Genomic DNA, 113,413 nt, shown 5'->3' with positions numbered 1-113,413 from the left:
CGCCTGATCGACGAAACCTACAGCGCCTTCCTCCAAGGCTTCATGCCCACCCTCCCCCGCCCCGACGTCGACCTCCTCCACGGCCTCACCACCGCCATCATCATCGACCAAGAACGCCTGGGCTCCGACCCCCGCTCCACCGTCGGCACCACCACCGACACCAATGCCCTCCTGCGCATCCTCTACAGCCGCATCGCCCAACCCCACATCGGCGCACCCAACGCCTTCTCCTTCAACGTCCCCACCGTCCGCGCCGGCGGCGCCATCACCGTCGAACGCGGACAAGCCAAAGCCACCAAGGTCAACTTCAGCCGCCAAGGCGGCATGTGCCCCCACTGCGAAGGCCGCGGCAAGATCACCGACTTCGACCTCACCCACCTCTACGACGACACCAAATCCATCAACCAAGGCGCCTTCACCATCCCCGGATACAAATCCGACAACCTGTGGACCACCCGCCTCTACGCCGCCTCCGGACTCGTAGACGCCGACAAACCCATCCGCGACTACACCCCCACAGAACTCCACAACCTCCTGCACCACGAACCCGTCAAGGTCAAGGTCGAAGGCGTCAACCTCACCTACGAAGGCCTCCTGCCCAAACTCCGCAAAACCTTCCTGGCCAAGGACCGCGAAGCGATGCAACCCCACATCCGCGCCTTCGTCGACACCGCCGTCACCTTCACCGACTGCCCCCAATGCCAGGGCACCCGCCTCAACCCCACCGCCCGCTCCGCCAAGATCAACGGCGCAGGCATCGCCGACCTGTGCGCCATGCAGATCAGCGACCTCGCCCACTGGGTCCGTGACCTGAACGAACCCACCGTCACGCCCCTGCTCACCACCCTGGCCCACACCCTGGACTCCTTCGTCGAGATCGGCCTGGGCTACCTCTCCCTGGACCGCCCCGCGGGCACCCTCTCCGGTGGCGAGGCCCAACGCACCAAACTCATCCGCCACCTGGGCTCCTCCCTCACCGACGTCACCTACGTCTTCGACGAACCCACCGCGGGCCTGCACCCCCACGACATCCAACAGATGAACGACCTCCTGCTGCGCCTTCGCGACAAAGGCAACACCGTCCTGGTCGTCGAACACGAACCCGACACCATCGCCATCGCCGACCACGTCGTCGACCTCGGCCCCGGAGCAGGCACCAACGGCGGACACATCACCTTCCAAGGCACCGTCGAACAACTGCGCACAGCCCCCACCACCACCGGCCGCCACCTCGCCGACCGCACCACACCCAAACCCACCGTGCGCACCCCCACCGGCACCCTGCCCATCCGCGGCGCCACCACCCACAACCTCAAGAACGTCGACACCGACATCCCCCTGGGCGTCCTGACCGTCGTCACCGGCGTCGCAGGCTCCGGCAAGACCTCCCTCATCCACGGATCCCTGGCCGGACGCGACGACGTCCTGGCCATCGACCAAGCACCCATCCGCGGCTCACGCCGCTCCAACCCCGCCACCTACACCGGGCTCCTGGACCCCATCCGCAAAGCCTTCGCCAAAGCCAACAACGTCAAACCCGACCTGTTCAGCGCCAACTCCCAAGGCGCCTGCCCCCAATGCAAAGGAATCGGCGTCACCTACACCGACCTGGGCATCATGGCCGGCATCACCACCACCTGCGACGTATGCGAAGGCAAACGCTTCGCCCCCGCCGTCCTCCAACACCACCTGGACGGACACGACATCAGCCAAGTCCTGTCCATGTCCGTCGACCAAGCCCACACCTTCTTCGACCAGGGCCCCGCACACACCCCCGCCGCCCACAAGATCCTCACCCGCCTACACGACGTCGGCCTGGGCTACATCAGCCTCGGCCAACCCCTGACCACCCTCTCCGGCGGCGAACGCCAACGCCTCAAACTCGCCACCCACATGGGCGGCAAGGACAACATCCTCATCCTCGACGAACCCACCACCGGCCTCCACCTGGCCGACATCCAACAACTCCTCACCCTGCTCGACCAACTCGTCGACACCGGCACCACCGTCATCGTCATCGAACACCACCAGGCCGTCATCGCCCACGCCGACCACATCATCGACCTGGGCCCCGGAGCCGGACACGACGGCGGACACATCGTCTTCCAAGGCACCCCGACAGACCTCATCGACCAGGCCACCACCCTGACCGGCCAACACCTGGCCCACTACGTCAAAGGCACCACCCACACCTGACCCCGGACAGGGAAAAGCCCCCGCGGCCCAAGACCGCGGGGGCTCCCGTCTACGCCGGATCTCGCACATCCCCCGATAACGAGGGTCCGGCTCAGGCCGCGCGCACAACCCCCGTAGGCGCCCGGCCCCACACCCGCCTCAGACGACCCGGGGCCAATCGGCCGTTACGGCCGCCCCCTTGATCCCCGGGGTGCGCAGGTGCTCACCCAATCCCCTACCCGATCCCTCGCCGGTAAACATCCCCACCCCGGAAATACTCACAACCCACCACCCGTTACACCCACTACAGGCAGATGCGGTAGCAAGTGTCCCCCGGGCGCCATACACCGCCTTCGCGGAATACCACGCCCCTCGCGGGCGGTTCGGAATCGCGTCGCGCAACCCGCCGCGAGGCGACCACCGCATTTGTCCGGCACACGCCACGGCCCCGTCGAGCAACAGCTCGCCGGGGCCGTTCCCATTCCCACCCGGCCGCGCCCGACACCGCTCACGTGCTCGGATGCTCCTTGCGGCACAACAGATGCGCCTGGGCGAACCCGCGTCGAGCATCCTCACGCCCGGCCAGGACGCAGCGGGCCACCTCCACTATCCCCGCCTCACGCAACGGCGCCAACACATGGTCGACGCCATAGCGGTAGGCCGTGGCCACCTGGTGATCGAAGACCTCCACCGGCCCGGTAGGGTCCTCCTGACTCTGGAAGGACACCAACAGGTGCCCACCACCGGCCAGGACACGCACCATCTGAGCCAGGACACCGGGCAGCCGTTCAGGCGGGGTATGGATGATCGAGTACGAGGACAACACCCCCGCCACGGAACCGCCCACCAGCGGCAGCTCCTCCAACCGTCCCACCACGAACCCCCCGGACGGGCAGCCGTCGCCGGCCAGGACCAACGCCTTCGGCGCCAGGTCCACACCCACCACCGCCAACCCCCGCCGCACCAGGTGAGCGCTGATGTGCCCGGGCCCACAACCGGCGTCCAAAACCGTCCCACCACCGGAGGAACGCACCATGTCCGCGAACGCGTCGACCATGGCCCGATGCAACGGATCCACCGCGAAGGCCGAACCCGCGTGCTCCGCGTAGAGTTCGGCGACCTCGTCATAGGCACGGGAAACGGACAGAGCGTCTTCGGTCATGGGAACCGATCCTAAGGACCCCAAGGACACCCCGATCCCTCAGGGCTCCCAAAGGGCCAACCTCCGCAGAGCCTCCACCGCCCCATCGAACCCCTCCTCCCCCAACAGCGCCCGCGCCTCGGTGTTGAACCGATCGATCTCCGGTCGGGCGGCGGCCAGACTCTCCTCCCCCGCCGAGGTCAGTCTCAGCACCACCGCACGATACTGAGCGGGGTGGGTGTCCTTGGTGACCAGTCCGGCCTTGGTCAGCCGTGCCACCAGGGAGGTGATGGCGGACTCGCCCGACCCCAGGGTGCGAGCGAGCTCTTGCTGGGTGATGCCAGGGCGGTCGCGCAGGGCGAACAGGGCGCCGAGTTGGGCGGTGGTGACGCCTGCGGCTTCCAGACAGCGACGGTCGGCGTCGGTGCGCAGTCGGTGCGCGGCTCGTTGCAGGAGGAAGTACAGGCGCTGATCGGATTCGGCCATGGGTCGAATCTTGACAGAGGCTCCTGGTTCGCGAGAACCTCACTTCACTATCAAAGTGAGAGCCGAGGGGACCCCATGAACGACGCCGGTCTGGAGTTCGCCCAAAAGATCCTGGCGGAACAGCCCTTCAGCGGCCTGGTCGGCGCCCGCCTGACGGCCTTCGGTGACGCGGAGGCCATCCTGGAACTGGACATCCGCGAGGACCTGCTCCAACAGAACGGATACCTGCACGGCGGGGTCCTGAGCTACGCGGCCGACAACACGCTCACCTTCGCAGCGGGAACCGTGGCCGGCGCCTCGGTCCTCACCACCGGCTTCACCATCGACTACCTGCGCCCCGCGACCGGAACCGTGCTGCGCTCCCATGGCCGGGTCGTGCGTTCGGGCCGTAGCCGCGTGGTCTGCCGGTGCGATCTGTTCGCGGTGGACGAGGAAGGCGTCGAGACGCTGTGCGCCGTGGCTCAGGGCACGATCTCGGTGATCCCGCCCTCGAACGGTTCTTGAGCCCTCCCCCGACGAAGACCACCCACGCGTCGAAAGGCCGGCGGTCACGGCCTCGCTGGCCCGATGACCGGCCGCCGGCACCGGGCCGACCCTGCGCCGGACCAACGAGGGCCGACGCCCCGCGGGGTCAGTCCGAGGGGACCGTCGCCGCCACCAGCTCATCGATCCGAGCCGCCAGGGCCATGTCCTTGTCGGTGACCGCACCCTCCGAATGGGTGCTCAGGCTCAGCCGCACCGTGTTGTAGCGGATGTCGATGTCGGGATGGTGCTCGGCCTGCTCTGCGGCCTGGGCCACTTCACTCACCAGGGCGATCGCACCAAGGAAGTCCGGCAGGCTCACCGTGCGGTGGATCGAGACCGTCTCCGGATCCCACTCCCACTCCGTGAGCCGCTCCAGACCTTCCCTGATCTGTTCGTCATCGAGCCGGACCATGACTCCCCCTTCGGGGTTGGGTGCCGCTTGAGGTGCCAATCCGTGATTGGCCGGTTCCGGCCGGTACCTACCCGAGCCGGACCCCACCATCACCCCCATTCCGCCCACGAAGAAGCCCTTTTGTGTCGGTGCGGCGAAGCCGCTCGATCAATGTTTGTGGAGGTGAGTCAATACCGAACCCACGCCTTTACGACGTAGATTAATAAGTGTGTGAATGGAGGGGTGTGCCAGGAACCCCTTCCAGCTCGCGAAAACCCCAACCCCACAGCCGGATCCGGACACCCACCGCCCCTTGCCAAACCCCCACGGCGGGGGTTGGCTCGATGTGGTCATCCCCCTCCCTCCACTCCACTCCGCCCCCCACCCGCGGCCCCCGGCCACGCCCACCACTCCCCGAAGGGCACGCCCCCGCCCCACCCTGCTCACCCTGCGGGCACTGTTCGCCACCACCAGCGAACGCGGCGACCAGACCATCGACGCCCTCTCCCCCACCGCGCTCCCTGACCCCCTCACGCGCATCCGCGAACCCCTCGATCAGACGGAAGGACGATGCCGATGTCGGCGAGCGCCACAGCGCGGGGCCAGGCCCTGGACAGGGAGGATTCGACCACCCGGTCGGGCAGGTCGATGAACGCTCCGATGGAACGGGACGGCCCGCACCCGTCGACTCTCACCCGTGTGGAAGGCGGGAGCAGATGAGTCCGTCACCGCATCGGAACCAGGGGTGGTCGGCCGAATCGAGCCTGATCCGCCCCTATTCACTCACCGGGGGCCGCACCCGCCCCACCCGCGCGGACCTGGCTCTGAGCACCCAGGTGGTGGCGGTGCCGTCGGTGGAGCCGACCGAGCTGGACCCGGAACTGGAGACGATCCTGGCGCTGTGCGTGCGCCCGGTGTCGGTGGCCGAGGTGTCGGCCCGTTCGGGGTTCGCACCAGGGGTGCTGCGGGTGTTGCTGTCGGATCTGGCGGACCAGGGACGGGTGATGGTGCACTCCTCCGCCCAGAGGACACACCGACCCGACGCCGAAACCCTGCGTTCGGTGTTGGCCCGCATCAAGGAACTGTGACGCGGGCGGAGAGCGCCTTTCGGCACCGGACACGCTCAGGGTCGTGGCGGGCGGGACCACCTTGGTCCCGGCATCGGACGTGCTGGTGGAGCCGCGAGGGCCTGCACCCGGTCCGGGCGGGTGAGCACGCGGAGCACTTCCACGCGCGGGGCACTCCGGGATCAGAGGGCGCCTTCGATGCGCTCCAACAGGTCGGTGACCGGACCCGCGGTGAACAGCCCGCTCTGGGCCCCGGCGTGCTCACCGCGAGCCGGTGTCAGGGCGGTGTGGGCGCGGTGCAGTGCGGCCCGGTGGTCCAGGGTCAGGGCGGCGTGGGCGATGAGCGCCCAGTGGGCCTCCATGAGCAACCCCGGGTCGGGGTCGGTGAACCGGTCCAGGACTTGGGCGGCTTCCTGGGTCCGGTCCTGGGCGAGCAGCCGCAAGGGGAGCACCCAGGGCGTGTGCGGCCCCCACTCGGCGCCCGGTTCCTCTTGCCAGGGCAGGCCATGACGCAGCCGCAGGCAAGCCATGGCCAGGGCCCGCAGCCCTTGTTCCAGGCCGGGCATACCGGCCGTGGTGGTGCGTTCGGCCGCCTCCCGGTAGGCGTGGGCCACCTGTTCGGGGTCCTGGCCTCGCAGGTCCAGGCGTAGTGCCCGGTACCAGGTCGTGAAGACCTCCACCAAGGGGCGTTCGTGGCGGTGGGCCAACCCTTCGACCACTTCGGCGTGGTGATCGGCGCGCTCGACGTCGGCGAGTGCCGCGCCGGTCTGTATCCCGATCAGGCGCCCCAGGATCTCGAAGGATTCCGAACCCTGGCGGGCGCAGACTCGGACCAGTTCGTCGCCGACGCGTCCCCGTTCGGTGGCCAGTCCGGTGCGGTGGAAGGTCTGCATCCATCGGCCGTTGAGCGCGAACGCCAACGGGGCCGGGTCTCCCGATTCCCGGGCCAGGCCCTCGGCCTCGGACGCGGCCTGGTGTGGGCGTGGGGAGCGTGTTCCGCGTGATTCCAGGGCGATGGTGGTGAGCAGGCGGGAGCGGGTGGCCGGGTGCGCGTTCGGGCCCAGTCCGGTCAGGGTGTCCTCGGCGGCGGCCACCACGTGGGCGGCCTGGTCGGGGTCGTCGGAGCGGGTCCAGTTGGCGGGCACGTCGAAGGCGCCGATCACGCGGGCGGTGAGTTCGGGGTCGCCCAGTTCCCGGGCGGCGTCGATGGCCTGCACGCGGCGTTGTCGGGCGCCGACCAGTCCTTCGGGGCCGGTCAGGGCCAGGGAGCGCAGGAGGCCCACGGTGGATTCCAGGCGGGCTCGGGGGCCGGGGGCGGCCCGGTAGGCGCGGGCGGTGCTGTGCCAGAGCTCGTCGACCACGTTGGTGGGTTGTTCGGGTGGGTCGAGGTGGTCGGCCTGGTGGAGGATGTCGTGTTCGAGGCGGCGCAGGGCGCGTCCGGGGTCCAGGCCCAGGTCGTGGGCGAGCAGGGTGCGGGCGCGGCGTAGGACCTGGAGTGCCTCGCCTTGGCGGCCGGCGCGGTAGAGGGCGGTGGCCAGGAGTTGCCAGGCCTGTTCGCGCCAGGGGTGGTCGGCCAGGTGGGCGTCCAGGTCGGCGATGGCCCGGGCGGTGTGGCCGGTGTCCAGGTGGGCGTGGGCCAGGGTCTCCACGGCGTGGAGTCGTAGTTGGCTCAGGCGGGCGCGTTCGGCCTTGGCCCAGGTGGTGTGGGCGACGTCGGTGTAGGCGGGGCCGCGCCATAGTCGCAGGGCCTGTTCCAGGGTGTGTGCGGCCTGGTGGGGGTCGGTGGTGGAGCGTGCGCGGGTCAGGTCGGATTCGAAGGTGTGGGCGTCCACCGCGCGGGTGCGTAGCGCGTATCCGGGGCCTTGGGTGATGAGCAGGGTCGGTGGGGTGCGTGGGGTGCGGTCGGGTTCCAGGGACCGGCGTAGGGCGGCGACGAAGGTGCGTAGGGCCCCGATCGCGTTCGTGGGTGGGTCCTGGTCCTCCCACAGGTCTTCGACCAGTACGTTCACCGGGACGACGCGGCCGTGGGCGATGGTCAGTCGGGCCAGGAGTTGGCGGTGTCGGGGTCCTTTGAGCGGTAGGTCGTGGCCGTGGTCGTCCCAGGCCCGTATCGGCCCCAGTACTCCCAGGCGTGTGGTCACCGGCTCTCCCCCGTCTTCCTTGCCCTGTCCGGGCAGGGGTCACGGTATCGCGTGCTCATCGGTTGCTCATCGGGGGCCGACAGGCTGGTCTCATCCGCTTTTCGGTTCTTGGAGAGGAAGCTTCGCATGTCGAGTGTCATCACCGGTTTGGAGTACCGCCGTGTCCCGGTGGCCGAGGGTGTGTCGTTGAACGTGGCGGTGGGCGGGTCGGGGCCGGCCGTGGTGCTGTTGCACGGTTTCCCGCAGACGCACCTGATGTGGCGGCACGTGGTCGCCGATCTGGTCGGGGACCACACCGTGATCTGTCCGGACCTGCGCGGGTACGGGGACAGTGATCACCCCATCGAGAGTGGGCCCGATACCTATTCCAACCGCACCATAGCCGCGGACGTGGTGGCTGTGGCCCGTGCGTTGGGGCATGAGCGTTTCGCGTTGGCCGGGCACGACCGGGGCGCGCTGGTGGGTATCCGGGCCGGGCTGGACCACCCTGAGGCGGTCACCCATCTGGCCGTGTTGGACGTGCTGCCCGTACCGGAGATGTGGGAGGCGTTGCGGGGCGTGCAGGGGGCGGTGGGCTTTCACCTGTACCTGATGGCGCAGCCGCCCGGTCTGCCCGAGGCGATGATCCAGGCCGCTCCGGAGGAGTTCTTCGGACATTTCCTGGACCTGTGGGCGAACTCGCCCGAGGCGATCCCCGCCCCGGTGCGTCGCGCCTATCTGCGGGCGTGCGCGGGTGCGGTGCCCTCGATCGTGGCCGACTACCGTGCCTCGGCCGGGATCGACCTGGAACACGACCTGGCCGACCGTGAGGCCGGGAACCGGTTGGGCATGCCGGTGACCGTGTTGCAGCAGGACTGGGGCGCCGCCCTGGGCTATGACGCCGCCGCGCTGTGGGGGCGCTGGGCCAAGGACCTGCGCCACGACACGGTGGGTTGCGGTCACTTCATGGCCGAGGAGGATCCCGGCCTGGTCGTTGAGGAGTTGCGCGCCCTGCTGCGGCGCTGACTCCTGGGCCGACCCCGCGCCGCAGGCCCCTTTCACCCGTGGTCTCGTCGTACTCCGCGCCGGTCCAGCGGCACGATCATCGGGGTGTCGGTCTCGGGGTCGGCGATGATGCGCACGGGCAGGCCGAAGACCTTCTCCACCAGGTCGGCGGTGACCACGGTGGCCGGGTCGCCTTCGGCCACGATCGCGCCGTCCTGCATCACGATCAGGTGGGTGGCGTAGCGGCAGGCGTGGTTGAGGTCGTGCAGCACGGCCACCAGGGTGTGGCCCTGTTCGGTGTGCAGGTCCGCGCACAGGTCCAGCATGTCCATCTGGTGGGCGATGTCGAGGTAGGTGGTGGGCTCGTCCAGCAGCAGCAGTGGGGTCTGTTGGGCCAGCACCATCGCCAGCCACACCCTTTGGCGTTGGCCACCGGAGAGTTCGTCCACCGAGCGGTCGGCCAGGGCGGTCACTCCGGTGGATTCCATGGCCTGGGTCACCACCGCCTCGTCCTGGGCCGACCACTGGCGTAGGAAGCTCTGGTGTGGGAAGCGTCCGCGGGCCACCAGGTCGGCCACGCCGATCCCGTCGGGGGCGATGGAGGTCTGGGGCAGCAGCCCCAGGCGGCGCGCCACCTCCTTGGCCGGGTAGGAGCCGATGACCTGTCCGTCCAGTAGGACGTTTCCCTGCGAGGGTTTGAGCGTGCGTGAGAGGGCCCGCAGCAGCGTCGACTTGCCGCAGGCGTTGGGGCCCACGATGACGGTGAAGGAGTTGTCGGGGATGGTGACGGCCAGCTCGCGTGAGATGACCCGTTGGTCGTAGGCGAGGGTCAGGTCTTGGCCGGTCAGGCGGGTCTGGTCGTTCATCGTCGCTCTCTTCGCGGTGCGCGGGACGTCAAAGGGGTTCGGGGCGGGCGGTTCAGGCGCGGCCGCTGCGCCATTCGGTGTACAGCAACCAGATCAGGTAGCTGCCGCCGATGACGGCGGTGACCACACCCACCGGTAGTTGGGTGGGTGCCAGGGCGCGCATGGCCACCAGGTCGGCGAGTACGAGCAGGGTGGCGCCCATGAGCGCCGCGCCGATCAGTGTGGTGCCGCCGGTGCGGGTCAGGCGTCGGGCCAGTTGGGGGGCGGCCAGGGCCACGAAACCGATGGGTCCGGCCACCGCGATGGCCGCGCCGGTCAGTGCGCTGGCGGCGGCCAGGGCGATGACCTGGGTGGAGCGGGTGTTCACTCCCAGGCCTTGGGCGGCGTCCTCGCCCAGTTCCATGAACCGCAGGCGTTGGCCCACCGCGAACAGCACCGGGGCCAGGAGGGCGAAGCCGATCCAGACGGCGGCGACCTCGCCCCAGCCGCGTCCGTTGAGGCTGCCGATCATCCAGATCTGTGCGCCCAGGGCGTCGGTGAGTTCGGCGCGGGTCAGGAGGTAGTCGCGGACCGAGGCCAGCATGGCCGACACGCCGATTCCGACCAGTACCAGTCGGTAGCTCTGTACTCCGTTCTTCATTGCCAGCAGGTAGACCACGGCGGCGGTGATCAGGCCGCCGGCGACGGCTCCCAGGGAGACCACCAGGCGGCTCGAGCCCAGGACGAGGATGGCGAAGACGGCGCCGGTGGCCGCCCCGGAGGTGAAGCCGATGATGTCGGGGCTGCCCAGGGCGTTGCGCGAGAGGCTTTGGAAGACCGCGCCGGCGATGCCCAGGGCGGCGCCCACTCCGATCGCGGTCAGGGCGCGGGGCAGGCGCAGGCCTTGGACGAAGAACACGTCCAGGCGTTCGCCGTAGCCCATCAGGGCGCCGGGTACCGCCGACAGGGGGATCTCGTAGTCGCCGACGGTCACCGAGACCACCAGGGTGGTCACGCTCACCAGGGCCAGGACCAGGCACACGATCAGGGTGCGCGGGCGTAGGAGGAACGACAGGCGTTCGCCCTTGCTGCGCCAGGCCACGGTGCCGTGCGGGCGGGTGTGGGTGTGCTCGTCGGAGCGTGGTGGGGCCAGGGTCTTGTTCACAGTTGGGCCATCTTTCTACTGCGGACCAGGGCGATGAACAGGGGTGCGCCCACGAAGGCGGTGATGATGCCGACCTCCAGTTCGGAGCCGGGCAGGATGACGCGCCCCACGGTGTCGGCCGCGGTGAGCAGGATCGCGCCCAGGACGGCGGAGTAGGGCAGCATCCAACGTTGGTCGGGTCCGGTGATGACCCGGGCGGCGTGCGGGATGATCAGGCCGACGAACCAGATGGGTCCGGCCGCGGCTGTGGCGGCTCCGCACAGCAGGATGACGGCCACGGCGGTGCCGGCGCGGATCAGGGGGATGCGGGCGCCCAGGGTGGCGGCCAGGTCGTCGCCCAGGGCGATCGCGTTCAGGGAGGGGCCCAGGGCCAGGGTGAGCACGATGCCCGCGACCAGGAAGGGGGCGACCTGCCAGAACAGGTCGAGGTCGCGTCCGGTGAGGGAGCCCACCTGCCAGAAGCGGATGCGGTCGAACACGAAGTCGTTGAGGACGATGACCCCGTAGATCAGCCCTTGGAGGACGGCGGCCAGGGCGGTGCCGGCCAGGGCCAGACGGACCGGGGTGGCGCTGGCGCGTCCGCGTGAGCCCAGGGCGTAGACGGCCACGGCGGCCAGGGCGGCGCCGATGAAGGCGGGCCAGACCAGCCCGGAGCCGCTGAGGCCGAACAGGAACACGGCGATGACCACGGCGGCCGCGGCCCCGGAGTTGATGCCCAGGATGCCGGGTTCGGCCAGTGGGTTGCGGGTCAGGGCCTGCATGAGGGCGCCGGCCATGCCCAGGGCGGCGCCCACGAACACACCGATGATGGTGCGGGGTACGCGCAGGGTGCGGATGACGTCGTGGTCGTAGCCGCCGTTGTAGGCGGTCAGGGCGGTCCAGACGTCGGCGGCGGGGATGGGTTTGGCTCCCACGGTGACGCTGAGCAGTGCGCACACGGCCAGGGCCGCCAGGGCGACGATGAGACCGATGGGGCGGATCACGCGTCGGGTGAGGGTGGGGCGCGTTGGTGTGGGCGCGCGCAGGGCCACGGCTTCCCCGTTCTGGTGCGGGTACGGATGGTGGTTGTGGGGGGAATGATGGCGCCGGCGGTGCCGACGTCGCATCGTACGGCACCGGGGAAACCCGGACGAACACCACTGAGACAGGTTAGCCTTACCTACGTCATGTTCGCACGGAAGGGTCCCCCAACGATGTCGCACACGCGTCCCCTGCTCGTCTTGGCCTGCCTGCCCCTGGTTGGGGTGCTCGCACTGACCGGGTGCGGGCCCGGCTCCGACGAGACCGGTTCCCGGGATTCGGAGGGTGGGGACACCCGGACCGTGGAGGGGGCCAACGGTCAGGTGGAGATCCCCGCCGAGCCCGAGCGCGTGGCCGTGCTGTGGCGTCCCACCCTGGCCGCGGTCACCGGTCTGGGGCACGAGGTGGTGGGCACCATGGGCACCCCGGGTTCGGCCGACCAGGGGTTGGCGCCGTTCCTGCCCGCCGACGTCGACGGTGGTGGGTTGACGCTGGTCACCAACTCCCCTGTGGAGGACGACGTCAACATCGAGGAGTTGGCCACCGCCGAACCGGATCTGATCATCGGTGTGGACACCCCGATGGGTTCGCAGGCCCAGATGTTGGATTCGTTGGAGGCGATCGCCCCCACCGTGCTGTTGGAGTGGGAGGGCACCGGTTCCTGGCGCGGGCATCTGGAGGAGGTCGCCGAGGTCCTGGACGCCCGGGAGGCGGCCGAGGAGGCGTTGGGCGCCTATGACAGCGCCATCGAGGAGGCGCGTGCCCGGATCGAGGAGGCGGGTGTGGAGCCGGCCGGGACCGAGGTGTCGCTGGTGCGGTTGCAGGACCAGACGGAGATCCGGTTGGAGACTCCGGCGTCCTTCCCCGGTCAGGTCATCGACGACCTGGGGTTCGCCCGGCCCGAGACCCAGTTGGAGGCCGAGGGCGAGACCGACTTCATCTCACGCAGTTACGAGAACCTGGAGCAGGGCGATGGCGATGTCGTGTTCGTCATGGCCGGGTCCGGTTTCGCCGAAGCTCCGGACACCTTCACCGACGGGGTGTGGTCGAACCTGGACGCGGTGCGAAAGGAGCAGGTCTATCGGGTGGACCACGACTTTTGGGGTGCGGCCAACCACCACGGCGCTCACCGCATCGTCGAGGACGTCACCGCGGCCTTGACGGGTGAGAGGGACCCGGCGGTGTAGGCGTGCTCGTGCCGAAGCTCCGGCGAGCCGGAGGGTGGCTGGATTTCCCGAGGTCACGGATCAGGTATGGACCTACCGGTGACCGCGTGTCCTTCCGTGGCCGCGTGCCCTGTCGGTCCCCCGGCAGCCACGGATCCGGGAGTACCCCTCGTACGCCGGGACCGGACGGCATCGGTGTCGGGGGCGCGCGCGGCCTGTTCGTCGGCCGGTGGGGGTCGACCCCTGCATCCTGTGGCGCTCGCTGATCGACCCTGGTGTCAGGTGCGACGGGCGGACCAGACGGTGCGTTCGGTGCGTACCGTCAGGTCGTCGCGACGCAGCACGCTGTGCGGACCGCTGGTGTCCAGGAGCCGGTCGAGGGCGGTGAGGTCCTCGGGGGAGATCCTGTCGGCGATGACACCGCGGAGGCGTCGCAGGACGCCGAGGGCGTAGCGGCCGATCGCCTCGTTGCGGTCGCCTTCGATGTCGACGGCGACGGTGCGTTCGCCCTCTACCGTGAAGCCGGCGGCGGTCAGCATCGGCCCCCAATCGGCGCCGCGGTCAGGCATGTGTTCGCGCTGGAGACGGTCGGCCGCGGCGTGGACGCGCTCTTCGAGGCCGGGCCGGTCCTTCGGCTCGTTCTCGGGCAGAAAGCGCGGGTGGCCGTCCAGTTCCACGACGGCGAACAGGCCACCGGGCGCGAGCGCGTGGTGGACGTTGCCCAGCGCGCGGTCGGGTCGGGCCATGTGGTGCATCGAGGCCGACGCCCACACCAGGTCCGGTGAGCCGAGGTCGGGCCAGGCGGGTTCGTCGAGGTCGGCCTGTACCGTGCGCACGCGGCCCTGGACGCCGAGGGCGCACGCCTTGGTGCGCAGGCGCTGAAGGTGTTCGGTGGAGGAGTCGACGGCGGTGACGTGCGCGTCGGGGAAGCGGTCCAGGAGGGCGAAGGTGCCCGTACCGGTACCGCAGCCCAGATCCACGATGTGGTGTGGGGCGGTCTCCATCGGCAGCCAGGCGGTGATGGAGGCGATGTGCTCGGCGAGGACCTCGGCGTCCAGGTCCAGGATTTCCGCCTGGACCTCGGTGTCGGTCCCATGCGCCTGGTGTGCGGTGTGGGCGTGTGCGTGGTTCATGCCCGGCACCCTAGGACGGACATGCGTTTTAAGCACGTCTTCTTGCCGTTCGCGCAAAAGGTCGGGTGGGCGTACTGCCCGACACGCATCCCCGCTGCTCAGGCCCGCGACCTCTCGTGCTCCTCATCGAAACGTCTGGCGGCTCGCCGTGGCTTCACGATCTCGCCGCGCCGCGCGCATGGGCGGCGTCGGGGCGAGGGCGGTGCCCAGGTGGCGGGTGCGTCCGGCGCGGATGCCGTTGCCGATGACCACGACCTCGGCCACCTCGTGCACGAGTACGACCGCGGCCAGGCCCAGGACACCGAACAGGGCCAGGGGCATCAGGGTGATGATGATGGCCAGCGACAGCCCCACGCTCTGCCACATGATCGCCCGGGAGCGGCGGGCGTGCGCCAGCGCCCGGGGCAGGTGGCGCAGGTCCTCTCCCATCAGTGCCACGTCCGCGGTCTCGATGGCCACGTCGGTACCCATCGCGCCCATGGCGATGCCCAGGTCGGCGGTGGCCAGGGCGGGGGCGTCGTTGACCCCGTCCCCCACCATCGCGACAGGTCCGTGTTCGCGGAGTCGGCCGATGAGACGGGACTTGTCCTCCGGGCGCAGGTCGGCGTGCACATCCCCGGGGTCGATGCCCGCCTGTGCCGCCAGGGCGGCGGCGGTGGCCGGGTTGTCGCCGGTGAGCATCGCCACCCGGTAGCCCGCGCCGCGCAGCGCGGAGACGACCTCCACCGCTTCGGGACGCAGTTCGTCGCGCACCGCGATGGCGCCCAGCAGGGTGCCGTCCTCCTCGATCAGGACGGCGGTGGCACCCGCGTTCTGCATCCGTTCCACGTCCTGGGCCACAGGGGCGGGGTCGATCCAGCCCGGGCGGCCCAGCCGCACGCGGCGGCCGTTCAGGACACCGGTGAGTCCGGCGCCGGTGACCGCTTCGACCTGCTCGGCCCGTTCGGGTGCGGGGGCGGCGGCCAGGATCGCGGCCGCGAGCGGGTGTTCGCTGCGCTCCTCCAGCGCGGCGGCCACCGCCAGCACCCGCTCGACGGTGTGTCCGGGAGCCGGGAGGGTCTCGATGACGGCGGGGCGGTTGCGGGTCAGGGTGCCGGTCTTGTCCAGCGCCACGGACCTGACGCGGCCCATGGCCTCCAGGGCGGCCCCGCCCTTGACCAGGACGCCGTGCTTGGAAGCGGCGCCGATCGCGGCGACGACGGTGACGGGAACGGAGATGGCCAACGCGCACGGGGAGGCGGCCACCAGCACGACCAGGGCGCGTTCGATCCAGGTCAGGGGATCACCGAACAGGGACCCCAGGGCGGCGATGAGCACGGCGGCGACCATCACCCCGGGCACCAGTGGCTTGGCGATCGTGTCGGCCAGGCGCTGTCCGGCGCCCTTGCGGGCCTGTTCGGCCTCCACGATGGACACGATGCGGGCCAGGGAGTTGTCGGCGGCGGTGGAGGTGACGGTGACCTCCACCGCGCGGGTGCCGTTGATGGACCCGGCGAACACCTCGTCCCCGGGGCCGGCCTCCACGGGAACCGACTCGCCGGTGATGGCGGAGGTGTCCAGGCTGGTGTGTCCGACGGCGATACGACCGTCGGTGGCCAGGCGTTCGCCGGGGCGTACCACCAGTGTGTCGCCCACGGCCAACTCGGCCGGGTCGACGGTGTGCTCCACGCCGTCGCGCAGTACGCGAGCCTGGTCGGGGACCAGGTCCAGCAGGGCGCGCAGGCTGCGCCGGGTGCGGGCCACGGAGTACTCCTCCAGCCCCTCGGCGATGGTGTAGAGCACGGCCAGCATCGCGGCCTCGCCCACCTCGCCCAACAGCACCGCGCCCACGGCGGCGATGGTCATCAGCGTGCCCACGCCGATCCTGCCCTGGGCCAGGAGACGCAGTGTGGAGGGCACGAACGTCCACCCCGCGACGGCCAGCGCGGCTGTCTTGAGCGCCGGCCCTACCAGGTCGGGGGTTGCGGCCCAGGTAGCGCCGTAGCCGGCCACCAGGAGCAGCGCGGCCACGGCGGCGAAGCGGATCTCACCTACCTGCCACAGCGTTTCCGGCTCGTGCTCCTCGGTTTCTTCTCCAGGGCGGGGTTGTGCGTCCCCGCAGCATGCGTCACTCACCGAGCATCTCCGCCGTGGTGCTGTCGGTCCCGTAGTTGGGGCACAGCGCGACCGCGTTGCCGGTCGCGGCCAGGAGCGTCTCGGCCGCCGCGAGCACGTCCAGCAGTTCGGGGCGGGCCAGGGAGTAGAACACCTGCCGCCCCTGGGGGCGACCCTGGACCAGGTGGCAGTCGCGCAGGCACGCCACATGCGCCGAGACCGTGGACTGGGCCAGTCCCAGCTGGGCCACCAGGTCGGCCACCCGCGCCTCGCCCTGGGCCAGGCGGCGCACGATGGCCAGCCGGGTGCCGTCGGAGAGGCTGTGGAAGAGGGCTTCGGCGGCGCCCACGCCCGCGGTCGTGGCGAGACATCCATCCGTGTCATTGATCGTCATTCGGCGATCATATCTGACTTGGACGATAATGAAGGTACGGGATCGGCCAGACCACCTCCCCACCACGACCCGCACCCGCTGATCGCCACCACCTGAACCGTCCTGAAGCGGAGACCTTTCGTGGCGCCGAACGCACTCGTCCCCCACCTGCTCGACCTCACCCCGGCTTTCGGGGTGCGCGCCCCGGGCGGGCGTGCGTAGGCGCCGATTTCTCGGGGGCGCCCGCACAGGGGGTGAGGGGCCGAGGAGGGGCCGGTCAAGCGGTGCGGGCCACCGGCTTCTCGTAGCGCATGACCGGGTGCCAGGCCAGGTGTTCGGCGAAGGACATCCGGCCTCGGGCCCGGTAGCCCAGACGCTCGTAGTAGGCGCACAATGCGGGGTTGGCGGCCACACAGTCCAACCGCACCAGAGCGCACCCGGCGCGGGCGGCCCTGGCCTCGACCCAGGCGAGCAACCCCTCCCCCAGTCGCCGACCGGCGGCCCGGTGGTCGACCATGAGTCCGTGGACGTAACGGGCCGGCTCAGGCCCGGGTTCGGGCCACACCTGCGGGTCGGACTCCAACACGCGCACGGCCGCCACCAGGAAGTCCTCCTCCAGCACCCACCACTGGCCGCGCTCGATCTGAGCCCTTACCTGTGCGGGAGCGACCTCCCCGGGGGCCCACTGGTCGATCCCGCCTCGTCGCAGTCGCCGGGCGTGGTCGTCTCGCAGGTGGGCGATCGGGGTGGAGTGCTCGGCTCGGGCGGGCACGGGCCTCATTGCGGTCATGGGTCTCCTGGTGAGGGGTGCGGGTCAGGCGAAGACGTCCCATCCCATGCGTACCAGCAGCGCCAGCACCACCACGAGCAGAACGATCCGGATGAACCCGGCACCGCGTTGTAGCGCCATGCGTGCGCCGACCTGCGCGCCGATGATGGTGCACACCGCCAGCCCCAGGCCCAGCGCCCAGTTGATGTGCCCGCCCAGGGCGAAGACCACCAGAGCGCCGGTGTTGGTGCACACGTTGACGATCTTGGCCGCGGCGGAGGCGTGCAGGAAGTCCATGCCCAGCACCGCGGTGAAGGCGATGATGAGGAATACGCCGGTGCCGGGGCCGATGAGTCCGTCGTAGAAGCTCACGCCCAGACCGGCCAGGGCCAGGACGGCCAGGATTCGGTTGCGGGTGCGCAGCGCCGGATCGGGGCTGGTGCCCATGGTCGGGCGGAAGACGACCAGCAGCGCCACTCCGGCCAGGACGACCATGATGACGGGTTTGAGGACGTCGGCGGTCAGCGCGGTGGCCAGGGCCGCGCCCAGCCCCGACCCGAGAAGGGCCAGGGCGGCGGTGGGCACGATGATCCGGCGGTCGAGTCGGACCCTGCGGGCATAGGCCACCGCGGCGGAGACGGTGCCGAAGACCGCGCCGAGCTTGTTGGTGCCCAGCAGGGTGGCCAGGGGTGTGGTGGGGGCGGCGACCATCAGGGCGGGCAGTAGGAGCAGGCCTCCTCCCCCGACCACGGCGTCGACCCATCCGGCGGCGACGGCGGCCAGCAACAGCAGGCCCAGGATCTCGGGTTCCATCAGCGGACCTGTGGCGCAAGAGAGGGGATCATGGGCTCTTCTCAGGGGCGGGGAAGGGGACGCGTGCCAATCTAGACGGCCTGACCGACCGCTTTGTCAGCGGACCTGGTTGATTGTCCCTTTCGATGGCCGATAGCACGGGAGTGCCCTCGGCACCCAAGGTGTCGGATGCCGACGGTTCGTTATGGGCCATGAAGGGGTGGTCGAGTCCTGTGAGTGAACAGAACGCTCACCTTGACGTTGTAGATTCATCAGAGGGTATGAAGAAGCGGTGACGTCCAGGTACAGGGAACGCCACCGCCGTTCGATGAGGGCCCGAGGGACGGGCCCTCAGGTCCTAGAAGGCCGCCTGCGCGAACCAATCCCGAGCCCGCGCGACCACCGACTGCGGCAACTGGTGTCCCCCGGGGTGCTCCTCGGCGCGCACGTTCGCGCCCCGCTCCCCCAGTTGGGCGGCCACCAGCCGCGCCTGATCGATCGTGGTGATCGGGTCGGTGACGCCGCTGCCCAGGAAAACCCGGGTCCCCGACAGGTCCACCGGATCGGGTTCGCGCCCCTGCAACGGAGCACCGCCGGCGAACAGCGCCGCCCCCGCCACCAGCCCCGGGTGCAGCAACAGCAGCCCCGCGCCGGTGTTGGCGCCGTTGGAGAAACCGCTCACCACGATCCGCTTCGGGTCCAGGTCGTAGGTGAGGGTGGCGGCCTTGACGAACTCGGCCAGCTCGGCGGTGCGCTCGATCAGGTCCTCGACGTCGAAGACACCCTCGCGCAGGCGACGGAACCAACGGTTCATGCCGTTCTCGCTGACCTTGCCGCGCGGTGAGAGCAGCGCGGCGCCCGGGGCCAGGGCACGGCCCAGCGGCAACAGGTCGTGCTCGTCGGCACCGGTGCCGTGCAGCAGCAACAGTGTGGGCTCGTCCGGAGCGGTGGCCGGCTCGAAGACGTGGACGAAGTCCTCGGTGGTGGTCACCGGGGCACCTCCAGGTGGGGCAGGTTCGCGGCGATCTGGTCCTGGCGGGGCTGCAGCCACGGCGGCAGCTTCAACGAACGGCCCAGTTCCAGCAGGGGTTCGTCGTAGTCGAAGCCGGGGCCGTCGGTGGCGATCTCCAACAGCACCCCGCCCGGTTCGCGGAAGTAGATCGAGGTGAAGTAGCTGCGGTCGCGGATCTCGGTGACCCCCACCCCGTCATCGGCCAGGCGCTGACGCCAGGCGTCCTGGACGGGGGTGTCGGGGGCTCGGTAGGCGACGTGGTGGACGGTGCCGGCGGCGACCAGGCCGCGCTCGGCCTTGGGATCGGCCAACACGTCGACGATGGTGCCCACTCCGTCACCGGAGTCGTTGGTGTGGAAGCGCATCCGGCCGCCGCTCTCGCTGTGCAGCCGAAAACCCAGCTGATCGCCGAGCATCCGTGCGGTGCCGTCGGCGTCCTGTTCGGTCAGGGTGACGGCGCGGATGCCGCGAATGGCGTGGTCGGTGGGGACCGCTCCCCCGTCCCAGGGGTCGGTGTCGTGGTGGTCGGCGCTCGCGGCCAGTTCGATGAGCAGGCCGTCGGGGTCGCGCAGGCTCAGCACGTCCTCGTCGGTGCGCTCGGTGGGACTGGTGAAGGGGATGTCGAGCGCGGAGAGGTGGTCGGCCCACCAGCCCAGGGAACCTTCGGGGACGGAGAAGGTCGTGGTGGTGGCCTGCCCCGCGCCGATCCTGCCCTTGGGCGCGTCCGGCCAGGGGAAGAAGGTCATGATGGTGCCGGGGTTACCGGCGCGGTCGCCGTAGTACAGGTGGTAGGTCTCGGGGGAGTCGAAGTTGACGGTGCGCTTGACCAGGCGCATGCCCAGGACGTTGAGGTAGAAGTCGGCGTTGGCCTGGGGGTCGCTCGCGATGGCGGTCACGTGGTGGATGCCTGCGGGGCGCACGTCCATGAACCTTCATCCTCTCCTGAGTCGGTCGATCACTCGCTCCAACAAGTTGAATCTTAAACTAATTCCGGACCGATGTCTGCCCCCTCGACACTGCGATTCGCCCCGTTTTGCCAGAGAACGACCGACCCGACCTGCGGACAGGACCGACCCAGGACCGCCGATACGTCGGCCGAACCTCCGATTCCGGCTTATCGGCCGCGTGAGAGCACAAGAGATTCGGACGTGCATCCGCGAACCATCGACCTTTCCACGTCTCGGTGCCATCTGGATGCCGAGACATGCGAAGGTTCGGGCGTCGCCCGGGTCGGAGCCGGCGGAAGAGGTACTACCGGCCAGGTCCGGCACATGGACAGGCCACTCCCCCGCCGCGGAAGGAAAAGGAACCGGCATTCGGCCTGCGACAAATCGTCGACATCGATGTGCCCGCCCAGGCGTTCGGCGAGAACAACCAGACGACCAGGGGTTGGGCGGGCCGAATGGTGCGTCTGTTCGAGCTCGCCCGTGCGTTCGACCAAGCCAGGGAGCGGATGACCTGATCCATCTCCGATTCGCTCGCCCGGGACCCCACCTCACCCCTTCGGGTGGGGTTTTCCGAATCGGTTGCGCCTACTTGGCACACACGGCCGGTGGCGGGAGCATGGGGGTATGGACATGGTGGTGCGTGACGCCGTCCCGGACGATGGGCCCGGGATCGCCACGCTGATCACCAAGGAGGCTCCGCACTTCGACCTGCAGGGTTACCCCGAGAACCTGTGGCCGGACTACCTGGTCGTGCTGGTCGCGGAGCGAGGCGGTCACATCGTCGGCTGGTTGGAGGGAATCCTCGACGGAGAGTACGAGGGTCCAGGGGCTCCGGCCCCTCCCCCGCACGGGTACATCTTGGCGATCGTCGTCGACGAGGAACAGCGCCACCACGGGATCGGCGGAGATCTCATCGAGAAGTTCATGGAAGAGGCCCTCGCGGCGAAGGTCGAGTGGGTCTTCCTCATCCCCGAAGGGGGCGAGGGCTACGAGGACCGCGTCCGTTTCTTCATCCACGCCGGATTCACCCCCACGGAAGTGCTGGACGAGAAACGCCTGATCATGGCCCGCTGGACCTGAGGCGGCAGCACCCACTACAGACACCCCTACAACGCATGGCCTCCGGCGACTTGGAGAACCTGCCCGGTGATCCAACGGGCCTGTTGCGACATGGTGGTGGCGTTCCAAGGATTCGTGCGGGAATAGCTGAGAGGGCTCTCGTGCCGGCGCATCTGCGCCAGGATGAAGCCATGAACGACATCGCTATTCGCTCGGTTCGGTCTAACGAATTAGCTGCTGTCGCCGGGCTGCGATGGCGGTGGATGCAGGAGCTCTACGGAACTCCCAACACCACGCTGGAGGAGTTCGTTCCCCGATTCGTGGCGTGGGCCCGGGAGAGCGAGTCCTCCCATCGGTGCATGGTGCTGGTCCGCGGAGATGCGGTCATCGGGATGGCCTGGCTGGCGATCACACAGCGTGTGCCGCTTCCGCGTGCGTTCGAGCGGATGTCCGGTGATGTGCAGTGCGTGTACGTCGCGCCGGACGAGCGCGACCGTGGCCTGGGCGGTGAGCTGATCGAGACAGTCTTGGCGTGGGCGAGTGAACTGGGACTTGAGCGGGTGACGGTGCACTCCAGCGACAGGGCGGTTTCGGCGTACTCCCGTCATGGGTTCGCGGTTTCTCCGCGGCTGCTCCAGATCAAGGTTGAACAAGGCCAGATGGGATGAGACCCCCGCAAGCTGATGTCCGAGGCACGATGCTGACCACGCTGCCCCATTCACGGAGGGGAGGGCCTGGTCAAGATGTTGCGCAGGCGCCGTTCAACGCCTGCGCGCTGGGTCGCGCCCGGTCTGCCAACGGGCCGGCTCTTCAGGTGAGATCCGGGCGTACGAGGATGTCGTAGGTGTCATTGGTGCGCTCCATCTCGACCCCGAGCCGGCGGGCCCACTCGTCCAGTTCCGATTGGGCTTGAAGGCCGTCCCGGTCATCATCGACCACCAGTTCCAGCTCCAGGAACGTGCCGGCGCCCTCGACGATGTCGACGCACACCCCCATCGCTCCCGAACGGCCTGTGCGACGTTCTTTGACGATGCGGACCGTGGGCTCGTACCCCAGCGCCAACAGGGCGCCGTGCATCTGTTCATGATCAGCCACCGCGGTTTCGTGCTCGGTGCACTCCATGGCGTTGGCCAGTGGGGTCTTGGTGGTCAGCAGGTGGGTGTTGTCCTGGGTTCGCAGACGGGCGAAGGTGAATCCGATCTTGCCTTGGTCGGGGGTCCACCCGGCCAGGGCGTAGGCCTGATCATCCTGAAAGACCGGGTCGCCCATGGCCACCTCGGCGGACTTCAACGCTGCCAGCACGGCCTCTGTATCGACCACCTTGTACTTGGTCTCGATCTCCCGCACCACAAAGCCCCTCACGTCTGGCTGCTCTTGGTCTCGTGGAGCGTACCGGCGTGCGCCTCGCAACATGCCAGGTTCGCCGACCTTGAGAGCGAACCTGGGCACACGAAACTCGCACCTGGTCTCGACCCCTGGCATGCGGATCGGCCCATCCCCGCGTGCACGGGGCTCACGAGGCTGGGCTCGCTTCCACCGACGCCGACATCGGTTCATCCCCGCGTGCGCGGGGCTCACCAGCAGACCGAGATCTACGAGTACAACACCGTCGGTCCATCCCCGCGTGCGCGGGGCTCACAGGATGACCCCCCGACACCCCCCACCCTCTCGGTCCATCCCCGCGTGCGCGGGGCTCACGGCCGGGCACACCCGGACATCACTGATCTGACCGGTCCATCCCCGCGTGCGCGGGGCTCACCAACGCCCTGCACCACTACCGCAACCTCACCGCGGTCCATCCCCGCGTGCGCGGGGCTCACCCAACCGAGGCGCCCACACCGGATCTCGGTGGAGGTCCATCCCCGCGTGCGCGGGGCTCACCAGCAGACCGAGATCTACGAGTACAACACCGTCGGTCCATCCCCGCGTGCGCGGGGCTCACGTGTGTTCCTACCCGCACCGAGGACAAGGTGCCGGTCCATCCCCGCGTGCGCGGGGCTCACAGTTAATGACCTGCAACGACGCGGAGCGTTACTTCCGCGTTATCAGTCATACGAAGGCCTGAGCATTCCGAGCATACGGAGGTCTACGCCCCTCGCCAAGGTGAGGCCTCGGGAGCATCATCCAGGCCCGTTACGGCCGGACGTGCGCGGGGTCGGGGTCATGTGGCGGTCTCCCATATCCGGCTGGGATGGCAACGTGGGCAGGGGCCGAGGTCCTCATGGGCCTCGGTCTGTGGGTTGAAGCGAATGACGTGTCGGCGCTGTTCGTGACAGGAGCGGTCCCCACAATGTTCGGGCGGTGCGGGTGCGGTATCCGGTAGGGCATCGTCGAGCACACCCATCAGGGCGCCGGCCGGTTCGTCCAAAACGGCGAAGGGTTCAGTGCCAGGAAGATCCTCACACCTGTGGCAGCGGGTGCGCAGTCCGGTGGCGTCGGTGGCCAGAGCGATACCGGGGTGGACCGTGCACGTGGGCGGTGCGCCCGCCCGGGTGAAGGGATCTCTGTCGGCCATCGGGTCCGGTTCTCGGCGCGGGTGAGGGACCTTGGGCGTTGAAGGACCGGGCAGGCCGCCAGGGGTGCGGTTGCGGGCGACCCAGATCGGCAGCGCCTCAACGAGGTGGGCCGGGCGGCAACGGGTGGACAGGACCGCGTACAGCGACATCGTGGTGTCGTGGTCCGACCGCAGCCACTCCAGGAGTTCGGTGGGGCCCACGCGGTCATCGGCCAGCTCCTCGACGGCCCGGAGCGCGGCGGGCAGATGTTCCAGGACCAGGCGGCGATGTTGCCAGGGTTGGAGCCCCAGGCCGGTCTCCTCGGCGATCTGGGGGATGACGGTGCGTTCCAGTAGACCGCCCCGGTCGGGGGCGGGACGTTCGGCGTCGGGGACGCCCCACTGGTCGCCGTCGGCGTCGGTGGTGGGGAGCTCGCTCGCGCGCGCCCGCGCGTCCTCCTCCCCCTCCCCTTGTTCTTGTGTCTTGGTCTTCTTGTGGTTGGTCTTCTTAGGGGTGCGATTTTCCTCTGGTGGGTCATCCAACTCTGGAAAATCGCACTTAGGCTCTGACCTGCTGTTTCGCAGCAGGACGAGGGCCTTTCCCTCCAGGGAGCGGGCGAGCTCGGCGACTCGTTCCGGCAGGGACTCGGGATCGTCGGTGATCACCCAGTAGGCACCACCGAGGCACCCCAATTCGTCGCGGACCCGGTAACGGCGCAGGTAGCCGGCGGCTTCGAGTTCCTTGAGTCCGGAGCGGATCGCGGCCGTACCACCCGGGGAGTTGGCGATGAGCTGCCCCAAGCCGATGCCCCACCCTTCACGGTGCGAGGCGATGAAGATGAGGAGACCACGGGCCTTGTAGGACAGGCGTTTGTCACGGACCGCGGCGTTGAGCACCCTGGTGAATCGATCGCCACCGAAGCTGCCTCGGACGATGGTCGCGTAGCTCACGGCGTCACCTCCGGAAAGAGGTGGAACGTGAGGGTGACACGCGAAGCGACCCCCCGGCTTCGGGCGCGGGACGCTGTAGGCTTAGGATGCACTCCCAGCCGCCTTCCTGGTTGTCTCAGGTTGGTGGTCAGAGCCCGTTCGGTGTTGGTAGCACCGGGCGGGCTCGCTTTTTTTCGAGTTGTGGGGGTCAGCCTAGCCTGAGCGAACCCGTGTTCGGGGACAGAAGAAGAACCTGATCACGATCGCTTCGGCCGACCCCGAAACCAGGTGCGGGGCCGGGACCCCTCTCTCACGAAAGACCTCACGCCACACCCTTCGAACTGGCATCGTCACCTTCCGTGACAATGGAACCACCGAAGGGAATCTTGTGGAGCGCCCGGACACCACCCTGCCCGCACGAACCGACCGGCCCCTGGCCAGGATCGTCTCCTCCGCGATGTTGATGCACGCCGTGGCCGCACTGATCGAGCTCGGTGCCGTCGAGGAATTGGCCTGCTCCCCGCGCCCCCTCGAAGAAGTGGCGCGGGAGCTCGGTGTCCCCGAGGAACGCCTGCTGGTCCTCGTGCGCGCGGCACTCGCGGCCGGGCTGGTCGAGGAACCCCACCCGGGAGTGTTCACCTTGAGTCCGGCGGGCGATCATCTGCGTATCGACGATCCCCAAGGGCTGCGGGACCTGTTCCGCATGTGCACGCACAGCGACTTCTTCCAGGCCTGGACTCGTCTGGGCCACTCGGTGAGTTCGGGCCGCTCGGCCTTCGCCATCCACACCGGTCAGGAGCTGTTCGCCTACCTGAGTGAGCGGGAGGCGGCCGCCGCAGTGTTCAACCGGGCCATGAACTCCTCCGCCCTGGCCGCGCCGTTGCTGCGCGAGATCGATCTGTCGGAAACCAAAACGGTGGTGGATCTGGGCGGTGGTGAGGGCGCCACGATCGCGGCCGTGCTGCGCGCGTGCCCGTCTGCGCGGGGAATCCTCTTCGACCTTCCGCACGTGGTGGAGGGCGCTCCTCCACTTCTCCGTGAGGCGGGGGTCGAGGATCGGTGCTCGGTCATGGGTGGCGACTTCTTCGAGGGGGTGCCCCGGGGCGCGGACGTGTATCTCGCGGCGCGGGTGATGCAGAACTGGGCCGATCCCGACGCCGCACTGATCCTGGGCAACGTTCGGGAGGCGATGGGGTCGGCCTCGCGCTTGTTGATCGTGGGTCACCTCCCAGAGCGGGAGCGACCGAGCGAGTTCCTGGAGGCCATGAGTCTGAGCATGTTCGTGCTCTATGGGGCTCCGTTGCGCACCCGTGAACAGTACGAGGCGCTCTTCGCCTCGGTGGGCTTGTCCCTGCACGAGGTGCGTCGGGTTCCGGACGGTGAGTCGATCATGGACGTGCGTCCGGTGTCGTGACCGAGCCGGGGCCCCGACAGGTGTCGGGGCCCCGCTCAGTTGGACGGTGTCGTGAGGGGCTTGAGCACGAGGTGTCCCTGCCCGGGGTGCAGGCAGGAGGTCTCCCTTCGCAGCCCCACCAGGACCGGGAGGAGATCGTGGTAGCAGCACACGGAGGTGTCCACGGACAGGACCTCCGGGGTGTTGAGCAGGAAGGGCAGTTCCGCTCGCAGGTAGGACAGACCGGCTCGGAACCGGGCTCCGTCCGGGTCCGGTTCGGGGGCGATGATCCGCCGGACGTGCTCCTCGCAGGCGCGCCCCACCGCCGAGTCCTCCCTCATCGCCCGTTCGACGCGTTCGTTGGCCGATCGGTAGCCGGGGGTGTCCACGGTCTCCGACAACGCCAGGCAGCGAACCCGCGCGGGTACCCGCACCGCCTCCATCGCGCGTCGAATCCGCCGGCGCACGTCCCTCAGCGACCGGCAGGCCCGTCTGGAGGCCTGTGCCTGTTCGGCGCCGGCCGCCCGGTGCATGGTGTCGATGTGCAGGTCCGCGTAGAGCAGGTCGACCGCGCCGAAGCGCCGGCCCGTCCATTCCAGGAGTTGGGCGATCCTGTGTTGGCTGAAGTAGCCGTTGCCGGCGCTGATCCCGATGAGCGCGTGCTCTCCGCGTTCGACGAGGCGTCCGCAGGCGGGGGTGAAGGGCCGGGCCTGAAAGACCTCCTCGGTGTCGTTCAGGCGTGGGCTCTCAGGCGGTGACGGCACCGGGTTCCTCCACGACGGCGGCGAGTCGATCACACAGTTCGTCGAGCAGGGCGGCCAGGTCCCGATCGACCATCGCACCGCACATGACCTCGTCCATGCGCTCCTTCAGGGAGGTCAGTTCCGGGCTCTGGTCTCCACCGGTCCTGGCTCGCAGGCGCAGGACGCGGCGGGCGGCGTCCAGGCAACGCAGTGGCCCGTAGTCACGGGGTTCCTCCAGCAGGCCTCGGCCACTGCTGATCAGGTAGGCCGCGAGCAACAACAGTTCCTCGTCGATTCGGCACTGGTCAGCCCCAGTGTTCATGACTGATCACCTCGTTCCGGTCGCGTCGGGGTGCGGTGGTGCGCGGGTTCGGGGCCGGGTGTCCGATCGACACCAGGAGGAGTGGCTCCAGGTGTTGGGGCAGTCTCAGGAACCTGCGCACCGGGCTCTTGCGGAAGCTGGCGGTGGGGCACCCGCCCAGTCCGAGGGCGTGTGCCGCCAGCAGGAGGTTCTGCACGGCCATCGCCACGCAGAGCATGCCCTCGTCCCAGGCGCCTCCTCCCACGGACCGCCCGTGGTCGAAGCAGGCCGCCACGATCAGCGGCGGGCGTTCGATGATGCCCGGGGCGAAGGCGTGGATCAGGCGCAGGGTTCGCGGTCGTCGTACGACGACGAAGGCCCAGGCCTGTTTGTTGGAGGCGGAGGGTGCGGCGAGCATGCTGTCCAGCAGGGGATCCAGGAGCTCGTCCCGCACGGATTCGTCGTTGAAGGAGCGGACGGCCCGTCGTGTGCTCAGTACACGCAGCGTCCGCCGACCCTGGTCCTGGAGTTCGGGTTCAGGGACCTCCACAGGAATCTCCACTTTCTGTATTGGGTCAACCACCTGGAGTAATGTAACGTGTCGCTCGGTTTCCCGGGGCCGTTCCGCCCTCAGAAACACCTCCGTTCGAGGAAATCAGCGAAAGGTATCCACCCCCGTGACGCTCCCCACCACTTCCGCTCCGCTCGACGTCTCCGCCGTCCGGCTGTTCGAGCTGATCACCTCCAGCTGGGTCGCGGCGGCAGTGGGCGCCGCGGCCGAGCTCGGCGTCGCCGATGCCATGTCCAGGGAACCCTCGCCCCTGGCAGAGATCGCTTCTCGGGTCGACGCCGACGCCGAGGCCCTTCACCGACTGCTGCGCGCCTGCGCCGATCTGGAACTGGTCCGGGAGTCCCCGGAGCGGTGTTTCGCCCTCACCGACCTGGGCGAGGCGCTACGGGAGGACTCCGCCGCGTCCATGCGCGGGTACGCCCGTTGGTTGGGGAGCCCGACAGAGCGGTCCACCATGGCCCACCTGGCCGACGCCGTGCGTGTGGGAGGTCCGGTGTTCGAGTCCGTCCACGGTGTTCCCGTCTGGGAGTACATGCGTCGTCACCCCGAGGTCGCCGCGCTCTTCGACCAGGGCATGAGCGACATCTCCGCGCAGCTCACCCGATCCCTGACCGAGGACTACGACTTCGGTCCCAGCGAGTTGTTGGTGGACGTCGGGGGCGGGCGCGGGCGCCTGTTGTCCTTGGTGTTGTCGGCCAATCCACACCTGCGGGGCGTGCTCTACGACCGGCCCGAGGTCATCGCGAGGGCCGAACCCGCGCTCCTTGGCGGGGAACTCTCCGAGCGCTGCCGTGTCGAGGGCGGTGACTTCCTGGACGCGGTGCCGGTCGGTGGTGACACCTACCTGCTCGCCAGCGTCATCCACAACTGGAACGACGCCGACGCCGCCAAGGTCCTCACGCACTGCCGCCGGGCGATGCTCCCCCACGGGCGGGTCCTGCTCGCCGAAGTGGTGATGCCCCAGGGCACCGAGCCGGCGCGGACGGCCAGGTTCATGGACCTGAGCATGCTCGTGCACTGTGGTGGGGAGCAGCGGACCCCGAGCCGGTTCGCGGAACTGTTCGAGCGTGCCGGGCTCCGTCTGAACCGCATCGTGCCAGGACGCGGGGTGAGCGTGGTCGAAGGGGTGCTCGCCTGAACACCACGACCGGAACCGATGGGGCGGGGACTCGGTGGGGCTTCGGCGGCTCGTGGGGGGGGTGGCGGGTCCCGGCCGGGTGAGCATCGGAGATGATGCACTCGGCATGGCCCCGTAGCGCAGGAGAACTCCTTGTCCCAGTCCCAGAACGCCTACTTCGTCCGAGTGGGCGACGACCGCTTCGTTCCCACCGAGCACGTCAGCGGCGCTTGGAACACCGCCGAGCAGCACTTCAGCCCACTGGGCGGTCTCATCACCCACGCCATCGAGACCCACACCGCCGAGCGGGGACTACAACTCTCCCGGATCGGCTTCGACATCCTGGGCACGCTGGCGATGGACGAGTGCCACGTCGAGGTGAACACCATCCGCCCCGGGCGCACCATCGAGCTGGTCGAGGCGTTGGTCCAGATCGGGGACCGCACCGCCGTGCGGGCGCGGGCGTGGTCGCTCGTGGCGGGCGAGACCGGCGCGGTCGAGGGCGGCGCGGCCGATCCCCTGCCCGATCCGGAGGGCCTGGAGAAGAAGCCGCTCAGCGAGATCTGGCCCGGTGGTTACATCGCCTCGTTGGACGCGCGGCCGATCGCTCCCGCCGTGCCGGGACGTGGCGCGGCGTGGCTCTCCACCGACGTGGAACTGGTGGCGGGCGAGAAGGCCGGGCCGGTGGCCTCCTTCGTCAAGCTGCTCGACACCGCCAACGGTGTCGCGGTGCGCGAATTGCCCACGGAGTGGATGTTCCCCAACGTCGACCTCACCGTGCACCTGTTCCGACAGCCGGAGGGCGAGTGGGTCGGGCTGGACACCACGGTGGCCTTCGGTCCCACGGGGCTGGGGCTGACCAGTTCGGCCCTGCACGATCGGCGAGGGCAGGTCGGCCGGGCCGAGCAGAGCCTCACGGTGCGTCCGATGTAGCGCTCACGAGTGGGGGGCTCAGGTGGTCGAGAGTCGGCGCAGGCGCAGGGCGCACAGGCCCGCGAGCACGGTGAGGGCCATCGCCAAGGCGACGGTCCCGCTCCAGCCCACGGCGTCGTAGACCACGCCTCCCAACCACCCGAACAGGCTCGCGCCCAGGTAGTAGGCGAGCGTGTAGACGGCCGTGGCCTGCGCGCGGCCGGTGGTGGCGTGGGATCCCACCCAGGCCGAGGCCGTGGCGTGGGCGCAGAAGAACGCGAAGGTCAGCAGCAACAGGGTGGCCAGTAGGAGAATCACTGAGGTGGTGAACAGCCCGCCGAGTCCGATCAGGAGTAGGACGGTGGTGGTGGTGAGCACCCCGTAGCGTCCCCAGCGCAGGGTGGCCGATCCGGCCAGCCCCGAGCCGAGCATGCCGGCGGTGTAGGACAGGAACAGCAGGGACGCCACGGCCTGGGAGAGCCCGAAGGGTTCGTCGGTGAGGCGAAAGCCCAGGACGTTGTACACGGCCATGAACGCGCCCATCAACAGGAGTGCCTGGGCGTACATGGGCACCAGGCCGGGGGTGGTCATGGCGGCCTTGAGTCGGCTGCCCATGCCGAGGGTGTCGTCGGTCGACGTGGGGCGTGTGGTGGGCGCGCCCTTGGTCTGTCGGGGCAGGACGAGGACGAACACCACGAGGGCGACCAGGCCCAGGATGGTGTTGGCGGCGATCCCCCACTGCCAGCCGCCGTGTTCTGCGGCGAAGCCCGCCAGGAGGCGTCCGCCCATGCCGCCGAGGGGGTTGCCGGCGATGTACAGGCCGGTGGCCTTGGGTGCGTCGCGGGGGTGGATCTCCTCGGCGAGGTAGGCCACGGCGGCCGCCGAGACCCCGCCCAGGGCGGCGCCCTGGAGGGTGCGCAGGAGCAGGAGTGTCCAGAGTTCGGTGGCGAAGGGCGCGGCGGTGCCCAGCACGATGGCCAGCAGGAGGGAGAGACCGATGACGCGCGCGCGGCCGATGCGGTCGGCGACACCGCTCCAGATGAGGGTGAAGCCGGCGAGGCCGCCGGTGGCCAGGGAGACGGTGAGCGCGGCTTGTCCCGCGGACGTGCCGAACCCCGCGGCGATGGCGGGCAGGATCGGTTGGACCGACCACAGTTGGGCGAAGGTGGCGACGGCCGCGGCGATCAGGGCGATGACCGTGCGCCGATAGGCGGACGTGCCGGCCCTGGGTCTGGGGTCGGTCGAAGGCGGTGCGCTGGTCACGGTCATGGTTCAACGCTAGGAAGCCCGCTTTCATACGTCCAATGCATGCTTTCACGTTCATGCATACTGATCTGCATGGATAGCGTTGAGGTCGGCGACCTGACCCAGGTGTTGGCGCCCCGATTGCGGATGTTGTCGGCCATCGCCAAGACCGAGCACATCACCCACGCGGCCTCGGCCCTGAACATGCCACAACCCACGCTGAGCAGGGCTTTGGCCCGACTTCAGGAGGAATTGGGCATCGCGTTGATCGAACGCACCGGGCGTGGGATCCGACTGACCCGGGCGGGGCGGACACTGCTCCCGCACGTGGAGCGGTCGCTGGAGGATCTGCGCCAGGGTGTGGCCGAGCTCACCGGCGCCGAGGAGGGCCGGGTGGCGTTGACGTTCCTGCCCACGCTGGGCGTGGAGGTGGTTCCGGTGCTGTTGCGGGGTTTTCGCGCCGAGCACCCGGGGGTGCGTTTCACCCTGACCCAGGAACCGTGGGCGCAGTCGCTGCGGCGGTTGTCGTCGGGCGGCGCGGACCTGGCGTTGACCTCTCCCCTGCCCTCGGGCCAGGGGCTGGTCTCCCAGGTGTTGCAGACCCAGTACCTGCGTTTGGTGGTGCCCGAGGGGCACCCGCTCGCCGGGCGGGGTGAGGTGTCGTTGGCGGCGGCGCGCGACGACTTCATCCTGCTCAAGCCGGGTCGGGGGGTGCGGCATCTGACCGATCGGCTCAGCGATCGGGCCGGGTTCACGCCCACGGTGGCATTCGAGGCCGACGACATCAGTACGGCCCGGGGGTTGGTCGCGGCGGGGTTGGGGGTGTCGGTGCTGCCGGCCCGCCCCAGGGGTCCGCTGGGCGGCACGGTGGAGCTGGTCATCATCGATGGTGAGGCCGAGCGGCCGGTGGGCATCGTGTGGCCCCGTGAGGGTTCGGGCGGTGGTTACGAGCCCCCGGCCGTGGAGTTGTTCCGCGAGTACGTGCGCCGGGTGGGTCCCGAGGTGCTTCCGGGCCTCACCGGGTGATCGTCCGGCCGTCGAGTTCACACCATGACGATATGAAGATTTCTTCAATTCAACATATGGTGGATGTGATCGTCTCGTCCCCGAACCCGAGGTCCACTGTGCACCGTCCCCTGTACCAGGCCAAGGCGGAGTTCTTCCGCATGCTCGGCCACCCCGTCCGCATCCGCGTCCTGGAACTGCTCCAGGACGGCCCCAAGGCCGTCCGTGACCTTTTGGCCGACGTGGACGTGGAGCCCTCCAACCTCTCCCAACAGCTCTCCGTCCTACGCCGTTCGGGCATCGTGACCTCCAGCAGAGAGGGATCCACGGTGGTCTACGAGCTGGCCGGCGCCGACGTCGCCGACCTCCTGGGCGCCGCCCGCCGTATCCTCACCGAGCTCAGCACCGGCCGTGAGGAACTGTTGGCAGAGCTGCGTGAGGGCTGAGATGGCACAGACGACTCACTCCCGGGGCATCAGGCGGAGGTTGTGGACGAACACTCGCGCGCTGTTGCCCCGGCGCTCCGACTTCACCACCATGCGCCGCTCCCCCGGCCGTGACCTGCTCGCCGGGGTGACGGTCGCGATCATCGCGCTGCCCCTGGCCCTGGGCTTCGGTATCTCCTCCGGACTGGGCGCTCAGGCCGGGCTGGTCACCGCGATCGTGGCCGGGTTCCTGGCCGCGGTCTTCGGTGGCTCCAACCTCCAGGTCTCGGGACCCACCGGAGCGATGACCGTGGTGCTGGTGCCCATCGTGGCCGTGCACGGGCCCACGGGTGTGCTCATGGTCGGAATGATGGCGGGGCTGATCCTGCTGGTCCTGGCCTGGGCACGGGGCGGACGGTACATGCGCTACGTTCCCGCACCCGTGATCGAGGGGTTCACTCTGGGCATCGCCGTCGTCATCGCCCTCCAACAGGCCCCGTTCGTGCTGGGTCTGCCCCAACCGGAGGGGCACAACGTCCTGGCCGGCGCGCTCTCCCTGGTCAGGGACTTCAGCGCCGACCCGGACTGGACACCCCTGCTCATCGCCCTGGGCGTGGCCGCGGTGATGCTGGTGGGGGCCAGGTGGCGACCCACGTTGCCGTTCTCGCTGCTGGCGGTGGCCGCCGCGACCCTGCTGGTGCACCTGAGTCCGTTGTCCACGCCCACGATCGGAGCCCTGCCCGCCGGCCTTCCCACGCCCTCCCTGTCGTTCCTGGATCCCTCCGCCGTGGGCCCGCTGATGAGCGCGGCCCTGGCGGTGGCGGCGCTGGCCGCTCTGGAGTCGTTGCTGTCGGCCACGGTGGCCGATGGAATGCGCGTCGACGAACGGCACGACCCCGACCGTGAGCTCTTCGGGCAGGGCGTGGCCAACGTGGTCGTGCCGATCTTCGGTGGCGTGCCGGCGACCGCCGCGATCGCGCGCACGGCCGTGAACGTGCGTTCGGGCGCCAACAGTCGCCTGGCCGCGGCCTCCCACGCCCTGGTGTTGGCCATGGTGGTGCTGCTCGCCTCCCCGCTGGTGGGGCTGGTGCCGTTGGCCGCGCTGGGCGGTGTCCTGTTGGCCACTGCCGTGCGGATGGTCGAGGTGGGGTCGGTGCGCGCGATGATGCGTTCCACCCGAGGCGACGCCGTGGTGTTGGTGCTGACCGCGGTGGCCACCCTGGCCTTGGACCTGGTCACGGCGGTGCTGCTGGGGATGGCGGTCACCGCGTTCCTGGCACTGCGCGCGGTGTCGCGCGATGCCCGACTGAACCGGGTGGAGTTGTCCCAGGGGCCGCCCGGTGACCACGGTGCGCGGGAACGTGCCCTGTTGGACGAGCACATCGTCGCCTACCGGCTGGACGGGCCCTTGTTCTTCGCCGCCGCGCACCGATTCCTGTTGGAATTGACCGAGGTGGCCGACGTGTCCGTGGTGATCCTGCGGATGTCGCGGGTCAGCACGGTGGACGCCACCGGGGCCTTGGTGCTGGGCGACGCGATCGAGCGTCTGGAGCGACGCGGAATCTGCGTGCTGTTGTCGGGGGTGCGGCCCGATCACACACGGGCGTTGACCGCACTGGGCGCGGGCGCCCGGTTGTTCGAGCGAGGCTCGGTATTCGACAGCACCCCCGAGGCGATCGACTTCGCCCACACCCTGCTGCGCGAACGCGGGACCATGGAGGCGGCTGACGAGACCACTCCGCGCTGACCCGTTCGCCACCCTCGGCGGGCCTGGCGATTTTCACCGGGTGAGTTCGTGGTCCTGCGGTGGGGTGTGCAGGGGGCGGGGGCGGTAGACGAAGGTCACCAGCACCACGGAGATGATCATCAGCAGCAGCCAGGCGACCAGTTTGGCAGGGGAGACCATCTGCCAGCCGTCGGCCTGGTGGGGGTAGATCCAGGATCCGGCGGCGGTGGCGATGTTCTCGGCGACCCAAATGAAGAAGGCCACGCCGCCGAACGCGGCCAGGATGGGCATGCGGCGCCAGGGTCGGGATCGGTGGTCGCGAAAGTGCATGGTGCAGCGGGCGTACAGGACCACGATGAGGACCAGCAGTACCCAGCGGGCGTCGAACAGGTAGTGGTGGCCGAAGAAGTTGAGGTAGATCGCCAGGCCGAGCAGGGCGGTGGCCCAACGTGGCGGGTAGTGGTCGAAGCGCAGGTCGAACAGGCGGAACACGCGCACCATGTACGAGCCCACGGCGGCGTACATGAACCCCGTGTACAGCGGTACCCCGCCGATCCACAGCAGCCCGTCGCCGCCGTACTCCCAGGAGCCCACGGACGTCTTGAAGATCTCCATGGCCGTACCGACCAGATGGAACAGCACGATCACCCAGAGCTCTCGTCCGCTCTCCAGGCGCAGGAGCAGCATGAGCGCCTGGATGGCGACCGCTCCGATGACCAGGGCATCGCTGCGCGAGAGCGCGACGCCTTCGGGGTACCACAGGTGGGTGGCGACCAGCAGGGCGAGCATGGCGGCGCCGAAGACGCACGCCCAGGCCTGTTTGACGGTGAAGACGACGAACTCCAGCACTCCCCCGCCCACGCGCCCTTGGAGGGCTTCCAAACGCCCGTTCGCCCAGGTGTCCAGGCGCCGTTCGAGGGAGGTGAGGGAGTGGTGGTGTTCGTTGGCCATGCGCTCGATCGTACGGTCGACCGTGTGGTGTCGGAGCGCCGGGAGGAGCGCTCTCGGACGTCGGGCGCCCGCCGGGGGTGCCATGGGTTGAGTCGGGTCCTCGCGCCCGTCTACGGTGTCGGGATGTCGACCCCCCTTCCGCCCGGAACCGGCGCGCTCCCCCCGCCACCGCAAAGACGCCCCCTTTTCCTCGGCATCGCCGCCGTGTCCGGGCTCGGGTTGCTCACCATCGCCGGGTTCACCTGGCTCACGTTCTCGTCGGAGCGAATCGAACCCGGCCCCGCCGCCCCCGGACCCGGAGACCACGCCCCGATGGCGGTGTGCGCCAACTCCGAGGGCACGGTGCTGCGCGCCGACGTGAACGGCGACGGGCACCTGGACGAGGTGCGCGACCCGGCTCGGGAGGGTGTGATCACCGTCGAGGGCGGCGGGGACTCGTGGGAGGCCGACCTCGACGACGCCTTGGCCAGGCTGGGTTACGCGGGTTCGGAGGATCCGAAGCGGGAGGCGCGGGGCACCCTCGGGGACTTCGATGGTGACGGCTACGTGGACCTGGCGTTGTTCTTCGCGACGCCGCACCTGGGCGACGATCCGGTGGAGGACATGCCGGTGCACGAAGTGCACTTCGGGCCGCTGGCCCAGGATCTGACCAGTGAGAGGGTCGGCCCCCTTCGCATCGACTTCAAGGGGTTCGTGTACGGGGCACGGGCCGCTGACCCGGATGGTGACGGCAGAGCCGAGTTGCAGGTGTTCCAGACCGAGGGCGACGGCGCGGTCGACCATCATGTCGGTCACTACCGGGATGACGGTGTCACCGTGGACGGGGAGTCCGTCGATTCCCACGACCGTTCGAGTTGGCAGGGCACCGAGCGGGGATGGGGCGACTTCGAGGTCTGCTCCGACGAGTAGTGGACATACGCCAAGACCTGGCAAGCGCTTTCTTTGTGGTAAGCGCTTGCATGGAATTTTCCCAGCTCACAGAGGACATCCCGCCCTCCCAATAATGATTGAGCGTTCAACAGGCCTGGGCCCGGCGCCGACTTTCCGCTAGCGTGCCATTTCGGTCCGTGTTCCCTCCCCGGCCTCCCCTCGGCCTCGGAACCGGTCGCCCACCCCTCACCTGGAGCCACCATGTCCTCCCCCGCCAGACCCCGGCCCCGGCTCGACCGCCGAACACTGCGCGCGGACCTGCGCAACCTGCTCTTCGACTCCACCGCCGCACTGGTGGTGACCGCGGTGATCTTCGTGGTCCTGTATCAGCGCATCGACGACGGCACCTCGGCGACCCTGGAGGTCATGCCGCACCTGGCCGACGCTCGGATGTACTGGCTGTACTGGGCGTGCCAGGCCTTCGGCTGGTCGGCGATGCTGTGGGCGTGGATCACCGTCATGCTCGGACTGCTGCGCTCGACCCGACCGGTGTCCTGGTCGCCGGTCTCCCACGCCCGTCTGGAGCACTGGCACCGGGTCACCAGCATCACCACCATCGGGCTGATGTTCGCCCACGCCCTGGCGTTCTTCCTGGAGCTGCTCCGCCAGAACGAGGACGGACTGTCACCGGCACGGCTGGTGTGGTCGGCCTTCGTCGACGTCTTCGTCCCCGGCGGGTACGCGACCGGCACCGGCCAGGTCGCCATCCTCCTCGGCCTGATCGCCCTCTACCTGGCGATCCCCCTCGGGTTGTCGTTCTACATTCGGGCGTGGACGGGTTCGCGCCTGTGGCGGGTACTGCATCGGTTCGTCATCCTGGTCTACGTCCTGAGCGCGTGGCACACCCTGTTGTACGGCACCAACGTGTGGTTCGACGGCTGGTTCCGCACCATCGTGTGGGGGTTGCAGCTCCCGGTGGCCCTGCTGTTCCTGGCACGGCTGCTGACACCGCTACGACACGAGGAGAGGCTCACCCGGGCCGCACTCGGCGGTGGCGCCGGTCCCCTGCTGCGGCTGGGCGGTCGGCTGCTGGCCGCGGCCGGTGTGGTCGTGGTCCTGCTGGTCACGGTCACCGGCCGGGACGGCGGGAGGACACCCGGGCAGGAGTCCGGGGACATGCTCATCACTCAGCCCATGGTCTGGGGCGGGCTCGTGGTCGTGCTGACGGTGATGGGCGCGGTGGCCCTGGCCGTGAGGTCGAGCGGGGAGCGTGTTGGGCGAACCGCTCGCCCCGGACCCGAGCCCGGGGCGACGGAACCGACCCTCGACCCCACATCCGATCGAAGTGACTCCGAAAACCCGCTGTAGGGTTTTCCAGGGATGGTCCGGGCCGGTGTTCCCTCGACGGTCGGAAACGTCAGGGAACACCGAGACGATCAGGGGGATTCGTTGGACGCTTTGGTCTCGTTCCTGCGGGCGCGGATGGACGAACACTGGCGGGGCGCGCTCGCCGCTGGAGCCTCCTCCGCCGCGCGGACGTGGTCGGCCCGGTCGGGCCGTGTGGAGTCCGCCGACGGCGAGACCGTGGCGCCGACCTCCGGCGAAGGCGGTCCAGGAGAGCGAGCGCGCTCGGAGCACATCGTCCGGAACGACCCCGCGCACGCCCTGAGGAGGTTGGAGTCCACCAGGCGCCTCATCGAACGGTACGAACTGCTCCACGCCGACCTGGTCGAACATCCGGAAGGGGAGGCTCTGCTCCGCGAGTACGAGGAAGTCGTTCTTCCCCTGCTCGCCCTTCCGTTCTCCGACCACCCCGACCATCGGCCGGAATGGTCTCCTCGGGAGGAATCTCCACGGCGATGAATCCCGTGGCGCTCGCCCTCGATCGGTCGCCCGAGCCCTTCAGACGGCGATCTGCTCCGCGAGCTGGGCGGCGACGCCTCGGGGTTCACGACCGAGGAGTTCGGCCAACAGCGGATCCTGTTCGGCGAAGTAACCCTCGCGGGTCGCGCGGAACATGGTGAGCATGAAGCGGGCCGCCTGCTCCGGAAGACCGTTCGCCACCTGATCGGCGACCCACTGTTCGTCGTCCACGACGACGCGTTCGATGGTGCGGTCACTGAGGCGGGAGAGGAGAGCGGCGAAGTCGTCGAGGGTGACGGCCTCACCGGAGATCAGGGTGATGGCTCCGTCGAAGGAGCGGTCACCGGAGAGAACGAACGCAGTGGCCTCGGACAGGTCGGCGGGGGCGGTCCACGGGACGGGCCCGTCGGCCGGGGCGGCGATCGTCCCGGTGCGTCGCCAGGGTCCGAGCATGGCTTCGAAGTCGTGCGTGAAGAAGCCGTTGCGCAAGGAGGTCCACGCGGCCCCCGAACCGGCGAGGATCTCCTCGGTGGCGGCGTGGATGGCCGCCGGTGGGTAGGGGCCCTCGGTCGTGGCGCCCTGTTGGCTCGTGTACAGGATCCTGTGGGCGCCGGCCGCGACCGCCGCCTCGATCGCGTTGCGGTGCAGGCCCACCATGTCGGCCGTCGGGTCGTTGCCGGAGACCAGGAGCACCTGGTCGGCGCCGGCGAAGGAGTGGCGCAGGGCGGCCGGGTCATCGTAGGCGGCCTGTCGTACGCGTACACCGCGGTCCGCGAAGTGCCGCGCCTTGGCGACGTCGCGCACGCTGACGCCGATCCGATCGGCCGGCAGGCGCTTGAGGAGGTGCTCGACGGTGGCCCCGTTGAGGGAGCCGGTGGCACCGGTGACGACGATCATGTTCGCGGCCCTTCCTTGTGTGCCCGCACTGGTGGGCACCCCGGCGGCACGCCGTCGCACAAGTTGACCAGTGGGGTCAATTTCGCTTCCGTCGTCGACGCTAGATAACCTGACCCCACGAGTCAAATTACGGTGGCGGTGGCGAGGGACGGTGGGGAACATGACGGATGGGACACCCCCGAAGCCTCGGCTGCGCGCCGACGCCCGGCGCAACACGGAGCAGATCCGCCGTGCCGCGATCGACGCCTTCCAGGGGCGGGGTCTGAGCGTGCCGTTGGAAGAGGTGGCCAAGGCGGCGGGGGTGAGCAAGGCCACGATCTTCAACCGGTTCGGTGGCCGGGTCGGACTCATCGAGGCCGTCATCGAAGAGGTCGTCGCGAACGAGCTCCACGCCGTCATCGACCACGCGCGCTCCCTCCAAGGAGCTGGAGAGCGGGTCGCGTACTACCTCACCGCGATCCGCGATCTGCAGTACCGCCAACCCACCGCCAACGACGTCCTGCTGCAGGAGTACCCGCACTCACGGCAGCTCATGGACATCTGTCGGGCAGCGGGAGAGATCAACGACGAACTCGTCGCGGCCGGTCACGCCTGTGGAACCCTACGACCCGGGTTCACGACGGAGGATCTCCACGCGCTCATCGTCGACAACGCGCTCGCCCTCAAACACGGCACCCGCCCGTCCCGGGACGCGTACGACCGCCGCACCGACTTCCTCCTCGACGGGATCCGTGCTCAGCACGGGTAACGCGGGTGACTCGGGTCGTTTCGGGGCCCGGCCGGGCCCCGAAACGAGCCGGTCGATCTAGAAGGGGTAGCGGGCGGGGTCGGCCTGCATGGTCACCCACTGGGTCTCGGTGAAGGCCTCCATGTTGGCGCGGGTGCCGCCGAAGCGCGAGCCCGTGCCCGAGTCGCCCACGCCACCGAAGGGCGCCACGGCCTCGTCGTCGACCGTCTGGTCGTTGATGTGCACGATGCCGCTGGGAATGCGATCGGCGATCTCCAGCCCCCGCATGGGGTTGGTGGTGATCACGCCCAAGGACAGCCCGTACTCGGTGGCACCGGCGATCTCGACGAGTTCGTCGATGGTGGAGAAACGGGCCACCGGGGCGACCGGACCGAAGACCTCCTCGGCGTAGGCCGCGGTGGTCGGGGTGACCCGGTCCAGGACGGTGGGCCGGTAGTACAGGCCGTCGTAGGTGCCACCGGCGCGCAGCTCGGCGCCGGCCTCGACGCTGTCGGTCACCAGCCCATGGATCTTGTCGCGTTGACCGGCGTCGATGACGGGTCCGAGTGCGGAACCGTCCTTTTCGGTGCTGCCCACCACCAGGGCCTCGGCCTTGGCCGCGAGCTTCTCGACGTAGGTGTCGGCGATCGACTCGTGCACCAGGTGGCGGCCGGTGGTCATGCAGATCTGCCCCTGGTGCAGGAAGGAGCCCCAGGCGCCGATGGAGGCCGCGGCGTCCACGTCGGCGTCGTCGAGGACGACCAGGGGCGAGTTGCCGCCCAGTTCCAGGTGGGCGCGCTTGAGGTGGCGGGCGGCGGCCTCGCCGACCTTGCGTCCGGCCGGGGTGGATCCGGTGAAGGAGATGACGCGCACGGGCGGGGTGGCGACCAGGGCCTGGCCGGCCTCCGCGCCGCCGGGCAGGACCTGGAAGACGCCTTCGGGGACTCCGGCCTGACGGAACACCTCGGCCAGGACCGCGCCACCGCAGACGGCGGTGCGCGGGTCGGGCTTGAGGATGACGGAGTTGCCCACGGCCAGCGCGGGGGCCACGGAGCGGATGCCCAGGATGAGCGGGACGTTGAAGGGCGCGATGACCCCGACCACGCCCACGGGCACCTGGCGGGAGAAGCTCAGGCGCGGCTTGGCGGTGCGCAGGATCTCGCCGTGCGGTTGGGAGGCCAGGGCGGCGGCCTCGTAGCACTCCTCGGAGGCCACGTGTACCTGGAAGCCGGCCATGCCGGCGGCGGCGCCGCCCTCGTGGCTCAACCAGTACGAGATCTCCTCGGCGTTGGCGTTGAGGATGTCTCCGGCCCGGCGCAGGATGGCGGCGCGTTCCTCGAAGGAGGTGGCGGCCCAGCCGGTCTGGGCCTTGGCCGCGCGTTCGGCGGCCTCGTGGACGTCGTCGGCGTCGGCGATGCCGATGCGGCCCAGGACGGTGCCCGAGGAGGGCGAGACGACCTCGGTGTCGCCTCCCTTGGCCGGGGTCCAGGTGCCGGTGAAGACGGCGGAGGTGAACTTGTCGGCGTCGAGCAGGCTCACGATGGGCTCCTTGTGTTTCGTTGGTGATGCGGCCGTTCGGAGGGGTCAGGCCCTAGGCGGCGGGTTCGGTGGTGCCCTTCTTGGCCTGTTGGATCTGCGCGTAGACGTGGGCGCGCAGGTGGGTGAAGCGTTCGTCCTGGCGGGTGGTGAGCTGGTCGCGTTCGGCGGGCAGGTCCACGGTGATGTCGTCCTGGACGACTGTAGGTGAGTTGGACAGCACCAGGACGCGTTCGCCCAGGTAGACGGCTTCGTCGATGTCGTGGGTGACGAACAGGACGGTCACGCCCAGGCGCTTCCAGAGCCGGCGGACCAGGTCCTCCAGGTCGGCTCGGGTCTGGGCGTCCACGGCGGCGAAGGGTTCGTCCATGAGCAGCACCTGCGGCTCGTAGGCCACGGCGCGGGCGATGGCCACGCGCTGTTGCATGCCGCCGGAGAGCTGCCAGGGGTAGGCGTCGGCGAAGTCGGTCAGGCCGACCGCGGCGAGTGATTCGGTGACCAGTTCGGCGCGGCGGGCCTTGGGGAGCTTCTTCTCCTTGAGGGGGAGTTCGACGTTGTCCCGCACGCTCATCCAGGCGAAGAGGCTGCGTCCATATTCCTGGAAGACCACGGCCATGCCCGGTGGTGGTGAGAGAACGGGCCGTCCGTCCAGCTCGACGGTGCCGCTGGTGGGGGCCATGAGGCCGGCGATGCACTTGAGCAGGGTGGTCTTGCCGCAGCCGGAGGGTCCGACGAGGCAGACGAGTTCGCCTTCGGCGAGTTCGAAGGTCAGGTCGCGCACGGCCTCCACCGCCGTGGCGCCCCCGTTGTAGATCTTCTGCAGACCGGTGACCTTGAGCATGGTGGGGCGTTCTCCCAGGTGGTGCGAGGCGTGTTCGTGGGTGCTGGTCATGGGTCACTCTCCCCGGTGTGCGGCGCGCAGGCCGCGGTACCAGCCCAGGACGCGGCCTTCGACGAGTTCGAACAGGGCCGAGAGCAGGAAGCCGATGATGCCGAGCAGGACCATGCCGGCCCACATCTCGGGGATGGCGAAGGTGCGCTGGAACTGCACGATGGCGAAGCCCAGGCCGCTGGAGCTGGCGAACATCTCGCTGATGACCATGAGGATGATGGCCAGGGCCAGTGCCAGGCGCAGGCCGGCCATGATCTGGGGACTGGCCGAGCGCAGGATGAGCACACGCAGGCGGGTGGTGCCGGTGATGCCGTAGCAGCGCGCGGTGTCGGACAGGACGGGGTCGACGGCGCGCACGCCCTCGACGGTGTTGAGCAGGACGGGCCACACGCACCCGAAGACGATGACGGTGATCTTCATGGTGTCGTCGATGCCGGCGAGCATGATCATCAACGGCACCAGGACGGGCGGCGGGATGGCGCGCAGGAACTCCAGGACGGGTTCGATGGCGGCGCGTACGCGAGCGTCCAGACCCAGGAGGACGCCGAGGCCGACTCCGATGAGGGCGGCCAGTGCGAAGCCGATGGCGAGGCGGCCCAGGCTGGGCAGGACGTCGACGAAGAACCGCTCGGAGAACCACAGTTCGACGAAGGCGGTGCCGATGGCGGACGGGGTGGGCGTGTAGAAGCCGGCGCCGGGTTGTGCGGTGAAGGCCCAGTACACGCCGATGAGCACGGCGGGTAGGAGCAGGACGTGCGCGGTGCGCAGGGCCGCGCCGGCCGGTCCTCGGCCGCCGGGGCGGCGCCGCCGGGTGCGGGCCACGGGGCTCTCCTGTTCGGTCGGGTTCGTCGGCGGGGTGTGGGTGGGGGGCGTGGACTCGCCCAGGGTGGTGCGGCTCATGTGGTGGCCTCCCCGCGCACGGAGGTGTGCCAGCGCAGGACTCGACGCTCCAGGGCGCGCACACCGATGTTGATGACCACGCCGAGGATGCCGGTGGCGATGATCCAGGCGTAGACCAGGGCGATGGCGTTGCCCTGTTGGGCGGTGGTGATCTGCTGTCCGATGCCGGGTGAGCCGATGATGAGCTGGGCGGTGATGGACAGGATGAGTCCGACCGCGGCGGCCAGGCGCAGCCCGGTCATCAGGTACGGCAGCGTGGTGGGCCACACGACGTGGCGGATGCGGGCCAGACGTCCCAGTCCGTAGGAACGGGCGGTCTGCTCGGCGACCGGGTCGACGTCGGCGACCCCGTAGAGCACCTGGATGTAGATGAGCCAGAAGCAGGCGTAGATCACCAGGAGCAGGGTGGAGCGGATGTCGGTGCCGTACATGAGCACGGCCAGCGGGATCAGGGCCACCGACGGGATGGGGCGCAGGAAGTCGACGGTGGAGGTGGTGAAGGCCCGCACGCGTGGTGCCGCTCCCAGGGCGAAGCCGAGGAGGACGGCGGCGACGAAGGCGATGGCCAGCCCCAGGGCCCATCCGTACAGGGTGTGCCCCACGGCCTGCCAGAACGGGGCGGTGAGCGCGCGTTCGGCGAGGGTGGTCAGGACCTCGGAGACGGGCGGGAAGTAGCGTTCGGGCACCACGCCCAGGCGGGGCGTGGCTTCCCAGAGCAGGAGGAAGACGGCGACGCCCAGGAGACCGAGCAGGGGCCGATTGGGTGCGGTGCGCGCCCGAGCGCCCGGGCGGCGGGTGCCACCCGGGGTCGGGGCCGAAGTGGTGGCGGTGCTCATCGGATGAGGGTGTCCAGGTCGGGGTCGGCGTCGAGGATGCCGTCGGTGACCATCAGGTCGGCGAGGGTGGCCACGGCGTCGGTGTCGATCTCGGTGGGAAAGCGCGGCCAGCGCAGGTCGTCGATGATCGCCTCATCGATCTCGGTGTAGGTGGTGAGGATCTGGGCCGCCTCGTCGGGGTTGTCCTCGGCGTAGGCCAGGGAGGCGTCCATGGCCTCGGTGAAGGCGTCCGCGGTCTCGGGGTCGCCTTGGAGGAGTTCCTCGCCGGTGAAGTAGGCGGCGATGGACAGGTCCTCGTGCAGGTCGACGAAGTTGCCGGCGATCTCGGTGGCGCCCTGTTCCAGGGCGATGGTCAGGAAGGGCTCGACCACCCAGGCGGCGTCGACCTGGCCGTTGCTCAGGGCGCTGGGCATGTCGGGGAAGGCGAGTTCGATGAATTCGAGGTCGGTGGGGTCGCCACCGGCCACGCGCACCGAGTTGCGCACGGAGGTGTCGCCGATGTTGTTGAGGTTGTCGATGGCCACGGTGGCGCCGTCGAGGTCGGCGGCGCTCGTGACGTCGCTGTCGGGCGGTACGACCAGGGCGCTGTAGTCGGTGGCGGCGTCGCCGGTGGTGGTCATGCCGTTGGCGACCACGGTCAGGGGCAGTCCCTGCTCACGGGCGATGATGACCGAGGCGAGGTTGCCGAAGGCGAAGTCGAGTTCGCCGCTGACCACACGGGGCACGGTGGTGGCGCCACCGCCGCCGGTCTCGATGGTCACGTCCAGACCCTGTTCCTCGAAGAGGCCCTGTTCCACACCCAGGTAGAGCGGGACCACCGCGGTGATCGGCAGTACGCCCACGGTGATGGGGGTGAGTCCACCCTCGTCGGCGGCGCCGTCCGCCTCACCGCCACAGGCGGTGACGGTCAGGGTGAGTGCTGCGCCGGCGGCGAGCACCCCCAGGGTGGTCTTGTTCGCGGTCATGTGTTCTCTCCTGGGACGGGACAGGGACTGGATGGGGACACCGGCGGGGGGCTGTGGTGGTTCGGAAGGTGGGGCGTGGGCGGGTCAGGGCAGGAGCGCGTCCAGGTCGGGCTCGGACTCGATGAGTCCGTCGGTGACCATCAGTTCGGCCAGGGTCTGGACGGATTCGTCGTTGATCCGCGCGGGGAAGCGGGGCAGGACCATCTGCTCGATGACCGCTTCGTCGATCTCGGTGTAGGTGCCGAGGATGCGGCGGACCTCGTCGGGGTTGTCCTCGGCGTAGGCCAGGGACTCCTCCAGGGCCGCGGTGATGTCGGCGAAGAGTTCGGGGTCCTGGGCCAGGCGGTCCTCGCCGGTGAAGTAGGCGGCCACGGACAGATCGGGGTGGGTGTCGACGAAGTTGGAGGCGATCTCGCGGTGGCCGGCGTCTCGGATGGTGGAGGCGAACGGTTCCACGGCCCAGACGGCGTCGATCTGGCCGGTCTCCAACGCGGCGGGCATGTCGGGGAAGGGCAGTTCGACGAAGTCGACCTCGGCGGGGTCGCCGCCGTCGGCGCGCACGGACTGGCGGACGGTGGTGTCGCCGATGTTGTTGAGGTTGTTGGCGGCCACGGTCAGGCCTTCGAGGTCGGCGGCGCCGGTGACGTCGCTGTCGTCGAGGACGAACACGCCACCGAAGTCGGCGCCCTGTTCTCCCGCGCTGGTGACGCCGTTGGTGAGCGTGGTCAGGGGCAGTCCCTGCTCGCGGGCGACGATGAGCGAGACGATGTTGCTGAAGGCGAAGTCGAACTCACCGCTGATGACGCCGGGGACGATGGCGGCGCCGCCGGAACCGGACTCCAGTCGCAGGTCGATGCCGCGGTCACTGAAGAACCCCTGGTCGACGCCCAGGTAGATGGGGGCGACGTCCACGATGGGGATGACGCCGGCGGTGACGGTGGTGAGTTCTCCTTCGCCCGTGCCCTCCTCTGAGGGGGAACAGGCCGCGGTGGCCAGGAGTGCGGCGGACGCGGCGACCGCGAGTGCCGGGGACAGGCGCATGGGATCTCCAACGGGGGGCGCGAAACACACGGATGTACGCTTTGCGAACACGTGTTCTTAAGGTGAACATAAGTGATCCCGATCACCGGGTCAAGACGTGCTTGAGGCACATTTCAGACACGTGAACAGCGAAAAGGTCGGATGACCGAGCCTGGGCAGCGCCTTCGAGGGCGACGCGAGAGAGGAAAGGGCACCGCGAACGAGCGCGGGCGTGAAGAAGGGCCGGGGCACCCTGAGAGAATCGGAGAGCCCGTGGTCCGGGTCAGGACGGGACCCGGACCACGGAGTCGAAACCCCGTACGGGGCCCCATATTCGACCCTGTGTTGTCACAATGTCAACATTTGTACATCGAAGCGGTACCGAGACCCGAAGGATTCTTGTCCGCGCCGGTGTACGCCGTACACTTTTGCGACGTGGCACGAGACGACGGCGATAACGGTGGAATGCGACGAGCCCGCAGACGGGGCCTGGCCCACGAAGCGGCCGACCGCGTCCGAGAGTCCATCCTGGACGGACGGGTCTCCCCCGGCTCTCCCCTGCGCGAGGTCGAACTGGCCGCCTCCCTGGACGTGAGCCGCGGGTCGGTGCGCGAGGGACTGGCCATGCTCGAACGCGAGGGGCTCGTGCGCAGCGAGTGGCACCGCGGCGCCCGCGTGATCGATGTGGGTCCAAAGGACGTCGACGAGGTCTACACCGTGCGGGCCGCCCTGGACCGGTTGGCCACCCTCACCGCCGCCTCCCGCATGACCCCCGCCCACCTGGCCGAACTCGAAGCACTGGTCCAGGCCATGGCACGCGCCCTGGAGGGTGACGCCGACGGACTGACCCTGATCGCCCTGGACCTGGCCTTCCACGACCGTGTCTACGCCATCGCCGACAACAGCCGCCTCACCGACGCCTGGCACGGCGTGCGCTCCCAGGTACGCCTGATCCAGCTGACCCGCATCGAACACGACCAGGCCCACTATCGCGACCTGTTGGTGGCCGAACACCACCACCTGGTGCGCCTGATGAGCCGCGGCCCCGGCGAGGAGCCGGCCCGGGCCGCCGAGGAGCACGTGGACTCGGCTCGCCGCGCCCTGGTCCACCTGCTGGGCCAGGCGCCTCGGCGCCGGTGACCGGGTCGTGCGCCGGGTGGCTCCCGGGCGGTGAACGGGTCGAGGGCCCGGCCTCCTCCTGCGAGACCGGGCCCCATCCCCAGAGGGAGGACCACGAGGGGTCGCCTTTCGGGCGCCCTCAGGCCCTGTCCTCCGGGAACCCGAGGAGGTGCCGACGGTGGGATGGCACGCTTTTCACCATCACACCGAAGGCGCCAGAGCGTCTCCTTCGCCGAGGGCCGGTGGTGGGCGACGGATGGGCCCGGGCGAAGCGGCGGCGCGAGACGAAGGCCGCCTATTGGAAGACGACGTCGGAGCAGTTGTAGAAGGCCTCGGGGCTGTCGGAGCGCTCCCAGACCACGTAGATGATGTGCTGACCCGAACGTTCGGGCAGGTCGACGTCCCAGCGGTACTCGGCGCCCTCGACTCCGCCCTCGCTCAGCGGCGGGTCGGTGACCTCGTTGATCAGCTCCAGGTCGGACCAGTTCAGCGGGGAGTCGGGCGACCAACCCGGGCTCGTGACGTAGGTGTAGAAGGTGCCGGGGTGGTGGGCCCAGGCGTTGTGGTGGAACTCGACCGTCTGCCCCGAGGGCAGCGACGTGGTGGGCCAGTCCGAGCGCACCGCGTTGAAGGCGGCGAAGTCGGCGGTGGGACCGCACAGCTCGCCGTCGGCCACGACCTCCTGGTGGCGGCCGTCGGCGTCGCTGATCAGGTTGCCGAACCAGTTCCAGAACGGGTAGCTGCCGCCCTCCTCCAGGGCGTCGGCGCAGGCGGGGTTGGTGGGCTCGACGTTGCCGCCCTGGCCGCCCTCGATGCCGTCGGCGTAGCAGGCGTAGGTGCGGCTGGCCGGGTAGGTGAAGGCGCCGTGCGCCTCGGCCGACTCCGCGCTCAAGGTCAGGGCCAGGCCGCCGACGAGGGCGGCCGAGGCGGTGAGGGCTCCGGTCCTGGCGAGCGTTCTCATGGGGGGTGTCCTTTCGAGGGGGGTTCGCGGGGGTTCGGTGTTGAGCGGAGCGCGTTCCTCAGTCACCGGTGGCGATGCCGTTGGGGCCGTGGAAGATGCGCTCTCCCCACCCGGTCATCCGGTCGGCGTCGAAGTCCTCGACCATGTCGAGGTATTCCACGCCTCCGCTGTTGCCGCTCCAGGACCAGCCGATGTAGCCCAGTCCCAGGCGGTCGGCGTGGGCCATGATGGCGTCCTCGTCGGGGTCGCCGTCGCTGTGGTCGTGGCCGAACTCGCCGATGATCAGGGGAACTCCGGCGTCGGTGAAGTGTTCCAGGTAGTCGACGACGGTCGACTCCTGTTCGTAGACGCCGTACATGTGGATGGAGAAGACGGTGTTGTCGTGGGGATCCGCGTCGGCGACCTCGGGGGCGGCCTCGCGCATGGTGCCCTGCCAGTCCTGGCCCCAGTTGGGGGCGTCCACGACCAGTGTGTGGTCGAACCCGGCCTCGCGTAGGCGCACGATCGCGTCGGAGGTGTCGGGTGCCCAGCCCTGGTTGGTGGTCTCGTCGTTGCCGTAGGGCTCGTTGCCGATGTTGACGATGATGTGGTCTTCGGCGCCCTGGAGGGCGCTTTGGACGTCGATCCAGTAGTCGACGGCCTGGTCCAGGGTGGCCGCCTCGGCGTCCTCGCCGTAGCCGGTGGTGTCGTGGACCTCCAACACGCACACCAGGCCCAGGTCTGCGCACTGGGCGACGATGTCCTGGAGTTGGTCTTCGTCGGTGCGGTCCCAGCGGTCGCCGCTGCTGAGGACGACGCGCACGGTGTTGGCGCCCAGGTCGGCGATGTCGACGAGGGCGGTGGGGGTGCGATCGGTGAACCAGGCGTGGGGGTGGCTGACGCCGCGCATGATCAGTTCGGTGCCGTCGGCGTGGACCAGTCGACCCTGGTCGTCGACGTGGAGTCCGGTCTCGGCCGACGCGGGCGCGGCGTGGGCCAGGAGGGGGATGGTGAGGGCGAGAGCCGCCAGGGACACCAGGGAGCGGGGTCGGTGCACGGTGCTTCTCCGTCGGTCTTTGTGACTACCATTCACGGGAACCCGAATTTGGGAGCGTTCCCATGCAGCTTGTGGTGCAACTTAACAAGAGCGAAACCCCGCCACAATAGGGTTTCGGGCTGATTTTTCACGCACAGCTCAACTGAGCACACGTTAAGTGAACCCGAATTTCGAGGCCATAGCCGCTACGAGCTGCGCGGACACCGACTGATCACACCAATGAGGCGGGGGCGGGAAACCTTGTCGGTCCCCCGCCCCCGCCTTGAGTCGGTTCGGTGTGCCTTCGGAGCCTCAGGCCCAGAAACCGAAGCTGTACAGCAACCCGTTGGTCGCGGCGATCACACCCAGCGCCAGCACCGCGCCGGTCACGAACGAGGTCCGCAACGACCGCACCAGGAACTCCAACGCCACCAGGTTGTTGAGGATGAAGTAGCCCAGCATGGTCGCGTGCCAGAACGAGTCCATGCTCCAGGGCTCGAAGTAGTACGGAACGCCCGTCCACACGTCGGTCTCGGTCGTGAACCACGTCCATGCCAACGCCGCGCCATAACCCAGCGGGATCTGGATCAGCGGAATGATGAGCAACGGCAGCAGCTTGACGAAGCCCCACAGGCCGGGCTGGTCGGCGCGGCGGGCCTCCGACTGCGCCCGACGGGCCGCGTCCTGCTCGGCGCGCAGCCGGTCACGGTGGGCACGCTCGGCCTCCTGCCGACGGCGCTGTTCGTCCTGCTGTTCCTGCCTACGGCGCTGTTCCTCGGCCTGATGGCGCTGCTGCTCCATCTGCCGGCGACGCTGTTCCTCGGCCTGGCGATACTGGTCCTGGCGCGGATCGGTCGCACCGCGACGTTCCCCGTACAGGTCGGCGTAGGGGTCATCGTCCTCGGGCCGCTGCTGTCGGGTGGCGTCATAACCCGCGGTGGCGGGCGGACCCGCCTGCTGTTGGGCACCCGGGAACCGCTGCGTGGGCTGGTATCCCTGCTGTGTGGGCTGGTAGCCCTGTTGATACTGCTGGGTGGGCTGATATCCCTGCCCGGTCTGCTGCCCCTGACCGCCCAGGACCGAGGTCTCCCCTGCCGAGGGGTCCTGCCCATGGCCGGCCACCCGGGTGGCCTGGTCATCACCCATCGCGCCCGCGGCGGCGGCTCCGGCGACCGCTCCGGCCGCCCCGCCCAGGGCCGCGACCCCGCCCGCGCCCAGCACCTCTGTGCGCTGGTGACCACCGGTGGCGCCAGGGTCGGCCGTCGAGGTCGCCAGGGCCTTGTTGACCTTGGCCACCTGTTCCTGCACGCCCATCATCACCGCGGGCGGCAGCCAGGACGAACCGGCGTGCACGTCGCCCAGGTAGTCCAGGATCTCGCCGGGGCCGGGGCGACCCTTGACGTCCTTGGACAGACAGGCCGCCACCAGGTGCCGCAGCGACTCGGGCACACCCGACAGGTCGGGTTCCTTGCTGATGATGCGCATGACCATGGTGGGCATGTTGCCCTCGCCGAAGGGCCCGCCACCCGAGGCCGCGTGGGCCAGTACCGCTCCGTAGGCGAACAGGTCGCTGGCGGGGGTGAGCGCCTCGCCCTGCACCTGTTCGGGACTCATGAAGCCCGGGGTGCCGATCACCGACTGGGTGGCCGCGGTGCCGTCGGTGGCCCGCGCGATCCCGAAGTCGATCACTCGCGGGCCGTCCTCGGACAGCAGTACGTTGCCGGGCTTGAGGTCGCGGTGGATCAACCCCACCCGGTGGATCTCGGCCAGTGCCTCGGCCAGGCCGGCGGCCAGCACCCGCACCGACGACTCCGGCAGCGGACCGTGCGCCTGCACCGCCTCGTCCAGGGGCAGTGAGGGAACGTAGGAGGTCACCAGCCAGGGCACCTCGTCGTCGGGCCCGGCGTCGATCACCGGTGCGGTGAACGCACCACTGACCTGACGGGCCGCGTTCACCTCGCGGGCGAACCTCTCCCGGAAGGAGGTGTCCGCCGCCATGTGCGGATGGATGCGCTTGATCGCGACGGCGCGGCCGCCGGCCGAGCGTCCGAAGAACACCTGACCCATACCACCGGCGCCCAAACGCCCGATCAGCCGGTAACGGCCGATCCGCTCCGGATCAGTGCTCTCTAGCGGCCCCAACGTCCTCTACCTCCGGCCTGTACGGCGTTGTCCTTAGTGGAACGAGGCCCCAGTCTAGGGCGTGGCACCCCCACCGAAACCATCGTCGACGTGTGTGATCCCGTGCCGGTGCGTGGAGTTCGTCGCGTCCACCGCACACGTGCGAAAGGGCTCGGGAAACGAGTGGGCCGGGGCCCATGGTTCCCACCTGGCCACACACGGCCAACCAGGCGGGCGGACCGGTTCACGGGGGAAGGCCGATCTAGGGTCGGAACACACCACCGACAGGATGAGGCGCGCCCGTGAAGACTCTCCAGACCCTTCGTATCGACGCGCGACTGCGCACCGCCAACGGCGTGTCGTGGTTGGCCGCCCAGAGCGGGGACCACCCCAGCCGCCTCCTGCACTGGCCTTGGCGGGAGAACCCCTTTCCGACCTATCGGCGGCTGCGCGAGCGGGGTCCGGTGGTCTCCAGCAGGTTGCCCTTCCACGCCGCCACCACGCGCGCGGCCGTCCACCGGGTCCTGCGCGACCGTGCCTTCGGGGTCGCGCCGCCCTCGGAGATGGCGGTCCCCGATCAGTTCGACGTGATGGACCTGTCGTTCCTACAGCGCGACCCGCCCGACCACACCCGGTTGCGCAAGCTGGCCAAGCCGGCCTTCTCCCCTCGCCGGATGGAGGACTACCGGTTGGTGATCCAGAAGATCGCCGACGATCTGATCGACAGCGCCGTGCGGCGCGGTGGGTTCGACCTGATGCGCGACTTCGCCCAGCCCTTGCCCATCATGGTGATCAGTCACCTGTTGGGGGTGCCGGAGGAGGATCGGGCCGACTTCGACCGCATCGGGAACGTCATCGGCGCCGCCCTGGACGGGGCCCGTTCGGCGCGCCAGCTCGGCCGGATCCGACAGGCGACGGCAGATTTGGACGCGTTGCTCGAACGCTTGATGGTCGAACGGCGGGCGGACCCGCGTGAGGACGTGGTCTCCGATCTGGTCGCCCACTTCGACGAGGGCGCGTTGACCGCGTCCGAACTGGGGTCGATGTTCCGTCTGTTGTTGGTGGCCGGGTTCGAGACCACGGTGAACCTGATCGGGAACGGGACGATGGCGCTGCTTCGCCACCGTGAGGAGTGGGAACGCCTGGTCGATGACCCGGAGATGGCGGCCGGGGCGGTGGAGGAGACCCTGCGCTACGACTCGCCGGTCCAACTCACCGGGCGCTGGGCCCGTGAGGACACCGAGGTCGAAGGGGTTCCCATCGGCGCAGGTCAGCAGGTCATCTGCCTGCTCGGGTCCGCCAACCGCGACCCCGAGCACTTCGACGACCCCGACCGTTTCGACATCACCCGGCCCGACGCCGCGGAGCATCTGGCCTTCTCCGGCGGAACGCACTACTGCCTGGGCGCCCCGTTGGCCCGGTTGGAGGGGCAGATCGCCCTGCGGACGCTGAGTCGCAGGGTCCCGGGGCTGCGGCCCACGGCGATGCCCACCCGGCGCGACACGTTGACCGTCCGTGGTCTGGCCACGTTCCCGGTCACCGTCGGTCGCTAGAGGGCGGGGGCCACAGGGTGCGGAAGACGACCGAGGGGCTCGGGCGCACGACCACACGCGGGCGAGGGCCGCTGCTCGCGGTGGGGGCGGTGTGCGTGGTGGTCCTCGTGGTGGCGGCGGTGGCGGTGCTGGTCCTGCCCGGACCGGCGGAGGAACCGGGGAGCGACCTGCCCGGGTTGGCCGAGTCGCACGGCATCAAGTTGGGTGTGGCCGTGGCGGTCGACCCATTGCGGGACGATTCGGACTACCAGGACGTTGTCACCGACCACTACACGGCGGTGACCGCGGAGAACACGATGAAGTGGGTGCACGTCCAACCCGAGCGTCATGAGTTCGACTGGAGCGGCCCCGACACCGTGGTCGACTTCGCCGAGAAGCACGGCCTGGACATCCGCGGACACACCCTGTTGTGGCACAACCAGCAGCCCGAGTGGCTGGCGCAGGGTTTCTACGACGCCGACGAGCTGCGCGAGGTCATGCGCGAGCACATGGAGGCGTTGCTGGGCCGCTACCAGGGTCGGGTCGACTCCTGGGACGTGATCAACGAACCCTTCGAGGACGGCGGCCCCGAGCTGCGCGAGAACCTCTGGTACCAGACCTTGGGCGAGGACTACATCGCCGAGGCGTTGCGGATGGCGCACGAGGTCGACCCACAGGCCCGGCTCTACATCAACGAGTTCGGGATCGAGGGTGGCGGGGACAAGGCCGACGCCCTGTACGAGCTCGCCTCCGGGTTGTTGGAGCAGGGGGTGCCGTTGCACGGCATCGGGTTCCAAGGGCACTTCGTGCACGGCGACGTACCCGAGGACCTGGCCGAGAACATGCGACGCTTCACGGACCTGGGCCTGGACGTGGAGATCAGCGAACTGGACGTGCGCATCGCCGAACCGGTCACCGACGATGCGGTCTCGGACCAGGCCGAGGAGTACCGGCGGGCCGTGGAGGCGTGCCTGGAGGTCTCGCGTTGTGTGGGCGTGAGCGTGTGGGGGGTGACCGACGCCCATTCGTGGATCCCCGAATGGTTCCCCGGTTACGATTCCGCGCTGCCCTTCGACGAGGACTACCGGAGCAAACCGGCGCTGGGCGGGATGGTCGACGCGCTGAGCAGGGGACGACGGGCACGGGGGCGACCAGTGCGTCGCAGGGTGCGGAACCGATGACGAAAAGCGGGTGCGCGCACCGGCCCGCACCCGCCATCGTGGGGCGGACCCGACCCGAGGAGACCTTCCATGGACAACGCCTCCGTCCACCCCGTCACCGTGCCACGGGCCCTGGTCGAATCCGTCACCTCCTTCTTCGGCCCGGAGTGGGCGCGCCGGCTTCCCGGGCTGACGGTGCGGCACCTCGACGAGTGGGGGCTGACCGTGGCCGGCGAGAGCATGCACGGGGCGGTGGCCCTGGTGGTGCCCGTACGTCGCGCCGATGGCACTTCGGCGGTGCTCAAGATCCAGCCCCAGGATCCCGAGACCGAAGGGGAGCCCCTGGCCCTGCGCGTCTGGGACGGGGAGGGCGCGGTTCGACTGCTCGACCACAGCCCTCGGACCGGGGCGATGCTGTTGGAGGCCCTCGACCCGGGTCGACGTCTGGACGAGGAACCCCTGGAGCCGGCCCTGGAGGTCATCGGTTCCCTGTTGGCTCGGCTGACCGCCCACCAGGGCCCGGAGGGGATGCGCGGGCTCGGGCCCATCACCCGTGACATCGCCGATCGAGGACGGGCCAGGGCCGCCCATCTGGAGGAGCCCTGGCGACCGGTGCTGGAACGCTGGGCGGCCATCGCCGACGAGCTCGCCGCCGACCCGGGCGACCGGCTGCTGCACTGGGACCTACACTACGAGAACGTGCTCGCACCGCTGCAGGGAACCGACCGGGGCGACTGGTTGGCGATCGATCCCAAGCCACTGGTGGGCGATCCCGGTTTCGAGTTGCTGCCGGCCCTGCGCAACCGATGGGTCGAGGCGGAGGAGACCGGCGACCCGGTGCGGGCCACCAGGCGCAGGTTCGACCTGCTCACCGAGGTGGCCGGGCTGGACCGGGCCCGCGCACGGGCCTGGACGCGGGTGCGGCTGCTCCAGGACTGCCTGTGGATGGACGAGGGGCGTCGGCGGGTGCCGCGCGCGCACGCACTCATCGATCGGGCGTTGGACGCCTGAGGGGCCGGGGACTTCGGGGACTTCGACGCTCAGGGGCGGGGTGCCGACCGGGCCCCGATGTCGCTTTCGGTAGGGTTCCGCCACCTCAGTCACTCCTTCGTGGAAGGCCTCGATGTCCACTCCCCGCCCGTCCTTCGACCCCGAACTGCTGCCCGCCCTGGCCCAGGTCAACGCCGAGATGCCGCCGGGTATCGTCCCGGAGCAGATCGACGCGATGCGCGTCCGCGCCGCTCGTCTGGCCCCCGGGGACGAGACCGACATGACACTGGGCGGGGTCTTCGTCGAGTCCGAGCGCACCGCGCCGGGACCGGACGGGCACCCGGTGCCGTTGATCGTGTGGCGGCCGAAGGAGACCACCGCGACCACCGGGGCGCTGTACTGGATCCATGGCGGCGGGATGATCGGCGGAACCCATCGCGGCGGTGAGATCCCCGAACTGCTTCAGCTCGCACGTGAACTGGACCTGGTCCTGGTGTCGGTGGGCTACCGGTTGGCGCCCGAGCACCCGCACCCGACCCCGGTGGAGGACTGCTACGCGGGGTTGGTGTGGTTGCACGAGAACGCCGCCGAGTCGGGGGTCGATCCCGAACGCGTGGTGGTGGGCGGTGCCAGCGCCGGAGGCGGTCTGGCCGCCGCCGTCAACCTGTTGGCCCGTGATCGCGGTGGTCCGGCGGTTCGCGCGCAGTTGCTGCTCTACCCGATGCTGGACGACCGCAACGACTCGGTCTCCGCCCACCAGATGGCGGGGGTGGGCACGTGGGATCGCGCCTCCAACGACACCGGGTGGGGTTGCCTGCTCCAGGGCGCGCAGGGCGGCCCGGACACCTCGCCCTACGCGGCACCGGCCCGGGCGAAGGACGTGTCGAACCTGCCCCCGGCCTACCTGGAGGTGGGGACGGCGGAGACCTTCCGCGATGAGGTGGTCGAGTTCGCATCCCGGATCTGGAAGGTCGGCGGGCACGCCGAGCTGCACGTGTGGCCGGGCGGCTACCACTCCTTCGACGCCATCGCCGCCGACGCGGCCCTCAGCCGCAGCGCGCGGGGTCAGCGGCTACCGTGGCTGCGCCGCGTCCTGACCGACTGACCCCGGTCCGCGGCGCCGATACCGTCAGCGGCGATGACTTCTTCAAGGCCTACGTCGTCGACCATGTCGACTGAGACTGCGACCGCCCCCGATCCTCGGTTTCAGGTCAGGGCGGCCGGGGCGGGCGTCTCCACCGGTTTTCCGCGCCGGTGGGCGGTGGGGGTGGTGCCGCGAACGCGTTTGAAGGCGGCGCTGAGAGCGAAGGCGGTGGAATAGCCGACCCGGCGGGCGATGGTGTCCACGGTCTCGTCGGTGGTGCGCAACCGCTCGGCGGCCATGCACACCCGCCACTCCGCCAGGTAGGTCATGGGCGGGGTACCCACCAGGGCCGTGAAGGCGCGGGCCAGGGCCGATCGGGAGATCCCGCACCGTTCGGCCAGTTCTGCCACCGTCCAGGGGTGGGCCGGCCGGTTGTGCTTGACTTCCTCCCCACGCCTAAAGGCGGGAGATTCCAACCAGCGGCAAAGCCGGTTGGTGCGCTGCCCCTTGCGGGGACGCTGGTTCCTGCTTCACGGACCGCCTAACGGCGAGGTCTCCACAGGCCGGCACCGCATGCCCTGCGGCGCGAAGGATGTTCTTGGCCGCGTTCACATCGGCGTGACACCGGTGACCGCACCTGGTGCACTCGAAGACCGCTTGACTCTTGCGGGACTTCGGATCCACATGCAGACACCGGTGACACGTCTGAGACGTGTACGCGGGATCGACCAACACGATCTGCGTGCCGGTCTCACGCGCGGCGTTGCGCAGCGCGAGTTCGAGCCGGTGCCACCCTTTGTCGAGGATGGCCCGGTTGAGCCCGGCCTTCTGGCGTACCTGCCTGCCGGGTGCTTCCACGGTGCCCGAGGCACTAGCGGTCATGTTGGTGGTGCGAAGGTCCTCCAACACGACCGTGCTGTGCCGGGTGGTCAGCGTGTGAGCGGTCTGTGCGGTGAAATCGCCGCGCCGGTCCACAGCCCGGGTGGTGATGCGGCCCATGGCCTTGAGCGTCTTGGTCCGATTCGTCGACCCCTTCTTCTGCCGGGACAGCTTGCGCTGCAACCGCATGTGTCGGGACTTCTCTCCGTCAGTGACGAAGGGCCGGTCATGGAACTCGCCCGTGGACAAGGTTGCCGCCACGGCCACGCCCCGGTCCACCCCTACCGGGGTGCCCGGGTGGTGCTCGGGGGTGAACAGCCCGTCCTCCACGAGGAACGACACAGACCAGTGACCGCCCTTGCGGGACACGGTCGCCGAGCGGATGGTTCCGCCGATCGGGCGGGAGGAGCGCAGCCGCACCCATCCGAGCTTGGGCAGTTTGGCCCGTGACCACTTGCGGTTCAGCTTCTCCATGGTGATGAGGTTCCCAGCGGGGAACCGGAACGAGGGCATCCACCGGTGCTTGGCCCGCCACCGCACCTTGAAGGTGCCCTTCTCCCGGCAGGCCCGGTCCAGGTCCTTCAAGGTCTGCTGAAGCACATGCGAGGGGGCGGCCTTGAGCCAGGTCTCTTCCGCCTTGGCTTCGGCGAGCTGCCCGGCCTGAAGGTGGTATCCGCAGAACTCACCGTTTCGGCCCCGGGTGTGGCGGTCCACGTACTGGCGGCGCTGATCCAGGGCGGTGTTCCACACGGCCCGGCAGATGTCACCGAACTCGGTGCACATCGCCTCCTGATCGTCGGTCAGGGCAAGCCGGTAGCGGCGACCCGTCAACATCGTGGAACACCTCCTCTCTCAGCGGCTCTTCTGGTTGTGCACGTACTGTTTGATCGCTACCAGCGGGACGCCTCCGACGGTGGCCACGAAGTAGCTGTTCGTCCACAGGAGCGGCAGACGGGACTTCAAGTGCGGGAACTCGTCGCGCAACAGTCGGGAGGAGCGGCCCTTGATGGCCTTGACAAGCCAGCGCACTCCGAACTGGGGGGCGACCTCCACAAGCAGGTGCACGTGGTCGGGCATGACCTCCGTCTCCACCAGCCACGCTTCCTTGTCGGTCACGACCTCGCGCACGATCTGCTTCAGCCGTTCCTCAATGCGACCGCCGAGGACGCGGCCCCGGTACTTGGGGCACCAGACCACGTGGAAGGCGCACTGGAAGGTGATGTTGCGGTTCGAGCACAGGGTGACGGACGTGCAACTCATTGTATGGCAAAGGGCTGTTTAATGTTCCCGTTCGCGGAAAGGCGGCTATCCCCAGGACTGAAGCCCCGGGTCTGCGCCACCCGAAAAATTCCGATCGCTGAACCTGCCGGGGCGGGGCCTGCGACGCCTCGCCCCTCGTCCCGCCTACTCGGCGACGGTGATGCCCAAAGAGGCCAGGATCAGTCCGGCCTGGACCGGGCCGATCGTCGCTCCCCTGAGGTAACCGGCCTGTTCCAGGGGCACCTCCCCCAGGTCCGCGCCGCGCAGGTCGGCCCCGCCGAACTTCGCGCCCACCAGGTGCGCGCCACGCAGGCGCGACTCCACCCACACCGTTTCGCGCAGGTCCGCCGCCGCCAGGTCGGCCTCGTCCATGCGCAGGCCCTCCAGGGTCTGTCCACGCAGGACGATCCCCTTGCAGCGGGCCAACATGAGGTTGCACTGGGCGAAGGTGTAGCCGATGCCGCGCAGCGAGTTCAGGCCCGCGCCGGTCATCCGGCAGCCGTGGAAGGCGGTGTCGGTGAGCAGGGCGCCCTGCCAGCGGGTGTTGGCCAGGTCCACGCGCTCGAAGCGGGCGTCGGTGCAGTCGGAGTGGTTCAGGAAAGCACCCGAGGCGCTGCCACCGGTCACCACCGCTCCCTCCAGCACCGCCCGTTCCAGGCGGGCACCGTCCAACCTGCAGTCGACCAGGCGGGCGTTCACCAGGTGGGCGTCGCGCAGGTCGGCCCCGCGCAGGTCGCAGCGGGTCAGGATCCGAGGGGCGCCCGGGTCCTCGGCCAGGGCGTCACGCAGGTCGAGTTCGGACAGGTCGGCGTCGGTGATCTCGGTCTTGGCGAGAAGGTCGGTGCTCACGCACCGAACCCTAGACCCGGCCGGTGACAGACCGCGTTCAGTCGCGCAGTTTGAGCGCCAGGAACAGGTCGACGCGATGTTCGAGGTTGCTCAGGTCGCGCCCGGTCAACTCCTCCACCCGACCGATGCGGTAACGCAGGGTGTTGACGTGGACGTGCATGGCGGCGGCGCAGCGCTGCCAGGAACCGGAGTGGTCCAGGAACCGTTCCAGGGTCTCCACCAGCTCGGAGCGGTGGTCGCGGTCGTAGACGATGAGCGGGCCCAGGAGGCGTTCGCGGTAGGAGGTCTGCACCTCCTCGGGGACCGAGGCCAGCAAGAGTTCGTGGGAGTCGATCTCGGCTCCGGCGATGACGCGGGAGCGGCCGCCGCGTAGTTCGGCCAGGCGACGGGCGTGGCGGGCCTCCACGGCGGCGCCGCGCAGTTCGCCGATGCCGCGGGCGGCGGAGCTCAGGCCGATGGCCAGCCGGTAGTCGAGCAGGCCGGGTTCCAGGACCCGGGCACGGTGGACGAGCTCGGTGCGCAGGGCCTCGCCCCGGGCTCGGGCCTGTTCGTCGGTGCCCTCCACCGGGATGACCGCCAGGGCGTCGTTGTCGCCGGTGACGACGGCGCCGGGGTGGTCGGCGACCAGTTCGGCGACCACACGACGGGCCAGGTCGGGCACCCGGGGTTCGGGCAGCATCATGGCGCTGACCACCACGTGGGAGCGGTCGTCGGGCGCGGGTCTGTCACCGGTGCCCCTCAGCAGCGCGGTGACCTCGTCGAAGCGCTGGGCGGCGAGCAGGCGCGGCAGGCCCTCCAGGTGCCGGGCCGTGGTCAGGGCGCGTTCCTCCTCGCGGCTGCGGGCCAGGACGCCGATGGAGACGAGTTCGGCGACGGTCTCGTGCACCTCCTCGCTCCAGTCGGCGTGGTCGCCGGTGACAACCAACAGCCACCCGGAGAGCGGGTGGGACTCCTTGGCCCGCACGGGAAGGACGGTGACGGCGCGGCCGCCGTCGTTCTCCCCCGGGAGCCGGGTGCCGTGGGGGAAGGAGGACCAGGTGAGGGCTTTGGCGGCGAGGTGTTCGCGTTCCCCGGCCGTGAGCGAGTCCTCGACGGAGGCGATGGTGCGGCCGGTGGAGGAGAGCACCCAGGCCCGGAGTCCGGCCTGGGTCGCGGCCGCGGCGAACGCCCCGGGGAAGTCGGCTCCGGAGGCGACGTCGGCCATGAGGCGACGGTGCCGGTCGCGGGTCTCGGCGATGGTGGTGAAGCGGCGTTGGGTGAGCGAACGCAGGACCTCTTCGGTGACCGCGCCGAAGGAGGTCTCCGCGGGGATCTCCACGAGGGGCACGTCGTGGGCGCGACAGGCGGCGATGAGGTCGTCGGGAATCTCGCCCAAGGCGGTTCCGGCGCCCACGGCCACGGCGCCCGCGCTCAGGATCGAGGTCACGAAGGTCTCGGAGTCCTCTGGTCGGGTACGCCACATCATGCCCGTGAGCACGAATTCGCCGCCGCGCAGGTAACGCGCGGGTTCGAGCAGGTCAGTGGTGTAGGCCCACCGGATGTCGCGGTGGGCGTGCTCCGCCCCCGTCAGGAACCGCAGGTGCAGTCTCTTGACGGCGAGCAGGTCACTGATCTGCATGGACTTCCTTCGTGTTCGTGTGGGCGTGTCCCCACCTGGGATGGCTCCGGCTCAGGACACAGTGTGTCCCAAGATGGGCCCGTGGGGCACCGCGGCCGGGTCCCTCGATGTTCTCACCGATGTCATTTGGAGGAAACGACCAACGATCGCTGTTCGTTCCCAGGTCACTTCATGTCATCGACGCCTGGTCTGGTCTGGATTTCGAGTGGTGTACTTCACAAGATCGCCCCCTAGTAACCGAGATCGCCGGTTCCATCGAAGGTTCGCGTCGACCAGGACGCGGCCGGACCACAGCGCAGGACGAGGACGAGCATGGAATTCCTGAGGCCCTCCACGTTGGTGGAGGCCCTAGAGGCCAGGAGCGCCCACCCCGACGGTGTGCCCATCATGGGCGGTACCGACGTGATGGTGGCGTTGAACTTCGATAAGAGCCGACCTCCGGCCCTGATCGACCTGACCCGGGTCCCGGAGCTGACCGAGTGGGGCACCGACGGTGACCACACCCGGTTGGGCGCCGGGGTCCCCTACACCAAGGTCATCGAGCACCTGAGCGGTGCCGCGCCGGCGTTGGCCAAGGCCTCCCGTTCGGTGGCCTCCCCACAGATCCGCAACCGGGGCACCGTCGGCGGCAACCTGGGCGGGGCCTCCCCCGCCGGGGAGTCTCATCCGCCGCTGCTGGCCGCGGACGCCGAGATCGAGGTGGCGTCGGTGCGCGGCACCCGCAGGGTCAAGGCGCGCGACTTCTACCTGTCGTTGCGCAAGACGGCCCTGGCCGAGGACGAGCTGATCACCGCGATCCTGCTTCCGCGCGCCACCGGGCCGCAACAATTCGCCAAGATCGGTACCCGCAACGCCATGGTCATCGCCGTGACCTCCTTCTCGCTGGCGTTGGACACCGACAACCGGAAGGTGGGCACCGGGGTGGGCTCGGCCGGGCCGACCCCGCTGCGCGCCGAGGCCGCCGAGGAGTTCTTGGAGGCCGAGTTCGATTGGGAGGACGGTCGTCCCCTGGCCGAGTCCGTGGTGCGCCGTTTCGGTGATCTGGTGGCCGCGGCCGCCCGTCCCATCGACGACCAGCGCGGCAGCGCCGACTACCGCAAGCACGCCCTGTCGGTCATGGCCCGCCGTGCCCTGAGCTGGTCCGTCACCGACTACCGGAAGGAGTCCTCACGATGCGCGTGAATTTCAAGGTCAACGGTGAGGACGTCACCGCCGACAACGTCTGGCCGGGCGAGAGCCTGTTGTACGTGCTGCGGGAGCGCTTGGGCCTGCCGGGCAGCAAGAACGCCTGTGAACAGGGCGAATGCGGGTCGTGCACGGTCTACTTCGACGGTGTGACCGCGTGTTCGTGCATGATCGCCGCCGGGCAGGCCGAGGGCCGCGAGGTCGGCACCGTGGAGGGTCTGGCCAAGGAGCCGGGCAAGGGCGGCGACCGTACCCTGGGCGACGTTCAGGAGGCGTTCGTGGAGGCGGGCGCCGTGCAGTGCGGCTTTTGCACCCCCGGTCTGTTGGTGCAGACCGACGACCTGCTGGAGCGCACCGTGGGCTGCGGCAAGGACGCCCCGGCCGACGCCGAGATCCGTGAGGCCCTGGCCGGCAACCTGTGCCGTTGCACCGGGTACGAGAAGATCATCGACGCGGTGCACCTGGCCGCCGAGCGCCGCGCCGAGGCCGGGAGCGCCTCATGAGCAAGGCCATCGTGATCGAGGGCGCCCACGTGGTGACGGTGGACGGCCCCGAGTACGCCGACGGTCACGTCGTGGTGCGCGATGGGCGCGTCGCCGCTGTGGGCGCCGGCCCCGCCCCCATCGTGGAGGGCGACTTCGAGCGGATCGACGGCCGTGGATGCGTGGTCACCCCCGGTCTGGTCAACACGCACAACCACCTCTACCAGTGGGCGACCCAGGGCCTGTTCGCCGACGGCACCCTCTTCGAGTGGTTGGTGGGTTCCTACGAGATCTGGCACCGTCTGGACGCCGAGGTGGTCTCCGGGACGACGTCGGCCGGACTGACGCACCTGGCGCTGTCGGGCTGCACGACCGCCTCGGACCACCACTACATCTATCCGGCCGGGCGCGGTGACATCGTGGCCGCCGAGGTCGAGGCCGCCCGTGAGGTGGGTATTCGTCTGGACCTGGCGCGCGGTTCGATGGACCGCGGCCACAGCCAGGGCGGTCTTCCCCCGGACAGTGTCGTGGAGTCCTTGGCGGGTGCCCTGGCGGGTACCGCCGCGGCGATCGACACCTACCACGACACCTCCTTCGACTCCATGACCCGGATCGCGGTGGCCCCCTGCTCACCGTTCTCGGTCTCCCGGGAGTTGATGGTCGACGCCGCGACGTTGGCCCGTGACAAGGGGGCGCGGCTGCACACCCACCTGGCCGAGACCCTCGACGAGGAGGAGAAGTGCCTGGCCGAGTTCGGGTGCACCCCCGTGGAGTACGCCGAGAAGCTGGGCTGGCTGGGCGATGACGTGTGGTTCGCGCACGCGGTGCACCTGTCGGACTCCGCGATCGGCCGGATCGCGGCCACCGGCACCGGTGTGGCGCACTGCCCCACCTCCAACGCCCGCCTTGGCGCGGGCATCTGCCGGGTGACCGAACTGCTGGAGGCCGGCGCCAAGGTCGGTCTGGGCGTGGACGGTCCCGCCTCCAGCGAGCTGACCTCGATGGCCGGCGAGATGCACCAGGCCCTGCTGATGGCCCGGGCCCGCAAGGGGCCGCAGGCCCTCACCGCCCGACAGTCCCTGGAGATGGCCACGCTGGGTGGCGCCCGGGTGCTGGGCCGCGACCGCGAATTGGGGTCGTTGTCGGTGGGCAAGCTCGCCGACCTGGCCCTGTGGCGGGTGGACGGGTTCGGCCACGATGTCATCGACGACCCGGTGGTGGCGATGGTGTTCGGTCCCACGCCGCCCCTGGAGCGCCTGCTCGTCGGCGGGAACACCGTCGTCGACCACGGCGAAATGCGCACTTTGTCGGCCCAGAGCGCCGCCGCGCGCGGTCGCGCCGCACACCGGAGTCTGACCCAGGAGGTGAGCCGCTGATGGCGGCGACGACCCGTACCGTCACGGACCTTTCCAGCACGACCAAGGACGGCGTGGGCGCCAGCCCGCGCCGCCCGGACGGCACGCTGAAGGTGACCGGCGAATTCGCCTACTCGTCGGACATGTGGATGGAGGACATGCTGTGGGGCGCCACCCTGCGCAGCCCCCACCCGCACGCGAGGATCCTCGGCATCGACATCACCGAGGCGCTCAAGGTGCCCGGTGTGCAGGCGGTGCTGACCCACGAGGACGTTCCCGGCACCAAGCGCTACGGCCTGGAGCACCAGGACCAGCCGGTGCTGGCCTTCGACAAGGTGCGTTATAAGGGCGAGTCGGTGGCGATCGTGGCCGCCGACCACCCCGAGACCGCCCGACGGGCGATGGAGCGCATCAAGGTCGACTACGAGGTGCTGGCCCCGGTGAGCGACTCCCGGCGCGCGGCCCTGGACCCCGACTACCCGCTGGTGCACGACAAGGGCGAGCTGCCCGAGCACCCCGAGTTCAACCAGAGCGGTAACCGGCTGCGCTACCAGCCCATCCGTACCGGCTCGTTCGTGGACGTGGCCGGCTCCAAGGAGGGTCAGGAGGAGACCCTGGAGAGGCTGCGCGCCGAGGCCGACGCCGTGGTGGCCACCGAGTACGAGGTGGGCATGCAGGACCAGGCGTTCCTGGGCCCGGAGTCGGGCATGGCGGTCCCGGCCGAGGACGGCGGGGTGGACCTGTACGTGGCCACCCAGTGGCTGCACGTGGACCAGAAGCAGATCGCGCCGGCTCTGGGGTTGCCCCAGGACAAGGTGCGGCTGACCCTGGCGGGCGTGGGCGGCGCGTTCGGTGCCCGCGAGGACCTGTCGATGCAGATCCACGCGTGCATGCTGGCGCTGCACACCGGCAAGCCGGTCAAGTTCGTCTACAACCGGGAGGAGTCCTTCTACGGGCACGTGCACCGCCACCCGGCCAAGATGCGCTACGAGCACGGCGCCAAGGCGGACGGCACCCTGCTGTACGCCACCCTGGAGATCATCGTGGACGGCGGCGCGTACGCGTCGGCCACCCCCGCGGTGGTGGGCGTGGCCTCCTCCCTGGGGATCGGCCCCTATGAGGTGCCGAACGTGCTGGTGGACGCCTACGGGGTGTACACCACCAACCCGCCGTGCGGGGCGATGCGCGGTTTCGGCGCGGTGCAGGCCTGCTTCGGTTATGAGTCGCAGATGGACAAGCTCGCGGAGAAGCTGGGCATGCACCCGGTGGACCTTCGGGTCAAGAACGCCATGGCGCAGGGCTCCCGGATCATCACCGGCCAGGAGATCGACATGCCGCTGCCCATGGCGGAGATGTTGGAGCGATGCCGTGACCTGCCGATGCCGGTGGAGCGCACCGAGTTGGAGGATCCCACCGACCAGCGCACCCTGCCCGGCGGCGTGGCCGGAACCACCCGCGGCGAGGGTGTGGTGCGCGGCGTGGGCTACGGCGTGGGCCTCAAGAACCTGTGCTTCTCCGAAGGGTTCGACGACTACTCCACCGCCCGTGTCCGTTTGGAGGTCGTCAACGGCGAACCGGTGGTGCTGGTGCACACCGCGGCCGCGGAGGTCGGCCAGGGACTGGTGACGGTCAAGGGCCAGATCGCCCGCACGGAGTTGGGTGTGGAGAAGGTCGTGATCGCGCCCTCCGACACCCAGGTGGGTTCGGCCGGCTCCTCCTCGGCCTCGCGCCAGTCGTACATGACCGGTGGCGCGGTGCGCACGGCGTGCGCGTCTGTGCGCGCCGAGGTGTTCGAACTGGCCCGGGGCAAGGGTCTGGTGCCGGCCGGGGTCGAGGACACCGGGTTGGCGCTGGACGGCGGCAAGCTCGTCTCCGCCACCGACGGTGTGCTGGTGTCCCTGGCCGACCTCCTGGGCGAGTCCGCCCAGGGCGGCGAGGTGGTGGAGCACACCCGTGAGTACCACCACCGGCCCACCGAGATGATCGACCCGGACCTGGGGCAGGGCGACTCGCACAACCAGTTCGGCATGTGCGTGCACCGTGCCGTGGTGGACGTGGACGTGGAGCTGGGCCTGGTGAAGGTCGTGGCCCTGGACGCCGTCCAGGACGTGGGCAAGATCCTGCACCCGCAGCAGCTGGCCGGTCAGATCCAGGGTGGTTCCGCCCAGGGTCTGGGGTTGGCGCTGATGGAGGAGATCCAGGTCAAGGACAGCGAGATCCGCAACCCGTCCTTCACCGACTACCTCATCCCGACCATCCTCGACACCCCGCCGATGCGCATCGACGTGTTGGAGCGACCCGACCCGCACGCTCCGTACGGTCTGCGCGGCGCGGGCGAGCCTCCGACGCTGTCGTCGACCCCGGCGATCGTGGCCGCGGTGCGCGACGCGACCAGGCGTCCGCTCACGCACGCGCCGGTGCGTCCGGAGGACATCGTGGGGATCGACCTGTAGGTCGCCCGGCGTGCCTTGAGGCACCCATCGGACCGGGGAGGGGCGGCAAGCGCCCGTCGTCCCTCCCCACCAAGACCCGCCCGCCTCGGATCCTGCCGACGCCCTCGGCCCCGGGGTGGGCGGCCGAGGGGACGACGACGTCCCCTCGTGCCCGAATCCGACTACGCAGAGTAGTCAACCCCCCTTAAAACACGGCTTCGCCGTGCTCATATCCCTCCAGGAGGGGACATGACCCGACTCGACGACTCCGGAGCGCGTTCCGCAGAGCGCTCCCCAACGGATCGATCCTGGCTCGACCGCTTCTTCCTCGTCAGCGAACGGGGGTCGACCTTCGGTCAGGAGGTCCGCGGAGGGCTGACGACGTTCATGGCGATGGCCTACATCATCGTCTTGAACCCGATCATCCTCAGCGGCGTCACCGACGTGAACGGCGACCAGCTCTCGGCCGGTCAGCTGACCACCATGACCGCCCTGGCCGCCGGGCTGGTCACCATCATGATGGGTGTGGTGGGCCGCGCCCCCATCGCCTGCGCGGCGGCCCTCGGTGTGATGGCGGTGGTCGCCTACCAGGCGGCGCCGGTGATGGCCTGGCCTGAGGTTATGGGCCTGGTCGTGTGGCAGGGCATCGCCATCATCCTCATGGTCCTGACCGGGGTGCGCACCGCGGTGATGAACGCGTTGCCGTACAACCTCAAACTCGCCATCGGCGTGGGCATCGGCCTGTTCGTATCCCTGATCGGCCTGGCCAACATCGGGTTCGTCAGCGCCGGTGACGGCGACAGCCTCCTACAGATCGGCGCCGCGGGCGGCGGTGGACACCTTGACGGGTGGCCGATCCTGGTGTTCGTGGCCGGACTGATCCTGGCCTCGGTGCTGCTGGCCCGCCGGGTTCCCGGTGCGATCTTCTACGGGATCATCGGTGCCACCGTGCTCGCGGTGGTCCTGCACTACGCGCTGAGCCTGGACCCCGAGTCCTGGGGCGGGGGTGTGCCGGAGCTGCCCGGCAGCCCGTTCGCGGCCCCCGACTTCGGGTTGCTGTTCCAGGTGGACCTGTTCGGTGCCTGGACCACGGCCGGACCGACCACCGCCGGGGTCATCCTGTTCACCCTGGTGCTGGCCGGGTTCTTCGACGCGCTGGGCACCATCCTGGCCATCGGCACCAAGGCCGACATCGCCGACGAGGACGGGCAGATGCCCCGGGTCAACCAGATCCTCATCACCGACGGCGCCGGCGCCGTGGCCGGTGGTCTGACCAGTTCCTCGGCGACGCTGGTGTTCGTGGAGTCCACCGTGGGGGTGAGCGAGGGGGCGCGTACCGGTCTGGCCAGTGTCGTCACCGGGCTGTTCTTCCTCAGCGCGATCTTCTTCGCCCCGGTGTTCGGTATGGTGCCGGCCGAGGCCGCATCGGTGGCGATGGTGCTGGTCGGCGCCATGATGATGATGCACGTGGGGCAGATCGCCTGGGACGACTTCTCGGTGGCCATCCCCTCGTTCCTGACGATCGTGATGATGCCGTTCGCCTACGACATCGCCAGCGGGATCGGCATCGGCATCATCGCGTACACGGTGATCAAGTCCGCTCAGGGCCGCTTCCGCGAGGTCGGTTGGCTGATGTGGATCCTGACCGCGGTGTTCTCCTTCCACTTCACCATGCACGCGATGGGCTTGTAAGGGGTTCCGTTCGTCCGTGGCCGGGGCTCGGTACCCCGGCCACGGGTGTGTTCGGGGTGGGTCCGCCGCCTCAGGGGATGACCGTGGCCAGGCAGCGATCCAGGGCGCCGCGCAGGGCCACGTCGCGCGGGTCGTTCCAGATCCGCAGACCCATCCGGTTGGGGACGTAGCCGTAGCCGGTGCCGGTCGCCGGGTCGGCGAAGCCGAAGGAGCCACCGGCCCCCGGGCTGCCGTAGGCGCGGTCGTCGGTGCCGAACCGCCATTCGGGGAAGGGTTTCCACAGTCCTGACGAGTAGCGGGTGCGGACCTTGAGGTTGACGTCGCGTTCCCCCTCGCGGGGCGGTGCGGGCCGTTCCTCCAGGGCCCGCAGGCTTTCGTCGCGCACACCCAGTATCGGCGCGCCTTGTGCGAACTCGCCGTAGAGCGCGGCCAACGAGCGGGCGGTCGCGAAGCCGTTGCCGTGCGGCAACTCCACCGATCGGTAGGCGGGGCCGGCGAGTTCGTCGGCGGTGCGCAGCGGTGGGTTGGCGAAGGTGCGCGCGGCGATGCTCCAGGGCAGGCAGCGCGCGAGTACGTGACCGAGGGGGACGGCGGTGGGGTCGGTGGCCAGGTCGCGCCAGGATCCTCCGGTCAGGCGGGCCAACCGTTCATCGCCGATCCGCGCGGGAAGTCCCACGTACAGATCCAGGCCCAGGGGGCCCGCGAGTTCCTCCGCCAGGTACGCGCCGACGGTGCGCCCGTCCACCCGGCGTAGCAGCTCGTTGACGTAGAGGCCGATGGTGACGCTGTGGTAGCCGTGCCGTGTGCCGGGCTTCCAGGCGGGCGCCTGGTCGGCCAGGACCTGGGCGAGCCGGTCGTGGTCGGCCAGCAGGTCGGGGGTGAGTTCGGTGTCCAGGTAGGGCAGACCGGCCCGGTGGGAGAGCAGTTCGCCGATGGTGAGGCGACCCTTGCCGTGACGGGCGAAATCGGGCCAGTAGTGGGCCATCGGTCGGTCGTACTCGAACAGACCCCGTGAGTGGGCGTGTGCCAGGACCAGGGAGGTGACCCCCTTGGTGGCCGAGAAGACGAGGGTGAGGGTGTCGGACTCCCAGGGCGCCCCGGTCTCGGGGTCGCGCGTCCCCGCCCACAGGTCGACCACCGGGCGGCCGGCGTGGTGGACGGCCACGGCGGCGCCGGTCTCCCCGTGTTCGGCGAAGTTGTTCTGGAAGGCCTCGCGGACCGGTTCGAAGCCGGACTCGACCCAGCCATGGATGCGAGGGGGCGGGGTGAGGTACATGAAGGGAATCCTCGGGAGGGGGATGACGTGTACTTTCGTCGCCCGCCACAGTATGCGAAGCCCGAGGCGGCGAGGCGGTCGAACCGGGCGCGAATTCGGGTCCGAGCCGCTGCTTCGGGCGAAAAGGTCTTTGACAGCGGAGGAAAGCGCCACTTAAGTTGACAGTGACAACTTTCGTCTGCCCGGGAAGACGCCCCATGGACACCACGGTCAACGGCGCCCCCACGCCCACCCCCGACGAACCCGAAGTCAACGCCGCCGAGCACCTGCGCGACACGCTCGGCCTGACCGGCACCAAGATCGCCTGCGGAAGCGGAGTGTGCGGCGCCTGCACCATCCTGGTCGACGGCTCCCCCACCGCCTCCTGCCTGCTTCCCTCCGCCCACCTGGCCGGACGTTCGGTCACCACCGTGGAAGGACTGGGCGGCGACCACCCCGTCCAGCGCGCCTTCGCCGCGCACGACGGCCTCCAATGCGGCTACTGCACACCCGGCTTCGTGGTGGAGGCCTCCGTGTTCGTGGACGCCTGGCGGGCCGAGCACGGCGACACCGCGCCGGACCGCGACACGATCGCCGACGCCCTGGCCGGACACCTGTGCCGATGCGGGGCCTACGAGGGGATCTTCTCCGCCGTGGCCGCCGCTTGCGCCGGTGGGTTCGACACCGAACCCGTCGAGGCGCCGCCGCGCGCGGACGCCCCCGCCAAGGTGACCGGACGCGCCCGCTTCAGCGGTGACCACGCCCCGCCGGGCACCTGGACCGGGGTGATCGTGCGCTCCACCGTGGCCCACGCCCGGGTCCTGAAGGTGCGCCCCGCGCCCGACGGCGACGGCGGTCGGGCTCCCCTGGTGGACCTGCTGGGCGAGGACCGTACCGTCCGCCACGTGGGGCGGGCGATCGCCGCCGTGGCCGCGCCCACCCGCGCCGAGGCGCGGCGGCTGGCCGCGGCCGTACGGGTGGACCTGGAGCCGTTGCCCTCGGTGACCACCGTCGACGCCGCCCGCGAGCCCGGGGCACCACTGGTGTACCCGACCAAGGCCGAACGCGCCGCCGCCCTCGACTACGGTGAGGCGCCCGGTCCCAGGTCCGCGTGGAACGGCAACGTGCGCGGTCCCGGGGTGGTGAGCTGGCGCGGCCCCACGGCCGTCTCCCGTCTGCGCGCCGCCCGGTTGCGCGAGGACCCCCTGTTGGTGGCCGAGGAGTACACCACCGCCACCCAGGTGCACACCCCCTTGGAACCGCACGTGAGCGTGGCCTCCTGGGATGGTGGAGACCTGCACCTGCACGTGTCCACCCAGGCCCTGAGCCGGATGGTCGACAAGGTCGCCGAGCGTTGGGACCTGCCCCGGGAACGGGTGCACGTGGTGACCGAGTACGTGGGCGGTGGGTTCGGCGCCAAGGGCGCCCTGTCCCCGGACACGGTGGCCGCGGTGGAACTGTCCCGGCTGGTGGACGCGCCGGTGCGGGTGTCGCTGGAACGCTCCGAGGAGCTCGTCGACGCCGGCCACCGGCCCGGCAACCGCACCCGGGTGGCCCTGCTGGCCGACTCCGAGGGCGACCTGCGTGCGCTGGCCGTGGACTCGGTGGGCGACGGCGGGGTGTCGGTCGGTTCCAACGTCGCCACCCTGGCCGCGCTGATGTACGGGCGTTCACCTCGACGGGTGCGCGACTTCGACGTGGTCACCAACCGACCCCCGGGCGAGCCGATGCGCGGACCCGGCGGACCACCGATGGCGTGGGCGTTGGAACAGGCCGTGGACACCATGGCGACGCGGCTGGGCGAGGACCCGTTGTCGCTACGGCGTCGGTGGGACGGCAACCCCAAGCGTCGGGCACTGTACGAACGAGTGGCGGAGCTGCCGCTGTGGCGGGACCGTCCTCGTGGTGAGAGCACCGGCCGGTTCCGACGCGGCGTCGGGTTGGCCGCCGCGGGCTGGCCCTACCTGCTCGGTCCCCAGGCCCGGGTGGAACTGACCGTGCGCGGCGGTGAGCTGGTGGTGCGTTCGAGCACCCAGGACATCGGCACGGGCATCCGGACGGTGTTGGGCGACGTGGTCGCCGAGCGGCTGGGCATCGGCGCCGACGGCCTGACCGTGGAGATCGGGCACGGGTCCTCGGTACACGGCACCGGTTCCTTCGGCAGCCGCACCACCACCTCGATGGGACCGGCCGCGGCCGACGCCGCCGACCGGTTGCGCGAGGCCCTGCGCGAGCACTCCCCCGCCGTGCCGGCGTCGGGCCCCATCCCCGAGCACACCTTCAAGGAGGCCCTGTCCCTGGCCGAGGGGTCCTCGGTGGTGGGCGAGCGTGGCCTGGACCGTTGGGGGCGGCTCACCCCGAACATGGCCGGCGACCTGGCGGTGGGACGCGGGATGAGCGGAGCGGTACACGTGATGGAGGTGGAGGTGGACACCCTGTTGGGCCGGGTGCGCCCCACCCGGTGCTGGGCCGGGATCGCCGCCGGGCGCATCTACAACGAACGCATGGCCCGCAACCAGTGCGAGGGCGCCGTCGTCCAGGGGGTGGGCTACGCGTTGTTCGAGGAACGGCGCGACGACCCGCGCACCGGGGTGGTGCTCTCCGACGACCTGGAGGAGTACCGGCTACCCGGGATGGGCGACGTTCCCGAGACCGAGGTGTACTTCCACCAGGAGGGTTTCGAGCACGTGCCCGGTGGTGGGATCGGGCTCGGCGAGGTGTCGGTGGTGGGGGTGGCCGCCGCGCTGGGCAACGCCGTCTTCGACGCCACCGGCGTCCGCCACCACGACCTGCCCCTGCGCCCGGACCGACTGATCGGAGCGACGCGATGACCGTGACCCGACCCACGAGTGTGACCGAGGTGTCGGCCGACCTGGCCCGGCGGGGGGTGCGCCCGCGCGCCGGGGGCACCGACCTGACCGCCTGCCTGGAGGCGGGGGTGATCGCCCCCGGGCCCCTGGTGGACCTGTTGAGGGTGTCCGACCTGGACGAGGTGGTCTGGGAGGCCGACGGTTCGGCCCTGGTGGGGGCGATGACCACCGTCGCCACGTTGGGAGCCGACCCCGCCCTGGCCGCGGCCTATCCGGCGTTGGCCGCCACCGCCCGGGCCCTGGCCACCCCGCAGATCCGGGGCACGGCCACCCTCGGGGGCAACCTGCTCCAGCGCAATCGTTGCGCCTACCTGCGCAACCCCGCCTTCGACTGCTTCCAGACCGGTGGGGACTCCTGTCCGGCCCGGGAGGGCGACCACCTGCGCGGCGTGGTGGTGGACCAGGGCCCGTGCGTGGCCCCACACCCGTCGACGTTGGCGGTGGCGCTGCTGGCCTACGAGGCGAGTGTGCGCCTGGAGGGCGGCCCGGACTCCGAGAAGGCGATCGTCGACCTGTACGAGGGCACCGACCCCACACGTGACCACACGTTGGGTCCGGGCACGTTGTTGACGGCCGTGTCACTGCCGGTCCCGTCCCCGGGCGAGCGCTTCGCCCATCGAAGGGCGACCGGACGTTCCCGGGCGGAGTGGCCGCTGGTGGAGGTGGTCGTTCGGCTGGAGTGCGCCGACCAGGGCCGCGGACCGGTGGAGCGGGCCGCGGTGGCGGTGGGCGCGGTGGCGCGTACCCCCTTGCGACTACCCGAGGTGGAAGGCGCCCTGGTGGACGCGGCACCCGGCGGGGACCTGCCCGATCGGGTGGAGGAGGCGTTGACCGCCCTGGCCGATCGGTGCTCTCCCCTGCCCGCCACCGGGTACAAGGTCCCCTTGCTCCAGGGCACGGTCCGTGATGCGATCGAGACGGCCCTGGAGGTTCCGAGCCGGTGACACGGGTTCGGGCCCCTTCCGGGACCGTGTTCGGGTGGGCCGCCGTGGCGTGGCGGCCCACCCGGTTTTCGTCGGTCGGTGTTCCGTCGGCCGGTGTCGGTTCAGCCGCGCAGGTGCGCCTGGTGGGCGAGTTCGCGGCACAGCACCGCGAAGTCCAGCCCCTGGGCCGCGGCCGCCATCGGGAAGGTGGACGTCTCGGTCAGGCCCGGGGCGACGTTGGTCTCCAAGAAGACGACCTCGCCGTCCGGGGCGACCATGAGGTCGGTGCGCGACAGGTCGCGCAGGCCCAGGGCGCGGTGCGCGGTCAGCGCCACCTCGGTGGCCGCGGCCAGTACCGACTCCTCCAGACGGGCCGGACAGAAGAACTCGGTGCGACCGGCGGTGTAGCGGGCCGCGTAGTCGTAGACCCCGCCGTCGGGAACGATCTCCACCGGGGGCAGCGCCACGGGCCCCGAACCGGTGTCCAGGACGCCCACGGCCAGTTCGGTGCCCTGGACCAACTCCTCGACCAGCGCGGAGTCGCTGTAGGCGAAGCAGGACATCAGCGCGGTGGACAGGTCCTTGGCCGAGGTCACGGGGGTGGCTCCGAACGCCGAACCGCCACGGTCGGGCTTGACGAACAGCGGCAACCCGAGCCGTTCGATGAGCTTGTCCAGGAGCGCGGGCGCGCCCAGGTCGTGGAAGGCGGACTTGGGCAGGGTGGCGCCACGCGGCACCCGAACGCCCTTCTCGGCCAGTAGGGCCTTGGCGGCGGGCTTGGCGTAGGCGAGCCGGCAGGACTGGGGGCGGGCGCCCACGTAGGACACCCCGGCCAGTTCCAGGACCTCACGGATCGCGCCGTCCTCACCGGCGGAGCCGTGCAGGACGGGGAAGACCACCTGGGGCGGGTCGTCGGCCAAGCGCTGGAGAAGGCCGGAGTCGACGTCGGCAACCTGCACTTCGACGTCGAGTCGGCGCAGGGCCTCGGCCACGCTGCGGCCGGATTGGACGCTCACCTCGTGTTCGGGGGACAGTCCCCCGGCGAGGACGAGGACCCGGTCAAGGTCGGCCACGGCGCGGACCTCCTTCTGTGCTGCTGTCATGGTGGCTGGTGCCCCTCACGGGGTGTCAGGGAAGGTCGGGGGTGGGGGCCTGGCTGCCCTCGGTGGGCATGGCCATGGCGGGACCGAACGTGTCGCGCAGGTCCATCTCGCCCTCGATGGCTCCGACGAGCCTGCGCACGCCCTCCCGGATCTGTTCGGGTGTGGGGTAGCAGAAGCTCAACCGCATGCTGTCACGGCCACGACCGTCGGCGAAGAAGCCGGTGCCGGGTACGTAGGCGACACGGTGGTTGACCGCGCGCGGCAGCATCGCCTTGGCGTCGATGCCCTCGGGAAGGGTCGCCCAGACGAAGAACCCGCCCTCGGGCCGGGTCCAGGTACAGCCGTCCGGCATCATCGTGTTGAGCGCGCCGAGCAGGGCGTCGCGCCGCTCGCCGTACATGCTGTTGAACGCCTTGATCTGCTCGCGCCAGGGGAAGGTCTTGAGGTAACGGCGCACCACGAGCTGGTTGAACGTGGAGTGGCTGAGCATCGCCGACTCCGCGGCCAGCACGAGTTTGGCGCGCACCGCCGAGGGCGCCAACGCCCAGCCGATGCGCAGGCCCGGCGAGAGCGTCTTGGACAGCGACCCCAGGTAGATGACGTTGCCGTCGCCCTGCGAGTACAGGGTGGGCTGTGGTTCGCCGTCATAGCGGAGCAGGCCGTAGGGGTTGTCCTCGATGATCAGGACGTCGTGGCGCCGACAGACCTCCATCACCCGCACGCGGCGCTCGGCGGACATGGTGATGCCGCCGGGGTTCTGGAAGTTGGGGATCGTGTAGAAGAACTTGACGGTGCGCCCGGCCTTGGCCGCCGCGGTGAGGGCGCGGTCGAGTTCGTCGGCGTCGACGCCCTCGTCGTCCATGCTCACGTGGCGGATGTCGGCCTGGAACGCGGCGAAGGTGTTGATCGCGGTGACGTAGGTGGGCGCCTCGGTCAGCACGATGTCGCCGGGGTCGACGAAGACGCGGGTGATCAGGTCCAGGGCCTGCTGGGATCCGACGGTGACGATGACGTCGTCGGGGACGGACTGGACGCCTTCGAGGGTCATGTAGTCGCAGATCTGCTCGCGCAGGACGGGGTCGCCCTGAGCGGAGCCGTACTGCAGGGCGGCGGCACCCTCCTCGGAGACCACGTCCTTGACCAGGTCACCGATCTGGTCGAGCGGCAGGGCGGCGACGTTGGGCATGCCGCCCGCCAGGGAGACGATCTCGGGGCGGGAGGCGACTGCGAAGAGTGCCCTGACCTCCGATGCGACCATGCCCTGTGCTCGATGTGCGTAGCGGCCGACGTGCGGGTCGATACGCGAGCCCTGTTGGCCGGGCTGCTGTTCTCGGTGGTCAGCGGACACGGTCCACCTCCGAAGGAAGGACGGTCTTGTGGGGTCTACCGGGTCGTCCCGGGAGATCTTCGTTGATTCCTGGTTCGACGCCGGGCGGGTCCCCTTGGTTCACGCGAGGCCACCGTGACGGCCGGGCCGTATGCGGTTCTCGGTGAGTCGGTCGGGTCGTGTCGAACCGTGGAACACGGTTCGGGAAATATCCGGAGTCTAGCCCAGTGGTCGTGCGGCACCCCCCATCAGGGCGTTCCTGTGCTCTGACGCACATCGTCGCGGGCGTTCGAGCGCCGCGTCGGTGACGGTACCCGGGTGCGCGACCCGACTCACACATGAATGACCAGAACATGACGCACTTTTCACCCTTACCACCCGAGTCGGACATGGGTGTTTCCTGGGCTTTCGAGGACATTGGTGCGATGGACCATCGCTCCCGGTGACGGGCGCGTCACCCGAGAACCGGAGGAGACCATGGGCGTCCGCTCGACCACCCTCAGCATCTCCGCGACGCTGCTGCTGTGCGGCGCGCTGACCTCGTGCACCGACCCGGCACCCACGGAGCAGGAGATCGACGCCGAACGACTGGAACTGGCACGGGCCGCCGACGCCCTGTCGGCTTCGGTGCTACGACCGGGCGTCGAACGCGCCTTCGCGCGCAAGGGCCATCCGGTCGACGGCACGCTCACCTGCGCCCCTCCCGCTGCCATCGGGGAACCCGAGGCCTCCGGCTCCCCATCACCGTCCCCATCGGCGGAGCCGACACGGGAGGAGGAGCACACGGTCACCGCCGACGGCATCCGGGGCGGGACCGCCGAAGAGGACGCGGAGCCCGTCAGCGGCGGCCTGGAGGTGGTCTGTGAGGGACTGGACCGCGACGGCGCCGAGTTGCGCTTCGAGGGCCGACTCTCGTCCGAGGCCCTGGCCGAACGCGCCGCGGGCGACGACAGCCTGTCCGGTGTCTTCACCGGGGCCGTCGACGGCGACGAGGTCTTCACCATGGACTGTTTCCAGTGCGCGCCGCTGGAACCGGAGCCAGAAGAGACGGCAGAGCCGAACGAACTCGCGGGCGAGGAGGGGTCCGCCGCCCCCGAATCCGGCTGAAGTCGCCTATGGCGGTGCGGCCCGATAACTCACACGACGGTCCGGGCCGCACCGCATCATACGCGTACGCTCGCCGGAGGATTCCCCCGAACCTCCCGTGGAGCACTCCCCGAAAACGCGTCCGCCCTTACCCCCGTAACCCCCCTCAAGGTCCGTAGGACACGGACGCGCCCCGCACCGGTGAACTCCTCCGTGCCCTCTCTTGCCCGGAGGCCTCCACCGGTGGGCGGGCCGCGCATCCCCAAGTTGATCCCATCGGCCCACGCTCGGCAACGGTTGCAACAGGTTGCGACTTTCCCACCCAGAGTGGCGATATGGCGACGCGTCGGGACGTCGGGGGATTCAGCCGGGGTGGTCGCACAGGGGCGTGCTCCCGTCCCGCTCCAGCAGGGCCCGCACCCCCGGCGCCAACGAAGCGGGGAGCAGGTTCACCGACGTCTGTGAACCGATCACCCGGACCATGACCTCGTCGGCGAAACGGTAGGGGCGGCTCTCGATCACGCCACCCAGGTTGCGCCGGATCCGGGACAGTTCCGCGCGCACGGTGACCACGTGGGCGTCGGCGCCGAACACGTCCTTGGACAACTCGGCGCCCGAACGCCCCGCCCGGTGCACCGCCAACCGGAGGAGGAGTTCGGTGTGGCGCGGAGTCAGGTTGTGCACCCACTCGCCGCTCGGGCCGGCCACCGTCACCGTGGACGCCCCGGGTCTGCGCAGATCCAGGGTCACCGAGGTGGAACCGGCCCGCTCCCCGGGGCGCGGGCGGATGAGCCAGCCGCCCGGCAGGGGTTCCAGGCCGCACTCGCCCAGGGCGGGGATCCAGGCCGTCCCGCTCTCGCAGTGCTTGGGCAACAGCACCCGCCGGACCGGTTCCATGTGCACCGCCGCGGCGGTCCAACCGCTTTCGTCCACCACCAGGGCGGGTCGGGTCAGTCCGGCCAACAGGGGCGCGGCGACCGAGCGCAACCGTTCCAGGTGGGTGTGGTGCAGCCCTTGCAGATGTGCCTGGGCCAGTTGGGCGACCGCGTTGACCAGGGCCAGGGTGGAGGGGTGGATGGTGGAGACCGGACCGGTGACGTCGATGGCGCCCAGCAGTCGCCCGTCCCGGGGGTCGTGCACGGGGGCGCAGGCGCAGGTGAGGGCGTGCAGGTTGCGCACGAAGTGTTCGGCGGAGTAGACCTGCACGGGGCGACCGACCACCAGCGCGGTGCCGATGGCGTTGGTGCCGATGCTGCCCTCGTTCCAAAAGGAGCCCTCCACCAGCCCGACCCGGTCGCCGACCGATCGCATCCGATGGGATCCCTCGCGCCAGAGCACCTGCCCCGAGGCGTCGGTGACCAGCATGATGTGGTCGGCCTGGTCGGCCACCGAGACCAGGGAACGACGGATCAGCGGCAACACCTCGGCGATGGGTGAGGCGTCGCGTTGGCGTTGGAGTTCGTCCAGGCGGGCCATCCGTGGTGGGGGTCCGCAGTCGGGATCGATGCCGAATCCGCGCATGCGTTCCCAGGAGTCCTCGATCACCGGACGCAACGGCGTGGGCGTGGGGCGCCCCGCGAGCAGCGCGTCGTGGGATCGGCGGAGCAGGTCGGCGTGCTCGCGCGCGTCCACCCCGGAGGGCAGTGCCGTGTCCAGTGATGGAAACGTCATGTGGGTCCTCGGGGCATGTGCCCCCGTCTGGAGACGGGAGGGCTCGCCCCTTCCTCCTTCTACGTGGCCGGGCCCCGAAGGACCGGGGTTCCCGTTGGGCATCAGTTTCCTGGTTCGGCTGCGGCGGGACCGAGAGAACCGGGACAGGCCCTTGTTTCGGAAGTCATTCCGGTTCGATCCTTCCGATTCCTGCTCGAATTATCCTTGGGTCACACCGAACGCACTCCTGCGGTTTTTCCGGAGAGATAACCGGTTTCGTGCCACCGATGGGGGTTTCGGCGCGGGGGTGCGCAGGTCATACGGGTGGGGTTAGAGATGGGTAACATCCCCAGAATCGAAGCGGCTCACGAAACGTCGACGAAAATGGCCGGATGCGGCCAATCGGCGAGACCCTAATTCACCCTGTCATTCGCTCGTTCGCACAGGTGAACCCAGTTTTCACGGGTTTTCGGTCGGCTGCTCGCACGTGCATCGGCCCGTGCGAGCTCCCGTGAAGGTTCCCGTGCCCCTCAAGGGCGCCGGGTCAGGGCGAACCACAGGCGCATGCGCTGTTCGGGGTCGGCCAGGTCCACGCCCAGGTCCCGTTCGATCCGACCGATCCGGTAGCGGACGCTGTTGCGGTGCACGCCCAGGTCGGTGGCGGCCCGATCCCAGTTGCCGTGCCGTGCCAGCCAGGTGTGCAGGGTCGCACGAAGGGTGTGCGCGGCCGGGGTGTCCTCGTCGAGCGGGCCGAGAATCTCCCGGGCGGGCCGCCCGGCGCCCTCGGGGTCGATGAGCGCGTCGAAGGGGTCGGTGGTGGCCGACCACAGCCGTGGCTCGCCCACGACGTGGGCGCGCACCAGCAGGGTCGCGGCCCGGCGGTCGGCGTCGGGCAGATCCTCGGGCGCCACGGCCGCGCTCAGGGCGCCGATCCACCCGTGGGAACGCAGGAGTTCGAGATGGTCGTGATGGGACCGCTCGCCCCGGTCGGCGAGGACGGCGCGCACGACACCGCCGCCCTCCTCGGCGCCGGAGACCAGGTCGCTCAGGTGGGTGCCCAAGGGCAGGGCCGCGGCGGCGGTTCGGTGCCCTCGGGAAGCGGGTGCGGCCCGCAGGACCCGGTAGCCGCCCCGGGGGGCCTCACCCGAGGTGGCGGAGCGGGGATCGGGAGCGCGGGTGTCGGTGAGCCCGGTCAGGGCCGCGATGGCGCGGGGGTTCAGTTCGCCGTCCAACAGCAGCGCGATGAGCGGCAGGCTCGGGGCGGGCGGTTCCTCACCCTCTGCGCGCAGCAGTAGGTCGAGCAGGGCCGTGGCGGTGCGCAGCACCTCCCGGTCGGTGATGCCCAGGGGTTCGGGGCGACCCACCAGCACCACGCCCTGGTGTTCGGGTGGGGTGCCCACGGTGTGCAGGAAGACCTCGTCCGGGCCGCTGTCGGCCTTGGCGCTGCGCGGACCCGTGGGGGCGGTGAGTTTGGTGAGCAGGGTACGCAGTTCGGGGTCCAGGTCGGCCGGGGCCCCCGCGGTACGGCGCACGGATGCGGTGGGGTCGGCGGGCACGAGGGCGACCCAGGCTCCGAGAGCGTCGGCCAACACCGCGGGCACCCGTTCGGCGGGGATGGGCGCGGTGACCGCGCGGGCCAGGGCCTGGTGGGACTCGCCCAAACGGCGCAGGTCGCGCAGGTGGCGCTCTTCCAGTTCCTCGCCCACGGCGCGGCTGACCGCGGCGAAGGGCGAGTTCCGTGGCACCTCCAGCAGCGGCAGGCCCTGCGACCGGCACTGTTCGACGAGGTCGGCGGGGACGGCCCGGTGGACGGGCGCCACCCCGAAGCCGAGTGCCCCGACCCCCGCGCGCACCAGGGAGGCCACGTAGGTGCGCACCTCATCGGTGTCGGTGGGCAGGTTGGCCCCGGAGGTGAGGAGGAGTTCTCCACCGCGCAGATAGTCGGCGGCCACGACGAGCTCGCTCGCCACCGCCCAGGTGATCGGTGGGTCCCCGGCCTCGACCACCGTGGTCAGGCCCAGGTCGCGGCGAGCCACCACCACGCTCAACGGCACGTGGTGGGTGTCGCCCCCGCTCTTCGCCATGTCCTGGTCCCCCTCGTCCCGCCGACCCGTCCGAGCCGATCCTCGTGTCCTGGACATGACGTACACGAGGACGCCTTCCGCGACGACTGGACGATTCATCCAAAGTTCACCGGGAAGTGGTGCGGTTCGGCCACTGGAGTGGAGCCTACCGACTACCTACGCTGACCGAAGCGATGTGACCTGCGTCAACATCTCCATGGCCCGACCCCCGCACGACGCCCCCGCCTGCCCCCGAACCACTCCCCGCAAAGGAGCTTCATGCTCATCGACACCGCGGTGATCGCCGCCTACCTCCTGGGCATGATCGGCCTGGGCTGGTGGGGCATGCGTCGCGCCAAGAGCAAGTCCGACTACCTGGTCGCCGGCCGCCGCCTGGGTCCGCTGATGTACGCGGGCACCATGGCCGCCGTGGTCCTGGGCGGCGCCTCCACCGTTGGCGGGATCGGCCTGGGCTACACCTACGGGATCTCCGGCGCCTGGCTGGTCGTGGCCATCGGCGTGGGCATCCTGGCCCTGCACCTGTTCTTCGCCGAGCGCATCTCGCGGCTGAGGGTCTTCACCGTCTCCCAGATGTTGGACCTGCGCTACGGCGGTGACTCCCGGGTCGTGTCGGCCCTGGTCATGTGGGGTTACACCTTCGTTCTGACGGTGCCCTCGACCTTGGCCTTCTCCACCATCTTCAGCGGTCTGTTCGAACTGCCGCGCGTGGTCGCCATCATCCTGGGCGGTTCCATCGTGGTGCTGTACTCCACGATGGGCGGCATGTGGTCGGTGACGATGACCGATATGGCCCAGTTCGCGATCAAGACGATCGGGCTCCTGCTCATCCTGACCCCGGTGGCGGTGTGGTCGGCCGGCGGTTTCTCCGGGATGCGCGAGTCGTTGGACCCCACCTACTTCGACCCCACCGCCATCGGCGGGCAGACCATCCTCACCTACTTCGTCATCTACTCGCTGGGGCTGCTCATCGGCCAGGACATCTGGCAGCGCGTCTTCACCGGCCGCAACGACAAGGTGGCCAAGGTGGGCGGCATCGGCGCGGGCGTGTACTGCCTGATCTACGGAGTGTGCGGCGCGCTCATCGGCACCGCCGGCGCGGTGATGTTCCCGAACCTGGCCAACCCCGACGACGCCTTCACCCTCATGGTGGAGGCGACCCTGCCGGTGGGCGTGGCCGGTCTGGTCCTGGCCGCCGCCCTGTCCGCGGTGATGTCCACCGCCAGCGGCGCCCTCATCGCCTGCTCCACGGTGACCTCCACCGACCTGTGGCCGCGCGTGCGCGCCCTGTTCGGCGCGAAGAGGTCCGCCGAGGACGACCACAAGGAGGACGAGGTGGCCGCCAACCGGGTGTTCACACTGGTCCTGGGTATGGCGAGCATCTGTGTGGCGCTGGCCGTGGACGACGTGGTCGCCGCGCTCACCCTGGCCTACAACATCCTGGTCGGCGGCCTGCTCGTCGCGATCCTCGGTGGCCTGGTGTGGCGTCGCGGAACGCGCGCGGGCGCCCTGGCCTCGATGTTGGCCGGTTCCGTGGCCGTCATCGTGACCATGGCGATCACCGGCCTGCTCGCCAACGAACCCATCTACGTGGGGTTGGGCACCGCGCTGGTGGTCTACGTGGCCGTCAGTCTGCTCACCCCGCCCACCGACCCCGCGGTACTGGAGCTGTGGCAGCGCCGCCTGCGCGGCCAGGACACCGGCGACGAGACCGCGACGGGAACCGACGAGGACGCCACGAGCGTCGCGTCCACCGACCCGACCCGGGACCGCTGACACCCATCGCGGAACCGACGACACAGGAATGGATCACATGAACGCACCGATCGGACCCACCGACTCCAGCCTCGTGCCGCGCTTCGCGGGCCCGGCGACCTTCGCCCGCCTGCCCCGCATCGACCAGGTGGAACGAGCCGACATCGCCGTGGTCGGGGTGCCCTTCGACACCGGTGTCTCCTACCGTCCCGGCGCCCGTTTCGGCCCCTCGGCGATCCGTGAGGCCAGCCGGCTACTGCGTCCCTACAACCCCGGCCTGGACGTGTCCCCGTTCGAGCGCCTCCAGGTGGTGGACGGCGGAGACATCGCGGTGAACCCGTACTCGGTCGGGGACGCCGTGGAGACCCTGGACCAGGGCGCCTCGGAGTTCGTGCGCGCCGGGACCCGCCTGGTGACCCTGGGCGGCGACCACACGATCGCGCTACCCCTGCTCAGGTCCCTGTACCGCGTGCACGGCCCGATCGCCATGCTGCACTTCGACGCCCACCTGGACACCTGGGACACCTACTTCGGTGAGCCCTACACGCACGGCACCCCGTTCCGACGCGCGGTGGAGGAGGGCATCCTCGACACCGAGGCGATCGCCCACGTGGGCACCCGTGGCCCCCTGTACGGCAAGCGGGACCTGGAGGACGACCGTCGCTTCGGGTTCGGCATCGTCACCGCCGCCGACGTGCTGCGCAAGGGCGTGGACGAGATCGCCGACGCGCTGCGTCAGCGCATCGGGAACCGGCCACTGTACGTGTCGGTGGACATCGACGTCCTGGACCCGGCGCACGCCCCGGGCACCGGCACCCCGGAGGCCGGCGGGATCACCAGCCGAGAGCTGCTGGAGATCCTGCGCGGGCTGGCCGACCTGAACCTGGTGGGCGCCGACGTGGTGGAGGTCGCCCCGGCCTACGACCACGCCCAGATCACCTCCACGGCGGCCTCGCACGTGGCCTACGACCTGGTGAGCCTGCTGGCCCTGAACCACCAGCGCAAGACGGAGGGCTGATCGACATGGGTGAGAGCGCGCCGCGCAACGGTGGCGACCTGGTCACCGAGACCCTGACCGCGTTGGGGGCCCGGGTGTGCTTCGGTATCCCCGGCCAGCACGCGCTGGGGCTGTTCGACGCGCTGCGTCGAGCGCCCGGGCTGCGGTTCGTGTCGGCCAGGGTGGAGAACAACGCGGCCTTCGCCGCGGACGGGCACGCCCGGGTGACCGATGAGGTCACCCCGTTGTTGGTCTCCACCGGGCCCGGCGCGCTGCTCACCCTGGCCTCGTTGCAGGAGTCCCGGGCGGCCTCCGCGCCGGTGCTGGTGATCAGCAGCCAGGTGCCGCGGGCGGGGTTGGGCGGTGGCCGGCACGGCTACCTGCACGAGCTTCCCGAACAGACGGCCTCCTTCGGCAACGTCACCAAGTCGACGTTCACGGTCCGACACGCCTCGCAGATCCCCTCGGCGCTGACCGAGGCCTGGCGGATCGCCGCGGCGGCGCCCGCGGGCCCGGTGTTGGTGGAGATCCCACAGGACGTGCTGCTGGAGCCGACGGTGGTGCCGCCGGTGACGGACGTGTCCGGGACTCCCGCCCCGCTCGTTCCGCGCGCGGAGGTGGTGGACGAGGCCGCCCGGTGGCTGGACGGGGCGCGGCGTCCGGTGGTGCTGGCCGGTGGCGGGGTGAGCCGCTCGGGCGGGCGGAAGGCGCTGCTGGAGCTGGCCGAGGCCCTTCGTGCTCCGGTGGCCACCACCTTCGGCGGCAAGGACGCCTTCCCGTGGGACCACCCGCTCTCGTTGCGCTCGTGGATCGAGGACCGGTACACCACCGAGTACCTGGAGGACGCCGACGTGCTCTTGGTGGTGGGTTCGGGTCTGGGCGAGTTGTCGAGCAACTACCACACCATGGCGCCCCGAGGGCGTGTGGTGCAGGTGGAGGCCGACCTCGGCAAGCTCGAATCCAACGTCCCGGCGTTGGGGATCCACAGCGACGCGGCCCTGACCCTGGAGGCGCTGGCCGCGAAGGTTCGGCCACGCCCGAAGGACCCCGAGGTCGAGACCGAGGTCGCCCGGGTTCTGGCCCGGGTGGCCGAACGGCTGGCCGGGCAGGACCTGGCCGCCGAACAAACCGTCCTGGCCGCGGTACGCGATGCCCTGCCCGACGACGCGCCGAGCTTTTGGGACATGACCGTGTTGGCGTACTGGGCGTGGTCGGCGTGGGACCCGCGCGATGGTGCGATGCACTCCGCGCAGGGCTCCGGCGGGCTCGGATACGGGTTCCCGGCGGCGCTGGGCGCGGCCGCCACCGGAAACGGTCCGGTGCTGGCGGTCTCCGGTGACGGCGGTGCCATGTACTCGATCGCGGAACTGGCCACCGCCCGCCAGCACGACCTGGACGTGACCTGGCTGATCGTCGACGACGGCGGCTACGGCATCCTGCGCGAGTACATGGAGGGCGCCTTCGGGGAGGCCACCCACACCGAGCTGACCCGACCCGACTTCGTGGCCCTGGCGGCCTCGTTCGGGGTGCCCGCGACCCTCACCTCACCGGAGACGGTGGGAGCCGACCTGACCGCGGCGCTGGCCGCCCCGGGCCCGAGCGTGGTGGTGCTGCCCATGCACATAAAGATATTCGCGCCGTAGGCGTCCGTTGAGGGTGGTGGTGGGCGACGGGCGGGCTTCGCCCCCACGCACCTGGACGGTCCCATGTCCTGACCGAACCCCGTGTCCCGTTCCGGGACAGCGCCGTCCGCACCGGACGGTCGACCCCGCTCTCGGGGCGCGCGTCAACGGCGCCGCGCGCCGGCTGGGGCTGTCCAGCGAGGCCCTGCTGCGCGCGATCTCCTGCGGCGTGATCGCTGTCGGCGGTGGCCGCTCTGCTGTTCGCCAACACCCCGCTGCTGGTCGGCCCCCTGGGGAACCTGGCCGCGGGCATCGACATCAGCCTCCCGGTGGCGCTGGTGACCGCCGCGGTCGCCTACCCGGCGGCGCTGTTCCTCTTCCCCGAGCCGCGCTCGGTGTTCGGCCCGCAGCGGCCACGCCTGGTGCCGGCCCGGGAGGAGACCGAACCGGCCCCCGCGCCCGCCACCGAGGACGCGCCGACGACCGCGTCGCACTGACCACCCACGACTTCGAACGAAGGACCACCGTGAACAGCCACGAGCCCCTGCACAGCCTGGTCGGCGGCAAGCCCCTGCACCCGGCGGGTGACGCGACCCTGGACCTGGTCGACCCCGTCACCGGACAGGTGGCCGGTCGGGCCGGGATCTGCGGGCCCGCCGAGGTGGAGTCCGCCATGGACTCCGCCGCACGCGCCTTCCGGACCTGGCGCCGGGCCACACCGGCACAACGTCAGGACGCCCTGTTGGCGATCGCCGACGCCCTGGTCGAACGAGCCGAGGAGTTCGCCGACGCCGAGTGCCGCGAGACCGGCAAGCCGCGCGCCTCGTTCCTGGACGAGGAGATCCCGTTCTGCGTGGACACCCTGCGGTTCTTCTCCGGGTCCGCCCGACACCTGGAGGGCAAGGCCGCCGCCGAGTACGCCACCGACCGCACCTCCTGGGTCCGCCGCGAACCGGTGGGCGTGTGCGTGGGCATCACCCCATGGAACTATCCGCTGATGATGGCGGTGTGGAAGATCGGTCCAGCGCTGGCCGCGGGCAACACGGTGGTGCTCAAACCGGCGGAGAGCACGCCCACCACCACGGTCCTGCTCGCCGAGATCGCCGCACGGGCGCTTCCCGCCGGTGTGGTCAATACGGTGGTGGGCGACCGTGACACCGGCCGCCTGTTGGTGGAACACCCGGCCACGCGCCTGGTGTCGGTCACCGGTTCGACCCGGGCGGGGGCGCAGGTGGCCAAGGCCGCCGCGGACGACATCAAGCGCGTGCACCTGGAGCTCGGCGGCAACGCCCCGGCGGTGGTCTTCGACGACGCCGACGTGGCCGGCGCCGCCGCAGGTGTGATCGCGGGCGGTTTCCTCAACGCCGGACAGGACTGCACCGCAGCCACCCGCGTCATCGTCCAAGAGGGGGTGCACGACGCGTTCGTCGCCGAACTGACCCGTCTGGCGTCGGCCCAGGTCACCGGCCTGCCCTCGGACCGAGAGAGCGACTTCGGGCCGCTCAACAACGCCGACCAGTTCAACCGTGTCACCGGACTGTTGGAACGCCTGCCCGCGCACGCACGAGTGGAGACGGGTGGTCACCGGGTGGGCGAGGCCGGGTTCTTCCTGGCGCCCACGGTCGTGTCCGGGCTGCGCGCCGACGACGAGATCGTGCTGGAGGAGGTCTTCGGCCCGGTCGTGACCGTGCAGCGCTTCGCGGACGAGAGCGAGGCGATCGAACTGGCCAACGGGGTCGAGCAGGGACTCGCCTCGTCGGTGTGGACCCGTGACCACGCGCGGGCCCTGCGGGTCTGTGCCGAGCTGGACTTCGGCGCGGTGTGGCTCAACACCCACGGCGACCTGCTCTCGGAGATGCCGCACGGCGGCTTCAAGCGGTCCGGGTACGGCAAGGACCTGTCGGCCTACAGCCTGGAGGACTACACCCGCGTCAAGCACGTGATGAGCGCCCTGGCCTGACGCCGTACGCGGATCCGCCCGGGTCCAGGGCGGATCCGCGTGTGCGCAGGTGGCACCGGATGTCGTGGAGGCTCAGTCCACCACCGCAAGGGCCTGCTCGCGAACAGGAAATCGCCACCGCTGTTCGGCGACCTTCGCAGCCCTCTTGAACTGTTCCCGTGCCGGCGCACCCCAGTCGAGCAGGCGCTCGGTTTCAGGCAGGGAACACCGGCGCCGGATGTGAACCCGGCCGTTGTCCGGGTCCGGGGCTCGCTCGCCGACCGCGACCAAGCGGGCGGCCATTCTCAGTTGGGCACGCAGTGGCCGCTCGTCAGCCTCGCTCACGCTCTGATAGCCCAGGTACACGGCGTCGTCAAAGCGGACTTGGACCTCTTCCCACACTTCCCGCTCCAGCGTGGCAACGGAACCCTGATCGATCTCGGGCTCTGGTGTCCCTCCCGGCAGGTTCCACGCACCGGGTTCCTCGTCGTAGAGCACGACCACGCGCCCCAGGTCGTCGAACACGTACCCGTACACCTGCGTGACGGGCAGGTCTGCCGGGGGATACTGGTCGCCGTGCCAGAGGTAGCTGAGGGCCATATCCCGAACCTAAAGGTCTCCGACGTCCTAGATGGTGTGATCACACGGATCCGCCCATGTCGGGGATTCGGGACCGGCTCGCTGCGGCCCTTGGGTGATGTGCTCTGGCCTAGGGTCATGACCATGACTCCGCTGGGAGGCGACGAACTCCACCCCTGCCGCCCTCGGTTGATCGTGCTGCGCGGAAACTCCGCGTCGGGCAAGAGCACCGTCGCCCGAGAGCTGCGGGCGAGGTACGGGCGCGGCCTCGCGATCATCCCCCAGGACGTGGTGCGTCGCGACATCCTCAGGGAGAGGGACCTCCCGGGCGGCGTCAACATCGACCTGCTCGACCTCATGGCCCGCCACTCTTTGGAACACGGCTTTCATGTGGTGGTGGAAGGCATCCTCTACGTCGACCATTACGGGGACATGCTCACCCGCTTGGTGGGCGACTACCGGCAGACGGCGCACTGCTATTACTTCGATGTCCCGTTCGCGACCACACTGGAGCGGCACGCCACCAAGCCCATCGCCGACGTGGTCGGGGAAGCCGAACTGCGCCGGTGGTGGCGGCCTCGCGACCTGCTCCCCGACGGAGTGGAGAAGCTCATCGACGAGCACAGCGGCGTCGAGCACAGCGCGGTGCGGATCCTGAACGACTGCGGCTTGGTGACGCGGGAGCCCCGCGTCTGAGCGCTCGTCCCCTCAAGAGATTCACCCACCGACTTCGATGCTCGGGCCGCTTTTCAGACCCCGGCGGGTCCGCGCGTGCGCAGGTGGGACCAGGTGAGTTCGGCGACGTGTCCGGCCATGGTGTCGGGGGTCTCGTCCGGGTGGTCCAGGAGCCAGTCGGCGAAGGCATCGGCGGTGCTCACCGCCACCCGGGCCAGTAGTTGGGCGTCTCGGGCGTCCATGTCGCCGTAGTCGTCGCGGGTGCAGGCGGTGATGAGGTCGGCCATCTCCGCGGTGACACGGTCGCGCACGCGGACGGTCTCGGCCTCGAAGGGCTGTCCCTGGGCGGCGGCGCGCCGGTAGAGCACGGTCCAGCTCTCGCGGTTGTCGACCACGAACGCGAAGAAGGCGCGTATGCCTCGGCGCAGCGGATCGTCGTCGGCGGGGTGGGGCGCGTGCACGGCGCCGCGGATGGCCTCGATGAGTCGTTCCATCTCCCGGCGCACACAGGCGGTGAAAATGCCCTCCTTGGAACCCAGGTAGTGGTACACGGTCGGTTTGGAGGTCCCGGCGGCCGCCGCGATCTCCTCCACGCTGACGGTGTGGTAATCGCCCCGGGAGAACGCGGAGACGGCGGCGTCGATCAGTTGTTGTTCCCTGACCTGGCGCGGGAGTCTGCGTTGTTTGGTCGTCACGGGAACCGACCCTAATGGGATCGATGGAAGTGGCGTGGGGACGCCGGAGGCGAGTGGGGCCGCGTGTCTCGGGGCCGCCCGGCGTCGCGCGTGTGACCTGTGCGCCCGTGCCCGCAATGGTTTCGCCGGGTGGCACATCCCACATTCGGGCATGTTTGAGTGGGCGGATTCCGCACGGTGGTGCGCGGCGTCCGCCCCTTTCGCTCGGTCCTCAGGAGGGTGGGTCGCGCAGTTCCAGGGTGCAGCACTTGGCGCCGCCCCCGGCCTTGCGGAGTTCGTCGAGTTCGATCGGGTGAACCGTGTATCCCAGGGCGCGGATCCGGTCGGCGAGCGCGGTGGCCTCGGCGGCGATGACCACGTTGTGGCCGTCCGCGACGGCGTTCAGGCCCAGGACGGCGGCGTCCTCCTCGGTGGCCAGGAGAGCGTCGGGGTACAGGGCGCCCAGCACCCGGCGGCTGCCCTCGGAGAACGCGCCCGGGTAGTAGGCGATCCGCCGCCCCGACAGAGCGAACAGCGCGGTGTCCAGGTGGTAGAAGCGCGGGTCGACCAGTTGCAGGGTGACGACCGGTCGGTCCAGGAGTCGTTCGGCCTCCTGGTGGGCGGCGGCCTCGGTGCGAAAGCCCGTGGCCGCCAGGATGACGTCGTCCAGGGTGATGAAGTCGCCCTCACCCTCGTTGACGTGTTTGGGTTCCTTGGTCTCCACGAAGCCGGCCTTACGGAACCAGTCGAGGTAGGCGGGCCCTTCGGGGGTACGTTCGGCGCTGGCGAACCGGGCCCCGTAGACCCGACCGTCCACGACCAGGCCACCGTTGGCGGCGAAGACCATGTCGGGCAGGCCTTCGATGGGGGCTATCTCGCTCACGCGGTGTCCCAGGGACAGGTAGAGGTCGCGGAGCCCCTCCCATTGGCGAACGGCGCGGTCGCGGTCCACGATCAAGGTGGGGTTCATCCAGGGGTTGATCGCGTATTCCACCGCGAAGTAGGTGGGACGGCACATCAAATAGTGCCGGGGCGCCGCCACCGGCGCCGGGTCTGTGGGTGGAGCCATGGAACCTCCCCATCGAGGTGCCCCGGAGGCCGAACGGCCCGCGGTGGTTCAGGCCTTTACCACCGCGCGTTTCCGGGCGGACATTCATTGGATACCCACACCGTGCGGGCGCCAATATCGACTTTTCCACGAACCTCCCTGAAACGGACTTTTCCGGGCGTGGGCGCGCCTCGCCCGGCCCATTCGAGCACACCCCCGACCAACAGACCGACCGGCCGGTATTGTTAGAGTCGCGCCAGTTCCCCGATTGGAGTACCCCCATCATGAGCACGACCGTCAAGGCCGCCGTCTTCCACGAGACCGACGCACTCCCCCAGATCCGTTCCCTGGTCCTGCCCGACCCCGGCCCCGGACAGGTACGGGTACGTCTGGCGGCGGCGGGCGTGTGCCACTCCGACCTGTCACTGTCCAACGGCACCCTGGCCCAGTCCTGGCCCGCCGTCCTGGGCCACGAGGGCGCCGGCACCGTCGAAGAGGTCGGCCCCGGGGTCGAGCACCTGACGCCCGGTCAACAGGTCGTCCTGAACTGGGCGCCCGCCTGCCGGGAGTGTTGGTTCTGCCTCCAAGGGGAGCCCTACCTGTGCGAGCACGCCCTGGACGGCACCCTGGTCCCCTACGCCGAGCTGACCGACGGCACCCCCGTCTACGCCGGCTTGAGCACGGGAGCCTTCGCCGAGGCCACCGTCGTCTCGGCCAAGGCCGTGATCCCGCTTCCCGACGGGATCGACCCGGCGGTCGGGGCCATGCTGGGATGCGCGGTGGTCACCGGATGGGGCGCCGTCAACAACGCCGCGCGCCTGCGCGAGGGACGGTCCGCGGTGGTCCTGGGGCTGGGCGGGGTCGGTCTGTCCGTGCTCCAGGCCGCCCGGATGGCCGGGGCCGGCCCCCTCATCGCGGTGGACGTCTCCCCCGACAAGGAGGAGTTGGCCCGTTCCCTGGGCGCCACCGACTTCCTGGTCGCCGATGGAAGCACCCACAAGGCCGTGCGAGGGCTGACCGGCGGGCGCGGGGCCGACCACGCCTTCGAGGTGGTGGGCAAGGCCCAGGTGGTGCGCACGGCCTGGAACAGTGTGCGCAGGGGCGGGACCGTGACCGTGGTCGGCCTCGGATCGGTCAAGGACGAGGTGTCCTTCAACGCCCTGGAACTGTTCCACCAGGGTCGTACCGTCCAGGGATGCGTGTACGGCTCCAGCGACCCCGACCGCGACATCCCGCTGTTGGCCGAGTCGGTGCGTTCCGGTGATCTGCGCCTGTCGGCGATGGTCACCGACGAGATCCCCTTGGACGGTGTCCCCGAGGCCTTCGAACGCATGCGGCAGGGCAAGGGCGGCCGGTCACTGGTGCGTTTCGGGGCTTGACGGAGGGGGCTCGGGAGCCCGTGGTGTCGGACCGACATCACGGGCTCCCGAGCGGCGGCGTCCCCATGGTGTTCCCCTCACGGCACACCACGGGGACCCGTCTCAGGACAGGACGTCGCGCAGTTCCTCCAGGAACCGCAGGAGGGCGACCGAACCGGGGTCACGCTCACCGGCCCCGCGTTCACCCACCCAGGCCGCACGGCCCTTGGCCGACGTCAGTCCACTGGTCTCCTCCACCGCGCGTCCGGCCGCGGACACCGCGTCCCGGGCGGCCGCCTTCGGGTCCCGGGCGTCGGCCAACGCCTCCTCCACCAGCAGCAGGCCGTCCACGAACGTCTTGTCGCCGGGCTCGGCTCCGCCCCTCTCCCGCACCCTGCGGGACACGGCGCTGGTGAGGCGCTCGGCGTCACGGACCGACACGGAGGCAAGCTCCTCGGACTCGGCCGCCGCGGCGAGCAGACCCGCGCCGGTCAAGGCCGCGAACGTGGAGGGGTTGGCCGCCGCGAACGCCGTCGCCGCGGTGCGCAGCACGTCGGCGTGGTGCGCGTCCTCGGGCAGTGTCAGCAGCGCCTCACGAACGGCCGACGCGCCCGAGGAGACCGTGATCCCCAGGTCGCCGTCGCCGAGCCGCGAGTCCAGCAGACGCAGCTCCTCCGCGTGGGCGGGCATGCGCTCCATGACGGCGATCAGGGTGGTGCGCAGCGCGCTGACCGAACCGGTGCGGCGCACGGCGGGGGCCGCTCCCGCACCGGACTCGGTGCCCGGCGCACGCGTCTCCTCGGTAGGCGCGCTCGGCGCGGGAGTGTTGCCCTGGCCGAAGAACGGGGAGGCCGCCGGGGCGTCGACCAGTTCGGCCAGTTCGTCGTCGAGCGACAGCACGGAGACCGAGGCCCCCGCCATCTCCAGGCTCGTCGCGAACTCGCCGATGTAGCGCCGGTGGATGAGCACGCCACGCTCCCCCAGGACCTGGTGGACCCGACGGTAGATCAGGTAGAGCTCCTCCAGCGGAGTGGAGCCCAGTCCGTTGACCAGGACCGCGACCCGATCCCCCGCCTCGGGTTCCAGTTCGCCGAGGATCTCGGTGAGGAAGCGGTCGGTGATCTGGTCGGCGGTCTCCAACGGGCCCCGGTGGCTCCCGGGTTCGCCGTGGATGCCGATCCCGACCTCCATCTCCCCCTCGTCGAGGGTGAAGGTGGGCTCCCCCGCGGCGGGCAGGATGGTGGGCGACAGGCCCACGCCCATCGTGCGTGTGGCGTCCACGGTGCGTTGGGCGACCGACCGCACCTTCTCCAGGTCGTCGCCGCGTTCGGCGGAGGCGCCCGCCGTCTTGTAGGCGAAGAACAACCCCGCCACCCCGCGCCGGGTCGCCTCCTTGCCACGGGGCGCGGACAGCACGTCGTCGGTCCCCAGAACGGTCGCCGTCGCCACGCCCTCCGCCGCGACGACGTCCCCGGCCAGGTCGAAGTTGTAGACGTCACCGCCGTAGTTGCCGTACAGGTACAGCACCCCGGCCCCACCGTGGCTCGCGCGTGTGGCGGCGGCGATCTGTTCCGCGGACGGGGAGGAGAACACGTTGCCCACGGCCACACCGGTGGCCAGGCCCTGCCCCACGTAGCCCAGGAACAGGGGCAGGTGGCCGGAGCCGCCCCCGGTCACGATGCCGACGCGTCCCCGGACGGGCGCGTCGGCGCGCACCAGCGCCCTGCGGTCCCCGGTCGCCGCGCGCAGCCGGTCGGGGTGCGCCATGAGCAGCGACTCGGTGACCTCGTCGACGAAGTCCTCGGGCCGGTTGATGATCTTCTTCAGCGCCATGAGCGCTCACACACCTCTCGCACTAGCACCGTCGTCGGGTTCAGGCCAGGGCCAAGGCCCGCGCGGTCTCCTTGAGGACCTCCAGGTCGGCCTCGGAGACGGCGTCGCCGCACACACGGGCGGGCCCGGCGGAGATCCCCTGTACTTCCAGGCCCGCCTTCAGGTGCGGGATGCTGCCGCTCTTGACCGCCGCCACGGCGCGCTCCACCAGGGGCTGTGCGGCGCGCACTCCTTCGACGTCACCGCTGTTGAGGGCGTCGCGCAGCGCCACGAACGGCGTGGGGAAGACGGAGGAGACACCCGAGACCACGCCAAGGCCGCCCGCGCGCACGAACTCCTCGAAGGCGATGTCGTTGCCGGACAGGACGTCGAACCCCTCGGGAGCCCGCGCGAGGTAGGCGGCCACCGACTCGTCGCTCTCCCCGCTGATCTTCACGCCGCGGACACCGGCCTCGTGCAGACGACGCAGCACCGAGGGGTCCGCCGGGGTGGTGGAGCGTGCCCGGAACAGGTAGGCGTGCACCTCGGCGTCGCCGGCCGCCGCCACCAGGCGCTCGTAGTAGCGCACCATCGCGTCCTCGGGCGAGGGCAGGAAGTAGGGGGTGATGGCCGCCAGCCGGGTCGCCCCGGCGGCCACGGAGGCACGGACCAGGGACTCGGCCTGACGAGGCGCGGCCGCGCCGACGTGGGCGTAGACCCCCTCTGGCCCGAAGACGTCCAGGGCCAGGCGGATCACCTCGATGCGCTCGGCGTCGTCGAGGGCGGTGAACTCGCCGGTGGTGCCGGCGACGAACACACCGTCGACCCCGCGGTCGCGCACCGCGGTGAACAGCGCGGTGGCGCTGCCCGGGTCGAGGGCCTCGTCGAGGGCGAACGGGGTGGGCAGGGCGGTGATCACCTTGGCGGGGACGGACATGGGTTTTTCTCCTCGGGTGGAAAAGGGGCGAAAAGGGTGCGGAAAGGGTGGCCGCCGCCGGGTCAGGACGTCGGAGTGGCGGCGCGCTCGGCGGATCGGGCACGGCGTGCGAGCCAGGCGTTGCGCACCGGAGGCACGATGAGGGCGAGCGCGCTCACGGCCAGCAGACCGAGCGCGATGGGGCTGGTCAGGATGTTCGCCGGCCCACCGATCTCCAGGGCTCGGCGCAGGTTGCCCTCGGCAAGACCACCGAGGATCAGGCCCAGGACGACCGGGCCGGGCGGGATACCGAAGCGCTTCAGGAACAGGCCGACGACACCGAAGACGAGCATCACGGCCACGTCGAAGACGCTGTTGTTCACGGCGTAGGTACCGACCATGCAGAACACGAGGATGACGGCCCACAGGAAGTGCTGCGGCAGTTCCAGGAGCTTGGCCACACCGCGCATGCGCAGGACGCTGATCACGAGTGCGACCACGGTCGCGATGAGCATGATCCCGGCGATGCTGTAGACCAGGTCGGGCTGGTTGGAGAACAGGGACGGGCCGGGTTGGATGCCCCAGACCACCATGGAGCCGATCATCACGGCCATCACGGAGTCGCCGGGCAGGCCCAGGGCCAGGGTCGTGGTGACCGAACCGCCGAGGGTGGAGTTGGACGAGGTGTCCGCGGCGGTGATGCCCTCCAGCGATCCCTTGCCGAACTCCTCGGGTCGCTTGGAGAGACGGCGCGCCTGGTCCCAGCCCAGGATCCCGGCGATGTCACCGCCGGTGGCGGGCACGATGCCGACCACGCCGCCCACGCCGCTGCCGATGGCCATCGGCTTGAGCATGGTGCGCCAGTCCCGACGGGTGGGGAACCAGCGACCGAACTCCTTGATCGGTTCCACCCCCTTGCCCTTGCGGTGCACGAGGATCTGGTTCATCACCTCGGCGATACCGAAGAGGCCGATGATCGCGGCGATGAAGGGGATGCCGTCGGACAGCTCGGACGCACCGAACGTGAACCTGGGCGTACCCGTGATGGGGTCCCGGCCGACGGTGGCCAGGAGCAGACCGAAGCCGCCCGCGATGAGGCCCTTGACGATCCGCCCGCCGGACACACCGATCATCATCGTCAGACCGAACACGACCAGCGCGAACATCTCGGCGGGGCCGAAGTTCAGGGCCAGCCTGGACAGCGGGATCGCGGCGACCATGAGCAGGACGACGCCGACGAGCGTCCCCCACGCCGAGGCGAACGCGGACGAGGTCAGCGCCAGTCCCGCCTTGCCCTGGCGGGCCATGGCGTAGCCGTCGAAGGTCGTGGCGATGGACGCCGGGGTGCCCGGGGTGTTGACGAGGATCGCCGGTACCCGGTCACCGAAGTTCGCCGACACGTAGATCGTCAGCAGGACCGCCAACCCCGGAAGCGGGTCCAGGGAGAGCGTGAAACCACTGGCCAGGGCGACGGCCATGGTGGCGGTCACACCGGGGAAGGCGCCGACGAGCATGCCCAGCAGGGCGCCCGCGGCGATGCACAGCAGGACCAGGGGGTCCAGAAGGGCGCTGAAGCCCTCGACGATCGGACTCATAGTGGCACTCTCAGGAGGACGCCGAATAGAAGGTAGAGAATCGCGGTCACGACGATCGGGAAGAGGAGCAGTGCCTTCCACCCGCGGCCGCCGCCCAACCAGGTCAGGGCGATGAACAGCAACGCCGTGGAGACCCGGAAGTCGATGAAGTACCAAAGGACGCCGTAGCCCACGATCGAGGCGAGCATCGCGGTGAGCCGCCACGTCCCCTCGCCGGTGGCCTCCTCGGGCACGTCCTCCTCCACCGTGACGGTCGGGCGCAACAGCGCCCCCACGGCCAGGCACACGCTCAGCACCAGGACGAGTGCGGCCAACATCTCCGGCCACCATCTCGGGCTGAACTGGGTGAGGCGGGCCCCTTCCGGGACCTGCGAGGCCAGGACGAAGGCGACCACGGCGAAGGCCGCGGCGGCCAAGGCGGGAATCAGGTCCCGCAGTCTGCGTCCCGGGCGCGCCGCGCTCGTGGCGGGCGCGTCCGGGTTCGTGGTCGTGTCACCCATGGGGCTCAGTCCTGGCTTTCGAGCAGCTCACCGAAGCGGGTGTACTCCGCGTCGACGAACTCGGCGAACTCGTCCGAGGGCACGTTGACCGGGATGTTGCCCGAGTCGGTGATGATCGTCTGGAACTCCTCGGAGGAGGCCGCCTCGGTGAACGCCTCCTCCAGCGTGGAACGGACCCCGTCGGGCAGGCCGGTCGGCGCGCCGATGCCGCCCCAGCCACCGATCACGATGTCCACATCCTGCTCGGTGGCGGTCTGCACGTCGGGCAGCGACTCGGAGGGCTCCGTGTCGAAGACGGCCAGGACACGGAGCTGGTCGTCGGCGTGCGCCGGAGCGGTCTCGGAGATGCCCGCGACCACGGCGTCGACCTGACCGCCCACGGCGGCCGTGACCGCGGGGGCGCCGCCGTCGAAGGGCACCGGCTGGAACTCGGTGTCGGTGACCTGGCCCAGCTCGGTGGTGGCGGCCTCCCAGATGGAACCGGCGCCCGAGTTGGAGACCGAGATGGAACCGGGCTCGGCGCGAGCGGCCTCGACGAGGTCGTCCAGGGTCTCGTAGGGGCTGTCCTCGGGGACGGCGATGGTGGCGGGCACCGACACCATCTGGCCGATGAGGTCGTAGTCGGCCGGGTCGACCTCGTAGCCCTGGTATCCGAGCATGACGCTCTCGACCGGCAGGTAGCCGATGGTGTAGCCGTCGGCGGACTGTCCGGCGAGGTTCTCCAGGCCCACGGACCCGGCGCCGCCGCTGCGGTTCTCCACGACGATGCCCTGTCCCAGGGTGTCCTCCATTTCGGCGGCCAGGGTGCGGGCCGCCAGGTCGGAGGCGCCGCCTGCGTCATAGGGCACGACGAGGGTGAGTTCCTGGCTGGGGTAGTCCGAGGCGTCCTCGCTGACGCCGCCCCGGTCGGCGCAACCGGCGGTGAGGGCGGTGACCGCCAGTGCGGCCGCGGACAGGCGGAAGATGGTGGAACGCATGGTGTTCTCCGTTTTCGGTGGAACCGGCTCCGTGGAAGGGTCGCGGAACATGGGCCGAGGGTCTTGGGGACGGGACCGTCCCGTGGGGTCAGTTGGACGTGGGCTGCGTGTAAGGGGCTCTGAGCCGGAGCCTGGCGTTGTCCAGGTGGCCGCGGAGCTCGTCGAAGACGGCGTCGGGCTCACCGGTCTCGATCAGGTCGGCGAGGATCTCGTGCGCGCGGACGGAGGGGCCCAGGTCCTCGTAGCGCTCGTTGGAGGCCAGCAGGAGCACCTCGATGGTGGGCCGGTACTGCGCCCACACATCGGCGAGGCGCCGGTGGCCGGCGACGTCGTAGAAGACCGAGTGGAAGTGCACGTCGGCGGTGGTGAAGGCGTCGGGATCCCGGTTCTCTCGGGCCTTGCGCATCCGCTCCAGGGGGGCGCGCAGGCCGTCGGTGAGCCTGTCCCGGTCCTTGTTCAGCCCGATCTCCAAGGCGAGCCGTTCGAGGGATCCGCGCAGCGAGAAGAGTTCGTCGATGTCGTCCCCGCCCAGGCCCACGACGGTGGCGCTGCGGCGGTTGGTGTCGATGAGTCCCTCGGAGGCGAGGACCTTGAGGGCGTCGCGGATGGGTCCGCGACTCAGGTCGAACTGCTCGGCCAGGTGGCCCTCGACCAGTGACGCACCGGGGGCGTAGCGCCCGGTGATGATCAGGCGCCGGAGTTCTCCGGCGACCTTCTCGCCGAGTGCCCGTTGCTTGATGGGCAGGATCTCCGACATGTCGTCCTTTCGGTTAACTGTTAACGGTTAACCAGATTGGATCACAGTGTGACGCGTGTCAACTGTTGGTTCATAACGTGTTCCATGTGCCCTATGTCCGATTTCGCGGGAACCCTTGCGCCATCGGGAGTCCACGCGCTCCACGGGAGGAAAAAATAGGTTCGACACCTGGCCTCGATCGACCCCGCAGGGCGACGACCCGAACACCCACAGCAAGGGAAGAGTGTCCGCGAGATGAACGGAAAGAGTGCGCGGGATGTCCTCGCGGCCTGGCACGCTCTCGAATGTTCACCCTTCTCACGAATTCACGCTGCGCGCTCACGCCCGGTGACGGCCGGTTTGTCACACCCTGACAAAGGATGTGGCGCACGGCGCACATGCCCCTTGCCGTTGGACCCGGGCCGGTGCACAGTCTTCATCACCACGTACCAGGACCGGCGAGGAGTCACCCATGAGCACCGACCAGACCGACGCGATCGTCGTCGGGGCAGGACTGGCCGGACTGGCCGCGGCCGCCGAACTGGCCGACGCGGGAAAGCGCGTGATCCTGCTGGACCAGGAACCCGAACAGTCCCTGGGCGGCCAGGCGTTCTGGTCCTTCGGCGGACTGTTCTTCGTGGACTCCCCCGAACAGCGCCGTATGGGTGTGAAGGACTCCAAGGAGCTCGCGCTCCAGGATTGGATGGGCACCGCCGACTTCGACCGGCCCGAGGACGCCTGGCCGCGCAAATGGGCCGAGGCCTACGTCGACTTCGCCGCCGGGGAGAAGTACTCGTGGCTGCGTCAACAGGGACTGAGGATCTTCCCCGTCGTGGGCTGGGCCGAGCGCGGCGGGTACCTGGCCAACGGGCACGGCAACTCGGTGCCCCGCTTCCACATCACCTGGGGCACCGGCCCCGGCGTGGTCGCCCCCTTCGAGCGCCGGGTGCGCGCCGCCGTCGAGAAGGGACTGGTGGAGCTGCGCTTCCGCCACCGAGTGGACGAACTGGTCGTGACCAACGGGACGGTCAGCGGGGTGCGTGGCACGGTGCTGGCCCCCAGCGACGTCGAGCGTGGGCGGGCCAGTAATCGGGACGCCGTGGGCGAGTTCGAGGTGGGCGCCCAGGCGATCGTCGTCACCGCCGGCGGGATCGGCGCCAACCACGACCTGGTCCGACAGAACTGGCCCGAGCGTCTGGGAAAGGCCCCCGAGCACATGCTCTCGGGGGTACCCGCCCACGTGGACGGGCGGATGCTCGGCATCACCGAGAAGGCCGGCGGTGAGATCATCAACCGCGATCGGATGTGGCACTACACCGAGGGCATTCAGAACTGGGACCCCGTCTGGGACAAGCACGGCATCCGTATCCTGCCCGGCCCTTCGTCACTGTGGTTGGACGCGACCGGTAAGCGGCTGCCCGCTCCCTACCTCCCCGGGTTCGACACCCTGGGGACCCTGGACCACATCATGAAGAGCGGCCACGAGTACACGTGGTTCGTCCTCTCCCAGAAGATCATCGAGAAGGAGTTCGGCCTGTCGGGTTCGGAGCAGAACCCCGACCTGACCGGCAAGGACCTCAAGCTGGTGTTGCAACGGGTCCTGCCGGGCGCCCCGGGCCCGGTGGAGGCGTTCAAGCGGCACGGTGCCGATTTCGTGGTCGCCGACCGGCTTCCCGAGCTGATCCGCAAGATGAAGGAGGTCGCCGGTGACGAGGTCCTCGACGCCGACACGGTGACGCGCGAGGTGGTGGCCCGCGACCGCGAGATGGTCAACACCTTCACCAAGGACCTACAGGTCATGGCGATCCACAGCGCTCGCAACTACCGAGGTGACAAGCTCGCCCGAGTGGCGACCCCGCACCAGATCCTGGACCCGAAGGCGGGCCCGCTGATCGCCGTGCGATTGCACATCCTCACCCGCAAGACCCTGGGCGGCCTGCACACCGACCTGGACGCCCGCGTGCTGCGCGCCGACGGCACCCCGCTGCCGGGGGTGTACGCGGCCGGCGAGGTCGCCGGGTTCGGGGGTGGCGGCGTGCACGGATACCGGTCCCTGGAGGGCACCTTCCTGGGCGGCTGCATCTTCTCCGGCCGCACGGCGGGAAGGGCCGCCGCGGCGGCGCTCGGCTAGGCGCCAGATCGTGAAGGGGGTGGGATCGGCACCGGTCGGTCCCACCCCTTCTTTTTTGGCCGATACCAGGAGCCGAATGATGTGGGTTCTTATTCGCGAATTTCGCTATTTCCACCTCACGCTCCCCAGAACTCCGCAACGCTGGTCTCCATGCGAATGAGGAAGCGACGACTGTCATGACCACCGACAAGACGGACCCGGGACCGGCACCGCTCACCGTGGAGGATATGCGGAAGATTCCGGACGACGGGCGGCGCTACGAGCTGGTCGACGGGAGGCTTGACGTGTCCCCCGCCCCCGTCAGCTTCCACACACTGGCCACCGCACGTCTCACCGCCCACCTCAGCAACTGCGCGCCGTCTGGGCTCCTGATCATGGACGGTCCAGGGGTGATTCTCAATGCGGAACGCACGCGTTACCGAGTCCCGGACTTGGCCGTGATTCGTAGCGAGGATTTCCAGATGCCCTACACGACCACACCTCCGCTGCTGGCGGTGGAGGTGGTCTCACCCGAGAGCGTGTTCCGGGACCACCACACGAAACGGCAGGAGTACGCCGCCTTCGGCATTCCTTCGTACTGGGTCCTCACTCCCGATCCCGACAAGCCGAGCATCATCGAATTCCGGTTGAAGGACGGTGAGTACACGGAGGTGGCCCCGGTGTTCGGTGAGGACGTCCTGGAGACCGAACTGCCCTTCCCGGTACGGGTCGTACCGCAGTGGCTCCTGCGCTTGGACGGTGACTGGCGTCGGCACGTCGGCGGACCGAAGGAGGCGGAGGATGCGAAGACGGCGCAGGAAACGCAGAAGCCGGAGAACAGCGTGTAACCCCCACCACGACGACACGAAGCCGGGTGTCCCCCTCGGGCACCCGGCTTCGTCATGTCCGCTCCGGTCCCTCCTCGGGCTCCGCTTCGGGTTCATCGGAGGCGGCCTCGGGCTTTCGTGGTCTGCCACGACGCGGAATGTCCCGCACCTCTTTGGGCATCCGGCCCGCGTCGTCCAACGCACGGCGTAGCAGGAACTCGATCTGGGCGTTGGTGCTGCGCAACTCATGCCCGGCCCAGCGCGCGAGCGCGTCGTGGACGGCGGGGTCGAGCCGCAGCAGCACTTTCTTGCGCTCGGACAAGGCACCTCACCCGGATCTACTGGTACAGGGTCCCGGCGTTGACGATGGGGCTGGCGGGGCGGTCGGAGCACAGCACCACGAGCAGGTTGCTGACCATGGCGGCCTTGCGCTCCTCGTCCAGGTCCACCACGTTCTCGTCGGCCAGACGTTCCAAGGCGCGGTCCACGAGGCTGACGGCGCCCTCCACGATCTCGGCGCGGGCGGCGATCATCGCACCGGCCTGCTGACGCTGGAGCATGGCCTGGGCGATCTCCGGCGCGTAGGCCAGGTGGGTGAACCGGGACTCCACGATCTTCACACCCGCGGCGTCCACGCGTTCGGCGACCTCCTTGGACAGCTGCTCGGTGATGGCGTCGGCGCTGTCGCGCAGGGAGGTGCCGTCGCCCTCTCCGTAGGAGTCGTAGGGGTACTTGCCGGCGATGTGGCGCACGGCCGCCTCGGTCTGGGTGGAGACGAACTGGATGAAGTCGTCGACCTCGAAGGAGGCGCGTGCGGTGTCCTCGACCTGCCAGACCACGACGGCGGCGATCTCGATGGGGCTGCCGGAGGCGTCGTTGACCTTCATGACGGAGGTCTCGTGGTTGCGGATCCGGGTGGAGATCGCGTTGCGCACGGTGAGCGGGTTGACCCAGCGCAGGCCGTCGGTGCGGATGGTGCCGATGTAGCGGCCGAAGAACTGCACGACCTGGGCCTCGTTGGGGGCGACCATGGTCAGCCCGAAGGACAGGACGGCGCCGATCAGCGCCACGACCACACCGAGCGCGATGAGGAACATGGGCAGGTCCAGCAGCGGCAGCAGGGCGATGCCGACGCCGCCCAAGAGGAGGACCATCGCGACCACGAACATGGGGATCCCGCCGTACCCGAAGGCGGCGCGTTCGCGGTACTGGGGTTCGGGTCTGGTGACGCCGGGGGTCTCACTCATCTCGGTCCCTTCCTTAGGTGATGACTTGATCATAGCATTGTGATATCACTTTTAATGGCAAGTCCGCCCCGGCGGCCCCCTACCGAGAGGAGACGTCGACGCCATGAGCAACGACGCTCTGCGCCTGCGACCGCCCAACCACCGAGTGGACCGTCGAGCGGTGGGCTGGTGGTCGACCCAGGCCCTGTCCGTGACGGTCCTCCTCACCGTCATCCCGGTCGTGCCCGCGCTGATCTGGGAACCCGTGCGGTTCTGGTTCCTCGTCGCGGCCGGGATCGTGGGCGGGATCGGATTGCTCATCACCGTCGTGATGCCGCGGTGGCGCTACCGCGTGCATCGTTGGGAGATCACCGACACCGCCGTGTACACCTCCAGCGGCTGGCTGTGGCAGGAGTGGCGGGTCGCGCCGATGTCGCGCATCCAGACCGTGGACACCGCGCGCGGACCACTACAGAGAGCCTTCGGGTTGTCCAGCGTGACCGTGACGACGGCCTCCGCCGCCGGACCCATCGAGATCAGCGGACTCGACCACACCCTCGCCACCGAGGTGGCCGACCAGCTCACCGACAACACCGAAGCGGTTCCGGGGGACGCGACATGACCTCCCACGACGACCACCGACCCGAAGAACCCGTCCCCAACGTCGCACGCCCCGAGACGGACCCGACCCTGGCGGACGCGCACGCACCGGAACCGAACCCGCCAGGGCAGGAGGTCCCCGCCGAGACCGGTGAACCGACCGGCGACTGGCCGGGGCTGAGCCCCTTGTCGGTGTGGGCCAACACGGTGATCGTGGCGCTGTTCATGGTCCCCTCCGCCATCGTCGCCACCGTCGTCCTGGTCGTGGTCGACCAGCCCTTGTGGGCACTGCTGCCCCTGCCGGCCACCGGCGCGTTCATCGCCCTGATGACCTACCTGGACATGCTGCGGCTGCGCGCGGTGCGCTACCGGGTCACCGCCGACCGTATGGAGATGCGTTCGGGCATCATCGCCAAGGCCTACCGCTCCATCCCGCGTGAACGTGTGCGCAGTGTGGACGTGGCCGCCCCGATCTACGTGCGGGTCTTCGGGCTGTGCACGGTGACCGTGGGCACCGGCGAGAAGGTGGGGTCCGGCGCCGACCAGCTGAAATTGGAGTTCGTCACCGCCGAGCAGGGCGAGCGACTGCGCCGTGAGCTGTTGCGGCGGTCCGGGGCCGACAACGCCTCCCGGGCACCGGCCGAGGGGGAGGACGGTTCGCTCGACGAGGACGGCGTCGAGCTGGCCCGACTGGACCCGCGCTGGTTCGCCTACGCGCCCGCCACCACCGCCACCTTCGGTATCGGTCTCGGTGTCATCGCCGCCCTCATCGGCGCCAACGCCCAGTCGGGCGGGCACGGGTGGGAGTGGATCTCCGAACAGGCGGGGCTGCCCGGTTCACAGCAGATGGCCGACTTCGTGATGTCCCGGCTGCTGCTCGTGGTTCCCCTGTTCCTGGTGGGTCTTCTGCTGTCCGGTGTGGTCATCCTGTTGTTGGCCGCTTTGGAGACCTGGTGGAACTACCGCCTGACCCGGGAACCCGATGGCACGGTGCGGTTGCGCCGGGGCCTGCTGACCAGCGTTTCCCTGTCGGTCGAGGGCCGCCGCCTGAACGGTGTGGTCCTGCACGAGCCCTTCGTGCTGCGTTCGGTGCGCGGGGCGAGCATCCAGGCGGTCGCGACCGGGTTGGAGAGCGGCGACGACAAGAAGACCAGCGCCAAGAGCAGGTTGTCCCCGGCCATGCCCCGCTCCCGGGCGCGCGCCCTGGGCGCGGCGTTGATGCGTCAGGAGCGGTCCCCGTTGGATGTTCCGTTGGCCACGCACCCCAGGGCCGCGTTGCGCCGCCGGTTCACCCGGGCGACCTTCGTGACCTTGATGGGGGTGGCGTTGGCCGGCGGGCTGGCGTGGCTGCACATGGTCGCCACCGAGAGTTGGTGGGAGATGGCGCGCACGATCGAGGAGAACATCGTGCCGATCCCGCTGGTCGTCGAGGGTGTGGAGGCCACCCCCGGGTGGGGCTGGTTCGCGCTCGCGATCGTGCTGGGCGTGCTGGCGTTCTGGTACGCGGTGGGTTCCTACCGAGGTCTGGGGCACGGCCTGCACCCGAAGTACCTGGTGCTGCGCAAGGGCATGGCGGTGCGGGACACCGTCACCCTGGAACGGTCGGCGGTGATCGGTTGGCGGATCACCCGATCGCCCTTCCAGCGCAGGTTGGGGCTGGCCGACGTAGCGGCGACCACGGCCGCGGGCGACGGAATGTACGCCGCCCTGGACGTGGGGCTGGGACAGGGGTTGGCCTGGGCGGACGAGGCGGTCCCTGAGCTGCTCGCGCCCTTCCTGGAACGCCCCGAGACCACCGGCGAGGCCGAGGGCTCACGCCCCACGGTACTTCCCTGACCGGGCGGCGGTGTCGAACGCCGGGGCCGAGTGTCCGAGCGAGATAGGTGGAGCCTCGATGTCGGGCACCCGGCTTCCCCGCGGGCGCCCGATATCGAGGCCACCTCGTTGACCGGGTCACACGGGTCAGGAGACGGGGTTGTCCCTGAAGGGCGGACCGTCGGCGCACAGCCCGCTGGTGTGGGTCAGCGCCATCTCCACGATCGGATAGACGTCGAACAGGCGCCGCATTCCCAGGGCCTCCAGGACCCGTTCGGCGATGGACGACGGTTCGGCCAGGACCATGTGCGCGCCCCGCGCCTTGAGGACTCGATGGACGGCTACCAGGGCGCGCACGCCGCTGGCGTCGAAGAACCCGAGCCCGGACATGTCCACGACCAGGCAGTCGCAACGGGAGTTCCGAACCACGTCGAGGAGACGTTCACGCAGCCGGTCGGCGGTGGCCAGGTCCACTTCGCCGTGGACGCGCACCACCGTCACCCCCGTACAGGAGATACGTTCCCGGGCCGAGAACGGTACATCCTTCGCCACTCGGGCCACCTCTCACCGGACGTAACCTTTCCACTACGCAACCGCGTACGAGATCGTAACCTCTTCAGAGAGGTTGCGGGAGGCTTTTGATGAGAAAAACCCCCGAAATCTCGTCGATGTGGCTCCGCGGATGGTTCGGTCTCACCTCACCGCGCGTTCTCCCGAGCATCCCGACCCGGGGCACGCTCCACAGAGCCCACACAGATCCCTCTCGGACACTCCCGAAGACGGACCCGCACCGTGCTTTCTCGACTCCCGTGCGGTAAAAGCGGTACTTGGACGCCCATGTGACGGCCGGTGCTCCCGAACCCCTCGGGGCACGGGAGGATGACCGCATCGAGGGACACGACCAGAGCGAAGGGAGGGAGCGGCCCATCGACCGTCCCGAGCGGACGACGGCCGCGCACCCCATGACCGAAACCGCCGACACCCAGCCCGGTTGGTTCTCCTCCGAGGAGTTGGAGGATGTCCGTGGCCGCATGCCCGTGCTCTACGTCCAAGCGGTGCCCGTCCGAGTCGACGAGAGCGGCGAGGTGACACACGTGGGCCTGCTCATGCGGGCCGGCTCCGACGGAAGCTTCAACCGCTCGGTGGTCTCGGGCCGGGTTCTCTACCACGAACGGGTGCGTGACGCGCTCCTGCGCCACCTGGAGAAGGACCTGGGCCCGGTGGCCCTGCCCCGCATCCCCAGTTCCCCGCAGCCGTTCACGGTCGCCGAGTACTTCCCCACCCCCGGGATCACCCCGTTCCACGACCCCCGCCAGCACGCGGTGGCCATGGCCTACGTCGTTCCGGTGAGCGGTGACTGCCAGCCCCGCCAGGACGCCCTGGACCTGGTGTGGTTCACCCCGGACGAGGCCACCAGCCCTCAGGTGCGCGAGGAGATGCAGGGTGGCCAGGGTGTCCTGGTGCGCCAGGCCCTGGCCTTCGTCGGGCACGCCCCCTGACGCTTCGCGGGGCCGCCGATCGCCGGCGGCCCCGCCCCTCCTCGGCTCCGCGCCTGGCGGCACTCGCCAGGGTCCGGACCGGCCTGCACCGGGCCCTATGCTTCCGAAGACGCACCCGGCACACCAGGAGGACGGCGCGGATGGCTCCCGAACGGGTCGACCAAGCGGCACGGCGTGAGGAGATCCGCTCCTCGGCAATCCGGGTGTTGTACCGCGAGGGCCTCGCCGCCACCGGGGGCGAGGACGTGGCCGCCGAGGTCTCGCTCGTGGCCGAACGCACCGCCCACCCGCCGCGCGGCGCACGAGAGCCGCACCGCCCGGCGGTGGAGCGGCTCACCGAACTACTGCGATCGACCCTGGAGTCGTGGGCCGAACAGCCCGACCCCGCCCGGGTCCTGACCGACCTGTGGGCGGCCGAACACACCCCGAGGCCGGCCGGTACCCCGGACATGGACTCCGTGTACCGCGACCACCGGGCCATGCTCACCGAACTGCTGCGCGAAGGCGCCCGGGAGGGTGACCTACGCCCCGGCTCGGGCCCGGCCGAGGCGGCCGTACTCATCGGCGCCATCGAGGGCTGCCTGGTGCGGTGGCTCATCGATCCGTCGGTGCCCTTGGGCGACCTCTGCGCCCCGATCATCGGAGCGTGCCTGTCCGATCTGCGGGCTGATCGGGTGTAGGGCCCCGGTTCGACGTAGGCTGGAGTCCATGCTCGACTCCCTCGTGGCCGACGTCCTCGCCATGGTTCCCCCCACCGGTGGGGAGAACACCCGCCGTACCGTGCTCGGGCTGGCCGGTGCACCGGCCGCCGGCAAGTCCACCCTGGCCCGTTACCTGGTGCACACGGTGAACGAGACCTTGGGCCCGGACACCGCCGGCTACCTGCCCATGGACGGCTACCACCTGTCCAACGCCCGGCTCGAACGGTTGGGCAGGAGCGACCGCAAGGGCGCCCCCGACACCTTCGACGTCCACGGCTACCTGGCGATGCTGCGCCGGTTGCCGGTGGAGACCGACCACCCGGTCTACGTGCCCGACTACGACCGTCGGCTGCACGAACCCGTCGCCGCGCGCCACGTGATCGAACCGCACACCCGGCTGGTGGTGACCGAGGGCAACTACCTGGCCTCCGATCACTCCCCCTGGGATCAGGTTCGGGGATTGTTGGCCGAACTCTGGTACGTGGAGGCCACCGACCTGGTGCGCGAACGCCGACTGCACCGGCGACAGCGGGCGGGCGGCGCCGGAGCGAGCGCCGCCCGGGAGTGGGTGGAACGCAGTGATCGACCCAACGGCGAACTGGTGAAGCGTTTCCGGGACAACTGCACCCGGGTGGTCCGGGTCAGCGGGGTGCCGCGGATCCGTTCGGGGAAGAACCCCCCGACCCGCCGCCGCTGACCCCGCGCCCCGTCAAGCGACCAGGGCCCCGGCCCGCGAGCGGTGGCGGCGAGTCCGGAATAGGCGGCGCCGCTGAGCACCAGGAGTCCTTGTGCTATGGGGTCCTCCTCGGCTCGGAGAGCCGCTTTCCATCCACATGACGAGACGGACTCCGGCGGGCGTGACTTGACTTCCTCCCCGTGGCTGAAGCCGGGGGATTCCGACCCGGCCTGACGGCCGGGTGGCGCTACGCGCCTCGCGGCCGTAGCTGGTTCCTGCTTCACAGACCGGGCAACCCCGAGGTCTCCACAGGCTGGCACCGCATGCCCTGCGGCGCGTGTCCACTTGGCTGTCGTGGACGAAAAGTAGTCTACCGGATACGGAGAGCACCTAACCCCACGGCTGAAGCCGGGGGTCTGCACCGCCAAGAATCGATCATGCCGAGTGGCCCTGATCACCCAGGACGCCAAAAGCCCGAGATGGCAGGGGTTTTCGCGTTCAAGCCTTACCCCCGACATGGACATCGCCCCCCATGCGTCCACATCGCGAGACAAATGTTCCACATAATGTCCACGGGAACTAATATTCAGCCATCAACCCGCACTGACCTGGAAAGAAGTCAAATGACGGACGTCTCCGCAGGGAAACCGTCGCCGCAACGGCCACCGGCCGAGTCGGCGCAACCCCCGACCAACCCCAAGCGGAAGGTCCTCACGGCGAGCCTCGTGGGCACGTCCATCGAGTTCTACGACTTCTACGTCTACGCGACCGCCGCGGTCCTGGTCTTCCCCTACCTGTTCTTCCCCGAGGGCGACATGATGGCGGCCCGCCTGCAGTCGCTGGCGACCTTCGCCATCGCCTTCGTGGCCCGCCCCATCGGTTCCTGGCTCTTCGGTCACTTCGGCGACCGCATCGGACGCAAGACCACCCTCGTGGCGTCCCTGCTGACCATGGGCATCGCCACCGTGGCGATCGGCCTACTGCCCACCTACGCGCAGATCGGCGTGGCCGCGCCCCTGCTGCTGGCGCTGTGCCGGTTCGGTCAGGGACTGGGACTGGGCGGCGAGTGGGGCGGCGCGGCACTGCTGGCCACCGAGAACGCCCCCGCCGGCAAGCGCGGCTTCTATGGCACGTTCCCACAGTTGGGCGCGCCGATCGGGTTCTTTCTGGCCAACGGGGTCTTCCTCATCCTGAGCCAGGCCATGAGCGACGAGGCGTTCCTGGCCTACGGCTGGCGGATCCCCTTCCTGATCTCCATCGTGCTGATCGTCATCGGCCTGTGGGTGCGCCTGACCCTGCACGAGACCCCGGCCTTCGCCAAGATCGTCGCCTCCGGTGAGCGCGTCAAGACCCCCATCGTCGAGCTGTTCCGCAGCAACTGGCCGGCCGTGGTCATCGGCACCCTGATCATGCTGGCGACCTACGTGCTGTTCTACCTGATGACGGTGTTCTCGCTGGGCTTCGGCACCGATCCGGTCACCGGCCTGGGATACGAGCGTTCGCAGTTCCTGGTGTTCCTGCTCATCGGTGTGGTGTTCTTCGGGATCTTCACCCCGATCTCGGGTCTGCTGGCCGACCGCTTCGGTCGCAAACCCACCCTGGTCACGGTCACCGTCGCCATCATCGTGTTCGGTTTCGCCATGGGCCCGCTGCTGGGCAGCGGCAGCACCTTCGGCGTGATGGCCTTCCTGATCATCGGTCTGTCCCTGATGGGTCTGACCTTCGGCCCCATGGCCGCGGTCCTGCCCGAGCTGTTCCCGACCAGGGTCCGCTACACCGGCGCCTCGGCCGCCTACAACCTGGCCAGCCTGCTGGGCGCCTCCTTCGCGCCCTACATCGCGACCTGGCTGGCCGGCACCTTCGGTCTGGCCTGGGTCGGCGGTTATCTGGTCCTGGTCGGGTGCATCACCCTGGGCGCCCTGCTGGTCGGCAGGGAGACCAGTGACGCCGACCTGGACGAGATCTCCGCGAAGGTCACCCGGTAGCGCTTGGAAGGCATCACCCCCACCCGAGCGGGTCGGACGGCATCGCCGCCCGGCCCGCTTCCTCGTGCGCCCGAACGGGACCGACCCACCTTTCGACACCCGGTTCCGTAGGAAACCTGCACCCATCAGTAGGGTTCCGTCAACGGATTTCAATGCCCGCGCGTCGAACCCACACGAGCATCCACTCCATCGAAAGACCTCCCGCATGAAGCAACGGTTCACCCTTCCACCGCTCCTGGCCCTCACCCTGATCGCCGCGGCCGGTTGCGCAAACGCCACCACCGACCTGTCCGACGCCGCCCCCGCCCGGGGAGAAACCGGAATCCTCGTGGACGGACTCCCCCTGCTGCCCGTCCATGGGTATGTGGGCGGTGAGTTCGAGGGCGAACCGTACGTCGGAGCGCTCTTCGGCGGCGAGGGCGGACTCGACGTCGAACGCTCCGTGGTCCTGACCCGATCCGACCTGGAACTGTCCGGGGAACAGGAATACATGCTGGTCATGGACACCGGCGACCTGGACGGAGATGGTCACACCGACCTCATCGTCGACGCACAGGACGGCGGATACCTCGTGTGGGGCGGTCCGGAGGGTCCCGTCGGGCCGGCCGTCCCGCTGCCCTGGCTCTCGGTGGACCACCCCTCGGGTATGAACGCGATCTCCCTGGCCGTGGGCGACATGAACGGTGACGGCGACACCGACGTCGCGGTCCTGGACAGCCTCATGGGCACCCCCACCAACGAATGGGAGAGCACCTTCCACCACGGCCCCTTCGACCGTGAGGGCGCCCCCGCCGCCACCGACGAACTTCCATTGCCGAGCGACGCGGACGACGCGACGATCAGGGCGTTCGACGCCGACGGCGACGCCTACGAGGACCTACTGCTGGTCCGCGGTTCCGACGAGTCGCCCGTATCCCACGTGGTACTGCGTTCGGGTCCGGAGGGCCCCGCCCAGGAGATCGTGGGCGACACCGCGCCCGGACACGAACACGTGGCCGGCGACGTCGACGGCGACGGCGCGACCGACCTGCTCGTCGGGGTGAGCGGGATCCCCAACAACGAGCCCGGCCACGACGACGAACTGCACCCCGGGTACGTGGACACCCACCTCTCCGCCGAGGGCTACCTGGACGCCGATCCGGTACGCGTCGACCGTGACACCGAGGGCGTTCCCGGCGCGGCCGAGGACGGCGACGGGTTCGGCAACGGGTTGTTGGTCGGCGACGTCGACGGCGACGGTGTCGATGACGTCGTCGCCATGACCGGACCGTTCCACGGCTACTCCGAGGCCACCCTGCTCCTGGGCGGAGCCGAGGGACCGACCGGTGAGGGCGCGGTCACCGTGCCGGTGCCCTCCTCCGACCTGGGTTACCTGCGCCACCACTCGCTGGCCGACTACGACGGTGACGGGCACGCCGACCTGGTGCTGAGCACCGCCGAACAGTCCATGTACCGCACGGCCGACGACGAGTACGCCGTGTTCCTGGGCGGGCCCGACGGATTCGCCGACGAACCGGACACGGTCTTCACCACCGAAGGGCTGTAGGGAGGACGAGGCCCGCCCGCACGGAGCGGGCGGGCCCGAGGGACCGGGCCGGTTCGGGCTGTGGAAAACCCACCGAACCGGCCCTTCTCGTTCTAATCTGGAGGGACCCCCTGTCCCCTCCCCCTCCGGAGCGTTCGTGTTCGAAGCCGCGCTGAAACTGGGCGTGTCGGTCGTCAAGGCCGCCTGTGGGATCTGGATCGGCAACCCGCTCGCCGAGAGCGCCGCGACCACCGTGGCCGACCTCGTGCAGGAGAAGGTCACCGGAAGCCGTGAGCGGCGCAGACTCAAGCGCCGCTTCGACGAGATCGAGGAGAGCGTCGCAGAACGGGTGCTCGGCTACCTCGATCACGAGTTCCGCGGACTGGCCGAGAACGAACGCGAGGCGGCGGTGCTCGCCGTGGCCGACACCTTCGACAAGGCCGGGCTGACCGACCGCACCCTGTTCGAGCAGGACCTGGATCCGCTGTACCTGGAGCGGTACCTGCGCGCCAAAGCGCCACGGGCGACCCGGGACCTGAGTCAGGCGGCGGTGGCCCTATACGACCGGGTGCTGCCGGAGTCGTGCGCGTACGTGATGGCGACCCTGTCGGCGCTGCCACGGTTCCAGACGGGTGCGTTCACCGAGTTGTTGCGGCGGGAGACGCTGCTCCTGGGCAAGGTCGAGGAACTCCTGGACCGGGTGCCGAGGCAGGAGGAACTCGCCGGACGCGAGCGTGACGAGGACGCGGCTTTCCTGACCGCCTACCGCCGCAAGGCGGCGGAGCGGTGGGACGTGCTGGAGCTGTTCGGCACCGAAGCGGGAACGAGGAGATATCCGCTGAGCACGGCGTATCTGAGCCTGCGGGTGTCCGGTGAGTGGCGGGAGAGGGAGCTCGACCTCTTCGATCATGACTCTCCCTACCCGACCGGTGATCTTCGTGTGGAGCAGGTCCTGGCCCTGCACCGGCGCACCTTCCTGCGCGGTCCGGCGGGTTCGGGCAAGACCACCCTGCTCCGTTGGGTGGGTGTGCGGGCCGGACAGGGAGACTTCCCCGAGACGATGGCCTCCTGGACCGGGTCGGTGCCCTTCCTGGTTCCGCTGCGCGAGTACGTGGACCGCGACCTGCCCGAGCCCGCCGACTTCGTCCGGCACACCGGCCGTCACCTGGCCGATCAGGCCCCTGCGGGTTGGGCCACCACGGTGATGTCCCAGGGCCGGGGCATCGTTCTGCTTGACGGGGTGGACGAACTTCCACAGAGCCAGCGTGAGGCCGCCCGCCGTTGGCTGCGTGGCCTGCTCACCGATTTTCCCAACTGCCGTTACGTGGTCACCACCAGGCCCGGTGCGGCCTCGGAGTCCTGGTTGGACACGGAGGGGTTCACCGCCGCCGAGCTCCAACCACTCGGTGAGGAGGACGTACGGGCCTTCATCCACCATTGGCACGAAGCGGTACGCGGTGAGGTCACCGAAGAGACCGAACGCGCGGTGCTGACCCGGCACGAAGCCGAACTCACTCGGAAGGTGCTGGGCCAACGCCACTTGAGATCCATCGCCTCCACACCGTTGCTCTGCGCCCTATTGTGCGCGCTGCACCGGGATCGGCACACGTCCCTGCCACGGGATCGGATGGAGGTGTACGAGGCGGCGCTGGCCATGCTGCTCAAGGAGCGCGACCACCAGCGCGGGGTCCCGGGCGTGGACCTCTCGCGCCGGGAGTTGGTGCTCCTGCTGCAGGAGCTGGCCAAGTGGCTGATCCTCAACGGCAGTTCGGACGCCCCGATCACCACCGCCAAGCGTCAGGTCGGCAGGCTCCTGGCCGCGATGCACCACATCGAAGAGGGCCCGGAGGAGGTCTTCACGCATCTGAGGGTGCGCAGCGGGCTGCTCCAGTGCCCGACCGTCGACCGGGTGAGCTTCCTGCACCGCACCTTCGAGGAGTACCTGGCGGCCAAGGCCCTGGTGGAGGAGGACAGTCTCCCGCTGTTGGTCAAGCACGCCCACGACGACCAGTGGCACGAGGTCGTGGTCATGGCCGCCGGACACGCCACCCCGGCCCAGCGCGAGGAACTGGTCACCGGGCTACTGGAACGCGCGGACCAGGTCAAGAAACACCACGACCGGCTACTGCTGGTGGCGTTCGCCTGCCTGGAGACCTCACCTCAACTCGCCGAACGGCTCCACTCGGAGGTGACCGAGAGGGTTCAGCGCATCCTCCCGCCGAGAACCAAGGAACACGTGCACGCACTGAGTCTGGTGGGCGAGGCCGCTCTGCCGCTCCTGGCCCGTACCCCACCGACCAACGCGCGAGAGGCCGCCAAGTCGATCAGGGCGGCGTCCCATATCGGCGGGCCCGGATCATATTCCGTCATCGAACAGGCTCTACCTTTCCGCGGCAGGGACACGTTCTTCGCGGTGGACGAAGCATGGGAGCGCGACCCCTCAGTAGAGCTCGCCGAAGTGCTCTTGGTCGACACCCTCACCACCTATACCTACGCCTTCCCCATCTGGGCCGAACACCTCGATCTCATCGCCTCCCACAATGAAATCGAAGCGATCCGATCACTTGTCTTGAGGGGTCGTGCGAACGACTCCGTCAAGACGTTGTCGAGGATATCCCGATTGGTCTCGCTCATCCTGAGCCCGGATTCGTCTGACGAGCAGTGGAACATCGATCTGGAACCACTACGCGGAATGCCCTCGCTGCGTCTCCTGATGTGCCTCGGCCTCACCTTCACCCCCAGCATCGCACCCCTCATCGACAGTCCTCTCGAGCAAATCGTGCTTTCGCACCCTGCCCTCACCGATGACCTGGGACTCCTCAGCGAGATGGTGACCCTGGAAGAGATGGGGTTCGGGTACGGGCTCCCGCGCGAGCCGCTCCGAGACCTCCTTCCGGTGGATCGCCTGAGCGAATTCTCGATCCGGCATGACAAGACAATTTCCGATCTGAACTACCTTGCGACCGTTCCGGATTCGATGGAGAAGGTCCGATTGTTGAGCTGTCCGGAACTCAAGGACATCGAAGGGATCGCTAGTCAGAGCGAATCTCTGTCCCATTTCTTCTACTACGGAGAGGTGAACCCGGAACTGGATCTGACTCCGCTGAGGGAACTTCCACTGCTCGAGGATCTGGAGCTGAGCGAAGCCTTGGCGACCACCCCGGCATCGGCGAAGGTACTCGCGTCGCTACCGGCGGTACGTCGTCTGGAACTGATTCATGGTGCGGCGACCATGCGCCCACCCATGTGGCTTCGGGACATGCCGCGCCTACGAACATTGTTGGTACGTGGACCAGGTCCGGTGGACCTGACCGACCTGGCCGGGGCCACCGACCTCACCATCGAGGTCGCCGGGTTCGGGCGCCGGAAGGTCATCGGGGCCGAATCCCTCGGCCCCGGGTCTCAAGTGGTACGCAAACGTCCACCAGCATTGCTCCGAGGTTCTCAGCGGAAGAGACCGAAGCGCTCTCGGTAAGAGCGTGTTTGAGAAGGGTCAGGAAATGAGATCCTGGCTCGTCCAAGCACGCTGACGGACGGCATCTCGTCCTCGGGCGAGGCGTCGGGCCATCTGACCGATCGCGGCCCAGCGCACCATCGCCTCGGACACCGCCGGGTCGCGCTCGTAGTCCCGTG

99 protein-coding genes, 1 pseudogene and 1 CRISPR repeat array (1 of these 101 cut by a window edge) are annotated in these 113,413 nt (G+C 69.7%); of the genes and pseudogenes, 47 read left to right on the top strand and 53 right to left on the bottom strand.

Going from position 1 to position 113,413, the window contains the following annotated elements; translation table 11 throughout:
- Positions 1–2,196: the 3' portion of an excinuclease ABC subunit UvrA gene (locus ABZ717_RS03310; protein ID WP_358504833.1), read on the top strand. 177 nt of this gene lie to the left of the window's left edge; 2,196 of the gene's 2,373 nt are visible here — the last part of the coding sequence; the start codon falls outside the window, past its left edge; it ends in the stop codon at positions 2,194–2,196.
- A gap of 487 nt (positions 2,197–2,683) precedes the next feature.
- Here the strand turns inward: ABZ717_RS03310 and ABZ717_RS03305 are convergent, their stop codons facing one another.
- Positions 2,684–3,337 carry a class I SAM-dependent methyltransferase gene (locus tag ABZ717_RS03305; protein WP_358504830.1) on the bottom strand — a complete coding sequence of 218 codons (654 nt, stop codon included), beginning with the start codon at positions 3,335–3,337 and terminating at the stop codon, positions 2,684–2,686.
- A 39-nt stretch (positions 3,338–3,376) separates the two neighbouring features.
- Positions 3,377–3,802, bottom strand: a complete 426-nt coding sequence (locus tag ABZ717_RS03300) for a MarR family transcriptional regulator (protein WP_358504827.1) — start codon at positions 3,800–3,802, stop codon at positions 3,377–3,379.
- A 75-nt stretch (positions 3,803–3,877) separates the two neighbouring features.
- Here ABZ717_RS03300 and ABZ717_RS03295 point away from each other — a divergent pair, with 75 nt between their 5' ends.
- Positions 3,878–4,306 carry a PaaI family thioesterase gene (locus ABZ717_RS03295; protein ID WP_358504824.1) on the top strand — a complete coding sequence of 143 codons (429 nt, stop codon included), beginning with the start codon at positions 3,878–3,880 and terminating at the stop codon, positions 4,304–4,306.
- Between the two features lie 127 nt (positions 4,307–4,433).
- On the opposite strand, the gene ABZ717_RS03290 is transcribed toward ABZ717_RS03295, so the two are convergent.
- On the bottom strand, positions 4,434–4,739 hold the full coding sequence (locus ABZ717_RS03290) for a 4a-hydroxytetrahydrobiopterin dehydratase (protein WP_358504821.1): 306 nt from the start codon (positions 4,737–4,739) through the stop codon (positions 4,434–4,436).
- Positions 4,740–5,434: 695 nt separating this feature from the next.
- On the opposite strand from ABZ717_RS03290, the gene ABZ717_RS03285 reads away from it, so the two are divergent.
- Positions 5,435–5,806 (top strand): DUF742 domain-containing protein, encoded by a 372-nt coding sequence (locus tag ABZ717_RS03285; RefSeq protein ID WP_358504818.1) that lies wholly within the window; start codon positions 5,435–5,437, stop codon positions 5,804–5,806.
- Positions 5,807–5,967: 161 nt separating this feature from the next.
- On the opposite strand, the gene ABZ717_RS03280 is transcribed toward ABZ717_RS03285, so the two are convergent.
- Positions 5,968–7,926 carry an AfsR/SARP family transcriptional regulator gene (locus tag ABZ717_RS03280; RefSeq protein ID WP_358504815.1) on the bottom strand — a complete coding sequence of 653 codons (1,959 nt, stop codon included), beginning with the start codon at positions 7,924–7,926 and terminating at the stop codon, positions 5,968–5,970.
- 126 nt (positions 7,927–8,052) lie between these two features.
- Here ABZ717_RS03280 and ABZ717_RS03275 point away from each other — a divergent pair, with 126 nt between their 5' ends.
- Complete coding sequence (locus tag ABZ717_RS03275; protein ID WP_358504811.1) at positions 8,053–8,931, top strand: alpha/beta hydrolase; 879 nt, start codon at positions 8,053–8,055, stop codon at positions 8,929–8,931.
- Positions 8,932–8,963: 32 nt separating this feature from the next.
- Here ABZ717_RS03275 and ABZ717_RS03270 read toward each other — a convergent pair whose 3' ends face one another.
- The 3 genes from ABZ717_RS03270 to ABZ717_RS03260 are packed head-to-tail and all read right to left on the bottom strand — an operon-like array spanning position 8,964 to position 11,951.
- Positions 8,964–9,776, bottom strand: coding sequence for an ABC transporter ATP-binding protein (locus ABZ717_RS03270; protein ID WP_358504808.1), 813 nt, complete (start codon positions 9,774–9,776; stop codon positions 8,964–8,966).
- 52 nt (positions 9,777–9,828) lie between these two features.
- The gene (locus tag ABZ717_RS03265; protein WP_358504805.1) at positions 9,829–10,920 is read right to left on the bottom strand and encodes an iron chelate uptake ABC transporter family permease subunit; all 1,092 of its coding nucleotides are present in this window, start codon (positions 10,918–10,920) and stop codon (positions 9,829–9,831) included.
- Positions 10,917–11,951 (bottom strand): iron chelate uptake ABC transporter family permease subunit, encoded by a 1,035-nt coding sequence (locus ABZ717_RS03260; RefSeq protein WP_358504802.1) that lies wholly within the window; start codon positions 11,949–11,951, stop codon positions 10,917–10,919. Before ABZ717_RS03260 ends, ABZ717_RS03265 begins: the two co-directional genes overlap by 4 nt.
- Positions 11,952–12,113: 162 nt before the next feature.
- Between ABZ717_RS03260 and ABZ717_RS03255 the strand changes: the two genes are divergently transcribed.
- The gene (locus tag ABZ717_RS03255) at positions 12,114–13,127 is read left to right on the top strand and encodes an iron-siderophore ABC transporter substrate-binding protein (protein WP_358504799.1); all 1,014 of its coding nucleotides are present in this window, start codon (positions 12,114–12,116) and stop codon (positions 13,125–13,127) included.
- A gap of 257 nt (positions 13,128–13,384) precedes the next feature.
- Here ABZ717_RS03255 and ABZ717_RS03250 read toward each other — a convergent pair whose 3' ends face one another.
- The 7 genes from ABZ717_RS03250 to ABZ717_RS03220 all read right to left on the bottom strand — a co-directional run bounded on the left by ABZ717_RS03250 (position 13,385) and on the right by ABZ717_RS03220 (position 20,205).
- Positions 13,385–14,239, bottom strand: a complete 855-nt coding sequence (locus tag ABZ717_RS03250; protein ID WP_358504796.1) for a methyltransferase domain-containing protein — start codon at positions 14,237–14,239, stop codon at positions 13,385–13,387.
- Positions 14,240–14,362: 123 nt separating this feature from the next.
- Positions 14,363–16,354 carry a cation-translocating P-type ATPase gene (locus tag ABZ717_RS03245; RefSeq protein ID WP_358504793.1) on the bottom strand — a complete coding sequence of 664 codons (1,992 nt, stop codon included), beginning with the start codon at positions 16,352–16,354 and terminating at the stop codon, positions 14,363–14,365.
- The gene (locus ABZ717_RS03240) at positions 16,347–16,727 is read right to left on the bottom strand and encodes a metalloregulator ArsR/SmtB family transcription factor (RefSeq protein ID WP_358504790.1); all 381 of its coding nucleotides are present in this window, start codon (positions 16,725–16,727) and stop codon (positions 16,347–16,349) included. The genes ABZ717_RS03245 and ABZ717_RS03240 overlap by 8 nt, the downstream gene beginning before the upstream one ends.
- A 256-nt stretch (positions 16,728–16,983) precedes the next feature.
- Positions 16,984–17,496 carry a GNAT family N-acetyltransferase gene (locus ABZ717_RS03235; protein ID WP_358504787.1) on the bottom strand — a complete coding sequence of 171 codons (513 nt, stop codon included), beginning with the start codon at positions 17,494–17,496 and terminating at the stop codon, positions 16,984–16,986.
- 24 nt (positions 17,497–17,520) lie between these two features.
- Complete coding sequence (locus ABZ717_RS03230) at positions 17,521–18,288, bottom strand: TSUP family transporter (protein WP_358504784.1); 768 nt, start codon at positions 18,286–18,288, stop codon at positions 17,521–17,523.
- A gap of 337 nt (positions 18,289–18,625) precedes the next feature.
- Positions 18,626–19,258, bottom strand: a complete 633-nt coding sequence (locus ABZ717_RS03225; RefSeq protein ID WP_358504781.1) for an alpha/beta hydrolase — start codon at positions 19,256–19,258, stop codon at positions 18,626–18,628.
- Positions 19,255–20,205, bottom strand: coding sequence for a ring-cleaving dioxygenase (locus ABZ717_RS03220; RefSeq protein WP_358504778.1), 951 nt, complete (start codon positions 20,203–20,205; stop codon positions 19,255–19,257). The genes ABZ717_RS03225 and ABZ717_RS03220 overlap by 4 nt, the downstream gene beginning before the upstream one ends.
- A 645-nt stretch (positions 20,206–20,850) precedes the next feature.
- On the opposite strand from ABZ717_RS03220, the gene ABZ717_RS03215 reads away from it, so the two are divergent.
- On the top strand, positions 20,851–21,306 hold the full coding sequence (locus ABZ717_RS03215) for a GNAT family N-acetyltransferase (RefSeq protein WP_358504775.1): 456 nt from the start codon (positions 20,851–20,853) through the stop codon (positions 21,304–21,306).
- Positions 21,307–21,476: 170 nt separating this feature from the next.
- On the top strand, positions 21,477–21,953 hold the full coding sequence (locus tag ABZ717_RS03210) for a GNAT family N-acetyltransferase (RefSeq protein WP_358504771.1): 477 nt from the start codon (positions 21,477–21,479) through the stop codon (positions 21,951–21,953).
- 142 nt (positions 21,954–22,095) lie between these two features.
- Here the strand turns inward: ABZ717_RS03210 and ABZ717_RS03205 are convergent, their stop codons facing one another.
- Positions 22,096–22,632, bottom strand: coding sequence for a CYTH domain-containing protein (locus tag ABZ717_RS03205; protein WP_358504768.1), 537 nt, complete (start codon positions 22,630–22,632; stop codon positions 22,096–22,098).
- Positions 22,633–22,773: 141 nt separating this feature from the next.
- Positions 22,774–23,288: direct repeats of the CRISPR family, unit length 29 nt; unit sequence CGGTCCATCCCCGCGTGCGCGGGGCTCAC.
- A gap of 158 nt (positions 23,289–23,446) precedes the next feature.
- Positions 23,447–24,730, bottom strand: coding sequence for a hypothetical protein (locus tag ABZ717_RS03200; protein ID WP_358504765.1), 1,284 nt, complete (start codon positions 24,728–24,730; stop codon positions 23,447–23,449).
- 367 nt (positions 24,731–25,097) lie between these two features.
- Here ABZ717_RS03200 and ABZ717_RS03195 point away from each other — a divergent pair, with 367 nt between their 5' ends.
- On the top strand, positions 25,098–26,123 hold the full coding sequence (locus tag ABZ717_RS03195; RefSeq protein ID WP_358504762.1) for a methyltransferase: 1,026 nt from the start codon (positions 25,098–25,100) through the stop codon (positions 26,121–26,123).
- Between the two features lie 35 nt (positions 26,124–26,158).
- Here ABZ717_RS03195 and ABZ717_RS03190 read toward each other — a convergent pair whose 3' ends face one another.
- From ABZ717_RS03190 to ABZ717_RS03180, 3 genes are read right to left on the bottom strand one after another with little or no spacing between them, the layout of a single operon-like run.
- Positions 26,159–26,866, bottom strand: coding sequence for a tRNA-dependent cyclodipeptide synthase (locus tag ABZ717_RS03190; protein WP_358504759.1), 708 nt, complete (start codon positions 26,864–26,866; stop codon positions 26,159–26,161).
- Positions 26,850–27,167 carry a DUF6092 family protein gene (locus ABZ717_RS03185; protein ID WP_358504756.1) on the bottom strand — a complete coding sequence of 106 codons (318 nt, stop codon included), beginning with the start codon at positions 27,165–27,167 and terminating at the stop codon, positions 26,850–26,852. Before ABZ717_RS03185 ends, ABZ717_RS03190 begins: the two co-directional genes overlap by 17 nt.
- Entirely contained in the window at positions 27,151–27,651 is a 501-nt protein-coding gene (locus ABZ717_RS03180) for a nitroreductase family protein (RefSeq protein WP_358505031.1), read from the bottom strand. The genes ABZ717_RS03185 and ABZ717_RS03180 overlap by 17 nt, the downstream gene beginning before the upstream one ends.
- 172 nt (positions 27,652–27,823) lie before the next feature.
- Here ABZ717_RS03180 and ABZ717_RS03175 point away from each other — a divergent pair, with 172 nt between their 5' ends.
- Positions 27,824–28,855: a methyltransferase gene (locus ABZ717_RS03175; RefSeq protein WP_358504753.1), complete on the top strand. Its 1,032-nt coding sequence runs from the start codon at positions 27,824–27,826 to the stop codon at positions 28,853–28,855.
- Between the two features lie 132 nt (positions 28,856–28,987).
- Complete coding sequence (locus tag ABZ717_RS03170) at positions 28,988–29,767, top strand: thioesterase family protein (RefSeq protein WP_358504750.1); 780 nt, start codon at positions 28,988–28,990, stop codon at positions 29,765–29,767.
- A gap of 18 nt (positions 29,768–29,785) precedes the next feature.
- Here the strand turns inward: ABZ717_RS03170 and ABZ717_RS03165 are convergent, their stop codons facing one another.
- Complete coding sequence (locus ABZ717_RS03165) at positions 29,786–31,015, bottom strand: MFS transporter (protein ID WP_358504747.1); 1,230 nt, start codon at positions 31,013–31,015, stop codon at positions 29,786–29,788.
- 69 nt (positions 31,016–31,084) lie between these two features.
- On the opposite strand from ABZ717_RS03165, the gene ABZ717_RS03160 reads away from it, so the two are divergent.
- The 3 genes from ABZ717_RS03160 (at position 31,085) to ABZ717_RS03150 (ending at position 34,168) form a co-directional block, all read left to right on the top strand.
- The gene (locus ABZ717_RS03160; protein ID WP_358504744.1) at positions 31,085–32,017 is read left to right on the top strand and encodes a LysR family transcriptional regulator; all 933 of its coding nucleotides are present in this window, start codon (positions 31,085–31,087) and stop codon (positions 32,015–32,017) included.
- Positions 32,018–32,115: 98 nt separating this feature from the next.
- Positions 32,116–32,442 carry a metalloregulator ArsR/SmtB family transcription factor gene (locus ABZ717_RS03155; protein WP_157090978.1) on the top strand — a complete coding sequence of 109 codons (327 nt, stop codon included), beginning with the start codon at positions 32,116–32,118 and terminating at the stop codon, positions 32,440–32,442.
- 91 nt (positions 32,443–32,533) lie between these two features.
- Entirely contained in the window at positions 32,534–34,168 is a 1,635-nt protein-coding gene (locus ABZ717_RS03150; RefSeq protein ID WP_358505028.1) for a SulP family inorganic anion transporter, read from the top strand.
- A 33-nt stretch (positions 34,169–34,201) separates the two neighbouring features.
- On the opposite strand, the gene ABZ717_RS03145 is transcribed toward ABZ717_RS03150, so the two are convergent.
- Complete coding sequence (locus tag ABZ717_RS03145; RefSeq protein ID WP_358504740.1) at positions 34,202–35,098, bottom strand: DUF817 domain-containing protein; 897 nt, start codon at positions 35,096–35,098, stop codon at positions 34,202–34,204.
- Between the two features lie 123 nt (positions 35,099–35,221).
- On the opposite strand from ABZ717_RS03145, the gene ABZ717_RS03140 reads away from it, so the two are divergent.
- From ABZ717_RS03140 to ABZ717_RS03130, 3 genes are all read left to right on the top strand, one after another.
- Positions 35,222–36,007 (top strand): hypothetical protein, encoded by a 786-nt coding sequence (locus tag ABZ717_RS03140; RefSeq protein WP_358504737.1) that lies wholly within the window; start codon positions 35,222–35,224, stop codon positions 36,005–36,007.
- 222 nt (positions 36,008–36,229) lie between these two features.
- A complete protein-coding gene (locus ABZ717_RS03135) occupies positions 36,230–37,336 on the top strand; it encodes a ferric reductase-like transmembrane domain-containing protein (RefSeq protein ID WP_358504734.1) in 1,107 nt (368 codons plus the stop codon).
- Positions 37,337–37,417: 81 nt separating this feature from the next.
- Positions 37,418–37,831 carry a DUF6221 family protein gene (locus tag ABZ717_RS03130; protein WP_358504731.1) on the top strand — a complete coding sequence of 138 codons (414 nt, stop codon included), beginning with the start codon at positions 37,418–37,420 and terminating at the stop codon, positions 37,829–37,831.
- A gap of 39 nt (positions 37,832–37,870) precedes the next feature.
- Here ABZ717_RS03130 and ABZ717_RS03125 read toward each other — a convergent pair whose 3' ends face one another.
- Positions 37,871–38,728: an NAD(P)H-binding protein gene (locus ABZ717_RS03125; protein WP_358504728.1), complete on the bottom strand. Its 858-nt coding sequence runs from the start codon at positions 38,726–38,728 to the stop codon at positions 37,871–37,873.
- A 160-nt stretch (positions 38,729–38,888) separates the two neighbouring features.
- On the opposite strand from ABZ717_RS03125, the gene ABZ717_RS03120 reads away from it, so the two are divergent.
- Positions 38,889–39,476, top strand: coding sequence for a TetR/AcrR family transcriptional regulator (locus tag ABZ717_RS03120; RefSeq protein WP_358504725.1), 588 nt, complete (start codon positions 38,889–38,891; stop codon positions 39,474–39,476).
- A 57-nt stretch (positions 39,477–39,533) separates the two neighbouring features.
- Here the strand turns inward: ABZ717_RS03120 and ABZ717_RS03115 are convergent, their stop codons facing one another.
- The 6 genes from ABZ717_RS03115 to ABZ717_RS03090 all read right to left on the bottom strand — a co-directional run bounded on the left by ABZ717_RS03115 (position 39,534) and on the right by ABZ717_RS03090 (position 45,625).
- Positions 39,534–40,994 carry an aldehyde dehydrogenase family protein gene (locus ABZ717_RS03115; protein WP_358504723.1) on the bottom strand — a complete coding sequence of 487 codons (1,461 nt, stop codon included), beginning with the start codon at positions 40,992–40,994 and terminating at the stop codon, positions 39,534–39,536.
- A 52-nt stretch (positions 40,995–41,046) separates the two neighbouring features.
- The gene (locus tag ABZ717_RS03110) at positions 41,047–41,832 is read right to left on the bottom strand and encodes an ABC transporter ATP-binding protein (protein ID WP_358505025.1); all 786 of its coding nucleotides are present in this window, start codon (positions 41,830–41,832) and stop codon (positions 41,047–41,049) included.
- Between the two features lie 54 nt (positions 41,833–41,886).
- The gene (locus ABZ717_RS03105; protein ID WP_358504720.1) at positions 41,887–42,783 is read right to left on the bottom strand and encodes an ABC transporter permease; all 897 of its coding nucleotides are present in this window, start codon (positions 42,781–42,783) and stop codon (positions 41,887–41,889) included.
- A complete protein-coding gene (locus ABZ717_RS03100) occupies positions 42,780–43,619 on the bottom strand; it encodes an ABC transporter permease (protein ID WP_358504717.1) in 840 nt (279 codons plus the stop codon). The genes ABZ717_RS03105 and ABZ717_RS03100 overlap by 4 nt, the downstream gene beginning before the upstream one ends.
- Positions 43,616–44,584, bottom strand: coding sequence for an ABC transporter substrate-binding protein (locus ABZ717_RS03095; RefSeq protein WP_358504714.1), 969 nt, complete (start codon positions 44,582–44,584; stop codon positions 43,616–43,618). The genes ABZ717_RS03100 and ABZ717_RS03095 overlap by 4 nt, the downstream gene beginning before the upstream one ends.
- A gap of 84 nt (positions 44,585–44,668) precedes the next feature.
- The gene (locus ABZ717_RS03090) at positions 44,669–45,625 is read right to left on the bottom strand and encodes an ABC transporter substrate-binding protein (RefSeq protein WP_358504711.1); all 957 of its coding nucleotides are present in this window, start codon (positions 45,623–45,625) and stop codon (positions 44,669–44,671) included.
- Positions 45,626–46,039: 414 nt separating this feature from the next.
- Between ABZ717_RS03090 and ABZ717_RS03085 the strand changes: the two genes are divergently transcribed.
- Entirely contained in the window at positions 46,040–46,744 is a 705-nt protein-coding gene (locus ABZ717_RS03085; protein WP_358504709.1) for a GntR family transcriptional regulator, read from the top strand.
- A 274-nt stretch (positions 46,745–47,018) separates the two neighbouring features.
- Here ABZ717_RS03085 and ABZ717_RS03080 read toward each other — a convergent pair whose 3' ends face one another.
- The 3 genes from ABZ717_RS03080 to ABZ717_RS03070 form a co-directional block, all read right to left on the bottom strand.
- Entirely contained in the window at positions 47,019–47,684 is a 666-nt protein-coding gene (locus tag ABZ717_RS03080) for a lytic polysaccharide monooxygenase (RefSeq protein WP_358504706.1), read from the bottom strand.
- Positions 47,685–47,742: 58 nt separating this feature from the next.
- Positions 47,743–48,720 carry a glycoside hydrolase family 5 protein gene (locus tag ABZ717_RS03075; protein WP_358504703.1) on the bottom strand — a complete coding sequence of 326 codons (978 nt, stop codon included), beginning with the start codon at positions 48,718–48,720 and terminating at the stop codon, positions 47,743–47,745.
- A 291-nt stretch (positions 48,721–49,011) separates the two neighbouring features.
- A complete protein-coding gene (locus tag ABZ717_RS03070) occupies positions 49,012–50,841 on the bottom strand; it encodes a protein kinase (protein WP_358504700.1) in 1,830 nt (609 codons plus the stop codon).
- A 281-nt stretch (positions 50,842–51,122) separates the two neighbouring features.
- Here ABZ717_RS03070 and ABZ717_RS03065 point away from each other — a divergent pair, with 281 nt between their 5' ends.
- The 4 genes from ABZ717_RS03065 (at position 51,123) to ABZ717_RS03050 (ending at position 55,607) form a co-directional block, all read left to right on the top strand.
- On the top strand, positions 51,123–52,373 hold the full coding sequence (locus ABZ717_RS03065; RefSeq protein WP_358504698.1) for a cytochrome P450: 1,251 nt from the start codon (positions 51,123–51,125) through the stop codon (positions 52,371–52,373).
- Between the two features lie 17 nt (positions 52,374–52,390).
- A complete protein-coding gene (locus ABZ717_RS03060) occupies positions 52,391–53,533 on the top strand; it encodes an endo-1,4-beta-xylanase (RefSeq protein ID WP_358504695.1) in 1,143 nt (380 codons plus the stop codon).
- A gap of 69 nt (positions 53,534–53,602) precedes the next feature.
- Positions 53,603–54,523, top strand: a complete 921-nt coding sequence (locus ABZ717_RS03055; protein WP_358504692.1) for an aminoglycoside phosphotransferase family protein — start codon at positions 53,603–53,605, stop codon at positions 54,521–54,523.
- Positions 54,524–54,635: 112 nt separating this feature from the next.
- Positions 54,636–55,607 carry an alpha/beta hydrolase gene (locus tag ABZ717_RS03050; RefSeq protein WP_358504689.1) on the top strand — a complete coding sequence of 324 codons (972 nt, stop codon included), beginning with the start codon at positions 54,636–54,638 and terminating at the stop codon, positions 55,605–55,607.
- A gap of 101 nt (positions 55,608–55,708) precedes the next feature.
- Here the strand turns inward: ABZ717_RS03050 and ABZ717_RS03045 are convergent.
- The 5 genes and pseudogenes from ABZ717_RS03045 to ABZ717_RS03025 all read right to left on the bottom strand — a co-directional run.
- Positions 55,709–56,029: pseudogene (locus ABZ717_RS03045) on the bottom strand (helix-turn-helix transcriptional regulator); the annotation flags it as partial.
- 13 nt (positions 56,030–56,042) lie between these two features.
- Positions 56,043–57,299, bottom strand: coding sequence for a transposase (locus ABZ717_RS03040; protein WP_358504687.1), 1,257 nt, complete (start codon positions 57,297–57,299; stop codon positions 56,043–56,045).
- An 18-nt stretch (positions 57,300–57,317) separates the two neighbouring features.
- Positions 57,318–57,725 carry an IS200/IS605 family transposase gene (tnpA, locus tag ABZ717_RS03035; protein ID WP_358504684.1) on the bottom strand — a complete coding sequence of 136 codons (408 nt, stop codon included), beginning with the start codon at positions 57,723–57,725 and terminating at the stop codon, positions 57,318–57,320.
- Positions 57,726–57,869: 144 nt separating this feature from the next.
- On the bottom strand, positions 57,870–58,574 hold the full coding sequence (locus ABZ717_RS03030) for a pentapeptide repeat-containing protein (protein WP_358504681.1): 705 nt from the start codon (positions 58,572–58,574) through the stop codon (positions 57,870–57,872).
- Positions 58,575–58,611: 37 nt separating this feature from the next.
- Positions 58,612–60,192, bottom strand: coding sequence for a PucR family transcriptional regulator ligand-binding domain-containing protein (locus tag ABZ717_RS03025; RefSeq protein ID WP_358504678.1), 1,581 nt, complete (start codon positions 60,190–60,192; stop codon positions 58,612–58,614).
- A 312-nt stretch (positions 60,193–60,504) separates the two neighbouring features.
- Here ABZ717_RS03025 and ABZ717_RS03020 point away from each other — a divergent pair, with 312 nt between their 5' ends.
- The 5 genes from ABZ717_RS03020 (at position 60,505) to ABZ717_RS03000 (ending at position 67,338) form a co-directional block, all read left to right on the top strand.
- On the top strand, positions 60,505–61,374 hold the full coding sequence (locus ABZ717_RS03020) for an FAD binding domain-containing protein (protein ID WP_358504675.1): 870 nt from the start codon (positions 60,505–60,507) through the stop codon (positions 61,372–61,374).
- On the top strand, positions 61,365–61,880 hold the full coding sequence (locus ABZ717_RS03015) for a (2Fe-2S)-binding protein (RefSeq protein ID WP_087100726.1): 516 nt from the start codon (positions 61,365–61,367) through the stop codon (positions 61,878–61,880). The genes ABZ717_RS03020 and ABZ717_RS03015 overlap by 10 nt, the downstream gene beginning before the upstream one ends.
- Complete coding sequence (locus ABZ717_RS03010) at positions 61,877–63,235, top strand: 8-oxoguanine deaminase (RefSeq protein ID WP_358504672.1); 1,359 nt, start codon at positions 61,877–61,879, stop codon at positions 63,233–63,235. Before ABZ717_RS03015 ends, ABZ717_RS03010 begins: the two co-directional genes overlap by 4 nt.
- On the top strand, positions 63,235–65,667 hold the full coding sequence (locus ABZ717_RS03005; RefSeq protein ID WP_358504670.1) for a molybdopterin cofactor-binding domain-containing protein: 2,433 nt from the start codon (positions 63,235–63,237) through the stop codon (positions 65,665–65,667). The genes ABZ717_RS03010 and ABZ717_RS03005 overlap by 1 nt, the downstream gene beginning before the upstream one ends.
- A 228-nt stretch (positions 65,668–65,895) precedes the next feature.
- Positions 65,896–67,338 (top strand): NCS2 family permease, encoded by a 1,443-nt coding sequence (locus ABZ717_RS03000; protein ID WP_358504667.1) that lies wholly within the window; start codon positions 65,896–65,898, stop codon positions 67,336–67,338.
- A gap of 70 nt (positions 67,339–67,408) precedes the next feature.
- On the opposite strand, the gene ABZ717_RS02995 is transcribed toward ABZ717_RS03000, so the two are convergent.
- The gene (locus ABZ717_RS02995; protein WP_358504664.1) at positions 67,409–68,614 is read right to left on the bottom strand and encodes a serine hydrolase domain-containing protein; all 1,206 of its coding nucleotides are present in this window, start codon (positions 68,612–68,614) and stop codon (positions 67,409–67,411) included.
- Positions 68,615–68,811: 197 nt separating this feature from the next.
- On the opposite strand from ABZ717_RS02995, the gene ABZ717_RS02990 reads away from it, so the two are divergent.
- Both ABZ717_RS02990 and ABZ717_RS02985 read left to right on the top strand, forming a co-directional pair.
- On the top strand, positions 68,812–71,424 hold the full coding sequence (locus ABZ717_RS02990) for a molybdopterin-dependent oxidoreductase (protein WP_358504661.1): 2,613 nt from the start codon (positions 68,812–68,814) through the stop codon (positions 71,422–71,424).
- Complete coding sequence (locus ABZ717_RS02985) at positions 71,421–72,407, top strand: FAD binding domain-containing protein (protein WP_358504659.1); 987 nt, start codon at positions 71,421–71,423, stop codon at positions 72,405–72,407. Before ABZ717_RS02990 ends, ABZ717_RS02985 begins: the two co-directional genes overlap by 4 nt.
- Positions 72,408–72,508: 101 nt before the next feature.
- On the opposite strand, the gene ABZ717_RS02980 is transcribed toward ABZ717_RS02985, so the two are convergent.
- On the bottom strand, positions 72,509–73,489 hold the full coding sequence (locus ABZ717_RS02980; RefSeq protein WP_358504656.1) for a D-alanine--D-alanine ligase: 981 nt from the start codon (positions 73,487–73,489) through the stop codon (positions 72,509–72,511).
- A 25-nt stretch (positions 73,490–73,514) separates the two neighbouring features.
- Positions 73,515–74,747 carry a PLP-dependent aminotransferase family protein gene (locus tag ABZ717_RS02975; RefSeq protein ID WP_358505022.1) on the bottom strand — a complete coding sequence of 411 codons (1,233 nt, stop codon included), beginning with the start codon at positions 74,745–74,747 and terminating at the stop codon, positions 73,515–73,517.
- Positions 74,748–75,236: 489 nt separating this feature from the next.
- Here ABZ717_RS02975 and ABZ717_RS02970 point away from each other — a divergent pair, with 489 nt between their 5' ends.
- Entirely contained in the window at positions 75,237–75,923 is a 687-nt protein-coding gene (locus ABZ717_RS02970; RefSeq protein ID WP_358504654.1) for a hypothetical protein, read from the top strand.
- 342 nt (positions 75,924–76,265) lie between these two features.
- Here ABZ717_RS02970 and ABZ717_RS02965 read toward each other — a convergent pair whose 3' ends face one another.
- The gene (locus tag ABZ717_RS02965) at positions 76,266–77,573 is read right to left on the bottom strand and encodes a GAF domain-containing protein (protein ID WP_358504652.1); all 1,308 of its coding nucleotides are present in this window, start codon (positions 77,571–77,573) and stop codon (positions 76,266–76,268) included.
- Positions 77,574–78,082: 509 nt separating this feature from the next.
- The gene (locus ABZ717_RS02960) at positions 78,083–79,636 is read right to left on the bottom strand and encodes a PucR family transcriptional regulator (protein ID WP_358504650.1); all 1,554 of its coding nucleotides are present in this window, start codon (positions 79,634–79,636) and stop codon (positions 78,083–78,085) included.
- Positions 79,637–79,894: 258 nt separating this feature from the next.
- On the opposite strand from ABZ717_RS02960, the gene ABZ717_RS02955 reads away from it, so the two are divergent.
- From ABZ717_RS02955 to ABZ717_RS02935, 5 genes are all read left to right on the top strand, one after another.
- A complete protein-coding gene (locus tag ABZ717_RS02955; protein ID WP_358504646.1) occupies positions 79,895–81,409 on the top strand; it encodes a sodium:solute symporter in 1,515 nt (504 codons plus the stop codon).
- Positions 81,410–81,446: 37 nt separating this feature from the next.
- Entirely contained in the window at positions 81,447–82,406 is a 960-nt protein-coding gene (gene speB / locus ABZ717_RS02950) for an agmatinase (protein ID WP_358504643.1), read from the top strand.
- 5 nt (positions 82,407–82,411) lie between these two features.
- Positions 82,412–84,028 (top strand): thiamine pyrophosphate-binding protein, encoded by a 1,617-nt coding sequence (locus tag ABZ717_RS02945; RefSeq protein ID WP_358504640.1) that lies wholly within the window; start codon positions 82,412–82,414, stop codon positions 84,026–84,028.
- 224 nt (positions 84,029–84,252) lie between these two features.
- Entirely contained in the window at positions 84,253–84,504 is a 252-nt protein-coding gene (locus tag ABZ717_RS02940) for a hypothetical protein (protein ID WP_358504637.1), read from the top strand.
- A gap of 47 nt (positions 84,505–84,551) precedes the next feature.
- The gene (locus ABZ717_RS02935; protein WP_358505019.1) at positions 84,552–85,967 is read left to right on the top strand and encodes an aminobutyraldehyde dehydrogenase; all 1,416 of its coding nucleotides are present in this window, start codon (positions 84,552–84,554) and stop codon (positions 85,965–85,967) included.
- Positions 85,968–86,039: 72 nt separating this feature from the next.
- Here the strand turns inward: ABZ717_RS02935 and ABZ717_RS02930 are convergent, their stop codons facing one another.
- Entirely contained in the window at positions 86,040–86,546 is a 507-nt protein-coding gene (locus ABZ717_RS02930; RefSeq protein WP_358504634.1) for an NUDIX hydrolase, read from the bottom strand.
- 117 nt (positions 86,547–86,663) lie between these two features.
- Here ABZ717_RS02930 and ABZ717_RS02925 point away from each other — a divergent pair, with 117 nt between their 5' ends.
- On the top strand, positions 86,664–87,221 hold the full coding sequence (locus ABZ717_RS02925) for an AAA family ATPase (RefSeq protein WP_358504631.1): 558 nt from the start codon (positions 86,664–86,666) through the stop codon (positions 87,219–87,221).
- 53 nt (positions 87,222–87,274) lie between these two features.
- Here ABZ717_RS02925 and ABZ717_RS02920 read toward each other — a convergent pair whose 3' ends face one another.
- Together ABZ717_RS02920 and ddaH are read right to left on the bottom strand one after the other, a co-directional pair.
- Positions 87,275–87,895: a TetR/AcrR family transcriptional regulator gene (locus tag ABZ717_RS02920; RefSeq protein WP_358504628.1), complete on the bottom strand. Its 621-nt coding sequence runs from the start codon at positions 87,893–87,895 to the stop codon at positions 87,275–87,277.
- A gap of 211 nt (positions 87,896–88,106) precedes the next feature.
- The gene (ddaH, locus tag ABZ717_RS02915; RefSeq protein ID WP_358504625.1) at positions 88,107–88,943 is read right to left on the bottom strand and encodes a dimethylargininase; all 837 of its coding nucleotides are present in this window, start codon (positions 88,941–88,943) and stop codon (positions 88,107–88,109) included.
- Between the two features lie 263 nt (positions 88,944–89,206).
- Here ddaH and ABZ717_RS02910 point away from each other — a divergent pair, with 263 nt between their 5' ends.
- Positions 89,207–90,301 (top strand): zinc-binding dehydrogenase, encoded by a 1,095-nt coding sequence (locus ABZ717_RS02910; RefSeq protein ID WP_358504622.1) that lies wholly within the window; start codon positions 89,207–89,209, stop codon positions 90,299–90,301.
- Positions 90,302–90,403: 102 nt separating this feature from the next.
- Here the strand turns inward: ABZ717_RS02910 and ABZ717_RS02905 are convergent, their stop codons facing one another.
- The 6 genes from ABZ717_RS02905 to ABZ717_RS02880 form a co-directional block, all read right to left on the bottom strand.
- The gene (locus ABZ717_RS02905) at positions 90,404–92,113 is read right to left on the bottom strand and encodes a dihydroxyacetone kinase family protein (RefSeq protein WP_358504619.1); all 1,710 of its coding nucleotides are present in this window, start codon (positions 92,111–92,113) and stop codon (positions 90,404–90,406) included.
- 40 nt (positions 92,114–92,153) lie between these two features.
- Positions 92,154–93,029 carry a dihydrodipicolinate synthase family protein gene (locus ABZ717_RS02900; RefSeq protein WP_358504616.1) on the bottom strand — a complete coding sequence of 292 codons (876 nt, stop codon included), beginning with the start codon at positions 93,027–93,029 and terminating at the stop codon, positions 92,154–92,156.
- Between the two features lie 62 nt (positions 93,030–93,091).
- A complete protein-coding gene (locus ABZ717_RS02895) occupies positions 93,092–94,603 on the bottom strand; it encodes a tripartite tricarboxylate transporter permease (RefSeq protein WP_358504613.1) in 1,512 nt (503 codons plus the stop codon).
- Positions 94,600–95,103 carry a tripartite tricarboxylate transporter TctB family protein gene (locus tag ABZ717_RS02890; RefSeq protein WP_358504610.1) on the bottom strand — a complete coding sequence of 168 codons (504 nt, stop codon included), beginning with the start codon at positions 95,101–95,103 and terminating at the stop codon, positions 94,600–94,602. Before ABZ717_RS02890 ends, ABZ717_RS02895 begins: the two co-directional genes overlap by 4 nt.
- Positions 95,104–95,108: 5 nt before the next feature.
- Positions 95,109–96,080 (bottom strand): tripartite tricarboxylate transporter substrate binding protein, encoded by a 972-nt coding sequence (locus ABZ717_RS02885; RefSeq protein ID WP_358504607.1) that lies wholly within the window; start codon positions 96,078–96,080, stop codon positions 95,109–95,111.
- An 88-nt stretch (positions 96,081–96,168) separates the two neighbouring features.
- On the bottom strand, positions 96,169–96,837 hold the full coding sequence (locus ABZ717_RS02880; RefSeq protein ID WP_358504604.1) for a GntR family transcriptional regulator: 669 nt from the start codon (positions 96,835–96,837) through the stop codon (positions 96,169–96,171).
- 451 nt (positions 96,838–97,288) lie between these two features.
- Here ABZ717_RS02880 and ABZ717_RS02875 point away from each other — a divergent pair, with 451 nt between their 5' ends.
- Positions 97,289–98,947, top strand: a complete 1,659-nt coding sequence (locus ABZ717_RS02875; RefSeq protein ID WP_358504602.1) for an FAD-binding dehydrogenase — start codon at positions 97,289–97,291, stop codon at positions 98,945–98,947.
- Between the two features lie 176 nt (positions 98,948–99,123).
- Positions 99,124–99,774 (top strand): Uma2 family endonuclease, encoded by a 651-nt coding sequence (locus tag ABZ717_RS02870; protein ID WP_358504599.1) that lies wholly within the window; start codon positions 99,124–99,126, stop codon positions 99,772–99,774.
- Between the two features lie 52 nt (positions 99,775–99,826).
- On the opposite strand, the gene ABZ717_RS02865 is transcribed toward ABZ717_RS02870, so the two are convergent.
- Complete coding sequence (locus ABZ717_RS02865) at positions 99,827–100,075, bottom strand: hypothetical protein (protein WP_358504596.1); 249 nt, start codon at positions 100,073–100,075, stop codon at positions 99,827–99,829.
- Between the two features lie 16 nt (positions 100,076–100,091).
- Complete coding sequence (locus tag ABZ717_RS02860) at positions 100,092–101,000, bottom strand: SPFH domain-containing protein (RefSeq protein ID WP_358504593.1); 909 nt, start codon at positions 100,998–101,000, stop codon at positions 100,092–100,094.
- 103 nt (positions 101,001–101,103) lie between these two features.
- Here ABZ717_RS02860 and ABZ717_RS02855 point away from each other — a divergent pair, with 103 nt between their 5' ends.
- Together ABZ717_RS02855 and ABZ717_RS02850 are read left to right on the top strand one after the other, a co-directional pair.
- Positions 101,104–101,601 (top strand): PH domain-containing protein, encoded by a 498-nt coding sequence (locus tag ABZ717_RS02855; protein ID WP_358504590.1) that lies wholly within the window; start codon positions 101,104–101,106, stop codon positions 101,599–101,601.
- Positions 101,598–103,415 carry a PH domain-containing protein gene (locus tag ABZ717_RS02850; protein ID WP_358504587.1) on the top strand — a complete coding sequence of 606 codons (1,818 nt, stop codon included), beginning with the start codon at positions 101,598–101,600 and terminating at the stop codon, positions 103,413–103,415. Before ABZ717_RS02855 ends, ABZ717_RS02850 begins: the two co-directional genes overlap by 4 nt.
- Positions 103,416–103,541: 126 nt before the next feature.
- On the opposite strand, the gene ABZ717_RS02845 is transcribed toward ABZ717_RS02850, so the two are convergent.
- Positions 103,542–103,895: an STAS domain-containing protein gene (locus ABZ717_RS02845; protein WP_358505016.1), complete on the bottom strand. Its 354-nt coding sequence runs from the start codon at positions 103,893–103,895 to the stop codon at positions 103,542–103,544.
- 461 nt (positions 103,896–104,356) lie between these two features.
- Here ABZ717_RS02845 and ABZ717_RS02840 point away from each other — a divergent pair, with 461 nt between their 5' ends.
- The 6 genes from ABZ717_RS02840 (at position 104,357) to ABZ717_RS02815 (ending at position 113,255) form a co-directional block, all read left to right on the top strand.
- Positions 104,357–104,893, top strand: a complete 537-nt coding sequence (locus ABZ717_RS02840; protein ID WP_358505013.1) for an NUDIX hydrolase family protein — start codon at positions 104,357–104,359, stop codon at positions 104,891–104,893.
- 140 nt (positions 104,894–105,033) lie between these two features.
- Positions 105,034–105,573 carry a TetR family transcriptional regulator C-terminal domain-containing protein gene (locus tag ABZ717_RS02835; protein ID WP_358504584.1) on the top strand — a complete coding sequence of 180 codons (540 nt, stop codon included), beginning with the start codon at positions 105,034–105,036 and terminating at the stop codon, positions 105,571–105,573.
- A gap of 28 nt (positions 105,574–105,601) precedes the next feature.
- Positions 105,602–106,291, top strand: coding sequence for a nucleoside/nucleotide kinase family protein (locus ABZ717_RS02830; protein WP_358504581.1), 690 nt, complete (start codon positions 105,602–105,604; stop codon positions 106,289–106,291).
- 602 nt (positions 106,292–106,893) lie between these two features.
- Positions 106,894–108,255, top strand: coding sequence for an MFS transporter (locus ABZ717_RS02825; protein ID WP_358504578.1), 1,362 nt, complete (start codon positions 106,894–106,896; stop codon positions 108,253–108,255).
- A gap of 205 nt (positions 108,256–108,460) precedes the next feature.
- The gene (locus ABZ717_RS02820; RefSeq protein ID WP_358504575.1) at positions 108,461–109,801 is read left to right on the top strand and encodes a VCBS repeat-containing protein; all 1,341 of its coding nucleotides are present in this window, start codon (positions 108,461–108,463) and stop codon (positions 109,799–109,801) included.
- A gap of 136 nt (positions 109,802–109,937) precedes the next feature.
- Positions 109,938–113,255: an NACHT domain-containing protein gene (locus ABZ717_RS02815; protein ID WP_358504572.1), complete on the top strand. Its 3,318-nt coding sequence runs from the start codon at positions 109,938–109,940 to the stop codon at positions 113,253–113,255.
- The last annotated feature ends 158 nt before the right edge of the window (positions 113,256–113,413 follow it).

This window comes from Nocardiopsis sp. NPDC006832, assembly GCF_040635885.1.
In the GTDB taxonomy this organism is placed as follows: domain Bacteria; phylum Actinomycetota; class Actinomycetes; order Streptosporangiales; family Streptosporangiaceae; genus Nocardiopsis.
Note: the sequence above shows the minus strand (reverse complement) of the source record. Positions and strands in the feature narration are given on the sequence as shown.

Bases quoted from the DNA above. Each gene is read 5' to 3' on its own strand.
- ABZ717_RS03305 (WP_358504830.1), bottom strand. From the start codon at position 3,337: ATGACCGAAGACGCTCTGTCCGTTTCCCGTGCCTATGACGAGGTCGCC.
- ABZ717_RS03300 (WP_358504827.1), bottom strand. From the start codon at position 3,802: ATGGCCGAATCCGATCAGCGCCTGTACTTCCTCCTGCAACGAGCCGCG.
- ABZ717_RS03295 (WP_358504824.1), top strand. From the start codon at position 3,878: ATGAACGACGCCGGTCTGGAGTTCGCCCAAAAGATCCTGGCGGAACAG.
- ABZ717_RS03290 (WP_358504821.1), bottom strand. From the start codon at position 4,739: ATGGTCCGGCTCGATGACGAACAGATCAGGGAAGGTCTGGAGCGGCTC.
- ABZ717_RS03285 (WP_358504818.1), top strand. From the start codon at position 5,435: ATGAGTCCGTCACCGCATCGGAACCAGGGGTGGTCGGCCGAATCGAGC.
- ABZ717_RS03275 (WP_358504811.1), top strand. From the start codon at position 8,053: ATGTCGAGTGTCATCACCGGTTTGGAGTACCGCCGTGTCCCGGTGGCC.
- ABZ717_RS03270 (WP_358504808.1), bottom strand. From the start codon at position 9,776: ATGAACGACCAGACCCGCCTGACCGGCCAAGACCTGACCCTCGCCTAC.
- ABZ717_RS03255 (WP_358504799.1), top strand. From the start codon at position 12,114: ATGTCGCACACGCGTCCCCTGCTCGTCTTGGCCTGCCTGCCCCTGGTT.
- ABZ717_RS03250 (WP_358504796.1), bottom strand. From the start codon at position 14,239: ATGAACCACGCACACGCCCACACCGCACACCAGGCGCATGGGACCGAC.
- ABZ717_RS03240 (WP_358504790.1), bottom strand. From the start codon at position 16,727: ATGACGATCAATGACACGGATGGATGTCTCGCCACGACCGCGGGCGTG.
- ABZ717_RS03235 (WP_358504787.1), bottom strand. From the start codon at position 17,496: ATGACCGCAATGAGGCCCGTGCCCGCCCGAGCCGAGCACTCCACCCCG.
- ABZ717_RS03230 (WP_358504784.1), bottom strand. From the start codon at position 18,288: ATGGAACCCGAGATCCTGGGCCTGCTGTTGCTGGCCGCCGTCGCCGCC.
- ABZ717_RS03220 (WP_358504778.1), bottom strand. From the start codon at position 20,205: ATGGACGTGCGCCCCGCAGGCATCCACCACGTGACCGCCATCGCGAGC.
- ABZ717_RS03215 (WP_358504775.1), top strand. From the start codon at position 20,851: ATGGACATGGTGGTGCGTGACGCCGTCCCGGACGATGGGCCCGGGATC.
- ABZ717_RS03210 (WP_358504771.1), top strand. From the start codon at position 21,477: ATGAACGACATCGCTATTCGCTCGGTTCGGTCTAACGAATTAGCTGCT.
- ABZ717_RS03185 (WP_358504756.1), bottom strand. From the start codon at position 27,167: ATGAACACTGGGGCTGACCAGTGCCGAATCGACGAGGAACTGTTGTTG.
- ABZ717_RS03165 (WP_358504747.1), bottom strand. From the start codon at position 31,015: ATGACCGTGACCAGCGCACCGCCTTCGACCGACCCCAGACCCAGGGCC.
- ABZ717_RS03160 (WP_358504744.1), top strand. From the start codon at position 31,085: ATGGATAGCGTTGAGGTCGGCGACCTGACCCAGGTGTTGGCGCCCCGA.
- ABZ717_RS03150 (WP_358505028.1), top strand. From the start codon at position 32,534: ATGCGCCGCTCCCCCGGCCGTGACCTGCTCGCCGGGGTGACGGTCGCG.
- ABZ717_RS03145 (WP_358504740.1), bottom strand. From the start codon at position 35,098: ATGGCCAACGAACACCACCACTCCCTCACCTCCCTCGAACGGCGCCTG.
- ABZ717_RS03140 (WP_358504737.1), top strand. From the start codon at position 35,222: ATGTCGACCCCCCTTCCGCCCGGAACCGGCGCGCTCCCCCCGCCACCG.
- ABZ717_RS03135 (WP_358504734.1), top strand. From the start codon at position 36,230: ATGTCCTCCCCCGCCAGACCCCGGCCCCGGCTCGACCGCCGAACACTG.
- ABZ717_RS03125 (WP_358504728.1), bottom strand. From the start codon at position 38,728: ATGATCGTCGTCACCGGTGCCACCGGCTCCCTCAACGGGGCCACCGTC.
- ABZ717_RS03120 (WP_358504725.1), top strand. From the start codon at position 38,889: ATGACGGATGGGACACCCCCGAAGCCTCGGCTGCGCGCCGACGCCCGG.
- ABZ717_RS03110 (WP_358505025.1), bottom strand. From the start codon at position 41,832: ATGCTCAAGGTCACCGGTCTGCAGAAGATCTACAACGGGGGCGCCACG.
- ABZ717_RS03105 (WP_358504720.1), bottom strand. From the start codon at position 42,783: ATGAGCCGCACCACCCTGGGCGAGTCCACGCCCCCCACCCACACCCCG.
- ABZ717_RS03100 (WP_358504717.1), bottom strand. From the start codon at position 43,619: ATGAGCACCGCCACCACTTCGGCCCCGACCCCGGGTGGCACCCGCCGC.
- ABZ717_RS03095 (WP_358504714.1), bottom strand. From the start codon at position 44,584: ATGACCGCGAACAAGACCACCCTGGGGGTGCTCGCCGCCGGCGCAGCA.
- ABZ717_RS03090 (WP_358504711.1), bottom strand. From the start codon at position 45,625: ATGCGCCTGTCCCCGGCACTCGCGGTCGCCGCGTCCGCCGCACTCCTG.
- ABZ717_RS03080 (WP_358504706.1), bottom strand. From the start codon at position 47,684: ATGAGAACGCTCGCCAGGACCGGAGCCCTCACCGCCTCGGCCGCCCTC.
- ABZ717_RS03055 (WP_358504692.1), top strand. From the start codon at position 53,603: ATGGACAACGCCTCCGTCCACCCCGTCACCGTGCCACGGGCCCTGGTC.
- ABZ717_RS03050 (WP_358504689.1), top strand. From the start codon at position 54,636: ATGTCCACTCCCCGCCCGTCCTTCGACCCCGAACTGCTGCCCGCCCTG.
- ABZ717_RS03040 (WP_358504687.1), bottom strand. From the start codon at position 57,299: ATGTTGACGGGTCGCCGCTACCGGCTTGCCCTGACCGACGATCAGGAG.
- tnpA (WP_358504684.1), bottom strand. From the start codon at position 57,725: ATGAGTTGCACGTCCGTCACCCTGTGCTCGAACCGCAACATCACCTTC.
- ABZ717_RS03025 (WP_358504678.1), bottom strand. From the start codon at position 60,192: ATGCAGATCAGTGACCTGCTCGCCGTCAAGAGACTGCACCTGCGGTTC.
- ABZ717_RS03020 (WP_358504675.1), top strand. From the start codon at position 60,505: ATGGAATTCCTGAGGCCCTCCACGTTGGTGGAGGCCCTAGAGGCCAGG.
- ABZ717_RS03015 (WP_087100726.1), top strand. From the start codon at position 61,365: ATGCGCGTGAATTTCAAGGTCAACGGTGAGGACGTCACCGCCGACAAC.
- ABZ717_RS03010 (WP_358504672.1), top strand. From the start codon at position 61,877: ATGAGCAAGGCCATCGTGATCGAGGGCGCCCACGTGGTGACGGTGGAC.
- ABZ717_RS03005 (WP_358504670.1), top strand. From the start codon at position 63,235: ATGGCGGCGACGACCCGTACCGTCACGGACCTTTCCAGCACGACCAAG.
- ABZ717_RS03000 (WP_358504667.1), top strand. From the start codon at position 65,896: ATGACCCGACTCGACGACTCCGGAGCGCGTTCCGCAGAGCGCTCCCCA.
- ABZ717_RS02995 (WP_358504664.1), bottom strand. From the start codon at position 68,614: ATGTACCTCACCCCGCCCCCTCGCATCCATGGCTGGGTCGAGTCCGGC.
- ABZ717_RS02990 (WP_358504661.1), top strand. From the start codon at position 68,812: ATGGACACCACGGTCAACGGCGCCCCCACGCCCACCCCCGACGAACCC.
- ABZ717_RS02985 (WP_358504659.1), top strand. From the start codon at position 71,421: ATGACCGTGACCCGACCCACGAGTGTGACCGAGGTGTCGGCCGACCTG.
- ABZ717_RS02980 (WP_358504656.1), bottom strand. From the start codon at position 73,489: ATGACAGCAGCACAGAAGGAGGTCCGCGCCGTGGCCGACCTTGACCGG.
- ABZ717_RS02975 (WP_358505022.1), bottom strand. From the start codon at position 74,747: ATGGTCGCATCGGAGGTCAGGGCACTCTTCGCAGTCGCCTCCCGCCCC.
- ABZ717_RS02965 (WP_358504652.1), bottom strand. From the start codon at position 77,573: ATGACGTTTCCATCACTGGACACGGCACTGCCCTCCGGGGTGGACGCG.
- ABZ717_RS02960 (WP_358504650.1), bottom strand. From the start codon at position 79,636: ATGGCGAAGAGCGGGGGCGACACCCACCACGTGCCGTTGAGCGTGGTG.
- ABZ717_RS02955 (WP_358504646.1), top strand. From the start codon at position 79,895: ATGCTCATCGACACCGCGGTGATCGCCGCCTACCTCCTGGGCATGATC.
- speB (WP_358504643.1), top strand. From the start codon at position 81,447: ATGAACGCACCGATCGGACCCACCGACTCCAGCCTCGTGCCGCGCTTC.
- ABZ717_RS02945 (WP_358504640.1), top strand. From the start codon at position 82,412: ATGGGTGAGAGCGCGCCGCGCAACGGTGGCGACCTGGTCACCGAGACC.
- ABZ717_RS02930 (WP_358504634.1), bottom strand. From the start codon at position 86,546: ATGGCCCTCAGCTACCTCTGGCACGGCGACCAGTATCCCCCGGCAGAC.
- ABZ717_RS02925 (WP_358504631.1), top strand. From the start codon at position 86,664: ATGACCATGACTCCGCTGGGAGGCGACGAACTCCACCCCTGCCGCCCT.
- ddaH (WP_358504625.1), bottom strand. From the start codon at position 88,943: ATGGCTCCACCCACAGACCCGGCGCCGGTGGCGGCGCCCCGGCACTAT.
- ABZ717_RS02910 (WP_358504622.1), top strand. From the start codon at position 89,207: ATGAGCACGACCGTCAAGGCCGCCGTCTTCCACGAGACCGACGCACTC.
- ABZ717_RS02905 (WP_358504619.1), bottom strand. From the start codon at position 92,113: ATGGCGCTGAAGAAGATCATCAACCGGCCCGAGGACTTCGTCGACGAG.
- ABZ717_RS02900 (WP_358504616.1), bottom strand. From the start codon at position 93,029: ATGTCCGTCCCCGCCAAGGTGATCACCGCCCTGCCCACCCCGTTCGCC.
- ABZ717_RS02895 (WP_358504613.1), bottom strand. From the start codon at position 94,603: ATGAGTCCGATCGTCGAGGGCTTCAGCGCCCTTCTGGACCCCCTGGTC.
- ABZ717_RS02890 (WP_358504610.1), bottom strand. From the start codon at position 95,103: ATGGGTGACACGACCACGAACCCGGACGCGCCCGCCACGAGCGCGGCG.
- ABZ717_RS02885 (WP_358504607.1), bottom strand. From the start codon at position 96,080: ATGCGTTCCACCATCTTCCGCCTGTCCGCGGCCGCACTGGCGGTCACC.
- ABZ717_RS02880 (WP_358504604.1), bottom strand. From the start codon at position 96,837: ATGTCGGAGATCCTGCCCATCAAGCAACGGGCACTCGGCGAGAAGGTC.
- ABZ717_RS02875 (WP_358504602.1), top strand. From the start codon at position 97,289: ATGAGCACCGACCAGACCGACGCGATCGTCGTCGGGGCAGGACTGGCC.
- ABZ717_RS02870 (WP_358504599.1), top strand. From the start codon at position 99,124: ATGACCACCGACAAGACGGACCCGGGACCGGCACCGCTCACCGTGGAG.
- ABZ717_RS02860 (WP_358504593.1), bottom strand. From the start codon at position 101,000: ATGAGTGAGACCCCCGGCGTCACCAGACCCGAACCCCAGTACCGCGAA.
- ABZ717_RS02855 (WP_358504590.1), top strand. From the start codon at position 101,104: ATGAGCAACGACGCTCTGCGCCTGCGACCGCCCAACCACCGAGTGGAC.
- ABZ717_RS02850 (WP_358504587.1), top strand. From the start codon at position 101,598: ATGACCTCCCACGACGACCACCGACCCGAAGAACCCGTCCCCAACGTC.
- ABZ717_RS02840 (WP_358505013.1), top strand. From the start codon at position 104,357: ATGACCGAAACCGCCGACACCCAGCCCGGTTGGTTCTCCTCCGAGGAG.
- ABZ717_RS02835 (WP_358504584.1), top strand. From the start codon at position 105,034: ATGGCTCCCGAACGGGTCGACCAAGCGGCACGGCGTGAGGAGATCCGC.
- ABZ717_RS02830 (WP_358504581.1), top strand. From the start codon at position 105,602: ATGCTCGACTCCCTCGTGGCCGACGTCCTCGCCATGGTTCCCCCCACC.
- ABZ717_RS02825 (WP_358504578.1), top strand. From the start codon at position 106,894: ATGACGGACGTCTCCGCAGGGAAACCGTCGCCGCAACGGCCACCGGCC.
- ABZ717_RS02820 (WP_358504575.1), top strand. From the start codon at position 108,461: ATGAAGCAACGGTTCACCCTTCCACCGCTCCTGGCCCTCACCCTGATC.